Origin of the sequence: Microbacterium hydrocarbonoxydans (assembly GCF_011752045.1) — a bacterium.
In the GTDB taxonomy this organism is placed as follows: Bacteria; Actinomycetota; Actinomycetes; order Actinomycetales; family Microbacteriaceae; genus Microbacterium.
Genome location: NZ_JAAKXW010000001.1, coordinates 791,631 through 904,659, shown reverse-complemented (window position 1 = coordinate 904,659; position 113,029 = coordinate 791,631). Strand labels below are relative to the sequence as shown.

General features: G+C 70.7%; 108 protein-coding genes and 1 tRNA gene (2 of these 109 only partly in view). 70 read left to right on the top strand and 39 right to left on the bottom strand.

Annotated features, from left to right (window positions below; translation table 11 throughout):
- From G6G98_RS04310 to G6G98_RS04290, 5 genes are all read left to right on the top strand, one after another.
- A protein-coding gene (locus tag G6G98_RS04310; RefSeq protein ID WP_067350808.1) for an MFS transporter crosses the window boundary here: on the top strand, positions 1-485 show its end. Its footprint begins 736 nt before the window's first position; 485 of the gene's 1,221 nt are visible here — the last part of the coding sequence; its start codon lies beyond the left edge, outside the window; it ends in the stop codon at positions 483-485.
- Between the two features lie 9 nt (positions 486-494).
- Positions 495-1,109: an NUDIX hydrolase gene (locus tag G6G98_RS04305; RefSeq protein WP_067353571.1), complete on the top strand. Its 615-nt coding sequence runs from the start codon at positions 495-497 to the stop codon at positions 1,107-1,109.
- An 83-nt stretch (positions 1,110-1,192) separates the two neighbouring features.
- Positions 1,193-2,527, top strand: a complete 1,335-nt coding sequence (locus G6G98_RS04300) for a HupE/UreJ family protein (RefSeq protein WP_067350810.1) — start codon at positions 1,193-1,195, stop codon at positions 2,525-2,527.
- An 8-nt stretch (positions 2,528-2,535) separates the two neighbouring features.
- Positions 2,536-3,282: a GntR family transcriptional regulator gene (locus G6G98_RS04295; RefSeq protein ID WP_084788242.1), complete on the top strand. Its 747-nt coding sequence runs from the start codon at positions 2,536-2,538 to the stop codon at positions 3,280-3,282.
- A 144-nt stretch (positions 3,283-3,426) separates the two neighbouring features.
- On the top strand, positions 3,427-6,840 hold the full coding sequence (locus G6G98_RS04290; protein ID WP_164233615.1) for an InlB B-repeat-containing protein: 3,414 nt from the start codon (positions 3,427-3,429) through the stop codon (positions 6,838-6,840).
- A 77-nt stretch (positions 6,841-6,917) separates the two neighbouring features.
- Here G6G98_RS04290 and metX read toward each other — a convergent pair whose 3' ends face one another.
- On the bottom strand, positions 6,918-8,126 hold the full coding sequence (gene metX / locus G6G98_RS04285; protein WP_067350817.1) for a homoserine O-acetyltransferase MetX: 1,209 nt from the start codon (positions 8,124-8,126) through the stop codon (positions 6,918-6,920).
- Between the two features lie 153 nt (positions 8,127-8,279).
- Entirely contained in the window at positions 8,280-9,602 is a 1,323-nt protein-coding gene (locus G6G98_RS04280) for a bifunctional o-acetylhomoserine/o-acetylserine sulfhydrylase (protein ID WP_164233616.1), read from the bottom strand.
- A 146-nt stretch (positions 9,603-9,748) separates the two neighbouring features.
- Between G6G98_RS04280 and G6G98_RS04275 the strand changes: the two genes are divergently transcribed.
- The 3 genes from G6G98_RS04275 to G6G98_RS04265 are packed head-to-tail and all read left to right on the top strand — an operon-like array spanning position 9,749 to position 11,904.
- Positions 9,749-10,531 (top strand): SDR family oxidoreductase, encoded by a 783-nt coding sequence (locus tag G6G98_RS04275; RefSeq protein ID WP_067350821.1) that lies wholly within the window; start codon positions 9,749-9,751, stop codon positions 10,529-10,531.
- Positions 10,531-11,232 carry a uracil-DNA glycosylase gene (locus G6G98_RS04270; RefSeq protein ID WP_067350824.1) on the top strand — a complete coding sequence of 234 codons (702 nt, stop codon included), beginning with the start codon at positions 10,531-10,533 and terminating at the stop codon, positions 11,230-11,232. The genes G6G98_RS04275 and G6G98_RS04270 overlap by 1 nt, the downstream gene beginning before the upstream one ends.
- Positions 11,233-11,280: 48 nt before the next feature.
- Entirely contained in the window at positions 11,281-11,904 is a 624-nt protein-coding gene (locus G6G98_RS04265; protein WP_067350826.1) for a GNAT family N-acetyltransferase, read from the top strand.
- Here G6G98_RS04265 and G6G98_RS04260 read toward each other — a convergent pair.
- The 6 genes from G6G98_RS04260 to G6G98_RS04235 form a co-directional block, all read right to left on the bottom strand.
- Positions 11,893-12,687, bottom strand: a complete 795-nt coding sequence (locus tag G6G98_RS04260) for an ABC transporter ATP-binding protein (protein WP_164233618.1) — start codon at positions 12,685-12,687, stop codon at positions 11,893-11,895. The two genes, G6G98_RS04265 and G6G98_RS04260, sit on opposite strands and share 12 nt — an antisense overlap.
- Positions 12,684-13,475 (bottom strand): ATP-binding cassette domain-containing protein, encoded by a 792-nt coding sequence (locus tag G6G98_RS04255; RefSeq protein ID WP_067350831.1) that lies wholly within the window; start codon positions 13,473-13,475, stop codon positions 12,684-12,686. The genes G6G98_RS04260 and G6G98_RS04255 overlap by 4 nt, the downstream gene beginning before the upstream one ends.
- Positions 13,472-14,341, bottom strand: a complete 870-nt coding sequence (locus G6G98_RS04250; RefSeq protein WP_164233620.1) for an ABC transporter permease — start codon at positions 14,339-14,341, stop codon at positions 13,472-13,474. The genes G6G98_RS04255 and G6G98_RS04250 overlap by 4 nt, the downstream gene beginning before the upstream one ends.
- Positions 14,338-15,288 carry an ABC transporter permease gene (locus G6G98_RS04245; RefSeq protein ID WP_164233622.1) on the bottom strand — a complete coding sequence of 317 codons (951 nt, stop codon included), beginning with the start codon at positions 15,286-15,288 and terminating at the stop codon, positions 14,338-14,340. Before G6G98_RS04245 ends, G6G98_RS04250 begins: the two co-directional genes overlap by 4 nt.
- Positions 15,289-15,304: 16 nt before the next feature.
- Entirely contained in the window at positions 15,305-16,822 is a 1,518-nt protein-coding gene (locus G6G98_RS04240) for an ABC transporter substrate-binding protein (RefSeq protein WP_067350837.1), read from the bottom strand.
- An 89-nt stretch (positions 16,823-16,911) separates the two neighbouring features.
- A complete protein-coding gene (locus G6G98_RS04235) occupies positions 16,912-17,838 on the bottom strand; it encodes an alpha/beta fold hydrolase (protein WP_164233624.1) in 927 nt (308 codons plus the stop codon).
- 171 nt (positions 17,839-18,009) lie between these two features.
- Here G6G98_RS04235 and G6G98_RS04230 point away from each other — a divergent pair, with 171 nt between their 5' ends.
- Genes G6G98_RS04230 through G6G98_RS04220 form a run of 3 tightly spaced genes read left to right on the top strand, consistent with a single transcriptional unit; the run spans position 18,010 to position 19,706 of the window.
- Complete coding sequence (locus tag G6G98_RS04230) at positions 18,010-18,480, top strand: carboxymuconolactone decarboxylase family protein (RefSeq protein ID WP_067350843.1); 471 nt, start codon at positions 18,010-18,012, stop codon at positions 18,478-18,480.
- On the top strand, positions 18,477-19,202 hold the full coding sequence (locus G6G98_RS04225; RefSeq protein ID WP_067350846.1) for a tyrosine-protein phosphatase: 726 nt from the start codon (positions 18,477-18,479) through the stop codon (positions 19,200-19,202). Before G6G98_RS04230 ends, G6G98_RS04225 begins: the two co-directional genes overlap by 4 nt.
- A 33-nt stretch (positions 19,203-19,235) precedes the next feature.
- On the top strand, positions 19,236-19,706 hold the full coding sequence (locus tag G6G98_RS04220; RefSeq protein WP_067353577.1) for an SIP domain-containing protein: 471 nt from the start codon (positions 19,236-19,238) through the stop codon (positions 19,704-19,706).
- Between the two features lie 19 nt (positions 19,707-19,725).
- Here the strand turns inward: G6G98_RS04220 and G6G98_RS04215 are convergent, their stop codons facing one another.
- The 4 genes from G6G98_RS04215 to G6G98_RS04200 form a co-directional block, all read right to left on the bottom strand.
- Complete coding sequence (locus G6G98_RS04215) at positions 19,726-20,160, bottom strand: Fe-S oxidoreductase (protein ID WP_067350848.1); 435 nt, start codon at positions 20,158-20,160, stop codon at positions 19,726-19,728.
- A complete protein-coding gene (locus tag G6G98_RS04210; protein WP_067350849.1) occupies positions 20,157-20,960 on the bottom strand; it encodes an arginase family protein in 804 nt (267 codons plus the stop codon). The genes G6G98_RS04215 and G6G98_RS04210 overlap by 4 nt, the downstream gene beginning before the upstream one ends.
- Before the next feature lie 66 nt (positions 20,961-21,026).
- Positions 21,027-21,770: a PspA/IM30 family protein gene (locus G6G98_RS04205; RefSeq protein WP_067350850.1), complete on the bottom strand. Its 744-nt coding sequence runs from the start codon at positions 21,768-21,770 to the stop codon at positions 21,027-21,029.
- A 49-nt stretch (positions 21,771-21,819) separates the two neighbouring features.
- The gene (locus G6G98_RS04200; protein WP_067350851.1) at positions 21,820-23,865 is read right to left on the bottom strand and encodes a TPM domain-containing protein; all 2,046 of its coding nucleotides are present in this window, start codon (positions 23,863-23,865) and stop codon (positions 21,820-21,822) included.
- A 115-nt stretch (positions 23,866-23,980) separates the two neighbouring features.
- On the opposite strand from G6G98_RS04200, the gene G6G98_RS04195 reads away from it, so the two are divergent.
- The 5 genes from G6G98_RS04195 to G6G98_RS04175 all read left to right on the top strand — a co-directional run bounded on the left by G6G98_RS04195 (position 23,981) and on the right by G6G98_RS04175 (position 27,988).
- Positions 23,981-24,817 carry a DUF3097 domain-containing protein gene (locus G6G98_RS04195; RefSeq protein ID WP_067350854.1) on the top strand — a complete coding sequence of 279 codons (837 nt, stop codon included), beginning with the start codon at positions 23,981-23,983 and terminating at the stop codon, positions 24,815-24,817.
- A gap of 62 nt (positions 24,818-24,879) precedes the next feature.
- Positions 24,880-25,605: a tRNA (guanosine(46)-N7)-methyltransferase TrmB gene (gene trmB / locus G6G98_RS04190; protein WP_067350857.1), complete on the top strand. Its 726-nt coding sequence runs from the start codon at positions 24,880-24,882 to the stop codon at positions 25,603-25,605.
- Positions 25,602-26,435 (top strand): CPBP family intramembrane glutamic endopeptidase, encoded by an 834-nt coding sequence (locus tag G6G98_RS04185; protein ID WP_067350860.1) that lies wholly within the window; start codon positions 25,602-25,604, stop codon positions 26,433-26,435. Before trmB ends, G6G98_RS04185 begins: the two co-directional genes overlap by 4 nt.
- 29 nt (positions 26,436-26,464) lie before the next feature.
- Complete coding sequence (locus tag G6G98_RS04180) at positions 26,465-26,857, top strand: DUF1304 domain-containing protein (RefSeq protein ID WP_067350863.1); 393 nt, start codon at positions 26,465-26,467, stop codon at positions 26,855-26,857.
- Between the two features lie 54 nt (positions 26,858-26,911).
- Positions 26,912-27,988, top strand: coding sequence for a DNA polymerase IV (locus G6G98_RS04175; protein WP_208321421.1), 1,077 nt, complete (start codon positions 26,912-26,914; stop codon positions 27,986-27,988).
- Positions 27,989-27,996: 8 nt separating this feature from the next.
- On the opposite strand, the gene G6G98_RS04170 is transcribed toward G6G98_RS04175, so the two are convergent.
- The 3 genes from G6G98_RS04170 to G6G98_RS04160 form a co-directional block, all read right to left on the bottom strand.
- Positions 27,997-28,398, bottom strand: a complete 402-nt coding sequence (locus G6G98_RS04170; RefSeq protein WP_067350866.1) for a RidA family protein — start codon at positions 28,396-28,398, stop codon at positions 27,997-27,999.
- A gap of 65 nt (positions 28,399-28,463) precedes the next feature.
- Positions 28,464-29,441, bottom strand: coding sequence for a zinc-binding dehydrogenase (locus G6G98_RS04165; RefSeq protein ID WP_164233626.1), 978 nt, complete (start codon positions 29,439-29,441; stop codon positions 28,464-28,466).
- Between the two features lie 39 nt (positions 29,442-29,480).
- Positions 29,481-29,918, bottom strand: coding sequence for a MarR family winged helix-turn-helix transcriptional regulator (locus tag G6G98_RS04160; RefSeq protein WP_208321420.1), 438 nt, complete (start codon positions 29,916-29,918; stop codon positions 29,481-29,483).
- Positions 29,919-30,015: 97 nt separating this feature from the next.
- Between G6G98_RS04160 and G6G98_RS04155 the strand changes: the two genes are divergently transcribed.
- Positions 30,016-30,267: a DUF2510 domain-containing protein gene (locus tag G6G98_RS04155; RefSeq protein ID WP_243841996.1), complete on the top strand. Its 252-nt coding sequence runs from the start codon at positions 30,016-30,018 to the stop codon at positions 30,265-30,267.
- Positions 30,268-30,331: 64 nt separating this feature from the next.
- Here the strand turns inward: G6G98_RS04155 and G6G98_RS04150 are convergent.
- Positions 30,332-30,404: transfer RNA gene (locus G6G98_RS04150), tRNA-Arg, on the bottom strand.
- A 16-nt stretch (positions 30,405-30,420) separates the two neighbouring features.
- Positions 30,421-31,230 (bottom strand): SGNH/GDSL hydrolase family protein, encoded by an 810-nt coding sequence (locus G6G98_RS04145; RefSeq protein ID WP_243841995.1) that lies wholly within the window; start codon positions 31,228-31,230, stop codon positions 30,421-30,423.
- Between the two features lie 71 nt (positions 31,231-31,301).
- Between G6G98_RS04145 and argS the strand changes: the two genes are divergently transcribed.
- Positions 31,302-32,966 carry an arginine--tRNA ligase gene (argS, locus tag G6G98_RS04140; RefSeq protein ID WP_164233628.1) on the top strand — a complete coding sequence of 555 codons (1,665 nt, stop codon included), beginning with the start codon at positions 31,302-31,304 and terminating at the stop codon, positions 32,964-32,966.
- Positions 32,967-32,980: 14 nt separating this feature from the next.
- A complete protein-coding gene (locus G6G98_RS04135) occupies positions 32,981-33,829 on the top strand; it encodes an LmeA family phospholipid-binding protein (RefSeq protein ID WP_164233630.1) in 849 nt (282 codons plus the stop codon).
- A gap of 2 nt (positions 33,830-33,831) precedes the next feature.
- Here G6G98_RS04135 and G6G98_RS04130 read toward each other — a convergent pair whose 3' ends face one another.
- The gene (locus G6G98_RS04130) at positions 33,832-34,869 is read right to left on the bottom strand and encodes a YhjD/YihY/BrkB family envelope integrity protein (protein WP_164233631.1); all 1,038 of its coding nucleotides are present in this window, start codon (positions 34,867-34,869) and stop codon (positions 33,832-33,834) included.
- 148 nt (positions 34,870-35,017) lie between these two features.
- Here G6G98_RS04130 and lysA point away from each other — a divergent pair, with 148 nt between their 5' ends.
- The 5 genes from lysA to prfA all read left to right on the top strand — a co-directional run bounded on the left by lysA (position 35,018) and on the right by prfA (position 41,890).
- Entirely contained in the window at positions 35,018-36,436 is a 1,419-nt protein-coding gene (gene lysA / locus G6G98_RS04125) for a diaminopimelate decarboxylase (RefSeq protein ID WP_067353591.1), read from the top strand.
- Positions 36,437-36,505: 69 nt separating this feature from the next.
- A complete protein-coding gene (locus G6G98_RS04120; protein WP_067350884.1) occupies positions 36,506-37,810 on the top strand; it encodes a homoserine dehydrogenase in 1,305 nt (434 codons plus the stop codon).
- Between the two features lie 2 nt (positions 37,811-37,812).
- Complete coding sequence (gene thrB / locus G6G98_RS04115; protein ID WP_164233632.1) at positions 37,813-38,742, top strand: homoserine kinase; 930 nt, start codon at positions 37,813-37,815, stop codon at positions 38,740-38,742.
- Between the two features lie 164 nt (positions 38,743-38,906).
- On the top strand, positions 38,907-40,799 hold the full coding sequence (rho, locus tag G6G98_RS04110) for a transcription termination factor Rho (protein WP_243841994.1): 1,893 nt from the start codon (positions 38,907-38,909) through the stop codon (positions 40,797-40,799).
- Between the two features lie 11 nt (positions 40,800-40,810).
- Positions 40,811-41,890, top strand: coding sequence for a peptide chain release factor 1 (gene prfA, locus G6G98_RS04105; protein WP_067350893.1), 1,080 nt, complete (start codon positions 40,811-40,813; stop codon positions 41,888-41,890).
- 25 nt (positions 41,891-41,915) lie between these two features.
- On the opposite strand, the gene G6G98_RS04100 is transcribed toward prfA, so the two are convergent.
- Positions 41,916-42,569 carry a response regulator gene (locus tag G6G98_RS04100; RefSeq protein ID WP_067350896.1) on the bottom strand — a complete coding sequence of 218 codons (654 nt, stop codon included), beginning with the start codon at positions 42,567-42,569 and terminating at the stop codon, positions 41,916-41,918.
- Complete coding sequence (locus tag G6G98_RS04095; RefSeq protein ID WP_164233634.1) at positions 42,566-44,239, bottom strand: sensor histidine kinase; 1,674 nt, start codon at positions 44,237-44,239, stop codon at positions 42,566-42,568. The genes G6G98_RS04100 and G6G98_RS04095 overlap by 4 nt, the downstream gene beginning before the upstream one ends.
- 146 nt (positions 44,240-44,385) lie before the next feature.
- On the opposite strand from G6G98_RS04095, the gene G6G98_RS04090 reads away from it, so the two are divergent.
- Positions 44,386-45,930, top strand: coding sequence for a CitMHS family transporter (locus G6G98_RS04090; protein WP_067350899.1), 1,545 nt, complete (start codon positions 44,386-44,388; stop codon positions 45,928-45,930).
- Positions 45,931-45,979: 49 nt separating this feature from the next.
- On the opposite strand, the gene epsC is transcribed toward G6G98_RS04090, so the two are convergent.
- Positions 45,980-46,531: a serine O-acetyltransferase EpsC gene (gene epsC / locus G6G98_RS04085; protein WP_084788328.1), complete on the bottom strand. Its 552-nt coding sequence runs from the start codon at positions 46,529-46,531 to the stop codon at positions 45,980-45,982.
- A gap of 25 nt (positions 46,532-46,556) precedes the next feature.
- A complete protein-coding gene (gene cysK / locus G6G98_RS04080; protein WP_067350905.1) occupies positions 46,557-47,495 on the bottom strand; it encodes a cysteine synthase A in 939 nt (312 codons plus the stop codon).
- A gap of 100 nt (positions 47,496-47,595) precedes the next feature.
- Between cysK and prmC the strand changes: the two genes are divergently transcribed.
- The 17 genes from prmC to G6G98_RS03995 all read left to right on the top strand — a co-directional run bounded on the left by prmC (position 47,596) and on the right by G6G98_RS03995 (position 64,274).
- Positions 47,596-48,456, top strand: coding sequence for a peptide chain release factor N(5)-glutamine methyltransferase (gene prmC, locus G6G98_RS04075; RefSeq protein ID WP_067350909.1), 861 nt, complete (start codon positions 47,596-47,598; stop codon positions 48,454-48,456).
- 50 nt (positions 48,457-48,506) lie between these two features.
- The gene (locus G6G98_RS04070; protein WP_067350912.1) at positions 48,507-49,211 is read left to right on the top strand and encodes an L-threonylcarbamoyladenylate synthase; all 705 of its coding nucleotides are present in this window, start codon (positions 48,507-48,509) and stop codon (positions 49,209-49,211) included.
- Positions 49,208-50,377 carry a glycosyltransferase family 4 protein gene (locus tag G6G98_RS04065; protein WP_067350915.1) on the top strand — a complete coding sequence of 390 codons (1,170 nt, stop codon included), beginning with the start codon at positions 49,208-49,210 and terminating at the stop codon, positions 50,375-50,377. Before G6G98_RS04070 ends, G6G98_RS04065 begins: the two co-directional genes overlap by 4 nt.
- The gene (locus tag G6G98_RS04060; protein WP_067350918.1) at positions 50,377-50,883 is read left to right on the top strand and encodes a hypothetical protein; all 507 of its coding nucleotides are present in this window, start codon (positions 50,377-50,379) and stop codon (positions 50,881-50,883) included. The genes G6G98_RS04065 and G6G98_RS04060 overlap by 1 nt, the downstream gene beginning before the upstream one ends.
- Positions 50,884-51,030: 147 nt before the next feature.
- Positions 51,031-51,816, top strand: coding sequence for a F0F1 ATP synthase subunit A (gene atpB, locus G6G98_RS04055; protein WP_084788245.1), 786 nt, complete (start codon positions 51,031-51,033; stop codon positions 51,814-51,816).
- Between the two features lie 46 nt (positions 51,817-51,862).
- On the top strand, positions 51,863-52,099 hold the full coding sequence (gene atpE, locus G6G98_RS04050; RefSeq protein ID WP_067350921.1) for an ATP synthase F0 subunit C: 237 nt from the start codon (positions 51,863-51,865) through the stop codon (positions 52,097-52,099).
- A 26-nt stretch (positions 52,100-52,125) separates the two neighbouring features.
- Positions 52,126-52,677: a F0F1 ATP synthase subunit B gene (locus G6G98_RS04045; protein WP_067350925.1), complete on the top strand. Its 552-nt coding sequence runs from the start codon at positions 52,126-52,128 to the stop codon at positions 52,675-52,677.
- Positions 52,677-53,465 (top strand): F0F1 ATP synthase subunit delta, encoded by a 789-nt coding sequence (locus tag G6G98_RS04040; protein ID WP_067350929.1) that lies wholly within the window; start codon positions 52,677-52,679, stop codon positions 53,463-53,465. Before G6G98_RS04045 ends, G6G98_RS04040 begins: the two co-directional genes overlap by 1 nt.
- A gap of 48 nt (positions 53,466-53,513) precedes the next feature.
- The gene (gene atpA, locus G6G98_RS04035) at positions 53,514-55,154 is read left to right on the top strand and encodes a F0F1 ATP synthase subunit alpha (RefSeq protein ID WP_067350932.1); all 1,641 of its coding nucleotides are present in this window, start codon (positions 53,514-53,516) and stop codon (positions 55,152-55,154) included.
- A 17-nt stretch (positions 55,155-55,171) separates the two neighbouring features.
- A complete protein-coding gene (locus tag G6G98_RS04030) occupies positions 55,172-56,071 on the top strand; it encodes a F0F1 ATP synthase subunit gamma (RefSeq protein ID WP_067350935.1) in 900 nt (299 codons plus the stop codon).
- 21 nt (positions 56,072-56,092) lie between these two features.
- Positions 56,093-57,547 (top strand): F0F1 ATP synthase subunit beta, encoded by a 1,455-nt coding sequence (gene atpD, locus G6G98_RS04025; RefSeq protein WP_164233635.1) that lies wholly within the window; start codon positions 56,093-56,095, stop codon positions 57,545-57,547.
- Between the two features lie 2 nt (positions 57,548-57,549).
- The gene (locus tag G6G98_RS04020; protein ID WP_042541845.1) at positions 57,550-57,810 is read left to right on the top strand and encodes a F0F1 ATP synthase subunit epsilon; all 261 of its coding nucleotides are present in this window, start codon (positions 57,550-57,552) and stop codon (positions 57,808-57,810) included.
- 70 nt (positions 57,811-57,880) lie between these two features.
- On the top strand, positions 57,881-58,627 hold the full coding sequence (locus G6G98_RS04015) for a YaaA family protein (RefSeq protein WP_164233636.1): 747 nt from the start codon (positions 57,881-57,883) through the stop codon (positions 58,625-58,627).
- A gap of 119 nt (positions 58,628-58,746) precedes the next feature.
- Positions 58,747-59,526, top strand: coding sequence for a large exoprotein (locus G6G98_RS04010; protein WP_208321419.1), 780 nt, complete (start codon positions 58,747-58,749; stop codon positions 59,524-59,526).
- An 88-nt stretch (positions 59,527-59,614) separates the two neighbouring features.
- The gene (locus G6G98_RS04005) at positions 59,615-60,598 is read left to right on the top strand and encodes an aldo/keto reductase (RefSeq protein ID WP_067350947.1); all 984 of its coding nucleotides are present in this window, start codon (positions 59,615-59,617) and stop codon (positions 60,596-60,598) included.
- A 75-nt stretch (positions 60,599-60,673) separates the two neighbouring features.
- Positions 60,674-61,471 carry a PP2C family protein-serine/threonine phosphatase gene (locus G6G98_RS04000; RefSeq protein ID WP_067350950.1) on the top strand — a complete coding sequence of 266 codons (798 nt, stop codon included), beginning with the start codon at positions 60,674-60,676 and terminating at the stop codon, positions 61,469-61,471.
- A 58-nt stretch (positions 61,472-61,529) separates the two neighbouring features.
- The gene (locus G6G98_RS03995; protein ID WP_067350954.1) at positions 61,530-64,274 is read left to right on the top strand and encodes an FtsK/SpoIIIE domain-containing protein; all 2,745 of its coding nucleotides are present in this window, start codon (positions 61,530-61,532) and stop codon (positions 64,272-64,274) included.
- On the opposite strand, the gene ald is transcribed toward G6G98_RS03995, so the two are convergent.
- Together ald and G6G98_RS03985 are read right to left on the bottom strand one after the other, a co-directional pair.
- Positions 64,275-65,387 (bottom strand): alanine dehydrogenase, encoded by a 1,113-nt coding sequence (gene ald, locus G6G98_RS03990; RefSeq protein WP_067350957.1) that lies wholly within the window; start codon positions 65,385-65,387, stop codon positions 64,275-64,277.
- A 53-nt stretch (positions 65,388-65,440) separates the two neighbouring features.
- Positions 65,441-66,436 carry an asparaginase gene (locus G6G98_RS03985; RefSeq protein ID WP_067350961.1) on the bottom strand — a complete coding sequence of 332 codons (996 nt, stop codon included), beginning with the start codon at positions 66,434-66,436 and terminating at the stop codon, positions 65,441-65,443.
- An 85-nt stretch (positions 66,437-66,521) separates the two neighbouring features.
- On the opposite strand from G6G98_RS03985, the gene G6G98_RS03980 reads away from it, so the two are divergent.
- A complete protein-coding gene (locus G6G98_RS03980) occupies positions 66,522-67,013 on the top strand; it encodes an OsmC family protein (protein WP_164233637.1) in 492 nt (163 codons plus the stop codon).
- Positions 67,014-67,025: 12 nt separating this feature from the next.
- Here G6G98_RS03980 and G6G98_RS03975 read toward each other — a convergent pair whose 3' ends face one another.
- Complete coding sequence (locus G6G98_RS03975) at positions 67,026-67,805, bottom strand: lysophospholipid acyltransferase family protein (RefSeq protein ID WP_067350968.1); 780 nt, start codon at positions 67,803-67,805, stop codon at positions 67,026-67,028.
- 124 nt (positions 67,806-67,929) lie between these two features.
- Between G6G98_RS03975 and G6G98_RS03970 the strand changes: the two genes are divergently transcribed.
- Positions 67,930-68,922 (top strand): FKBP-type peptidyl-prolyl cis-trans isomerase, encoded by a 993-nt coding sequence (locus G6G98_RS03970; RefSeq protein WP_067350972.1) that lies wholly within the window; start codon positions 67,930-67,932, stop codon positions 68,920-68,922.
- Between the two features lie 40 nt (positions 68,923-68,962).
- Positions 68,963-70,051, top strand: a complete 1,089-nt coding sequence (gene dxr / locus G6G98_RS03965) for a 1-deoxy-D-xylulose-5-phosphate reductoisomerase (protein ID WP_067350975.1) — start codon at positions 68,963-68,965, stop codon at positions 70,049-70,051.
- A gap of 30 nt (positions 70,052-70,081) precedes the next feature.
- On the opposite strand, the gene G6G98_RS03960 is transcribed toward dxr, so the two are convergent.
- The 3 genes from G6G98_RS03960 to G6G98_RS03950 all read right to left on the bottom strand — a co-directional run bounded on the left by G6G98_RS03960 (position 70,082) and on the right by G6G98_RS03950 (position 73,145).
- Positions 70,082-71,704, bottom strand: coding sequence for a Mur ligase family protein (locus G6G98_RS03960; protein ID WP_208321418.1), 1,623 nt, complete (start codon positions 71,702-71,704; stop codon positions 70,082-70,084).
- Positions 71,705-71,780: 76 nt separating this feature from the next.
- A complete protein-coding gene (locus G6G98_RS03955) occupies positions 71,781-72,461 on the bottom strand; it encodes a YcnI family copper-binding membrane protein (protein ID WP_164233639.1) in 681 nt (226 codons plus the stop codon).
- Positions 72,462-72,569: 108 nt separating this feature from the next.
- Positions 72,570-73,145, bottom strand: a complete 576-nt coding sequence (locus G6G98_RS03950; protein ID WP_164233640.1) for a hypothetical protein — start codon at positions 73,143-73,145, stop codon at positions 72,570-72,572.
- An 82-nt stretch (positions 73,146-73,227) separates the two neighbouring features.
- On the opposite strand from G6G98_RS03950, the gene G6G98_RS03945 reads away from it, so the two are divergent.
- Positions 73,228-74,541: a M50 family metallopeptidase gene (locus tag G6G98_RS03945; RefSeq protein ID WP_164233641.1), complete on the top strand. Its 1,314-nt coding sequence runs from the start codon at positions 73,228-73,230 to the stop codon at positions 74,539-74,541.
- 6 nt (positions 74,542-74,547) lie between these two features.
- Here G6G98_RS03945 and G6G98_RS03940 read toward each other — a convergent pair whose 3' ends face one another.
- Complete coding sequence (locus G6G98_RS03940; protein ID WP_164233642.1) at positions 74,548-76,431, bottom strand: chorismate-binding protein; 1,884 nt, start codon at positions 76,429-76,431, stop codon at positions 74,548-74,550.
- A 251-nt stretch (positions 76,432-76,682) separates the two neighbouring features.
- Between G6G98_RS03940 and ispG the strand changes: the two genes are divergently transcribed.
- The 4 genes from ispG to G6G98_RS03920 are packed head-to-tail and all read left to right on the top strand — an operon-like array spanning position 76,683 to position 79,693.
- Positions 76,683-77,813 carry a flavodoxin-dependent (E)-4-hydroxy-3-methylbut-2-enyl-diphosphate synthase gene (gene ispG / locus G6G98_RS03935; protein ID WP_164233936.1) on the top strand — a complete coding sequence of 377 codons (1,131 nt, stop codon included), beginning with the start codon at positions 76,683-76,685 and terminating at the stop codon, positions 77,811-77,813.
- The gene (locus tag G6G98_RS03930) at positions 77,810-78,418 is read left to right on the top strand and encodes an SIMPL domain-containing protein (protein ID WP_164233643.1); all 609 of its coding nucleotides are present in this window, start codon (positions 77,810-77,812) and stop codon (positions 78,416-78,418) included. Before ispG ends, G6G98_RS03930 begins: the two co-directional genes overlap by 4 nt.
- Before the next feature lie 20 nt (positions 78,419-78,438).
- The gene (locus G6G98_RS03925; protein ID WP_164233644.1) at positions 78,439-78,771 is read left to right on the top strand and encodes a nuclear transport factor 2 family protein; all 333 of its coding nucleotides are present in this window, start codon (positions 78,439-78,441) and stop codon (positions 78,769-78,771) included.
- A gap of 55 nt (positions 78,772-78,826) precedes the next feature.
- Positions 78,827-79,693: a hypothetical protein gene (locus G6G98_RS03920; protein WP_164233645.1), complete on the top strand. Its 867-nt coding sequence runs from the start codon at positions 78,827-78,829 to the stop codon at positions 79,691-79,693.
- An 18-nt stretch (positions 79,694-79,711) separates the two neighbouring features.
- Here G6G98_RS03920 and G6G98_RS03915 read toward each other — a convergent pair whose 3' ends face one another.
- Genes G6G98_RS03915 through G6G98_RS03900 form a run of 4 tightly spaced genes read right to left on the bottom strand, consistent with a single transcriptional unit; the run spans position 79,712 to position 83,150 of the window.
- Positions 79,712-80,059: a GntR family transcriptional regulator gene (locus G6G98_RS03915; RefSeq protein WP_164233646.1), complete on the bottom strand. Its 348-nt coding sequence runs from the start codon at positions 80,057-80,059 to the stop codon at positions 79,712-79,714.
- Positions 80,056-80,973, bottom strand: a complete 918-nt coding sequence (locus G6G98_RS03910; RefSeq protein WP_164233647.1) for a hypothetical protein — start codon at positions 80,971-80,973, stop codon at positions 80,056-80,058. The genes G6G98_RS03915 and G6G98_RS03910 overlap by 4 nt, the downstream gene beginning before the upstream one ends.
- Before the next feature lie 60 nt (positions 80,974-81,033).
- On the bottom strand, positions 81,034-81,732 hold the full coding sequence (locus G6G98_RS03905) for a nucleotidyltransferase domain-containing protein (RefSeq protein WP_164233648.1): 699 nt from the start codon (positions 81,730-81,732) through the stop codon (positions 81,034-81,036).
- Positions 81,729-83,150: an RNB domain-containing ribonuclease gene (locus G6G98_RS03900; RefSeq protein WP_164233649.1), complete on the bottom strand. Its 1,422-nt coding sequence runs from the start codon at positions 83,148-83,150 to the stop codon at positions 81,729-81,731. The genes G6G98_RS03905 and G6G98_RS03900 overlap by 4 nt, the downstream gene beginning before the upstream one ends.
- Positions 83,151-83,690: 540 nt before the next feature.
- Between G6G98_RS03900 and G6G98_RS03895 the strand changes: the two genes are divergently transcribed.
- The gene (locus G6G98_RS03895) at positions 83,691-83,840 is read left to right on the top strand and encodes a hypothetical protein (protein ID WP_164233650.1); all 150 of its coding nucleotides are present in this window, start codon (positions 83,691-83,693) and stop codon (positions 83,838-83,840) included.
- Positions 83,841-83,968: 128 nt separating this feature from the next.
- On the opposite strand, the gene G6G98_RS03890 is transcribed toward G6G98_RS03895, so the two are convergent.
- Positions 83,969-84,472 carry a DUF222 domain-containing protein gene (locus G6G98_RS03890; protein ID WP_164233651.1) on the bottom strand — a complete coding sequence of 168 codons (504 nt, stop codon included), beginning with the start codon at positions 84,470-84,472 and terminating at the stop codon, positions 83,969-83,971.
- A 171-nt stretch (positions 84,473-84,643) separates the two neighbouring features.
- On the opposite strand from G6G98_RS03890, the gene G6G98_RS03885 reads away from it, so the two are divergent.
- The 4 genes from G6G98_RS03885 (at position 84,644) to G6G98_RS03870 (ending at position 90,486) form a co-directional block, all read left to right on the top strand.
- Positions 84,644-85,414, top strand: a complete 771-nt coding sequence (locus tag G6G98_RS03885; RefSeq protein ID WP_067351010.1) for an isocitrate lyase/PEP mutase family protein — start codon at positions 84,644-84,646, stop codon at positions 85,412-85,414.
- Between the two features lie 42 nt (positions 85,415-85,456).
- Positions 85,457-87,214, top strand: coding sequence for a proline--tRNA ligase (locus tag G6G98_RS03880; RefSeq protein WP_164233652.1), 1,758 nt, complete (start codon positions 85,457-85,459; stop codon positions 87,212-87,214).
- A gap of 97 nt (positions 87,215-87,311) precedes the next feature.
- Entirely contained in the window at positions 87,312-88,346 is a 1,035-nt protein-coding gene (locus G6G98_RS03875) for a TIGR00730 family Rossman fold protein (protein ID WP_067351017.1), read from the top strand.
- An 85-nt stretch (positions 88,347-88,431) separates the two neighbouring features.
- On the top strand, positions 88,432-90,486 hold the full coding sequence (locus G6G98_RS03870; RefSeq protein WP_208321417.1) for a PhoX family protein: 2,055 nt from the start codon (positions 88,432-88,434) through the stop codon (positions 90,484-90,486).
- 21 nt (positions 90,487-90,507) lie between these two features.
- Here the strand turns inward: G6G98_RS03870 and G6G98_RS03865 are convergent, their stop codons facing one another.
- The gene (locus tag G6G98_RS03865; RefSeq protein ID WP_164233653.1) at positions 90,508-91,866 is read right to left on the bottom strand and encodes a flavin monoamine oxidase family protein; all 1,359 of its coding nucleotides are present in this window, start codon (positions 91,864-91,866) and stop codon (positions 90,508-90,510) included.
- Between the two features lie 72 nt (positions 91,867-91,938).
- On the opposite strand from G6G98_RS03865, the gene nusA reads away from it, so the two are divergent.
- The 5 genes from nusA to G6G98_RS17210 all read left to right on the top strand — a co-directional run bounded on the left by nusA (position 91,939) and on the right by G6G98_RS17210 (position 98,928).
- A complete protein-coding gene (gene nusA, locus G6G98_RS03860; protein WP_067351022.1) occupies positions 91,939-92,922 on the top strand; it encodes a transcription termination factor NusA in 984 nt (327 codons plus the stop codon).
- A 58-nt stretch (positions 92,923-92,980) separates the two neighbouring features.
- Positions 92,981-93,253, top strand: a complete 273-nt coding sequence (locus tag G6G98_RS03855) for a YlxR family protein (RefSeq protein ID WP_084788249.1) — start codon at positions 92,981-92,983, stop codon at positions 93,251-93,253.
- Positions 93,254-93,347: 94 nt separating this feature from the next.
- Entirely contained in the window at positions 93,348-96,143 is a 2,796-nt protein-coding gene (infB, locus tag G6G98_RS03850) for a translation initiation factor IF-2 (RefSeq protein WP_067351025.1), read from the top strand.
- A gap of 111 nt (positions 96,144-96,254) precedes the next feature.
- Positions 96,255-96,683: a 30S ribosome-binding factor RbfA gene (gene rbfA, locus G6G98_RS03845; RefSeq protein WP_067351028.1), complete on the top strand. Its 429-nt coding sequence runs from the start codon at positions 96,255-96,257 to the stop codon at positions 96,681-96,683.
- 82 nt (positions 96,684-96,765) lie between these two features.
- On the top strand, positions 96,766-98,928 hold the full coding sequence (locus G6G98_RS17210) for a helix-turn-helix transcriptional regulator (protein ID WP_279587585.1): 2,163 nt from the start codon (positions 96,766-96,768) through the stop codon (positions 98,926-98,928).
- Between the two features lie 7 nt (positions 98,929-98,935).
- Here G6G98_RS17210 and G6G98_RS03835 read toward each other — a convergent pair whose 3' ends face one another.
- Entirely contained in the window at positions 98,936-99,802 is an 867-nt protein-coding gene (locus G6G98_RS03835) for an A/G-specific adenine glycosylase (protein ID WP_164233939.1), read from the bottom strand.
- Positions 99,803-99,884: 82 nt separating this feature from the next.
- On the opposite strand from G6G98_RS03835, the gene G6G98_RS03830 reads away from it, so the two are divergent.
- The 7 genes from G6G98_RS03830 (at position 99,885) to G6G98_RS03800 (ending at position 106,879) form a co-directional block, all read left to right on the top strand.
- Entirely contained in the window at positions 99,885-100,535 is a 651-nt protein-coding gene (locus tag G6G98_RS03830) for a hypothetical protein (protein ID WP_164233654.1), read from the top strand.
- Between the two features lie 28 nt (positions 100,536-100,563).
- Positions 100,564-101,457, top strand: coding sequence for a tRNA pseudouridine(55) synthase TruB (truB, locus tag G6G98_RS03825; RefSeq protein ID WP_164233655.1), 894 nt, complete (start codon positions 100,564-100,566; stop codon positions 101,455-101,457).
- The gene (locus tag G6G98_RS03820) at positions 101,454-101,822 is read left to right on the top strand and encodes a hypothetical protein (RefSeq protein ID WP_067351044.1); all 369 of its coding nucleotides are present in this window, start codon (positions 101,454-101,456) and stop codon (positions 101,820-101,822) included. Before truB ends, G6G98_RS03820 begins: the two co-directional genes overlap by 4 nt.
- A gap of 56 nt (positions 101,823-101,878) precedes the next feature.
- Complete coding sequence (locus G6G98_RS03815; protein WP_243841992.1) at positions 101,879-102,319, top strand: hypothetical protein; 441 nt, start codon at positions 101,879-101,881, stop codon at positions 102,317-102,319.
- Positions 102,316-103,266: a bifunctional riboflavin kinase/FAD synthetase gene (locus G6G98_RS03810; protein ID WP_067351049.1), complete on the top strand. Its 951-nt coding sequence runs from the start codon at positions 102,316-102,318 to the stop codon at positions 103,264-103,266. The genes G6G98_RS03815 and G6G98_RS03810 overlap by 4 nt, the downstream gene beginning before the upstream one ends.
- Before the next feature lie 235 nt (positions 103,267-103,501).
- Positions 103,502-105,646 carry a DEAD/DEAH box helicase gene (locus G6G98_RS03805; RefSeq protein ID WP_164233656.1) on the top strand — a complete coding sequence of 715 codons (2,145 nt, stop codon included), beginning with the start codon at positions 103,502-103,504 and terminating at the stop codon, positions 105,644-105,646.
- Between the two features lie 204 nt (positions 105,647-105,850).
- Complete coding sequence (locus G6G98_RS03800; protein WP_067351054.1) at positions 105,851-106,879, top strand: ATP-dependent 6-phosphofructokinase; 1,029 nt, start codon at positions 105,851-105,853, stop codon at positions 106,877-106,879.
- 106 nt (positions 106,880-106,985) lie between these two features.
- Here the strand turns inward: G6G98_RS03800 and G6G98_RS03795 are convergent, their stop codons facing one another.
- Together G6G98_RS03795 and G6G98_RS03790 are read right to left on the bottom strand one after the other, a co-directional pair.
- The gene (locus tag G6G98_RS03795; RefSeq protein ID WP_164233657.1) at positions 106,986-107,825 is read right to left on the bottom strand and encodes an endonuclease domain-containing protein; all 840 of its coding nucleotides are present in this window, start codon (positions 107,823-107,825) and stop codon (positions 106,986-106,988) included.
- A 230-nt stretch (positions 107,826-108,055) separates the two neighbouring features.
- The gene (locus G6G98_RS03790; RefSeq protein ID WP_164233658.1) at positions 108,056-110,152 is read right to left on the bottom strand and encodes a S9 family peptidase; all 2,097 of its coding nucleotides are present in this window, start codon (positions 110,150-110,152) and stop codon (positions 108,056-108,058) included.
- A 157-nt stretch (positions 110,153-110,309) separates the two neighbouring features.
- Between G6G98_RS03790 and G6G98_RS03785 the strand changes: the two genes are divergently transcribed.
- Positions 110,310-111,683 carry an inorganic phosphate transporter gene (locus G6G98_RS03785; RefSeq protein WP_164233659.1) on the top strand — a complete coding sequence of 458 codons (1,374 nt, stop codon included), beginning with the start codon at positions 110,310-110,312 and terminating at the stop codon, positions 111,681-111,683.
- Positions 111,680-112,015, top strand: coding sequence for a peptidase (locus G6G98_RS03780; protein WP_164233660.1), 336 nt, complete (start codon positions 111,680-111,682; stop codon positions 112,013-112,015). Before G6G98_RS03785 ends, G6G98_RS03780 begins: the two co-directional genes overlap by 4 nt.
- A 48-nt stretch (positions 112,016-112,063) precedes the next feature.
- Here G6G98_RS03780 and G6G98_RS03775 read toward each other — a convergent pair whose 3' ends face one another.
- Positions 112,064-112,630: a TetR/AcrR family transcriptional regulator gene (locus G6G98_RS03775; RefSeq protein ID WP_164233661.1), complete on the bottom strand. Its 567-nt coding sequence runs from the start codon at positions 112,628-112,630 to the stop codon at positions 112,064-112,066.
- A 71-nt stretch (positions 112,631-112,701) separates the two neighbouring features.
- Between G6G98_RS03775 and G6G98_RS03770 the strand changes: the two genes are divergently transcribed.
- Positions 112,702-113,029: the 5' portion of a phosphodiesterase gene (locus tag G6G98_RS03770; RefSeq protein ID WP_067351069.1), read on the top strand. Its footprint extends 596 nt past the window's final position; 328 of the gene's 924 nt are visible here — the first part of the coding sequence; its start codon is at positions 112,702-112,704; the stop codon falls past the right edge of the window.

Below are 113,029 nucleotides of genomic sequence, written 5' to 3'. Positions count from 1 at the left end.
CCGACATCGCCGGCTCCCCGGAATGGGCGGTGCCGATCGTGCTCGTGCTCATGGGCGTCGGCATGACCGCGGGCAACCTCGTCGGCGGTCATCTCGCCGACATCGACCTCCGGCGCACCCTGCTCGCCGGACTCGCCGCGATGGCGGTGGTCTTCTCCCTCCTGGCGCTGCTGGCGTTCTGGATCGTCACGCTGAGCCTGCTCGTCGTCCTCGTCGGCTTCGTGTCCTCGGTGCTCAGCCCGAGCATCCAGACCCGGCTGATGGATGTCGCGGAGGACAACCAGTCCATCGCCGCGGCGCTGAACCACTCCGCCCTGAACATCGGGAACAGCCTGGGCGCGTTCCTCGGCGGCGTCGTCATCGCGATCGGCTGGGGTTTCACCGCGCCGTCGTGGACGGGCGCGGTGCTCGCCGTCGCCGGCCTCGGCATCGCGCTGCTGTCGTACCGCCTGGAGGCGCGCCGTCCGGTGACCGCCCGCCCGTAGAGTGTGGGTGTGACCGAACCCGAGGACCTCCCCGTCGCGGGCACCGTCGTGCTGCTGCGACCGGCGTCCACAGGGTTCCAGGTGCTCCTGATCCGCCGGCCCGACCGGGGCTCCTTCCCCGGGGCCTGGGTGTTCCCCGGTGGCAAGGTGGAGGGCGGCGACCGACTTCCCGGCGCCTCGGAGGCGGACGACGCGCGTCGCGCCGGCATCCGCGAGACGCTCGAGGAGACCGGGCTGGCGATCGACGGACTGGTGCCCTGGTCGCAGTGGCATCCGCCCGCCGAGGTGCCGGTGCGCATCCGCACGTGGTTCTTCCTCGCACGCGACCCGGGAGGGGAACTGCATCCGGCTCCCGACGAGGTCGTGAGCGCCGAATGGGTGAGCCCCGCGGAGGGCCTGGCTCGACACGGGGCGGGGGAGTGGACCCTGTTCCCGCCGACGTGGGTCTCCCTGCATCGGCTCTCGGCCTTCGGCGACGTGGACTCCGCGCTGGCGGCTGCCGGGGCGACCCGGCTGTTCCGCACCAGGATCGTCGAGACCCCCGCGGGGCGGGAGTTCCGATGGGGAGAGGACCGGCTGGAGACCGGGACGCTTCCCTGGCGGTTCACCACCGGACGCACCTGATCGAACGGACGAATTCGCGCGACGGCAACCCTGCGTTCATACGGGACTGGCAAGGTCAGGCGTTCGCTTCCGAAGGGACCCCCGTGCTCCGCCGCATCCTCGCCGTCATCCTCCTCTCGCTCGCCCTGCTCGTGCCGGCACTGCCCGTCGCCGCCCACGACTATGCGGCGACCGTCTACGCGGAGGTGACCGAACCGGAACCCGGGATCGTGCGCACGGTGCTCGACCTGGAATACGTGCTCCTCGCCGTCGACGGGGCCCGGGCGATGGGCGCGGCGGACTTCGAGCAGGAGGCGTTCGCCGACGTCCAGGCGTCGGGCCAGGATCCGGCGAGGCTGACCACCCGCGTCATCGACGCGCACGCCGACACGGTGTCCGGTTACGTGCTGCCGCGGTGGACCGTCACGCCCGCATCCGGACACGAAGAGGGCGAACCCGTGGCGTGCACGAACTCCCTCGCCGCACCGTTCGAGATCGTGCTGATCGAGAATGTGCCGCACGCGCGGATCGTCATCGAGTCGGACTGCCGCGACGTCGAGGCCGCCGCGGCTCCGGCGTATCGCATCACGACGTCGCTGTTCCCGGGAACCGAGCCGGGCGGCAGGACGACGACCGTGGTCGCGTACGACCTCCGCTCCGGTTCCGGCGTCGCGAACCTCGACACCGACACGGCCCCGACGATGACGACGGACCAGGACTGGGGTTCGAGGATGTGGGAGTTCTTCGTCCTCGGCGGGGAGCACCTGCTCTTCGGGCTCGACCACATCCTGTTCCTGCTCGCCCTGATCGTGGGCTCGCGCCGGCTCCGGGACATCCTCCTCGCCGCCACCGCGTTCACGGTCGCGCACTCGGTGACGTTCATCCTCGCGGCGCTGGGGATCGTCAGCGTCCCCGCCGTGATCGTGGAGCCGGTGATCGCCCTCTCCATCGCGGTCGTCGCTCTCTGGTATCTCTGGGGCGTCGCGCAGTCCCGGCGAGCGGACGCCGTCGCGTCCGCGGCCTCGACGTCCGCCCCCGCGGCGCAGGCCACGGCCGTCGGACGGGGAGCCGTGGCGGTGCGGGAGCGCTCGGCGATCGTGACGGAAGTCGGCGACACGGGGCGCACGCGCGGGCTCAGCCGCGCCGACGCGATCCGCATCGCGGTGGTCTTCGTCTTCGGCCTCATCCACGGCATCGGGTTCGCCGGGGCGCTCGGCATCGACGAGCCGATGTCCTGGGGGCTTCTCGGCGCGCTGCTGGTGTTCAACCTCGGCATCGAAGCCGTCCAGGTCGCGATCATCGTGATCGTCTTCCCCGCACTGCTGCTCCTGCGCCGGCGGATCCCGGCAGCCGGCCTGTGGACGGGGATCGTCGTCTCCGCGACCGTGGCGTTCACCGGCCTGTACTGGTTCATCGAGCGACTCGTCGCGGGCGCCTGAACCGCCGGATGACCGCCATGACCGTGTCGATCGTCGCTCCGGCCGAGATGTCGCGCACCGCCGCACGGGGGATCGCCGACGACCTGCGCCGCAGGATCTTCGACGGCGAGTTCGTCACCGGCACCCGCCTGCCCAGCGAGCAGGCGCTCGCCGAGGAGTACGAGGTCTCGCGTGCCACGATCCGCACCGCGCTCGCCGCGGTGGCGCGGCGTGGCCTGATCGAGTCGCGCCGCGGCGCCGGGTGGTACGTCCGGCTCGTCGATCAGGTGCAGAGCTTCAACCGCATGCGCTCCTTCGCCCAATGGGCGCAGAGCCGTGGCGTGCGCCCCGGCGGACGGATCGTCGAACGCGACCATGGCGCCGCCACGGTACGGGAGGCCCGCCTGCTGCGCGTCCCGCCGGGCACCAGGGTGCTCCGCTTCTCACGCGTGCGCACGCTGGATGCGCGCGTCGTCATGGTCGAGCGCTCGACATGGGCGCCGTGGGTGATGCCCATCGTCGAGGCGATGCCGGATGACGTCGTCTCGACGACCGCCGACCTGGAGGCGGCAGGCATCCACCTCGCGCTCGGCACGCACCGCATCTTCGCCACCCCCGCCTCGAGCTGCGACGCCCGCCTGCTCGGGGTGCGCCGGTCCAGCCCGCTGCTCGCCATCCAGCGGTCGACCTACTCCCGCGACGGACGCGCGGTGGAGTTCGGCGAGGACCGCTACCTTCCGGGGGAGTTCGCCTTCGAGGCGACAGCCGAGGGCTAACAGCCGCCCATTGTGCACAGCGGGCGCGGAGATCCGAGGCCCGGCGCGACGGCATCCGGATCGCGTCACACGCCGTTCATCGGATGGTCATCTCGCGCTGGTGCCGTGGAGTCGACCCCTCCCACTCGATCCTTGGAGAACACAGTGTCCACACACCACCCGTCCCGGGTGCGCGCATGGTCCGGCCGGGCTCTGGCCGCCGTCGCTGCGTCGGCGATGGCCGGAGCACTGGCGATGCCGCCGGCCGTTGCCGATGACGCGCCGGCGCCGCCCGCCGATTCCGCCACCGCTCCCGCCTCCGCGACACCCGCGGCCGCACCGGCAGCCGACACCACCGCCCCGGTGCTGTCCGCCGTCGAGATCCCTGACAGCGCCGCCGTCGACGAGCAGCTCGTGCTCCCCGCGGCGAAGGTGACCGACGACTCCGGCGAGGAGATCGCGCTCGTCGTGACCGCGACCGGACCGGACGGCGTCGATGCGCGCCTGTACGAGAACTCCGAGGGCGACTTCCCGCTGACGCCGCAGGCGCCCGGCGCGTATGTCGTCACCTACGCCGCCATGGACGCGGCCGGCAACCTCGCCACGCAGACGTACGACCTCGCCGTCTCGGCTCCCGCCCCGCTCGCCGGGACCGAGACGAGCCCGGCCCGGGCCGCGGCCGAGCTGCCCTCGGGCGAGCCGGGAAGCGTCTCCTTCGCCGCGATCGGCGACATCCACAACCGGTGGTCGGACCTCGACGAGGCGTTCGGCTTCTGGAAGGAGCAGGGGATGGACGCCGCGCTGTTCGTCGGCGACCTCACCAACAACGCCACCTCGGCGGAGTACCAGGGGCTGCGCGACACCCTCGACCGCAGCCAGGGCGACCTTCCCGTCATCGCGTCCCTCGGCAATCACGACGTCGGCTCGAACCTGTCCGGCTACAAGCTCTTCGAATCCACGCTCGGCCAGGCTCCGAACGCCGACCACGTCATGAACGGCTACCACTTCATCACGGTCAGCCCGGGATCCGGTCAGCTCGACGAGAGCACCGGCCACCCGACCGCCGGCGCGAGCAACGACTACGCCTACGCGGCCGACTGGCTGCGCACCCGCCTGGCCGCGGCCGTCGCGGAGAACCCGACGCAGCCGATCTTCGTGCTCGTGCACGCCCCGCTGCGCTGCACGCACTACGTGTCGAACGAGTGGTACGGCTCCGGGCTCGCCACCGGATGCGGCGACTCCTTCGAGTCGCTGTTCGAGGACTACCCGCAGGCGGTGGTCTGGGGCGGCCACATCCACACCCCGAACCACATCTCCTCCTCGATCTGGCAGGGCGCCGAGGGGGCAGGCGGCTTCACCACGGTGAACGCCCCGCCGCTGGACTACTACGAGTTCGAGCGCGGCGTCGTCAGCACCGACCCGTACAGCAAGGTCACGAGCGACAGCACGCCCGACGACGGCGGAAACAACCGCGAGACCGCGATCGTCCAGGTCGAGGGCTCGCAGGTGACCATCAAGACCTACGATCTCCGAGCGAAGGCCTGGGAGGACCAGGTCTGGACGTGGGACATCGCCGACAGCGTCGACGAGACGCTCGCCTTCGAGCAGCGCTTCCCGCTCGGCGACGCCCGCGCTGAGCGCACGGGTGCGCCGATCTGGCCCGCGGGGGCCGCGGTGACGGCATCCGAGATCGAGCCGACCCAGGCGATGATCACGTTCGACCAGGCCGAGGTCGCACCCAACGAGGTCGGCGACATCGTCCACAAGTACCGCTACGAAGTGGTCGACACCGCCACCCAGAAGGTCGTGAACACGTTCACGCAGTGGTCCGGCTTCTACTTCATCCCGATGCCGGAGACCCTCAGGCACATCGTGTGGAACCTGGAGCCCGGACGCGAGTACGAGGCGCGCATCACGCCCATCAACACCTGGGGCAAGGAGGGCGAGCAGCTGCGCACCGCCTTCACCACGAGCGGCTACGACGTCGCGGTCACCGTCGCGGGCGCCGGCACGGCCTCGGCGGACGTGACGGAGGCGCTCCCCGGAGCGAAGGTCACCCTGTCGGCGACACCCGCCCAGGGAGAGACGTTCCTCGGGTGGGACGTCGTCGACGGCGACCTCGAGATCGCCGACGGCACGTTCACCATGCCGGCCGGTGCAGTCTCCGTCGAGGCCGTGTTCACCGGCTCCTCTGGTTCGGCCGAGCCGCACACCGTCACCACGGCCGTCCGCGGAGACGGCACGGTCGCCGCGGACCCCGCATCGGCTCCGGCCGGTCAGACGGTGCGCATGACGAGCAGTCCCGCCGCCGGCGACGAGCTGTGGGCCTGGGAGATCGCCGTCGACGGCATCGACGTGCCCGCCGGCGCGATCGAGATCGCCGAGGGCGCCTTCGAGATGCCCGAGCGCGACGTCACCGTCACGGGCGTGTTCGGCCTCCCCGGTCACTACGGCGTCGTCTACGACGGCAACGGCGCCACCGGCGGATCCACCGCGCCGAGCGAGCTCCCGGCCGACGGCACGGGCACGCTGACGGAGAACGGGTTCGAGCGCGCCCACCAGCGGTTCATCGCCTGGAACACGGAGCCCGACGGATCGGGGACCTACTATGCCGACGGCGCCGAGGTCACCGGGATCGCCGAGGCCCGTGCCACGATCACCCTCTATGCGCAGTGGCAGGACCTCACGGTCTCGCTGACCGACGAGTCCTTCGACGGTCTGAAGGATGCTCTGAAGCCCGGCATCCAGCACAACCCCGGTGTCGTCGGCTGGACCCAGCAGGGCCCTGACGGCTGGTCGGTCACCAACGCCGACGGCATGGGCACGGGCGGGATGCAGGATCTGCGCGGCTGGACGTTCGCGACGCCCGAGTTCTGGCTCGCCGAGAACCAGGAGCGCGACCGCTTCACCAAGGGCACCGGCGTGATCGCCGTGGCCGACGGCGACGAGTGGAACGACGCCCCGGGCGCAGGCCGGATCGACACGACGCTGAACGCCCCGGCGCTGACGCTCCCCGAGGGCAGCGTGCAGGTGCGGGTGCAGTGGGACAACAGCTACCGCCAGGAGGACGACCAGACGGCGGAGGCGTACGTCGAGTTCGACACGGGGGAGCGCGTCACGCTCGCAGCCTGGGGCGCCGGCTCGCCGGAGAAGGACGACATCAACAGCCACCGTGATGAGGCCGTCGACGTCCCGGAGGGCGCCACGACGGCGACCGTGAAGTTCCGCTACGTCGCCGGCAACAACTGGTGGTGGGCGATCGACGACGTGCGGATCGACGCGATCGACGCGGACATCCCTCGCGAGTTCCTCGCCACGGCGGTGGAGATCGACGGCGCCGCGAAGGTCGGGGCCACGCTCACGGCCGACACCGGCGCCTGGGTGCCCGTCGCCGAGCGCTTCACCTATCAGTGGCTGCGCGACGGCAAGCCGATCCGCGGCGCCGACGACGCGACCTACACGGTCGCCCCGTCGGACCGCAACAAGCGGATCCAGGTGATCGTCACCGGCGAGTCCGACGGCTTCACGACCGCCGTCAGCACCTCGCCGAAGACCGCGAAGGTCGCCGGCAGGAAGTGATCGGCCGCTGACGCGCGGAGGGTCCGGGACTCGCTCGAGTCCTGGACCCTTCCGCGTGGACGCGGGTCGGCTCCCGGCTAGGCGCGCAGCAGCCGGCGCAGATGCGCGCCGACGGCCTCGGTCTCGATGAGGAAGCCGTCGTGCCCGAAGTCGCTGGCGAGCACCACGGCCTCGCTGCCGTCGAGCGTGTTCGGGATGCTCCGGGCGATGCGATGCTGCCCGTCGACGGGGAAGAGCCGGTCGCTGTCGATGCCGAGCACGAGCGCGGTCGCGGTGACCGAGCGCAGAGCCTCCTCGACGCCGCCGCGTCCTCGCCCCACATCGTGCGAGTTCATCGCCTCGACGAGCGTGATGTAGCTGTTCGCGTCGAAACGGCGCGTGAACTTGTTGCCGTGGAAGTCGAGGTAGGACTCCACCGCGAACCGCCCGCCGTGCCCGAGCGGGGAGACCCCCGACTGCCAGGAGCGCTGGAAGCGCTGGTTGAGCTCGATCGGGCTGCGGTAGTTCAGCAGCGCCATCCGCCGTGCCAGGGCGAGACCGCGATGCGGGCCGTCGCCGTCGGCGAGGTCGTAGTACTCCCCGCCCTGGAAGCGCGGGTCCATCCGGATCGTCTCCAGCTGCACCGTGTTCAGCGCGATCTGATCGGCGGTCGTCACCGGGGGAGAGGACAGCACGGCGAGCCGCTGCACGCGCTCCGGATGCGTGATCGCCCACTCCAGGGCGTGCATGCCGCCCATGGAACCCCCGATGACGGCGGCCCAGGCGTCGATTCCGAACGCATCGGCCAGGCGCACCTGGGCTGAGACCTGGTCCCGGATCGTCAGGTACGGGAACCGCGAGGCCCACTCGTAGCCGTCCGGGGCGACACTCGCAGGACCCGTGGACCCCTGGCAGCCGCCGAGCATGTTCGGCGCGATCACGAACCAGCGGTCGGTGTCCAGCGGCGCGCCGGGCCCGACGATCTCCTCCCACCAGCCGGCGGTGGGGTGGCCGGCCCCGGCCTCGCCGCGCACGTGGCTGTCGCCGGTGAGCGCATGCAGGACGAGGATCGCGTTGTCGCGGGCGGCGTTCAGCTCGCCCCAGGTCTCGAAGGCGAGACGGATGCCGGGCAGCTCGGAGCCGCTCTCGGTCTGGAATCCGCCGAAGGAGGCGAAGCGCCGTCCGCCGGCGGGATCGCCGTCCCGCCAGGCGCCGGTGGCCGGCGGGCGCGCGCGCAGAAGCCGGACGTCGGCCTCGGTCACCGGTGCCGACGGCACCGTGTCCTCCGAGGTCGTCTGCCAGTCCATCCCTCCATTCTCGCCTGCACGGGGTGGCGGCCGGCGAAGGTTACGGCAGCGCGTCTCATTTCGAAACCGGCCGGCACACGACGCGGACCCCGGAACGCGCAGAGGCGCCCCGGACCACGATCCGGGGCGCCTCTGCGTCTCTGAGGAGGAGAGTCAGGCGCGAGCGGCCTCCGACACGCGGCGCGCCGCGGCGAGAGCCTGGTCGAGGTCGGCCTTGAGATCCTCGATGTTCTCGATGCCGACCGACAGGCGCACGAGGCCCGGCGTCACTCCGGCGGTCAGCTGCTGCTCGGGAGTGAGCTGCGCGTGCGTGGTCGAGGCGGGGTGGATGACCAGCGAGCGCACGTCGCCGATGTTCGCGAGGTGGCTGAACAGCGAGAGGCTGTTCACGAACTCGCGCCCGGCCTCGACGCCGCCCTTCAGCTCGAAGGAGAGCACGGCGCCGACGCCCTTGGGCGCGTACTTGTTCGCGGTGGCGTACCACGGCGAGGACGGCAGGCCGGAGTAGTTGACGGCGGCGACGTCGTCGCGGCTGTCGAGCCACTCGGCGATCTCCTGCGCGTTCTGCACGTGACGCTCGATGCGCAGCGACAGGGTCTCCACGCCCTGGATGAGGTTCCAGGCGCTCTGCGGGGCGATCGCGGAGCCGAGGTCGCGGAGCAGCTGCACCCGGGCCTTGATGATGTACGCGAGCGGGTCGCCGACGGCTGTGGTGTAGCTGGCGCCGTGGTAGGACGGGTCGGGCACGGTCAGACCGGGGAACCTCTCGACGTTCTTCGACCACTCGAAGGTGCCGCCGTCGACGATCACGCCGCCGATGGTCGTGCCGTGTCCGCCGAGGAACTTCGTGACGGAGTGGATGACGATGTCGGCGCCGTGCTCGAACGGACGGATCAGGTACGGGGTCGCGATCGTGTTGTCGACGATGAGCGGCACGCCGCTCTCGTGGGCGACGTCGGCGACGGTGCGGATGTCGAGGACGTTGATCTGCGGGTTGCCGATGGTCTCCGCGAAGAACAGCTTGGTGTTCGGGCGGACCGCGCGGCGCCACTCCTCCGGGTCGTCCTGGTTCTCGACGAAGGTGACCTCGATGCCGAGCTTGGCGAGGGTGTACTTGAAGAGGTTGTAGGTGCCGCCGTAGATCGAGCTCGAGGCGACGAAGTGGTCGCCCGCCTCGGCGATGTTCAGGATCGCGAACGTCGACGCGGCCTGGCCGCTGGAGAGGACGAGGGCGCCGGTGCCGCCCTCGAGAGCCGCGAGGCGCTGCTCCAGGACATCCTGCGTCGGGTTCTGGATGCGGGTGTAGATGTTGCCGAACTCGGCCAGGGCGAACAGGTTGGCCGCGTGGTCCGCGCTGTCGAACACGTAGGAGGTGGTCTGGTAGATCGGCGTCGCGCGTGCCTTGGTGACCGGGTCGGGAGCGGCGCCGGAATGGATCTGCTTGGTCTCGAAACGCCAGGTCTCGGGTGCGGACATGTGTTCCCCCTGGAACTCGTAGGTCTGTCGGCCGTGTGCCGTTGCAGCGACAGTACGGAACTTCGGCGCTTGTCAACAACGGACGGGACATGTGACGTAACAGTGCCTGCCTGCGTCAGGACGCGGAACATCGTACGGTGGAGGGCATGGTGAACAGGCGTGCAGTTGTGACCGGTGCGAGCTCGGGGATCGGCGAGGCGACGGTTCGCGCCCTCCGCTCCCGAGGGTGGGACGTGGTCGGGGTGGCCCGACGCGAGGGCAGGCTGGCCGCGCTCGCCGCTGAGACGGGAGCGCAGGTCGTCGCCTGCGACCTGACCGACGCGGATGCCGTGGCGTCGATGATCGCGGCGGTGGAGGCATCCGGGCCCGTCCACGCCCTGGTGCAGGTCGCCGGCGGCGCCCGCGGGACCGATCGGGTCGAGGACGCCTCGATCGACGACTGGCAGTGGATGTACGACGCGAACGTGCTGGCCACGCAGCGCCTCGTGGCAGGGTTCCTGCCGCTGCTGCGGAGGGCGGCCGATGCCGACGGGCACGCGGACACGCTCTTCGTGACGTCGACGGCCGCGCAGGTCGCGTATGCCGGCGGCGGCGGCTACAACGCCGCGAAGGCGGCGCAGGCGATGCTCGTGCACGCCCTGCGCCTGGAGCTGAACGGCGAGCCCATCCGCGTCTCCGAGATCGCTCCGGGCATGGTGCACACCGAGGAGTTCGCCCTCAACCGCCTCGGCGGCGACGCCGTGGCCGCGGAGGCCGTCTACTCGGGCGTGGAGGCGCCGCTCGTCGCCGCCGACGTCGCCGACGTCATCGCCTACGCTCTCGACGCGCCACGGCATGTCAACCTCGACCTCATCACGATGCGGCCGGTGGCGCAGTCGGCGAATCACCTTCTCGCCCGCGGTCCGCTCCGCGTGCGGGCCGACGACTGATGCCGCCGCGCAGCCTCGCAGAGCTCGCCGGCGACGGGCTCGTGGATCCCGGCTGGGCGGAGGCGCTCGCCCCGGCGCAGGAGATCATCTCCGCGCTGGGGGAGCGGCTGCGCGCCGAGCAGGCGGCCGGGCGCGGCTACCTTCCGGCCGGTGCGAACGTGCTGCGGGCCTTCCAGCGTCCGCTCGCCGACGTGCGGGTGCTGATCACCGGACAGGACCCCTATCCGACGCCGGGGCATCCGATCGGGCTCTCCTTCGCGGTCGACCGCGACGTGCGTCCGCTGCCGCGGAGCCTGGGCAACATCTACAAGGAGCGCGAGAGCGATCTCGGCATCCCGCCCGCACCCCATGGCGATCTCACGGCGTGGAGCGATCAGGGCGTCCTGCTGCTGAACAGGGTGCTCACCGTGCAGCCGGGGGCCGCGGCCTCTCACCGCGGCTGGGGCTGGGAGAAGGTCACCGAGCTCGCGATCCGCGCCCTGGTAGCCCGTGATGCGCCGCTCGTGGCGGTGCTGTGGGGGAGGGATGCCGCGAACCTGCAGCCGCTCCTCGGCGCGACGCCGGTGATCGCCTCCGCGCACCCGTCGCCGCTGTCGGCGAGCCGCGGGTTCTTCGGCTCCCGTCCGTTCTCCCGGTCGAACGCCCTGCTCGAAGGTCTCGGCGCCGCGCCCGTCGACTGGCGGGTCGACGGCGAGAAGTGATCGCGGCGCCGCCCGCCGCGCGGCGCCGATCGGACCTATGCTGATCGCATGCAGTTCGAACCCGGTGACCGTCGTCGGGTCCTGCCGCGTCATCTGCGCCCTGCGCCCGCCCCGGAGGTCTTCGCCTACGCGATCCGGCCCGCCCGCAGCGCCGATCTGCCGCACATCCGCGAGATCTACAACCACTTCGTGAGCAACTCGGTGGTGACGCTGGACGAACGGCGCAGCAGCATCCCGTACTGGCGGGAGAAGTTCGCGCTGCTGAGCAGGCTGGGCCTGCCGTTCCTCGTCGCCGTGTCGCCGGCGGGGGTCGTGCTCGGGTACGCGCTGGCTCAGCCGTGGGCGGGGCGCAACGCGTACCGCTACACCGTCGAGGACTCCATCTACCTCGGCCCCGGTGCGGGCGGGAAGGGTCTCGGCGCCGCCCTTCTGCAGGAGCTCATCGACGCGTGCGAGCAGCTCGGCATCCGCGAGATGGTGGCCGTGATCAGCGACAGCAAGGCCGAGGCATCGATCCGGCTGCACGCCAGGCTCGGCTTCGTCGAGGCAGGCCGCACGGGCCGCGTCGGGCACAAGTTCGGCCGCGACCTCGGGACGGTGTACATGAAGAAGTCCCTGAAGCACACGGGGCGGCGGAAGCTGTTCGGCCGCAGGCCGGTCTCAGGCGGCTGACCCCGGGATCACCGGGATCGCCGCGAGCAGCGCCTTGGTGTAGTCGTCCTGCGGGCGCAGCAGCACGTCCTTCGTGGCTCCCCGCTCGACGATGCGGCCGTCCTTCGTGACGATCACGCTATCGCAGAGGTTCTGCACGACGCCGATGTCGTGCGACACCAGCAGCAGCGTCAGATCGGTCGTCTCGCGCAGCTCGATCAGCAGCTCGAGGATCTGCGCCCGGACGGTGACGTCGAGCGCGGAGAGCGGCTCGTCGCCCACGAGGATGCGCGGCCGGTGCACGATCGCCCTGGCGAGCGCGATCCTCTGACGCTGGCCGCCGGAGAACTCGTGCGGGTAGCGGCCGGCCATCTCCGGTTCGAGCCCGACCTGGAGCAGCACCTCGCGGATCCGCGCGGCGTGGTCTCCCGGGAGCTGCAGCGCCCACAGCGGCTCGCCGATGATCTGCGCCGCCGTCATCCGCGGGTCCAGGGACGCATACGGGTCCTGGAACACGAGTCCGGTCGCGCGACGCAGCCAGTGCAGCGACCTGGCGGATGCCGTGGCGTCGACGTTCCGGCCGTCGACGGCGACCGTGCCGGAGGTGGGGCGATCGAGACCGAGCAGCAGACGGACGAGCGTCGACTTCCCGGAGCCGGACTCGCCGATGATGCCGAGCGAGGTGCCGGCCGGGACATCGAGGTCGGTGGGGGCCAGCGCGGTGTGCCGGCGCGTGCGCTCGAACGCGGAGCGCTTCGGCACCACGAAGTCGCGCCGCAGTCCGCGGGCCTCGATGAGGCTCATGCGCCACCTCCGTCCGGACGCCACAGCGTCGCGGTGGCGTCGCGGAGCAGCCCCTGCGTGATCGGCGAGGCCGGCGCGCTCAGCAGCGTGGAGACAGGGGCCGATTCGACCACCCGCCCGTGCTCGAGGACGACTCCGTGCGTCGCGACCTGGGCGAGCACCGCGAGGTCGTGCGTGATGAACACCAGGGACATGCCCTCCTCCTCGACCAGGCCGAGCAGCAGGGCGAGGATCTCGGCCTGGATCGTCACGTCGAGCGCCGTCGTGGGCTCGTCGGCGATGAGCAGGCGCGGCCGGCAGGCGAGCGCCATGGCGATGGCGACACGCTGGCGCTGGCCGCCGGAGATCTGGTGCGGATACCGGTCGACGAGGGACTCAGGGTCGGGGAGCCGCACGCGGGCGGCCTCTGCGATCGCACGCACCCTCGCCTCGCGCCGTCCCAGCCCCTCGTGGATCCGGACGGCCTCGGCGATCTGCCGCCCGACCGTGCGGATCGGGTTGAGGGCGGTGCGCGGCTCCTGGAAGACGATGCCGATCTCGTCGCCGCGGATCTCGGCGAGCTCGCGGTCCGGCATCCCGATCAGCTCGGTGCCGTTCCAGCGGATGCTCCCGCTCGCCGTCGCGCCGTCGGGGAGCAGCCCGAGCAGTGCGAGGGCGGTGAGCGACTTGCCCGACCCCGATTCGCCGATCAGGCCGAGGCGGGCTCCGTCCGGAACCTCGAAGGAGACCCCGTCGACGACCCGCCGCCCGCCGATCTCGATCACGAGGTCCTGCACCACGAGGCTCATGCGATCACCGCCGGGGTGTGCACCTCGGCCGCGCGGTGGCGCAGCGTCGGATCGGTGGCTTCGCGGAGGGCGTCGCCGAGGAGGTTCAGGGCGAGCACGGTGAAGGTGATCGCGAGACCCGGCCAGATCACGGAGAGCGGATGGACGCCGATGTAGCGCTGCAGGTCGGCGAGCAGCAGTCCCCAGCTGGGTTCGACGACAGAGGCTCCGAAGCCGAGGTAGGAGAGGCCGGCCTCGGCGAGCACGGCGACCGCCATCGACCAGGACAGCTGCACGATGAACACGGGGGCGACGTTCGGCAGCAGATGCCGGGCGAGGCTCTGCCCGGCGGTCAGCCCGGAGGCCCGGGCGGCGAGGACGAAGTCGCTCTGCTGCACGCGGCGCAGCTCCGGGCGCGTCACCCGGGCGATGTTCACGCCGAATCCGATGCCGACGGACCAGATCACCACCCACAGCGAACCGCCCCAGACCGAGGAGATCATCATCGCGATGAGGAGCACGGGGAAGGCGATGAGGATGTCGACGAGCACGGCGACCGTCTCGCGCATCCACCGCGCGGTGAGCGCACCGAGCGCGGCCAGGGCGATCCCGACGAGCGTGGCGATGACGCCGGCGCCGACGCTGACGAACACCGTCGTGCGCGCTCCCGCCATGATGAGGCTGAGGATGTCTCGTCCGGTGTCGTCCGTGCCGAGCAGATGCGGCCAGCCGGGTACGCCCCAGCGGTCGCGGACGTTCGACTCCTGCGGATCGAACGGCGTCCAGAACACCGCCACGAGCGCCAGCAGAGCGACGACCGACACCACGACGAGCCCGAAGCTCCCTGCCGGGGTGCGCCACAGGACGCGCAGCCATGCCGGGGTCATGCCGCCTCCCTCTGCCGCGGGTCGATCGCCCGGTGGATCAGGTCGACGAGGAAGCCGACGGCGAGGACGAAGCCGGTGAGCACGAGCAGCTCGCTCTGGACCTTGATCAGATCGCGCGTGCCCACATCGGCGACGAGCATCCGCCCGATCCCGGGCAGCGTGAAGAGCTGCTCGATCACCACCGAGCCGACGATGATCCCCGCCACCTGCAGGCCCAGCACGGTGACGATCGACAGGCCGACGGCGGGGATGCCGTGCTGGATCAGCGCCCGCGTGCGGGTGAGGCCCTTCGCCGCGGCCGTGCGGACGAAGTCCTGACTCGCGGCCTGGAGCGTCGCACTGCGCACGAAGCGCATGAGCATGGCGCCCTCGACGATGCCGATCGTGAGCGCGGGCAGCAGCAGCGATTCGAGCGCCCTGCCCGGAGTCGACCAGCCGGTGCGAGGGAAGCCCTGCGGGGGCAGCCAGCCCAGCCAGACGGAGAACACGACGATGAGCATCATGCCCGCCCAGACCACGGGGACGGCCGCGAGGGCCTGGGCGCCGAAGCTGAGCGCGGCTCCGCCGCGGGATCCGCGCCGCAGAGCGGCGAGGATCCCGAAGGGCACGGCGATGAGGATCGCGATGAGCAGGGAGAGGATGCCGAGCGGCACCGTCACCTGGGCCTTCTCGAGAAGCTCCTCGCCCACGGAGGCGCCGGACAGCAGCGAGGTGCCGAGGTCGCCGCGGAGGATCCCGCCGATCCATTCCGCGTACTGCGCCGGAAGCGGGCGGTTGAGTCCGAGGGATTCGCGCAGCGCCTCGACCTCGGCGGGCGACGCCTGGGTCCCGGCGATGAGCTGGGCGACGTCGCCGGGGAACACCCGGAGCGTGAGGAAGATGAGCGCGCTCGACACGAGGAGCCCTGCGATGAGCAGGGCTCCCCGGACGAGCGCGTAGCGGATCACGAAGCGGCGGCCGCCGTCACTTCTCGGTGGCGACGGTGACGCCGGCGAGGTCGATGCGCGAGTTGATCGAATCCTGCGGGAAGCCGGAGACCAGCGGGCTCACCGCGGTGATCGTGGCGCCGTTGTAGAGCCAGTCGGCGGCGTGGTCCTCGGAGACGATGCGTGCCGCTTCGGCGAGCAGTTCGGCGGACCTGTCGGGATCGACTTCCGCCAGCGCATCGGCGTACAGACCCTGCACCTCGGCGTTGTCGTAGCCGAAGTAGTAGTCCGGGTTCGCGAAGTTGCCGAAGTCGCGCGGCTCGACGTGCAGCACGAAGCTGAGGTCGTAGTCGTGGTTGCTGTAGACGTCCTCGAGCCAGGCCGGGAACTCGACCGAGTCGACCTCGAGAGTGACGCCGACCTTCGCGAAGTCGGAGATGAGCACCTTCGGAACCGTCGTGCCGTAGAACGACGGGATGGTGAGCGTGAGCTCGAGCTCCTCGTGGCCGGCTTCCGCGAGGAGCTTCTTCGCCTTCTCCGGGTCGTAGGAGACGACGTCGGAGAGATCCTCGTAACCCGGGTCGAGCTCCGGGATCGGGCCGTACAGCGTCGAACCGGCGCCGACCGCCTCGACGAGCGCCTCGTGGTCGATGGCCAGGCGCAGCGCCTCTCGGACGCGGATGTCGTCGAGCGGGGCCTTCGCGTTGTTGAACGCGAGGGTGGCCTTGTCGGTCGTGCGCCCCGTGGTCAGGGTGAAGTCGCCGGAGTCCTCAAGCTGCGGCGCGAGGTTCGGGTCGACGGCCGTGAGCACCTGCACGCCGCCGTCGAGTGCGGTGTTCACACCGGCCGTGAAGTCGGGGATGTACTGGAACTCGACCTCGGCGACGCCCGCCGGATCGCCCCAGTAGGCGTCGTTGCGCGTGAACGTGATGGCGCTGCCCTTGCTCCAGCGGGCCAGCGTGAACGGGCCGGTGCCGTTCTCGGCCGTCTTGAGATCGGTGGTGTCGCCGGTCTGGAAGACGAGCCCGGCGGGGCCCGTGAGGGTGAAGAGGAAGTTCTGGTTCGGCTCCGTGAGCGTGATCACGACGGTGCTCGCGTCCGGTGCGGTGATCGAGGCGACGGAGGCGAAGTCGGCGTTCCCCTGCAGCGTCGCGTCCGTGCGGACCGCCTCGAAGGACGACACGACGTCGGCCGAGGTCAGCGCCGTGCCGCTGTGGAAGACGACGCCCTCGTTGAGGGTGAACGTGTACGTCAGGCCGTCGTCGGAGACCTCGTAGTCGGATGCGAGCCGCGGGACGATCTCGTTCTCCTGCGTGCGGCTGACCAGTCCCTCGTAGATGTTGTCGATGAGGATCTGCTCGAGGGCGGCGCCGCTGGTGCGGCGGATGTCGAGGTTCGTCGGCTCGAGGACGAGGCCGACCTGGAGCGTGGCGTCCGGGTCGGGCTCTCCGGTGGGCGTCGCGGCGGGCTCGGGGGCGGTCGTGCAGGCGCTGAGGATCACGGCCGTGGCCGCGAGCGAGGCGATCAGCGCGTGGCGTCGCGTGCGTCGGAACATGTGTTGCTTCCTCTCGGTGCGGCCGGGTCAGCCGGTGGAACGAGCCTAGGGATTGATCGGAGGGGGAGGGGCGGAGGCGGAACGAAGTGTCACAAACCCGCCGCCGGGACTGCGGACGCGATCAGCGCGGCGAGCTCCTTCGGCGCGGTCTCCTGGACGTTGTGGGTCGCGTCGATCGCGACGATCCGGGCATCAGGCAGCCGTCGGGCGAGCTCATCCGCATCCGCCTCCGTGACGAAGCCCCGGGTCGCTCGCACGAGCGTGATCGGCGTGGTGGCGCCGGCGAGGTCCGCCCACCCCGCCTCATGGAGCGCCGAGGGGGAAGCCGGAGCGCCGGCGTCGTGAGATGCGAGGGCCTGGGCCGCGAGGTGTGCGAAGTGGTGCTTCCACTCGACCCGGCCGTCAGGGCGCACCCGGGTGTTCAGGAAGACGCCGCGCTCGGTCTCCGGTCGGGTGCCGCCGAAGCCGAAGGCGATCGCACGGGCGACCAGCTCGTCGCGCGTCGCGAAGTCGGTGGGGCCGGCGTAGAACTCCCGCAGCGCCGAGGGACCGGCGGAGACGTCGATGCCCGGGGTGATGTCGACGACGATCAGCTCGGCGACGAGGTCAGGGCGCGCGGCCGCGAGGGCCGCGCCGGTGAGCCCGCCGAGGGACTGCCCGACCACGAGCTGGGGCGCGTCGGTCCACGCGTCGAGAGCGGCCGCGACGTCGACGGCGAGGGTGCGCGGCGTGTAGTCGAGGTCCTCTCTCCAGGAGGAGTCGCCATGTCCTGCGAGATCGATCGCGAGCAGCGGATGCCGGAGTGCGAGAGCCGTCGTGTCCCAGGTGTGCGCATTGAGTCCCGCTCCGTGCAGGAGCGTGACCCGGGGCGTCTCGGCGCCGAACCGCAGGGCGCTGAGCGTGCGGCCGTCGGGGAGTGCGAGGCTCATCCTCTCGACCGTCGGCAGCGGAACGCCCAGGGCCTCGGCCTGTGCGGGAAGATAGCTGAACTCGCTGTTGTCGGTCGCCACGTCCATATTCTGCTCCCGTCATGAGGTGCTCACGAAACGCGCGAGCAATATGACAACTTTTCTCGCGATCTTGGGTAACAGATCTCAACTTGCGGTCATTCCATGATTCGCATTCTGATCCGCAGCGGCGCAGGAGTGGTCGGGCGCGGTCCCTCGCGACGCGCATATGCTGGAGTCATGAGCGAGAAGCGCGTGCACCTGTCCAAGACCGAGCCCACCGCGTACCAGGCCCTGGATGCCTTCGCTCACACCGTCGGCGACATCTGCGCCGCGAACGGCATCGACGATCGCCTCAAGGAGATCGTCATGATCCACTGCTCCCAGCTCAACGGATGCAGCTACTGCACGCGTGTGCACGTCGACCGCGCCGTGAAGGCGGGGATCGACACCGACACGCTCATGCAGATCGCCACCTGGCGCGAGAGCCACGTGTTCTCCGACCGCGAGCGCGCGGCGCTCGAGCTCGCCGAGGCGTTCACCTTCATCGCCGAGGAGGGAATCTCCGACGAGGTCTACGATCTCGTCGGCGGGGTGTTCACTGAGAAGGAGTACGCCGCCCTGAGCTGGGCCTGCGTCTCGATCAACGCCTTCAACCGCATCGTGATCGCCGGTCGCTATCCGGTGCCGCCCAGGACGCCGCAGGCATGACGGTCCTCGAGATCGACGGAGTGAACAACGTCCGCGACGTCGGAGGCATCCCGGCTGAGGGCGGGCGCATCCGCGCAGGCATCCTGCTGCGCTCCGGGCAGCTCTCCGGGGCGTCCGCCGCGGGGGCGGAGGCGCTCCGACAGGTGGTGCGCCACATCGTCGACCTCAGGGACGGCGAGGAGGTCGCGGCGGAGCCCACCGAGATCGAGGGCCCGGAGACGACGCACCTCCCGCTCTTCCTCGGTTCGGTGCGCTCCTTCTTCGAGGCCGACACCAGTCTCGAGGACCTCTACCTGCATCTGCTCGAGGAGAGCGGGGAGCGGCTGGTCGCCGCCATCCGGGTCATCGCGGCGGGGGAGCCGACGCTCGTCCACTGCACGGTCGGCAAGGACCGCACCGGTGTCACCGTCGCCCTCGCGCTGGCCGCCGTCGGTGCCGACCGCGAGGCGATCGTCGAGGATTACGCGCTCACCGCGTCCCAGCTGCCGCCCGAGCGGTCGCGGCGCATCGCCGCGTACCTCCGGGCGCAGCATCCGGACGCCCTGCACGCCGTCGCGCTGGCGACCGAGTCGCCGGCGCCCGTGATGCGGTCTCTGCTGCAGCAGGTGGATGAGCGGTGGGGCTCGGCGGCGGACTACCTGCGGGCCAACGGGATGACGGATGCGGAGATCGCGGCGCTCCGCGCTGTCCTCGTGGAGTCGGCCCCCTCCGAGGAAGGTTAGGCAACCCTTCACTTGGTGTACGATGAGAGGACGATGAACACCTCCCTCGACATCCGCACCACGCGCGCCGCACGGCGCGCCGAGCGTCGTCGCGCCCATCACCTCGTGACGGCCGACGAGAACTCGCTGGTCGAGCTCGAGACGTTCCTGTCGACGCTGCCGCTGTGCGCCTCCGGTCGCATCTTCATCGAGGTTCCCGAGCCGTCGGACATCGGGCACATCGTCGCTCCGGGGCGGATGACCGTCACGTGGCTCGCTCGCAGCGCCCGCACCGGCGCCCCCGGCACCGGACGCGCCTGCGCCTCCGGTCAGGCGCTGACCCGCGCGACCTGCGCCTGGGCGGACGAGATGCTCTGCGACGAGGGCCTGGAGACGACCGTCACGCTGCTGGGCGGCTACCTCGGCACCGCCGACATCGTCGAGCACCTGACGACGAAGCTCGACGTGGAGCCTGCGCGCATCCGCACCCCCGAGCGCTTCGGGCTGCTTCCCTCCGACCGCTGACCCGCGGGCCGCCCATCAGTCAGCGGCGGCGGACGTAGTTGCCGTCCTCCAGGCCGGCCTCGATCTCGAATCTGTTCCGGAGCGGGTCGCGTCCCGCCAGCAGGTACAGCACCGGCATCAGGAAGCCGTACCGGAGCCACTGCGCCTTGTGCACGGCCTCGTGCCGGAGGATGGCGTCACTCGGACGGGCGTCGCCGGTGAGGAAGCATCCGCCGACGCAGACGCCGCCTCGGTTGAACGTCCAGGCCGGCATCCCCTGGAACACCCACAGTCCGGCGCGGCGCTCCACCGGCCCCGTGCTCCACAGCGATCCCCAGATCCAGCCCACGGCCGTGCCCCACCAGTAGCCGATCCTGCTGATCGGCGAGCGCAGCAGGAAGGCGGGGATGCGGCGGTCCAGGCGGCGACCGCGATCGACGGCGCGCTCGGCCGCGGCCCGCCAGTCCTCCGTCACGCGACCGCGCCGACGAGGCGGAGCAGCGCCCCCAGATCGTCCACGGCATCGGCCGGGGATCGCGGAGCGAACCCGGCCAGGGTGGCTCCGGCGAACGGCAGCCGCTCCCGGAGCAGGCGGACGGCGGCGCTCAGCGCAGCCGGCGCCAGGCCGAACGGAGCCGGGTTCGACACCCCCGCCAGCTCGGCAGGGTCGAGCACGTCGACGTCGATGTGGACCCAGACCCGCTTCGCCCCGGTGGCGACCACCGCCTCTGCGAGGGCCTCCGCGCGGTCGAGATCGGAGACGGAGAGCCGGGAGAGGTCGTCGAGCTGCGCGACCTCGGCGTCGTCGAGATTGCGCATCCCGACCGCTACGACCCGCTCCCGCGGTATGCCGGGGGAGAGCGCGAGCTGCGGCTCGCCCTCGCCGAGGACGGCGCGGAGCGCCATGCCGGAGAAGGCGCCGGAGGGCGACGTCTCGGGGGTGTGCATGTCAGGGTGGGCGTCGAACCAGACCACCGCGAGGTCCTCGGTGCCGCCCGGAAGCGCGGCGAGGGCCGCGACGGTGACGCTGCAGTCGCCGCCGATGACGACCGTGTCGTTCGTCATGTGCTGTGCGACCTCCTCGCGGGTCCGCAGCAGAGAGCTGAGCCGGCGGACGCCGGTGCCGAGGGATTCGCCGGCCTCCACCGGGACGTCCAGCACCGTCGTGGCGGCGCGCGGAAGGTCGCCGGCGATCGCCGTGGCGCCGTCGACGAGGAGCATCGCCCGTGCGGCGGGGGAGCCCTGCCACTGCGGGACGACGAGGAATCGCACCATGGGTGCCTCCAGGGGTGAGGAGAGGGCGGGGCCCCGGACGTGCAGGTCCGGGGCCCCGCCGGGGTGTCAGGACCCTTCGATCGCCTGACGGGGAGCGGAGCCGCCGGCCTTGAGCTCGGCGAGGCGGGCCTCGACCTCGGTGAGCTCGCCGAGGTCCTCGAGGCTCTCGAACTGGGCGTCGAGGCTGGACGCCGCGAGCTCGGCCTTGCCCTGCGCGAGGGCCTCCTGGCGGCGGACCTTGTCCTCGAAACGTCCCAGCTCGCTGGTGGGGTCGAGCACGTTGATCGAGGAGACCGCGTCCTGGACCTTGGTCTGGGCCTCGGCGACCTTGGCGCGGGCGAGGAGCTCGCTGCGCTTGTTCTTCAGCTCGCCGAGCTTCTCCTTCATGCCGTTCAGGCCGGCCTTGAGCTTGTCGACGATCTCGGTCTGCGCGGCGATCTGCGGCTCTGCGCTCGAGGCCTCGCGCTCGGCGCTGATCTGTCGCTGCAGCGCGATCTTGGCGAGGCTGTCGAACTTGTCGGCGTCGGCCGTGCTGCCCGCGGCGCGCATCTCGTCGGCCTTGCGGCTGGCGGCGAGGGCCTTGTTGCCCCACTCGGTGGCGGCCTGGACGTCCTCTTCGTGGTCGCGCTCGAGGAGACGGAGGTTGCCGATGGTCTCGGCGATCGCCGACTCGGCATCCGCGATGTTGTTCGTGTAGTCGCGGACGAGCTGGTCGATCATCTTCTGCGGGTCCTCCGCAGAGTCCAGGAGGGCGTTGATGTTCGCGCGGACGAGGGTCGAGATACGTCCGAAGATGGACTGCTTGGTCATGCGTTTTCCTTTCAGAGGGTCGTAGTCGAGGTCTGTGCGTCGGTGCGGTTCAGAAGCGCCCACCTCCCGAACGGCCGCTGCGGCCGCTCGAACGGCTGCCGCCGCCTCCGCCGAAACCGGAGCTGCGGAAGCCGCCTCCGCCGCTGGAGCGCCAGCCGCCCCGCGAGGAGCCGCCACCGCCGCCTCCGCCGCCGCCGGAGAGCAGGCCGCCGATGATTCCGCCGAGGATGTCGCCGCCGAGACCCGAGTCGTTCGAGCGCGAGGAGCCCCCGAAGATGCTTCCGCTCCAGTCGTCGTTCTCGTAGCGCGCCGGGTTCATGGCCTCCACGTCGGCGCGAGCGGAGGAGGTCGCCTGCTGGGCGAGCTCGAGCGCGTACCGGGCGGAGGCGAGCGCCCCGCGCGGATCCGAGGCCTGGAGCGCCAGCGCCTGGCTGAGACTCGTCTCGGCCTGCGAGAGCCGGGTCCTCGCCGTCGAGCCGATGGTGCCTCGACGTGTCTCGATGTATTCGCGCGCGGCGCGGATCTCCGAGTTCGCCTGGCCGATCGTCTGCTCGAGCATCCGCTGCTCACGGCGCGCCGTCTCCACGACCTCCCTGCCCTGGGAGATCGCGGCGTCGATCTGCGTGTTCGCCGCGGTGAGAGCCTCGAACACCCGCTGCGGGCTGCGGGGGCTGCCGCTCAGGCCAGCCTGCGCCTGCTGAAGCTGTCCGGCGGTGGCGGATGCCGCGGCGGCGAGCGCGCCGGTCGGGTCCGGGAGCTGCTGAGCGGCGGCGACATCGCTCTGCAGCTCGGCGATCAGCGCCTGTGCCTGCGCCTCCAGCGCGGAGAGCTCGCCGCCGAGCGCGGTGATCGCCTGCACGAGCTGGGCCGCCTGCGCGACGGACTGCTCGGCGGTGCGGATCGCGAACGCGGCCTCGCCGCTGCGGCCCTCCGCGATCGCCTTCCCGGCGGCATCGATCGAGCGGTCTGCGAGGGCCGCGCGCTCCTGTGCCTGAGCGGGGTTGTCCGCGACGGTGGCCAGAGCGGCCGCGTCGTAGGTCGCGGACAGCGCGGCCAGGGCCGTGCCGGCCGACGCGAGGACCGGCTGGAGGGCGGCGCGCTCTCCCCTGACCCGCTCCAGCTCCTGCGGAGCGTTCTGCTCCAGCCGGCGCAGCGCGTCGAAGGCCTCGGTGTTGGCGTCGAGCACGTCGTCGACCTCATCGCACAGCCGGATGATGCGGATGTGCCAGGCACGGCGGTCGTGGACCGTGTCCTCGACCTCGTCGTCGAGCTTCTGCTTGAGGTCGAAGGCCTCGGACATCTTCGCCTGCGCGGTCTCCACCGCGCCGCTGAACTCGGCGGTGGCGGCCTCGCCGAACTGCGCGACCGCGAAGCCGAGCTCCTCCTTGCTGGAGGTGATCGCGTCGTCGGCCCGCACGAGCGCCACCCCCGCCTGGGACTGCACCTGCTCATCGGTGAGGGTCGAGAAGGGATCGTTCGGGTCGGGGACCTCCGGCATCGCTCCGCGTCGGCGGATCTCCGCATTGCGGCGGGCGCGGCGGATGAGGGCCACCGCGAGCCAGATCAAGAGGCCGAGGACGACGATCCCGACGATCACGAGGAGGTTGCGCATGGCGCCGGCGCCGCCGTCGCCCTGGATCTCGTCGGCGGCCAGGATGATGGCGCCGTCCCAGTCCTCCTGGGCGAGGAGCGGCTGGATCTTCTCCTCCACATCGGTGAGCTTGCCGTCGCTCAGCGGGCCGCCGGCGGCGGCGGAGATGTAGTAGTTGCGTCCCTCGACCGCGATGGCGAGCAGGTACTGCTCCGGTCCGAGTCCGTTGTTATCGGCCACGGTGTCGGCCCACTGGACGTAGTCCGAGGGGGAGGTGAACTCGTCGACGAGCACCACGAAGAGGTCGGCCGAGGAGTTCTCGGTGAGAGTCTCCAGCCTGGTTTCGACGGCGGCCTTCTCCGACCCGCTGAGCACTCCGGCGTCATCGGTCACGTAGCCAGGGTCGAGCGTCACCGGGTCGGTCGCGGATGCCGTGCTCGCGGAGAGCGCCCCTGCGACCGCGGCCAGTGCCAGCGCGGCCACCGTCAGCCACCGATTCCTCATACAGATCCCTCCGACCGACAGCGGGCGCCCCCAATGCCACGAGTCTATGCACAGAGATCGACACGCGACAGCATCCGGCCGTTCGCCCTGAGCGGAGGCGCATACGCTGGAGGGCATGGACGACAGGTACGGTTCCGACGTGCTCGCCGCGGGGTGGCGCGACCGCGGTACGATCAGGTCCGCGGATGTGCACGCGGAGCTCGATCTCGTCGTCGAGGTCGCCTCCGACGGCTTCTGCGGTGCCGTCACGGCCGTCGAGGCCGGCATGGTCGAGCTCGAGGACTGGAAGGGCCGCCGGAGGCGCTTCCCCCTCGGCGGCGGCTTCCTGATCGAGGGCCGCCCGGTGCGCCTGGGACCGCCGAAGCCGAAGGCGCAGGGTCCGCGGCGCACGGCCTCCGGCTCGTTCGCGGTCGCCGATCAGCGTGCCCGCATCGCCCTGCCCAGCCGCATCCTCGTGGAGGGGAAGCACGACGCCGAGCTCGTCGAGAAGGTGTGGGGCGCCGACCTCCGCGTGGAGGGCGTGGTCGTGGAGTTCCTGCAGGGCGTCGACCTCCTCGACGATCTCCTCGCCGAGGAGCCGCCGAGCGCCACCCGTCGCTATGGGGTGCTCGTCGACCATCTCGTGCCGGGCTCCAAGGAGTCCCGGATCGCGGATGCCGTGGCGCGGGGCCCGCACGGACGGCACGTGCGCATCGTCGGGCATCCGTTCGTCGACGTGTGGCAGTGCGTGACGCCGCGCGCGCTGGGGATCGCCAAGTGGCCGGAGATCCCGCGCGGCACCGACTGGAAGACCGGGATCTGCCGGGCCTTCGGGTGGCCGCACGAGACCCAGGCCGACACGGCGCGCGCCTGGCAGCACATCCTCTCCAAGGTGCGCACGTACCGCGACCTCGAGCCGGCGCTGCTGGGACGGGTCGAGGAGCTCATCGACTTCGTGACCGCACCGGCCTGACCTCCGCACCGCCGACGCCTGCGGCGCTGAGGGAGCCGGTCGCCGCCGACTACCCTGGGATCATGCCCGAACCCCGCACCTTCCGTGACGAGCCGGTGTCCTTCGTGCGCCGCAGCGGCCGGATGTCCGACGCGCAGGAGCGCGCCTTCGCCGAGCTCGCGCCGCATTACCTGCTGGACGTGCCCCGCGACGTGGCCTGGACCTCCGTGCACCCGGAGGCGCGGCTCGACCCGGTGGCCGAGTACGGCCGGGCGGCGGACCTGATCGTCGAGATCGGCTCCGGGCAGGGGCACGCGATCGTCGCGGCGGCCTCCACGCGGCCCGACGTCGACTTCCTCGCCGTGGAGGTGTTCCGGGCAGGCCTCGCGCGGACGATGCTCGACGCCGACCGTGCGGGGGCGCGGAATCTCCGGGTGGTGGAGGCGAACGCACCCGAGGTTCTTTCCTCGTACCTGCCGGAGCGCGCAGCGGCCGAGGTCTGGATCTTCTTCCCCGACCCCTGGCACAAGAAGAAGCACACCAAGCGCCGGCTCGTGCGTCCCGGCTTCGGCGACACGGCCGCACGGGCGCTCCGTGACGGCGGTCTGCTGCGGCTCGCCACCGACTGGGAGGACTATGCGCTGCAGATGCGCGAGGTCCTCGACGCCGAGCCGCTCTTCGAGCGCGCCTTCGACGGCGAGTGGGCCGAGCGCTTCGAGGGCCGGGTGATGACCGCCTTCGAGCGGAAGGGCATCGCCAAGGGCCGCGACATCCGGGACCTGGTGTACCGGCGGAAGCCGCGAGCGTGACCGAAGCCGGACACCGCCTCACGACAGGCGCGGCGATCGCGCCGGCGCTGATCGTGTGCGCGGCGGCACCGGCGTTCTTCGTCCTGCAGGTGCCCTGGATCGGCTGGGCGCTGATCGCCCTGGGCGTGGGCGCCGCGTGGTGGCTCGAGCGCGGCCGGGTGACGGCATCCGCTCCGTCGCTGACCCGCGACCTGTCGCTGATCGCGCTCGGCATGCTGATCGTCAGCGCGATCCCGCTGGCCGCCGAGCTCGACGATCTGGCCATGCTCCGGTTCACGCTCGCCCTCGGCGGCGCCGTGGCGGTGCCGTACCTGGTGTCGCGCTTCCTCTACAAGGACCGCGGGATCTCGTTCCCATGGCGGGCGCACCGCCGCTGGGGGCGGCTGCAGTGGGGCTGGCTGGTCGCCGTGCTCGTGCTGGGCTGGCTGATCCTGCCGTTCTATTTCATCACCAGCGGCGTGTACCAGAACTGGCCCGTCGTCGACACGCCCGAGCTGATCGCGCGCCTGTTCGTCGGTGTGGGGGCGGTGGGCATCTGGGACGAGCTGTTCTTCATCTGCACGGTGTTCGCACTGCTGCGACGTCACCTCCCCGACGGCGTCGCGAACGCGCTGCAGGCGATCGTGTTCGTCTCCTTCCTGTGGGAGCTGGGCTATCGGGCCTGGGGGCCGGTGCTGACGATCCCGTTCGCGCTGCTGCAGGGCTTCATCTTCCTCCGCACGCATTCGCTCGCGTACGTGGTCACGGTGCACCTGCTGTTCGACGCCGTCGTGTTCGGGGTGCTCGTGCACGCGCACAACCCGGGCCTGCTGCCGATCTTCCTGGTCTGAGGGCCGCCCGCGGATGCGAGAATCGAGTCATGCTCATCGCCGGACTCGTCCTCGCCGCCGCCGCTGCGGCCTTCCATGTCTTCATCTTCGCGCTGGAGTCGCTCAAGTGGACGGAGCCGGAGACGAGGAGGATCTTCGGCGTCGCCAGCGAGGCGGATGCCGTCACCATGAAGCAGCTTGCCTTCAACCAGGGCTTCTACAACCTGTTCCTCGCGCTCACGGCGCTGATCGGCGTCGGCCTGGTGATCGTGGGTGCGACCACGGTGGGCGTGACGCTCGTCCTCGCCGGCACCGGAATGATGCTGGCCGCGGCGCTCGTGCTTGTGCTGTCCGATCGCACCAAGGTGCGGGCGGCGGCGATGCAGGGCACGTTGCCGCTGCTGGCGGTCGTCGCGACGGCGGTCGGCATCTCCCTCGGCTGATCGCCCCGGTGGCGACGGGGTGACATCCGGCGCCGCAGCGGTCAGACTCGGTCCATGGCCGACTGGGTGCTGCACGTGGACATGGATCAGTTCATCGCGGCCGTCGAGGTGCTGCGGCGGCCGGAGCTCGCCGGGCGGCCGGTGATCGTGGGCGGCCGCGGGGATCCGACCGAGCGCGCCGTCGTGTCGACCGCGTCGTACGAGGCGCGGGCGTTCGGGATCGGGTCGGGGATGCCGTTGAAGATCGCCGCGCGCAAGGCACCGGAGGACGCGGTGTTCCTGCCGGTGGATCATGATGCCTACGAGGCGGCATCGCATGAGGTGATGTCGACGCTGCGTGCCCTCCCCGGCGTCGTGCTCGAGGTCATCGGCTGGGACGAGTGCTTCCTCGGCGTCAGCGTCGACGATCCCGAGGCGGTGGCGCGGAGCGCCCAGGCAGCCGTGCTCGAAGCGACCGGCCTGCACTGCTCCGTCGGCATCGGGGACAACAAGGTGCGCGCCAAGATCGCGACCGAGTTCGGCAAGCCTCGCGGCGTGTTCCGCCTCACCGCGGAGAACTGGTTCGAGGTGATGGGGGACAAGCCGACCCGTGACCTGTGGGGCGTCGGCCCGAAGATCAGCAGGCGATTGGCGGAGCATGGCATCGACACCGTGCGCCGGCTCGCCGAGGCCGATCGGGAGATGCTCGTCGGGGAGTTCGGCCCGAGGATGGGCGTCTGGTACGGCGAGCTGGGTGAGGGGCGGGGTCCCGCTGTCGTGGACGACACGCCCTGGGTGGCGCGCAGCCACAGCAGGGAGACCACCTTCCAGCAGAACCTCACGACGGAAGCTGAGGTCGAAGAGGCGCTGCGCGAGCTCGCCGGGCATGCCTTCGACGACTGTGCAGCGGAGAGCCGCCCCGTGATGCGGGTGCATCTCAAGGTGCGCTACGCGCCGTTCGAGACGAAGACCTTCGGCCGGAAGTTGCCCGCGCCGACGACCGATCGCGACGAGGTCATCGCGGCCGCGGTCGAGCTGGGGAAGACGCTCGACCGCGACCGCGAGGTGCGCCTGCTCGGCGTGCGTGCGGAGATGACGATGCCCGACGACGGCGATCCGGTCGAGCGGACGCCGGTGCGCGGCAGGATCTGAGCGTTGGCTCAGTCGCGGATGACGGCGGCGACCGCGCTGATCTCGATGAGCGCGCCGGGGACGCCGAGGCCCGCGACGACGGCGGCGGTGACCAGGGGAGGTGCGCCGTCGCGCGCCAGCTTCGACGCGACAGCGCCGTAGGCCGCGCGCAGATCGGCCTGCTGGTGGATGAGCACCGTCCAGCTGATCACGTCGTCCAGGCCTGCGCCGGCCGACTCCAGTGCGATGCGGGCGTTCTCGAGGGCGCGGAGCGACTGCTCGCCGGCATCCGCCGAGACCACGGCGCCGCTCTCGTCGACGCCGTTCTGACCGCCGACGTAGATGGTGGTGGCGCCCGGCGGGACGACCGCGACGTGGCTGAACGCGGGGCTGACGACGAGCCCTGCAGGCTGCGTGAGTGTGATGTCCATGGCCCCAGCATGCGGAGGGCCACCGACATCGCGATGCCGGTGGCCCTCGTGCGCGACGTGCGTGCTCAGAACTTCAGCAGCACCTTGCCCACGCGGCCGGGCTCGGCGCTGGCGCGCACGGCGTCGGTTGCATCCGCCGCATCGAACACGCCGGCCACGGGCAGGGTGAGGGTGCCGTCGAGCACGCGCTGCACGAGTTCCGCGAACAGGGTCCCGCGGGTGGCGGCATCCATCGTCTGGATGACCTTGCTGCCCCAGAACCCCTTGACGGTGGCCTGCTTGAAGATGACGTCGCCCGAGGCGATCTCCATGATCGGGGACTGCATGGCCCCGAACGCGACGAGCGTGCCGTTCTCGGCGAGGAGGGAGAGCACATCGCCGGCCGCCGATCCGCCGACGGAGTCGACGCCGGCGACGATCGGCGCGCCGCCGGTGAGGGCGGCCACCTGCTCGCGCCAGTCGTCCTGATCGGTGGCCACGACGTTCGCGACCCCCTGCGTGCGGAGCTCGTCGACGCCGGCGGAGCGGCGTACCAGGCCGAGCACGTCGATGCCGCGTGCGGCGCCCAGCTGCGCGAGCATCCGTCCCACCGCGCCGTTGGCGGCGTTCTGCACGATCCAGTCGCCCTCGTGCACCTCGAGGGAGTGCAGCAGGCTGATCGTGCTGAACGGCATGGAGACGAGCTGGGCGGCGCTCTCGTCGGACAGCGCGTCGGGGACGGGGATGAGCCCTGACGCCCCGGCCACCACGTACTCGGCCCACGCGCCGAACGTGCCGCCGGTGGCGACGCGCTGGCCGACGACGAGGTTCTCGACGCCATCGCCGAGCGCGTCGACGATGCCGACGGCCTCGGTGCCGGAGGCCGCGGGGAGCTCGGGCTTGAATCCGTAGGTGCCGCGGATCGTCCACAGGTCGTGGTTGTGGATCGGGGAGAGCAGGGTGCGCAGACGCACCTGACCGGGGCCGGGCTCCGGGAGCGGACGCTCCTCGAGGCTCAGGACGTCCTCGGGCTCGCCGAACACGGGGTGGATGAGTGCGCGCATGGTTTTTCCGTTCCTTGTGGGAGTGAGGGGATGGGCGCCTCAGGCGCCGGGGGTGGTCTGCTGAAGCCGGGCGGTGATGTCCTGCAGCTCCGTGATCAGCTCGCGGACCCGCCCTTCGTCTCGGATGCCGGCGATCTCGGTGATCCGGTGGTGGATGGGGGCGACCTCGGCGCGGAGGGACTGCCCCTTCGCCGTGAGCCTCACCGTCACGACCCGCTCGTCCTCGGCACTGCGCTCCTTCGTCACGAGTCCCGCCTGCTCGAGGCGGCGCACGAGCGGGGAGAGGGTGCCGGAGTCGAGCTGCATGGCCTCTCCGAGGGAGCCGATCGTCTGCTCTCCGTCGATCCAGAGCACCGCGAGCACGAGGTACTGCGGGTAGGTCAGGCCCCACGGCGCGAGCAGCGTCCGGTAGGCCTGGGTGGTCGCACGGGCTGCGGCGTAGAGGGAGAAGCACACCATCTCATCGGTCACGGGCATGTGATGAGTATTGCACAATTCAATTGTGCACAACCTGAATGCGTCGCATCCGGGGAACGGACATGGTCGAATCGGTCCAGGACGGGAGGGGGACCGGATGCTCGCAGGAATGGTCGGATGGCACGTGCTCATCGTCCTGGCGGTCGCGCTGATCTTCGCGGCGATCGTCGCTGGAGGCGGGATCGTCATCGTGGCGCTGTCACGGCGGCGGCGCGAAACGGGTGCGCTCGCCGTGGCCGGCTGGTATCCGGATCCATCGGGTCGAGACGCGCAGCGGTACTGGGACGGCACGCGATGGACCGGGCACGCGGATGCCGCGCCGCCTCAGCCGGACGTCCGGGGCGGCTGACGGGAGAGCGCCAGGAGAACGTGAAAAGGTCCGCCCAGCTGGGCGGACCTTTCGCACATGTGTGTGCCCCCGGAGGGATTCGAACCCCCGACCTACGGTACCGGAAACCGGCGCTCTATCCCCTGAGCTACGGAGGCGTACCGAAAGACGATATCACTGCTCGGGGGGTGTCTCCGACCCGGCGACGGTCACGGGCGCGTCGCCCAGTCCGGACAGCGCGGCGGCCACCTTCTCGGCGAGGTAGCGATGCCCATCGGTGGACGGATGCCTGCGTCCGATCTCGACGTCGATGACGTCGAGATAGTTCTGCTCGGTGATCCAGTCCTCGGCGATGGGGGAGATGTACCACCAGCCGCGGGCGGCGGCGAGCTCGGAGAGATCCCGGTCGATGCGCGCGGTGCCGGCGCCGACCGGAAGCTCGTGCGGGGCCGGTCCGAGCACCACGATGCCTGCCTCCGGATACTTGGCCGCGAGCGCATCCCACGCCGCGGTCACCGCCTCTCGGTACCCGGCTTCGCCCTGGGCGCGGTCGTTGATGGAGCCCTGGATGAGGATCAGGTCGGGGGCCAGTGCGGGGTCGAGAGCGGCGATGCGCTCGCCGAAGGCCGGGCCGTCCGCACCCGGCTTGAGATAGCCGCTGCCCCGGACGCCGTTCACGATGGTCTCGCCGTCCAGGAGATCCGCGAGCAGATAGGCGTAGCCGAGGGTCGGCTCGGTGGCCGCCGAACCGTAGGTCCAGGAGTCGCCGAACACGAGCACCGTCGGGTGCTCCGGCAGTACGAGCGGCTGCGGGGCGACGGTGACGGACTCCTCGTCGGCGGCGATCGGAGCGCTCGCCGGCGCCGCGGTGACGGGCGGGATCCAGGGCCGCCACACGCCGAGCACGACGGCGGCGAGGGCGAGGGCGACGGCGATCCCGGCGCCCGTGATGCGCAGGCGGCGGGATCCCACGGCGGCGTTCATGGCATGACTGTAGATCACGTCCGCCCGCACGCAAATTCGGGGCTCGCGACGCGCCGTAGACTGGGAAGTCTATGAACCCTGAAACGCTCGCCGAAGCCCTCCTCGCCGTCCTCGCACCGATCGCCGAGGAACGACGTCCCGGCGAGCAGCTCGCGCTCGCCGCATCCGACATCGTCTTCGAGCGCCCCCGCAACCGGGACCATGGCGACTGGGCGTCGAACATCGCGATGCGACTGGCCAAGCAGATGGGGACGAACCCGCGCGAGCTCGCCCAGCAGATCGCCGACGGCCTCGCCGCGGTGGACGGCGTCGCGAGCGCTGAGGTGGCCGGACCCGGGTTCATCAACATCCGTCTCGACGCGGCGGCCGCCGGCGCGCTCGCGAAGACGATCGTCGACGCGGGTGACGCGTACGGGCACAACGACACCCAGGCCGGTCGCTCGATCAACATCGAGTTCGTCAGCGCCAACCCCACCGGTCCGCTGCACATCGGCCACACCCGCTGGGCGGCGCTCGGCGACGCCATCGCGCGCGTGCTCGCCGCCTCGGGCGCGAACGTGGCGCGCGAGTTCTACATCAACGACGCCGGTGCGCAGATGGAGCGCTTCGCCGCGTCGATCGTCGCCGCCGCGAACGGGCAGCCGACTCCCGAAGGCGGCTATGCGGGCAGCTACATCGGCGATCTCGCGGCGCGCGTGATCGCGGCGCATCCCGACTTCCTGGAGCTCCCCGCGGACGAGCAGCAGCTCGTCGCGCGCGAGCTCGGCTACGAGTACCAGCTCGCCGAGCAGCAGCAGTCGCTGTCGAAGTTCAACGTCGACTTCGACGTGTGGTTCTCCGAGCGGATCCTGCACGCCAAGAACGACGACGGGGCCAGCCTCGTCGACCAGGCCGTCGACCGGCTGCGCGAGCAGGGGCACGTGTTCGACCAGGACGACGCGGTGTGGGTGCGCACCACGGACTTCGGCGACGACAAGGACCGCGTCATCCGCCGCTCCAACGGCGAGTACACCTATTTCGCCGCGGACGCCGCCTACTACCTGAACAAGGGCGACCGGGGCTTCGAGCACAAGATCTACCTGCTCGGAGCCGACCACCACGGCTATGTGCACCGCCTCAAGGCCCTCGCGGGCGCGGCCGGCGACGACCCGGAGAAGGACGTCGAGGTGCTCATCGGCCAGCTGGTCTCGGTCGGCGGAGCCCGCCTCAGCAAGCGCGCAGGCAACATCATCGAGATGGACGACCTCCGCGAGTGGCTCGGCACCGACGCACTGCGCTACTCGCTGGAGCGCTCGCCAGCCGACTCGCCGCTGGCCCTGGACCCCGAGCTGCTGCAGAAGCGCACCAACGACAACCCCGTCTTCTACGTGCAGTACGCGCACGCGCGCACGCACAACGTGGCGCGCAACGCGGCCGACTCCGGGGTGGAGCGCTCCGAGTTCGCGCCCGAGACGCTCACGCACGAGACCGAGGCCGCGCTCCTGGGCGCTCTGCAGGAGTTCCCGCGCATCGTGGCCTTCTCCGCCGAGATGCGCGAGCCGCACCGCATCGCCCGCTATCTCGAGGAACTCGCCGGCCTCTACCACCGCTGGTACGACAACTGCCGGGTCATCCCTCAGGGCGACGACCCGATCGAGAGCGTGCACCGCACCCGCCTGTGGCTGAACGACGCCGCCGGTCAGGTGTTCCGCAACGGCCTCGAGCTCCTCGGCGTGTCCGCCCCGGAGCGGATGTAGGTTCACGGGGCCGCATGAGCGACGACAACAGCACCCTCCCGTACCCGGACGCGTCCGTCGAGCATCCGACGCTCGTCATCCCGGGCCGGGGGACGGATGCCGTCGCCCCCGCGCGGCGTCGCCGGCGGCGCTGGCCCTGGGTGCTGCTCGTCCTCCTGCTGGTGCTCGGCGCCCTCGTCGTCGCTGCGGAGTTCGTCGCCCGCGCCGTGCTGCCCGGAATCGTCCGGGGGATCGTGATCGACCAGCTCGGCCTGCCGGCAGATCAGCAGCTCGACGTGCAGGCGGACGGCATCCTGCTGCCGCAGCTCATCGCCGGCGAACTGGACAGCCTGCACCTGTCCACCGACGCCGTCACCCTCGAGGGGGTCACCGGCGCGGCCGACGTGACCGCGACCGGCATCCCGCTGCAGGGCGGCGAGCTCGCCGGTGCGTCGGGGACGATCCGGATCGACCAGGCGGAGTTCACGAGCCTCCTCGCCGGCACCGACCTGCCCGTCGACGAGGTCGCGTTCGAGGCGCCGAACGCGACGGTGAGCGGATCCGTCCCGCTGCTCGGCGCGACGATACCGCTGGCGCTCACCCTGACACCCGGAGCGGTGGACGGCGAGCTCGAGCTCACCCCGGTGTCGCTGACGATCGCCGGCGCCGAGGTGCAGGCCGATCGGGTGGCCGACCTGCTCGGCCCGCTGGGGGAGCGGCTCACGCAGCCGCAGCGGATCTGCATCGCCGATCAGCTCCCCGCTGGCCTCACCCTCACGGGGCTCGCGATCGACGGCGGTCGGGCCGTCATCGACATCGACGTGCACGGGGCCATCGCCACCGACCCGAGCCTCCTCGAGAAGGGCGTCTGCCCGCGGGCCTGATGTCAGGACTCGTCGCGCAGGGCCTTCCGGGCCGCGCGCAGCTCGGCCGTCGCGACCGCGACCTCCTCTTCGGCCCTGCGCGCCCGACGCTCGGCGAACGTGGTCGCGCCGAACCGCGCGCGCACACGGTCGCGGCGCTCGTCCTCGCCGGTGACGATGTACGCGCAGGCGATCAGGATGACCTGCGTGGACAGGTTGAGCCAGATCAGCAGTGCGAGCAGCGAGGCGAACGATGCCAGCAGCGGGTTGCTGGTCGCGCCGCCGACGAAGAGGCCCGACAGCTCCTGCAGCACGAGGAGACCGGCCGCACCGAGCAGCGCACCGCTCCAGAGCGAGCGCGGTGACGGCCGCACGCCCGACAGCACCAGGAAGACGCCGGCGATCAGCGCGGCATCCAGGGCGAACACGACGACGAGCGACAGCCCTCGGATGGTCACCGTCGACGCCACCGAGTCCTCGGGCAGCCCCATGGCGTCGCTCAGCCAGTCGACGCCGAGGCGTGCGGCGAAGGTGACCGCCGCGGCGAGCACGAAGGAGGCACCGATCCCGAGGGCGAGGAGGAGGTTCCGCAGGATCACCCAGATCCAGAGCACGTCCGCCTGCGCCGTCGCGGCCAGCACGCGCACCGCGGTGCGCAGCGATCCGATCGCCCCGAGCGCCGACGCCGTGAGGGCCACGACCGAGACCGCGCCCGCGATCGAGAGCGACACGGGCTCCCGCAGATCCGAAGGCCTCACGACGCCGCCCTCGCCGATCAGACCCGGGATCACCGACTGGACGGCGCCGATGATCGCCTTCCACGCCACCGGGTTCCCCGCGAGCCAGAGCGCCGCGATCGAGAACCCGAGCAGCACCCCGGCGAACACGCTGAACAGGGCGCGGTAGGTCACGCTGTCCGCGAGCATCGGACCCCGCCGCTCGACGTACAGGAGCACGGCGCGCACCGGCTTGCGGACCAGCGCCCACCGGGTCGCCGCCGCGATGGCGCGGGGGACCGGGGCCTGGCGGGCGGGAGCGTCGGCATCGGATTCGGCGTTCATCGCGCCCAGCCTATGCGGGCATCGCGGACGCCGCACAAGGCCTTGAATCGGCCCTGTCACCGTGGCAGGCGTCGCGGTGCAGGTGCCATAGAATCGGGGGAATCCTCGAGTGCGCGATCCCGCGCCGCTGCCCCACGATTGGTTCTCCTTGCTTTCCCCTGACGACTCGATCGCCCCGGAATGGCTCGTCGTGCCCGACGACGCGAACGACCTCGCGGCGGCCGTGTGGCCGGCATCCGCCTCGCGCGATGCCGACGGAGGACTCGTGCTCGGCGGCATCCGCGCCACCGCTCTCGCCCAGAGCTACGGCACGCCGCTCCTCGTGATCGATGAGGACGAGGTGCGCTCGCGCGCCCGCGCCTTCCGCCTCGCCTTCGACGCCGCAGCAGGAGACAACGGCACCACCGCCCAGGTCTACTACGCCGGCAAGGCGTTCCTGTGCACGACGGTCGCCCGCTGGGTGGTCGACGAGGGCCTCCGTGTGGATGTGTGCACGGGCGGAGAGCTCGAGGTCGCCCTCGCCGCGGGCGTGGCGCCGGCATCCATCGGCTTCCACGGCAACAACAAGTCGGTCGCCGAGCTCGAGCGCGCCGTCGAGGTCGGCGTCGGCACGATCATCGTCGACAGCGCCATCGAGATCGAGCGGCTCGCCGCGATCACCGCTCGCACCGGCGCGACGCAGCGCGTGCTGGTCCGCGTCATCAGCGGCGTGCACGCGGAGACCCACGACTTTCTCGCGACGGCGCACGAGGACCAGAAGTTCGGCTTCCCGCTGCCGGATGCCGAGGCCGCCGTCGCGCGCATCAGGGAGCTCCCCGGTCTCGAGTTCGCCGGTCTGCACTGCCACATCGGCTCGCAGATCTTCGGCGTCGCCGGCTTCCGGGAGTCCGCGGAACGCGTGCTCGAACTCCACGCCGCGCTCCTCGAGGACGGACCGGTCCCGCAGCTCAACCTCGGCGGCGGGTTCGGCATCGCCTACACGCGCGTCGACGACCCGACCCCGATCGAGACGCTCGCCGCCGAGATCGTCGCCGCCGTCGCAGAGGGCTGCGCCGCCCGCGGCATCCCGGTCCCCGCGCTCTCCTTCGAGCCAGGGCGCGCGATCGTCGGCACCGCAGGGGTCACCCTCTACGAGGTCGGCACCACGAAGGATGTGCTCCTCGACGCCGGCGTCGTCCGCCGCTACATCAGCGTCGACGGCGGCATGAGCGACAACGCCCGCCCCGCCCTCTACGGAGCGCAGTTCTCGGCGCGGCTCGCATCCCGCACGGGCATCGGCGCGCCGCAGCTCAGCCGGGTCGTCGGCAAGCACTGCGAGTCCGGCGACATCGTCGTCGACCACGAGTACCTGCCGGACGACCTCGTGCCCGGCGACCTGCTCGCCGTCCCGGCGACCGGCGCCTACTGCGCCTCGCTGTCGAGCAACTACAACCACGTGCCCCGTCCTCCCATCGTCGCGGTCCGCGACGGCAGGGCCGGGGTCATCGTCCGCGGCGAGACCATCGCGGACGTGCTGTCGAGGGATGCCGGCATCGAGCCTGCGCCCGCCGACGACGGTGACCGCTGATCCGGCGCCGGCATCCATGAACCACCTCCGAAGGAGAACCGATGACCCCCAGCGACGTAGGAGCGGCGAATGACTGAGTACCGACGACTTCGGGTGGCGCTGCTCGGCGCCGGGGCGGTCGGCTCCCAGGTCGCAGCCCTTCTGCTGCGCCATGGCGACGAGCTCGCCGACCGTGCAGGCGCGTCCCTCGAACTCGCAGGCATCGCCGTGCGCGACGTCGACGCCCCGCGCGATGTCGAGCTGCCGAAGGAGCTCTTCACCACCGACGCCGAGTCGCTGATCCTCGGGGCGGACATCGTGATCGAGCTCATCGGCGGCATCGAGCCGGCCCGCACCAGCATCCTCCAGGCCATCGGCTCCGGCGCCGACGTCGTCACCGCCAACAAGGCGCTGCTCGCTACGCACGGTCCCGAGCTGTTCGAGGCCGCGGACCGCGTGGGCGCCTCGGTCTACTACGAGGCCGCCGCCGCGGGCGCGATCCCGATCATCCGCCCCCTGCGCGACTCGCTCGCCGGAGATCGGGTCGTGCGGATCATGGGCATCGTCAACGGCACCACGAACTACATCCTCGACCGGATGGACACCGAGGGCGCCGACTTCGCCGAGGTGCTCGCCGACGCGCAGCGTCTCGGCTACGCGGAGGCCGACCCCACGGCCGATGTCGAGGGCTACGACGCCGCACAGAAGGCCGCGATCCTCGCGAGCCTCGCGTTCCACACCGCCGTGCCGCTCGAGGCCGTGCACCGCGAGGGCATCTCGTCCATCACCGCGTCGATGATCTCCGAGGCGCGTTCGGCGGGCTTCGTCATCAAGCTCCTCGCCGTCTGCGAGCGCATCGAGGCCGACGGCGCCGAGTCGATCTCCGTGCGCGTGTACCCGGCCCTGGTGCCGCAGTCGCACCCGCTCGCCTCCGTGCACGGCGCGAACAACGCCGTGTTCGTCGAGGCCGAGGCGGCCGGCTCTCTGATGTTCTACGGTGCAGGCGCCGGCGGCGTGCAGACGGCCTCCGCCGTGCTCGGCGACGTCGTCTCCGCCGCCCGCCGCCACATCGCCGGCGGCGTCGGCGTCGGCGAGTCCACGCGCGCGAACCTTCCGATCGTCCCGATCAGCCACGTCACCACCCGGTACCAGATCACGCTCGAGGTGTCGGATGCCGCCGGCGTGCTCGCCACGGTCGCGGGCATCCTCAGCGACGGCGGCGTCTCGGTCGCCACCGTCGTGCAGACCGTGGAGGGCGAGGACGAGCCGACGGCGCGCCTCGTGATCGGCACGCACCGTGCGTCAGAGGGCGCCCTGAGCGCCACGGTGGACGCGCTGGCCGCCAGCGCCGTCGTCGAGCGCGTGGTCTCCGTTCTGCGCGTGGAAGGCGAGTGACGATGCCGGTCGGCCGCAGCGTCGAGGTCACCGTCCCTGCGACGAGCGCGAACCTCGGCCCCGGATTCGACACGCTCGGCCTCGCGCTCAGCGTCTACGACCACCTCGTCGTCACCGAGCTCCCCCCGGGCGAGCTGGAGATCGAGGTCTCCGGGTCGGGCGCGGACGAGATCCCCCGCGACGCGTCCAACCTCATCGTCCGCACCGTCGCGCACGTGTACGCCGACGTGGGCCGTCCGATGCCGGGCGTGCGGATCGTCGCCGAGAACGGCGTTCCTCACGGGCGCGGCCTCGGCTCGTCGGGTGCCGCGGTGACCGCGGGCATCCTCGCCGCCAAGGGCCTGCTGGCCGGTGACGTCGAGCTGTCGGACGACGACCTGCTCCGTCTCGCCACCGAGATCGAAGGCCACCCCGACAACGTCGCGCCCGCGCTGTTCGGCGGCCTGACGATCGCATGGATGGGCGAGCGCGGACCGCAGCACAAGAAGCTGCTCGTGCATCGCGGCGTCTCCCCGCTCGTGCTCGTGCCCTCCTACACGATGTCGACGTCCAAGGCCCGGTCCCTGCAGCCGCCGCAGGTCTCCACCGAGGACGCCGTGTTCAACGTCTCCCGCTCCGCGCTGCTGATCGCGGCGCTCATGCAGAGCCCGGAGCTGCTGCTCGACGCGACGGCCGACCGGCTGCACCAGGACTACCGCGCGGAGGCCATGCCCGAGACGCAGCGTCTCGTGCAGGCGCTGCGCAAGGCGGGCTTCGCAGCGGTCGTCTCCGGCGCCGGTCCCAGCGTGCTCGTGCTCGCGGACGGCCCCGGAAGCCGCCAGGATGCCGTCGAGGTCGCGAACGCGACGACCGACACCCCGTGGGAGGCGCTCCTGCTCGCCGTCGACGTCCGTGGTGGTACAGTGGAGGATCGAGCGGAGGGCTCCACGTAACTGCGTGAATCTGGCCCCATTGCAACTCTGCAAGACCCGCACGCAAACCCCTCTGACACCTGTGTCATGGCTGGCCGGCGCCGAGCGTCGGCCCGTGCGATCGCGCGCAGCACCCGTTGTGCGCGTACAACGCTCATGTCTCCGAGACCAAAGAGGGAGTACTCGTGGAGAATTTCTCCGAGACCCAGAACGATCAGGCGGCTGCGGTCGCCGAAGCTCCGGCGGCTGCCGTGAGCGCTGACACGACCACCGAGGCCGCGCCGGCCCGCAAGCGCGCCCCGCGCCGTGCGACCACCGCCACTGCGACGGCGAAGGCCGAGAAGGCCGCCGCGGCCGCGGACGCCGCCCCGGCGGACGCCCCGGCGGCGGAGACCGCCGAGCCCGCACCTAAGGCGAAGCGCCCCAGCCGCAGCCGCGCGAAGAAGACCGAGGCGGAGACGCCCGCCGAGCAGCCGGCCCCGGCCGACGCCAAGCCTGCAGAGGCCCCGGCCGAGAAGGCCGTCGAGGCGCCCTCCTCGGACGCCGAGGCTCCGGCCCCGAAGACCACCGGCCGCGGACGTCGCGCGCCGAAGGCCGCAGCGGCTGCCGCCGAGTCCGAGGCGCCTGCTGCCGAGAAGCCGGCTGAGGCCCCCGCTGAGAAGCCGGCTGAGGCGTCCTCCGCCGACTCCGCCGACGGCGGCGAAGGCGGCGACGAGCAGGGCGGCCGCGGACGCAGCCGCAACCGGAGCCGCAACCGCGGCCGCGGTCAGAACGGCAACGGCGGCAACGGCGAGCAGCAGCAGAACGCTCCGGCCGAGGAGGACGGCGGCAACGGCCGCAGCCGCCAGCGCAACAAGCGCCGCAGCGGCACCCCGGTCGACGAGTTCGAGACCGAGATCGGCGAGGACGACGTCCTCATCCCGATCGCCGGCATCCTCGACGTGCTGGACAACTACGCCTTCGTCCGCACCACCGGCTACCTGTCCGGTCCCAGCGACGTCTACGTCTCGCTCGGCCAGGTGAAGAAGTACAACCTGCGCAAGGGCGACGCGATCGTCGGCGCCATCAAGCAGCCCCGTGAGGGCGAGCAGCAGGGCCGCCAGAAGTACAACGCACTGGTCAAGGTCGACTCGATCAACGGACTCTCCGTCGACGACGCCGCCACCCGCGTCGAGTTCGGCAAGCTCACCCCGCTGTACCCGCAGGAGCGCCTCCGCCTGGAGACGGCTCCCGAGAAGCTGACCCAGCGCATCATCGACCTCGTGGCGCCGATCGGCAAGGGCCAGCGCGGCCTCATCGTCGCACCGCCGAAGGCCGGCAAGACGATCGTGCTGCAGCAGATCGCCAACGCCATCGCGATCAACAACCCCGAGGTCCACCTCATGGTCGTGCTCGTCGACGAGCGCCCCGAAGAGGTCACCGACATGGAGCGCTCGGTCAAGGGCGAGGTCATCGCCTCGACCTTCGATCGCCCCGCCGAGGACCACACCACGGTCGCCGAGCTCGCGATCGAGCGCGCCAAGCGCCTGGTCGAGCTGGGGCGCGACGTCGTCGTGCTGCTCGACTCGATCACCCGTCTCGGCCGCGCGTACAACCTCGCCGCCCCGGCCTCCGGCCGCGTGCTCACCGGCGGCGTCGACGCCTCGGCCCTCTACCCGCCCAAGCGCTTCTTCGGCGCCGCGCGCAACATCGAGAACGGCGGATCGCTCACGATCCTCGCCACCGCGCTCGTCGAGACCGGCTCGAAGATGGACGAGGTCATCTTCGAGGAGTTCAAGGGCACCGGCAACAGCGAGCTGCGCCTCTCGCGCGCCCTCGCCGACAAGCGGATCTTCCCGGCGGTCGACGTCAACGCGTCGAGCACCCGCCGCGAGGAGATGCTGCTCTCCGCCGACGAGGTGAAGATCACCTGGAAGCTGCGTCGAGCCCTCGCGGGCCTCGACCAGCAGCAGGCCCTCGAGGTCGTGCTCGGCAAGCTCAAGGAGACGCACTCCAACGTCGAGTTCCTCGTGCAGATGCAGAAGTCGATCCCGACGCTGCCGGCCGGCGGCCACGGGCACGACAACAACATCCGCTGAGCGGAGCAGCCGTGTTCGAGTCCGTCCAGACTCTGATCGACGAGCACCGCCGGGTGCAGGAGGAGCTCTCCGACCCGGCGGTGCACGCCGACGCAGCCAGGGCGAAGCGCGTCAACCGCCGCTACGCCGAGCTGTCGAGGATCGTCGCCGCCCACGAGGCGTGGGTCGCGGCATCCGACGATCTGGACGCCGCGCGCGAGCTCGCGCGTGAGGACGACGCGTTCGCGGCGGAGATCCCCGCCCTCGAGGAGGGGCTGCAGGCCGCGCAGGAGAGGCTGCGCCGCCTGCTCATCCCGCGCGACCCCGACGACGCGCGCGACGTGATCATGGAGATCAAGGCGGGGGAGGGCGGCGCCGAGTCCGCGCTGTTCGCCGCCGACCTGCTGCGCATGTACGTCCAGTACGCCGCGTCCAAGGGCTGGAAGACCGAGCTCCTGGAGCGCAACGAGTCCGACCTGGGCGGCTACAAGGACGTGCAGGTCGCGATCAAGGGGTCGTCGAGCGACCCCGCGCAGGGCGTGTGGGCGCATCTCAAGTACGAGGGCGGCGTGCACCGCGTCCAGCGGGTGCCGGCCACGGAGTCCCAGGGGCGGATCCACACCTCCACCACCGGCGTCCTGGTGTTCCCCGAGGTCGACGAGCCCGAGGAGATCCAGATCGACCAGAACGACCTCAAGATCGACGTGTTCCGCTCCTCCGGTCCCGGCGGTCAGTCGGTCAACACCACGGACTCCGCCGTGCGCATCACGCACGTGCCGACCGGCATCGTCGTGTCGATGCAGAACGAGAAGTCCCAGCTGCAGAACCGCGAGGCGGCCATGCGCGTGCTCCGCGCGCGCCTGCTCGCCAAGCAGCAGGAGGAGCTGGATGCCGTGGCGTCCGACGCCCGCAAGTCGCAGATCCGCACGATGGACCGTTCGGAGCGCATCCGCACCTACAACTTCCCGGAGAACCGGATCGCCGACCACCGCACCGGTTTCAAGGCGTACAACCTCGACCAGGTGATGGACGGCGCCCTCGACCCGATCATCGAGAGCGCCATCGCCGCCGACGAGGAGGCGCGACTCGCCGCCGTCGGCACCGAGTCCTGACGGCGCGGTCTCCCTGCATGCCGGATCAGCGGCGCGCGGCGTACCGGTGCTCCGGACGGCCGGTGGCGCCGTAGCGCAGTCGCACCTCCACGATTGAGCGTGCCGCGAGAGCGGCGAGATGACGCTGCGCGGTGGCCCGTGAGATGCCGGCCCGCTCGCCGACCTCCGCGGCCGAGGCCTCGTCGTCGCCGAGCGCGGCGAGCACGAGCTGCTCCGTGGCCGAGCGTGACAGCGACACCGGCTCCCCGGCGCCGTGCAGGATCGCCAGGGCGCGGTTCACCTCCTCCTGGCGCACCGGGCGGTCGCCGGAGAGCAGATTGCGGTAGCGCGCGTACCGGTCGAGGAGCGACGTGAGCGCACGCCGCTCGAACGGCTTCACCAGGTACCCGAGAGCCCCGGAACGGAGGGCTCGCCGCACCGTGGGCGCGTCGTCCGCGGCGGAGATCAGGATGGCATCGACCCCGGCGTCGCGCACGAGGCCGATGCCGTCGCCATCCGGGAGGTACACATCGGCGACGAGCAGGTCGGGCCGGTGGAGGCGGATGCTGTCCCGCGCCGCCGCTATCGACCGTACGGGCTCCGTCGTCGCGAACCCGGGGTGATCGTCGACGATGCCCTGATGCAGCTGGGCGACGCGGAAGTCGTCGTCCAGGATGAGGACGCGCAGGGGAGCGGTCATCGGTTCTCCTTCTGATCGGCGGGGGAGTGCTCGTGCGCCGCTGCCGGGTCGACGGCGCCGCCGATCCGCGCGGCGAACACCGCGCCGTGCTCGTCGCCGCCGGGATCGATGACCCAGAGGTCGCCTCCGCTGCGCCGGGCGACCTCCCTGGAGAGCGGCAGCCCGAGGCCGTGTCCGTGCACGCGGTCGTCGGCGTCGTCCCCGTCCGCCGCGGGCGCGATCGGGTCGGGGCGTCCGAGACCGGGACCGGAATCGGCCACGGTGACGACGAGGGCGTCGGCGTCGCAGAGAACCGCGACCTCGACCCAGCGGGGGATCCTCTCCCCGGCGACGGCGGCGGTCACCGCGTTGTCGATGAGGTTGCCGAGCACGGCCGCCACGTCCTCCACGGCGGCGACGGCGCCGAGGAGCTGGGACTCCTCCGCGATCCGCAGCGTCACTCCGCGCTCCGCGGCCTCGATGCCCTTCGCGCCGAGGAAGGAGTGCAGGAACGGATCGGCGAGCAGGTCGAGGCCCGTGACGGGGAAGGCGACGGCGCCGCGCTCGACCAGCTCGCCGAGGAAGGCGCGCGCGTCGACGATCCGGTCGGCATCGATGAGCCCGGCTGCGACATGCATCCGGTTCGCGAACTCGTGCCGCTGCACGCGCAGCGCCGCAGTCATCGCGCGCACCGTCTCCAGCCGTTCCGTCAGCGCGATGAGGTCGGTGCGATCGCGGACGACGAGCACCTCGCCGAGGGAGCGCCCGTCGCGGATGACCGGGCGGTGGTCGAGGTACAGCATCCGCTCGCCGACGAGCGCGCTCGACCGGGGACGGGCGCCGGTCGCCGTCGCCAGCACCGCGTCGGGGAGGTCGAGAGCGGCGAGCGGCCGGCCGACCGGGGCCTCGAGGCCGAGCATCCGGTCGGCCGCGTCGTTGCTCACGCGCACGACGCCGGCCGCATCGATCGCGAGCACGCCGTCCCCGACGCCGTTGAGCACGGCGGTCTGGTTGTGCACGAGGGCGACGAGCTCCTCCGGCTGCACGCCGAGGGTCAGTCGCTCCCAGCGCCGGCGGAGCAGGAGGAAAGCGAGCAGCGCGAGCGCGAGCGCCCCGGCCGCGGTCAGCCCGATCACGGCGAGCAGCGGCGGCAGGTCGTCGAAGACCCCCGCACGCTCGAACCCCACGCTCACCTCGCCGACCGGTGCGCCGGCGTCGTCGAGCACCGGGACCTTCGCGCGGGCCGATTCCCCGAGCGTCCCGGTCTGCCAGTCGACGACCTCGTTCCCGGCCAGCACCTCCTCGAACGGGGTGCTGACCTCCTCCCCGATGCGGGCGGGGAGCGGATGCGCGAGACGGATGCCGTTGTCATCGGTCACCACGACGAACAGAGCTCCGGTGCGCGCGGCGATGTCGAGGGCGAGCCGCTGCAGTTCGCCGTCACGGAGCTCGCCGGCCGCGGGGGACTCTGCCGCGGCCGAGATGCGCGCGACCTCGGCGCGGACCTGCGGGTCCTCCGCCACGGTGCGTGCGATGCCGAGGGCGGTCGACTCGGCCTCCGCCCGAAGCTGCTGCACGGCGAGGGCGAGGTACACGCCGGTGCACAGGGCGACCACGAGTGCGACGGTCGCGAGGTGCAGCAGCAGGGCGCGGGTCGCGAAGCGCAGCCGGACGGCGGACTTCCCTGTCACGGATCCTCCCTTCGCGCAATATGCGCAGAACTCACGCTACGCGCATAACCGCCTGGAATGCGGGATAGTCCCCGAGCGGCTCGGCGATTCCCTAGCCTCGTCAGGATCCGTCGTCGACGACGGAGCGAAGACGAAGGAGTCCCCTCATGCATCACGCGCCCACCGTCCTGTCCGCGGCCGCCGAAGAGGCATCCGCGTACGACGTCGCGTTCGTCCCGCCCGAGTGGGTGCTCGTCCTCCTGGGCTTCACGATGGTCCTCGCGTTCATGACGCTCATCATGACGAAGAGGCTCACGCCGATGGTCGCGCTCATCATCGTGCCCACCGTGTTCGGGCTCTTCGCCGGAGCCGGGCTCGGACTCGGCGACATGATCCTCGACTCGATCGCCAAGATGGCGCCGACCGCCGCCCTCCTGATGTTCGCGATCATGTTCTTCGGCATCATGATCGACGTCGGCCTGTTCGATCCGCTGATCCGCGTGATCACGCGAGTGCTCGGCGACGATCCCGCGAAGGTCGTCCTCGGCACGGCGATCCTGGCCGGCGCGGTCTCCCTCGACGGAGACGGCTCGACGACGTTCATCATCACGACGTCGGCGATGCTGCCGATCTACCTGCGCCTGGGCATGAGCCCCGTCGTGCTCACCTGCGTGGCGGGCCTGATGAACGGGACGCTGAACATCGTGCCCTGGGGCGGCCCGACCGTCCGCGCCGCGACGGCTCTCGGTCTCCAGCCCACCGACATCTTCGTGCCCATGCTGCCCGCCCTCGGAGTCGGGCTGCTGGTGTCCCTCGGCTTCGCCTGGGTGCTGGGCGTGCAGGAGCGCCGTCGTCTCGGACGCCTCGACACCGACGGACTGCTCACCGGCGCCGACGGCGGCGTCCTCTCCACGGTGCCGAGGATCTTCCGCGGAGCGGACCAGAAGCCGGGAGCCCGCGCCTCGCTGCGCACAGGGAACATCCTGGTCGTCGCGGGCGGTCGCAGCCCGGTCGCCGTCGCGAGCGTCGACCCGGCGGACACCGCCATGGCAGACACCATGCTCGATCCGACCCGCCCGACCCTGCGTCCGACGCTGATCTGGTTCAACTTCGCCCTCACACTCGCCGTGATGGTGCTGCTGGTGCTCGACTTCCTGCCGCTGCCGTACGTCTTCATGGTCGGCTCCGCCGTGGCCCTGCTGGTGAACTTCCGCACGATCAAGGATCAGGCCTCGGAGATCGTCGCCCACGCCCCGAGCATCGTGGGCGTCGTGTCCATGGTGATCGCGGCCGGCGTCCTGGTCGGAGTGCTCACCGGCACCGGCATGGTCGACGCGATGGCGACGTGGATCACGGAGGTGCTGCCTCCCGCGCTCGGTCCGTTCCTCGCTCCCATCACCGGGGTGCTGTCGATCCCGTTCACGTTCTTCATGTCGAACGACGCGTTCTACTTCGGCATCCTCCCGGTGCTCGCGCAGAGCGCGGCGAACTTCGGCATCGACCCTGTGGAGATGGCCCGCGCCTCGATCACCGGGCAGCCGGTGCACCTGCAGAGCCCGCTCGTGCCGGCGATCCTCCTGCTGGTGTCCCTCGCGAGCGTGAACCTCGGCGACCACCACCGCAAGGTTCTGTGGCGGGCGACCGTCGTCTCGCTCGTCATGCTGGGCGTCGGCATCCTCTCGGGTGCCATCCCGTTCTTCGTCGCCCGGTGAAGACGCGGAACGGCGCCGGCCCCGAGGGGCCGGCGCCGTTCCGCGTGTGTCAGATCGAGTAGTCGGGCGCGGTGAGCAGCGCCCTGGTGTCCTCGCCGGGGACCCGGGTGCGGGCCTTCGCGGGGATGCCGATCAGCACGCTGTCGGCAGGGGCGTCCCGCGTGACGACCGCGTTCGCGCCGACGACGGAGCCCGCGCCGATCGTGATCGGGCCGAGGATCTTCGCGCCGGCGCCCACGGCGACCCCGTCGCCCAGGGTCGGGTGGCGCTTGCCCGCGTCGCGGGTGCGGCCGCCGAGGGTGACGCCGTGATACAGCATCACGTCGTCACCCACCTCGGCCGTCTCGCCGATGACCACGCCCATGCCGTGGTCGATGAAGAACCGGCGGCCGATCGTGGCACCCGGGTGGATCTCGATCCCGGTCAGCCAGCGTGCGATCTGCGAGGTCGCGCGGGCGACGAGACGCAGGCGCCGCTGCCACAGGGCGTGCGAGATCCGGTGCACCCAGATGGCATGCAGACCGGGGTACAGCAGCGCGACCTCCGCGGCGGAGCGCGCCGCCGGATCCCGGAGGCGCGCCGCCGCGATGTCCTCGCGCATTCGGCCGATGATGCTCACGTGCGGCTCAGTCCTCGCGCAGGTCCTCGAAGAGGGCGGTGGAGAGGTAGCGCTCACCCGTGTCGGGGATGATGACCACGATCTTCTTGCCCGCGTTCTCCGGACGTGCGGCGACCTGCAGCGCGGCCCAGGCGGCGGCGCCGCTGGAGATGCCGACGAGCAGGCCCTCGTTGGCGGCCAGCGCGCGGGAGGTGGAGAGGGCGTCCTCGAACTCGACCGTGACGACCTCGTCGAAGACGTCGGTGTCGAGGATCGGGGGCACGAAGTTCGGGCCGATGCCCTGGATCTTCGCGGGGCCGGGGGTGCCCTGGGAGAGCAGCGGCGACGCGGTCGGCTCGACGGCGATGACCTTCACGTCGGGCTTGCGCTGCTTCAGGACCTGACCGACGCCGGTGATGGTGCCGCCCGTGCCGATGCCGGCGACGAAGATGTCGACGTCGCCGTCGGTGTCACGCCAGATCTCCTCGGCCGTGGTGACCCGGTGGATCTCGGCGTTGGCCTCGTTCTCGAACTGGTGGGCGAGGATCGCGCCAGGGGTCTCCGCCGCGATGCGCTCGGCCTCGGCCACGGCGCCCTTCATGCCGAGCGTCGGGTCGGTCAGCACGAGCTCGGCGCCGAACGCCTTGAGGAGCACGCGCCGCTCCTTCGACATCGACGCGGGCATCGTGAGGATCACCTTGTAACCGCGGGCCGCGCCGACGAGCGACAGTGCGATGCCGGTGTTGCCGCTGGTCGCCTCGACGATCGTGCCGCCGGCGGAGAGGGTGCCGTCCTTCTCGGCCGCGTTGATGATCGCGATGCCGAGACGGTCCTTCACGCTGGAGCCGGGGTTGAAGTACTCGAGCTTGGCGAGCACGGTCGCGCCGAGTCCCTCGGTCACCTTGTTCAGGCGGACCAGGGGAGTGTTGCCGAACGCAGTGGTGATGTCGGAGTGGATGCCGGGCATGGAGAGCCTTCCTGGGTACGGGGTGACTGCGGCCCCAGCATAGGCGAGCGGCCCCCGCCGGGCGCCTTTATGTCCGTCGGTTGCACTCTACGCTGGAACCATGTCCGACAACTCCCTCTCGGCTCTCGTGCGCGCGGCCGCCCAGCGTCTCGCCGAGGCAGGCGTCGCAGACCCCGTGGTCGACGCGGAGCTGCTCGCCGGCCACGTCCTCGGCGCGCGTCGCGGCGAGGTGCAGGCGGCGATCGTGCGCGGCGATGCGATCGCCCCGGAGACTGCGGACGCCCTCGCCGCTCTCGTGGTCCGCCGGTCCGCGCGCGAGCCGCTTCAGCACATCACCGGCACCGCGCCGTTCCGGCACCTGGAGCTCGCGGTAGGGCCCGGCGTCTTCGTCCCGCGCCCGGAGACGGAGACCGTCGTGCAGTTCGCGATCGACGCGCTGCTGAACTCGCCGGAGCCCGAGCCGATCGGCATCGATCTGGGCACAGGGAGCGGAGCGATCGCCCTGGCGATGGCCACGGAGGTGCCGCACGCGCGGGTGTACGCGACGGAGCTCTCCGCGGACGCCTTCCCGTGGGCGCAGCGCAACACGGCAGGGGTGGCGAACCTCACCCTCGTCAACGAGGATCTCGCGCATGCCTTCGAAGAGCTCGAGGGCACGGCATCCGTCGTAATCTCCAACCCGCCGTACGTCCCGGATGCGGCGATCCCGCGGGACCCGGAGGTCCGTCTGTTCGACCCGGCGATGGCGCTGTACGGGGGAGAGGACGGCCTCGACATCGTCCGCGTGCTGAGCGTGCGCGCCCTCGAGCTGCTCCGCCCGGGCGGCCTCCTCGTGATCGAGCACGGCGAGCTGCAGGGCGAGGAGATCCGCAGCATCCTCGCCGAGGACGGCTGGCGTGCGACCGCCACCCACCGCGATCTGACCCTGCGCGACCGGGCGACCACCGCCGTGCGTCCGTGAACCGGCGGCCATCCCGCATCCAGGCAGACCCCAACTAGAATCGAATCGTCATGTCCTCCATCTTCGATTGCGGCGACGAGGCTCAGCTCCTCGCCGGAATGCGCCACGCGCGCCAGGCCATCAGTCGCGGTGAGCTCATCGTGATGCCCACCGACACCGTCTACGGCGTCGCCGCCGACGCGTTCTCGCCGGCCGCAGTCCAGCGGCTGCTCGACGCCAAGGGCCGCGGACGCGACCAGCCGCCGCCCGTGCTCATCGGCACGAAGGAGACCCTCGCCGCCCTCGCGGAATCGGTCCCGGAGCCGGTCGAGCGTCTCGTCGAGGCGTTCTGGCCCGGCGGACTGACCATCGTCCTGCCTGCGCAGCCGTCGCTGGTGTGGGACCTCGGCGAGACCGAGGGCACGGTCGCCGTGCGGATGCCGGAGGGGCGCGTCGCCCTGGAGCTCCTCGCCGAGACCGGTCCGCTGGCCGTGTCCAGTGCGAACCTCACCGGCAAGGACGCCGCGATCTCCGCGCTCGACGCGGAGCGGATGCTGGGTGACAGCGTCGCCGTCTACCTCGACGGGGGGCTCAGCCGCGACGGCATCGCCTCGACCATCGTCGACGCCACCTCGCTGGTGACGCGCGGCCCCGGGTCGCCCGCGGGCGTGGTCCGGATACTCCGCCAGGGGGCGGTGTCCCGCGAGCAGCTGCAGGAGGTCCTCGGCGAACTGCTCGAGTCCGAGGAGCAGGGGGAAGCGGACGGAAATTCGTGAAGCAGTACCTCTTCACGATCGCCATCACCGCCGTCCTCACCTTCGGGCTCACCTGGGCGGTGCTGAGGCTGAGCCTGCGCTTCAAGCTGTACCCGACCATCCGCGAGCGCGACGTCCACACCAGGCCGACGCCGCGGCTCGGAGGGGTCGCGATCTTCCTCGGCATCGCCGCCGCGATCGGGTACTCGGCGCTGAACCCCTTCTTCGCCACCATGTGGATGCCGCCGCAGACGATGTGGTCGATCCTCGCCGCCTCGCTGCTGATCGCGATCGTCGGAGTGGTCGACGACCTGTGGGATCTCGACTGGATGATCAAGCTCGGTGCGCAGTTCCTCGCCGCCGGCATCATCACCGTCGGCGGGGGACTGCAGATCCTGTCGCTGCCGATCGGCGACATGCTCGTGTTCTCGAGCTGGCTCAGCATCACGATGACGATGTTCGCGATCGTCATCGTGATGAATGCGGTGAACTTCATCGACGGACTGGACGGGCTGGTCGCGGGCGTCTGCCTGATCTCGAACGGCGTCTTCTTCGCCTACTCGTACATCATCACCCGTGACTCCGGCGCATCCACCTACTTCAACCTCTCCACGTTCCTCGCCGCGGTCCTCATCGGCGCCTGCCTCGGCTTCCTCCCGCTGAACTGGAGCCCGGCCAAGCTGTTCATGGGGGACTCCGGGGCTCTCGTGATGGGCCTGCTGATGGCGACCTCCGCGATCGCCCTCACCGGTCAGCTCGATCCCTCCGTGATCGACCCCGAGCGCATCGGCCGCTCAGGTCTCCTCGGTGCATTCATCCCGATCCTGCTGCCTCTGCTCGTGGTGCTGCTGCCGCTGCTCGACTTCGGTCTCGCGGTGCTCCGGCGCATGAGCGCGGGCAAGTCCCCGTTCTCACCGGACCGCAAGCATCTGCACCACCGGATGCTGGACCTCGGCCACCGCGACCGCGACGCCGTCCTCATCTTCTACGCGTGGACCGCCGTGATCTCCCTCGCCGTCCTCCTGATGTACGTCGGCGCACGCGAGGACTGGCCGGGCCAGTATCTCCCCGGCGTCGGCTTCGGCGTCGTCGGCATCGTCGCCTGCCTGCTCGTCACGCTGAACCCCTCCCACCCCCGCAAGACCGCGGCGGACGCCGCACCCGACCCGACATCCGTGGAGTCCTGATGAGCCCGAGCCCCGTTTCCAGCACGCCGATCCTCCGGCGCACCCTGATCTGGTCGGCGGTGGCGACGGCGGCGCTCGCGGTCATGGCCGCGATCATCGGCTTCGCCGTGGCGCAGGGGGAGGGGCTGGTCAGCGGCCTGCTGGGCGTGCTGCTGGCCGCGCTCTTCCTCGCGATCACCGGGATCAGCATCCTGGTGGCGAACCGCTGGTACGGCGAGCCGCTGTACGTGCAGCTGTTCTTCGCGATCGTGCTCGGCGGCTGGCTGGTGAAGCTCGGCGTGTTCTTCCTGGTCCTGGTGCTGGTGAGCGGTCAGCCCTGGCTGCACCCGACGGTCTTCTTCGTGTCGCTCGTGGCGGGAGTGCTGATGTCGCTCGTCATCGACGCGGTCGTGCTGATGAAGATGCGCCTGCCCGTCGTGAGCGACGCGTCTCTGCCGACCGAGGTGCCGGAGGACCGTGCGCCCGGAGCCGCGAATGGTACTCCTGACAACGGTCCGGCGTCTTAGGAGACCCTCAGATTCTGATAGTGTTGGGGTGTGCCCGCCGCTCGTCCGCGAGCGCTTGCGCTGTGAAGCACACCGACCATCGTCGCCCCGGTTCTGACCGGTGCCCCGAAGCTGGAGCCCGCGCTGTTCAATCTTGCTGCGACCCTGATGCCCCGACTTGCCTCCGACGGCGGCGAGTTCCACGGACCGTCGATCGATGAGTTCTTCCCGGATGCTGTCTTCCAGATCGGCGACCTGGTCATCCACCGCATCCACCTGATCCAGTTCCTCGCGACGGCCATCGTGGTCCTCGTCCTGGTCCTGGGCACCCGGAAGATGACGGTCGTCCCGGGTCGTTTCCAGAGCGTCGTCGAGATGGGCCTGGACTTCGTCCGGGTGAACATCGCCGAGGACCTGCTCGGCCGCAAGGACGGCCGCCGGTTCCTGCCGATCCTCACGACGCTCTTCTTCATGATCCTGTTCATGAACCTCACGGGCATCATCCCGTTCCTGAACATCGCCGGCACCAGCATCATCGCCGTGCCGCTGCTGCTCGCGGTCGTCAGCTACGTGACCTTCATCTACGCCGGCATCAGGAAGAGCCCGAAGAACTTCTTCAAGAACTCGCTGTTCCCCTCCGGCGTGCCGCCGTTCCTCTACATCATCGTCACGCCGCTCGAGATCATCTCGACCTTCATCATCCGTCCCGTGACGCTCACGCTCCGGCTTCTGATGAACATGATCGTCGGGCACCTCATGCTGGTGCTGTTCTTCTCGGCGACGCAGTTCTTCGTGTTCACGCTGGGCAGCGGCTGGATCGCCGTCGGCGCCGGAACCCTCGCCTTCGGCTTCGCCTTCACCCTGTTCGAGGTCCTCGTGGCCTTCCTGCAGGCCTACGTCTTCACCATCCTCACCGCGGTCTACATCCAGCTCGCGGTCGCAGAAGAGCACTGAGCGGGTCGGCAACAACTGCCTTCCCACCCAACGAAAGGAAAAACCCGTGGACGCAACTACGGTTCTCGCTGACATCTCCGGCAACATCGCGACGGTCGGCTACGGCCTCGCAGCCATCGGCCCGGCCATCGGCGTGGGCATCGTCGTCGGCAAGACGATCGAGGGTGTCGCCCGTCAGCCCGAGCTGGCCGGTCGCCTGCAGGTCCTGATGTGGATCGGTATCGCCTTCACCGAGGCGCTCGCCTTCATCGGCATCGCGACGTACTTCATCTTCACCAACTGATCGCCGAACTCGACTAAGGAGACAGGATGCTGAACGCTCTTGTCACGTCCGCAGCGGAAGAGGCGGCTCACAACCCGCTGATCCCCGCGTGGTACGACATCATCTGGTCGGGCATCTGCTTCGTCATCATCCTGGGCGTCGTGTGGAAGGTCGCACTGCCCAAGATGTACGCGCTGCTCGACGCGCGCTCCGCCGCGATCGAGGGCAACATCGCGAAGGCCGACGAGGCTCAGAAGCAGGCAGAGGCCGCGCTCGAGGAGTACACCCGTCAGCTGGCCGAGGCACGCACCGAGGCCGGTGAGATCCGCGAGGCCGCCCGTGAGGACGGCAAGAAGATCGTCGCCGAGGCCAAGGAGGCCGCGTCCAGCGAGGCCGCTCGCATCACGGCGACCGCGCACACGCAGATCGAGGCCGAGCGCCAGGCCGCTCTCGTCTCGCTGCGCAGCGAGGTCGGCACGCTCGCGATCGACCTCGCCGGCGGCGTGGTCGGCGAGACGCTCTCCGACGATGCACGTGCGACGGCTGTCGTCGACCGCTTCCTCGCCGACCTCGAAGCATCCGAGAAGGCGGCTCAGTAATGGGCAGCGCGACCACTCAGGCACTCGCGGCATCGACTCAGGCGCTTGCCGCGGCGTCCGGCGTCAGCCTCGACACCGCGCGGGAGCTCTTCGCCGCCGCGCGCGCCGTGAGCGAGTCGTCCCAGCTGAGCGGCGCGCTCGCCGACCCGGCGGCTCCGGCCGCAGCACGGCAGAACGTCGTGGCAGCGGTGTTCGGCGGGTTCTCCCAGGGCGCCCAGGGCGTTCTGAAGACCGTCGTCGCCGAGCGCTGGTCCTCCGCCGGCGAGCTCGTCGACGGCATCGAGGAGCTCGCGATCCGCGCCGCTGCCATCGCCGACCCGCAGGCGGACATCGAGGGCGAGCTGTTCAGCTTCTCCCGCGTGATCGCCGCGAACGCCGAGCTGGAGCTCGCTCTGGGCAGCCGCCTCGGGGGAGAGGACGCCAAGGGCGCCCTCGTCGAGCGCCTGCTCGCCGGCGGTGCCAGCGCGCCCGTGACGCTCATCGTCTCCAGCCTGGTCCGCCAGCCGCGGGACCGCCGGGTGCGCCAGCTGCTGAACCGGGCGATGCGCATCGTGTCCGGCCAGCGCGGCCGCGTCGTGGCCACCGTGCACAGCGCGAAGCCGCTCAGCGACGCGCAGCGCACCCGCCTCAGCGACGCCCTGTCCCGTCGCTACGACGGTCAGGTCGCGCTCAACGTGGTCCTCGACCCGAGCGTGGTCGGCGGCCTGCGCGTGCAGATCGCCGATGACGTCATCGACGGCAGCATCTCCGCCCGACTCGCAGACCTTCGCCAGAAGCTCGCGGGCTAACTCGAACTTCGCGCGGGGAACCGCGCACCCAGATACAAAGGGAAGACAATGGCAGAACTATCGATCAGCCCCGACGTCATCCGTGACGCGCTGAAGGACTTCGCCGCCGCCTACGAGCCCACCGGGGCCGCGGCGACCGAGGTCGGCACCGTCATCGACGCCGCTGATGGCATCGCGCACGTCGAGGGACTGCCCGGCGTCATGGCGAACGAGCTCGTGACCTTCGCCGACGGCACCAAGGGCCTCGCCCTGAACCTCGACGAGCATGAGATCGGCGTCGTCGTCCTCGGCGACTTCACCGGCATCGAGGCCGGCCAGGAGGTCACCCGCACCGGTGAGGTCCTCTCGGTCCCCGTCGGCGACGGCTACCTCGGCCGCGTCGTCGACCCGCTCGGCAACCCGATCGACGGCCTCGGCGCCATCGCGACGGAGAGCTCCCGCGAGCTCGAGCTGCAGGCGCCTGGCGTCATGCAGCGCAAGTCGGTGCACGAGCCGATGCAGACCGGCATCAAGGCCATCGACGCGATGATCCCCGTCGGCCGCGGCCAGCGTCAGCTGATCATCGGCGACCGCCAGACCGGCAAGACGGCGATCGCGATCGACACGATCATCAACCAGAAGGCCAACTGGGAGTCCGGCGACGTCAACAAGCAGGTGCGCTGCATCTACGTCGCGATCGGCCAGAAGGGCTCGACCATCGCCTCCGTCAAGGGCGCGCTGGAAGAGGCCGGCGCCCTGGAGTACACCACGATCGTGGCCGCACCGGCATCCGACCCCGCGGGCTTCAAGTACCTCGCCCCCTACACCGGCTCGGCCATCGGCCAGCACTGGATGTACGGCGGCAAGCACGTCCTCATCATCTTCGACGACCTGTCGAAGCAGGCCGAGGCCTACCGTGCCGTGTCCCTCCTGCTGCGCCGCCCGCCGGGCCGCGAGGCGTACCCGGGTGACGTCTTCTACCTGCACTCGCGTCTGCTCGAGCGCTGCGCGAAGCTGTCCGACGAGCTCGGCGCCGGTTCCATGACGGGTCTCCCGATCATCGAGACCAAGGCGAACGACGTCTCGGCGTACATCCCGACCAACGTGATCTCGATCACCGACGGCCAGATCTTCCTCCAGTCCGACCTCTTCAACGCCAACCAGCGTCCGGCGGTCGACGTGGGTATCTCCGTCTCCCGAGTCGGTGGTGACGCGCAGGTCAAGTCGATCAAGAAGGTCTCCGGAACGCTGAAGCTCGAGCTCGCGCAGTACCGCTCGCTCGAGGCCTTCGCGATGTTCGCCTCCGACCTCGACGCCGCCTCGCGTCGTCAGCTCTCCCGTGGTGCGCGCCTGACCGAGCTGCTCAAGCAGCCGCAGTACTCGCCGTACCCCGTCGAGGAGCAGGTCGTCTCGATCTGGGCCGGCACCAACGGCAAGCTCGACACGATCGAGGTCGAGGACGTGCTGCGCTTCGAGCGCGAGCTGCTCGACTACCTGCGCCGCAACACCAAGGTCCTGGACACGCTGCGCGAGACCAACGTCCTCGACGACGACACGGTCGCCGAGCTGGACAAGCAGACGGACGCCTTCATCCTGGAGTTCCAGGGCGGCAAGGGCCACGCCATCGGCGCCCCTGGTCACGAGGAGCACGCCGCAGCCGAGGCTGAGGACGTCAACCAGGAGAAGATCGTCAAGGGTCGTCGCGCGTAAGCGTGAGGTACTGATTCATGGGCGCTCAACTCAGGGTCTACAAGCAGAAGATCTCTTCTGCTCAGACGACCAAGAAGATCACGAAGGCGATGGAACTCATCGCGGCTTCGCGCATCCAGAAGGCGATGGCACGCGTCAAGGCGTCCAGCCCCTTCGCGCGGGCCGTGACGAGGGCCGTGTCGGCCGTCGCGACGCACTCCAATGTCGACCACCCGCTCACTCGCGAGCCCGAGAACATCCGCCGCTCCGCGGTCGTGATCTTCTCCTCGGACCGCGGTCTCGCAGGCGCCTTCAACTCGCAGATCCTCCGTGAGGGTCTCGAGGTGGCTGAGCTGCTGCGCGAGCAGGGCAAGGAGCCGGTGTTCTACCTGATCGGCCGCAAGGCCGTCGGATACTTCCAGTTCCGGCGCCTCGAGGCCGCCGCGGAGTGGACCGGCGACACCGACACCCCGTCGTTCCACACCGCGGAGGAGATCTCGGCCACGCTGCTCGAGGCCTTCTCCCGAGGCGGCGACGCCGGCGGCGTCGACGAGATCACCCTCGTGTACAACCGTTTCGTCAGCATGATGACGCAGGAGCCGGAGTCCGTGCGCCTGCTTCCGCTGGAGATCGCGGAGGCCGACGACTCGGAGGCGGGCAGCACCGTCTACCCGCTCTACGAGTTCGAGCCGGATGCCGAGACCGTTCTCGACGCGATCCTGCCGGTGTACATCCAGAGCCGCGTCTTCAACGCCCTCCTGCAGTCGTCCGCCGCCAAGCAGGCCGCGACGCAGAAGGCGATGAAGTCGGCCAGCGACAACGCCGACAAGCTCATCACCGACTACACCCGCCTGCGCAACAACGCGCGTCAGGCGGAGATCACGCAGCAGATCGCAGAGATCGTCGGCGGCGCCGACGCCCTCTCGTCGAGCAAATAGACCATCAGGAGAGAGACGAAAATGACCCCCACCGCTACGGCTGACAAGCCCGCGACCGCGGTCGTCGGGCGCGTCGCACGCGTCAACGGTCCGGTTGTGGACATCGAGTTCCCGCATGACTCGATCCCGGAGATCTACAACGCGCTGAAGACCACGATCACGATCGGCGAGGAGTCCACCGAGATCACCCTCGAGGTCGCTCAGCACCTCGGCGACGACCTCGTCCGCGCCATCGCCCTCAAGCCGACCGACGGCATCGTCCGCGGCCAGGATGTGCGCGACACCGGAGAGGCGATCTCCGTCCCCGTCGGTGACATCACCAAGGGCAAGGTCTTCAACGTGATCGGCGAGGTCCTCAACGGCGAGCCCGGCGAGACCATCGAGGTCACCGAGCGCTGGCCGATCCACCGCAAGGCGCCGAACTTCGACCAGCTCGAGTCGAAGACCACCATGTTCGAGACCGGCATCAAGTCGATCGACCTCCTCACCCCGTACGTGCAGGGTGGAAAGATCGGTCTGTTCGGTGGTGCAGGCGTCGGCAAGACCGTCCTCATCCAGGAGATGATCCAGCGCGTCGCGCAGGACCACGGCGGTGTGTCGGTGTTCGCCGGTGTCGGCGAGCGCACCCGTGAGGGCAACGACCTCATCCACGAGATGGAAGAGGCGGGCGTCTTCGACAAGACCGCCCTCGTCTTCGGCCAGATGGACGAGCCGCCGGGGACGCGTCTGCGCGTGGCCCTCTCGGCTCTGACGATGGCGGAGTACTTCCGTGACGTGCAGAAGCAGGACGTGCTGCTCTTCATCGACAACATCTTCCGCTTCACGCAGGCCGGCTCCGAGGTCTCCACGCTGCTGGGCCGCATGCCCTCCGCCGTGGGCTACCAGCCGAACCTCGCCGACGAGATGGGTCTCCTCCAGGAGCGCATCACCTCGACGCGCGGCCACTCGATCACCTCCCTGCAGGCGATCTACGTGCCGGCCGACGACTACACCGACCCGGCTCCGGCGACCACCTTCGCCCACCTCGACGCCACCACCGAGCTCTCGCGTGAGATCGCGTCGAAGGGTCTGTACCCGGCCATCGACCCGCTGACCTCGACGTCGCGCATCATGGACCCCCGCTACCTGGGCGAGGACCACTACCGCGTCGCCACCACGGTCAAGCAGATCCTCCAGAAGAACAAGGAGCTGCAGGAGATCATCGCCATCCTCGGCGTCGACGAGCTCTCCGAGGAAGACAAGATCGTCGTGGCCCGCGCCCGTCGCATCCAGCAGTTCCTCTCGCAGAACACCTACATGGCGAAGAAGTTCACCGGTGTCGAGGGTTCGACAGTGCCGCTCAAGGAGACCATCGAGTCGTTCGACGCGATCTGCCGCGGTGACTTCGACCACGTCGCCGAGCAGGCCTTCTTCAACGTCGGCGGCATCTCCGACGTCGAAGAGCGCTGGGCGCAGATCCAGAAGGAGAACGCCTGACCATGGCGCTGCACGTCAGCCTCGTCTCCGCCGACGCGGAGGTCTGGACGGGAGAGGCGAGCCTCGTGGTCGCCAAGACCGTCGAGGGTGAGATCGGCTTCATGACCGGCCACGAGCCGGTGCTGGCGATCCTCGCCGAGGGTCAGGTCCGGATCACCCAGACGGATGGCACCAAGGTGCTCGCGAACGCTCAGGACGGCTTCCTCTCCATGGAGGGCGACGTCCTGACCATCGTGGCGGGCAACGCGGCACTCATCGCCTGATTCAACTCATCCCGAAGCGCAAGGCCCCGTGAATCGGGCGCCTTGCGCTTCGGCGTTCCACCGAGGTCACATGAAGATCCTGCTGCCGCCGTCCGAGACCAAGCGCGAGGGGGGAGCGGGGCGTCCCCTCGACCTGGAGAGCCTGGCTCTCCCGGGTCTGCACGCCCAGCGCCGTGAGGTGCTCGACGCGCTCGTCGACCTCGCCGCCGATGAGGAGGCGTCGCGGCGCGTCCTCAAGCTCAGCGCGAAGCAGGCCGGGGACGTGGCGCACAACCGGATGCTGCACACGGCGGTCACGATGCCTGCGGTGGACCGCTACACGGGCGTGCTCTTCGACGCCCTCGATGCGTCGAGCCTGTCCGCGGCCTCACGGCGGTGGCTCGGCGCACACGCGTGGATACACTCCGCGCCGTTCGGGCCCGTCGGCGCGCTCGACGAGATCCCGGTGTACCGTCTCGCGGCCGGGACCTCGCTCCCCGGCGTCGCCGCGCTGCGGCGTCATTGGGCGCAGCCGACGACCGCGGCGATCGCGGAGGCGGCTCCGCCGTTCGTCCTCGACCTTCGCAGCGAGGCGTACGTCGCCCTCGGCCCGGTGCCGGCATCCGTCCCTTCGGCCTACGTGCGTGTCGTCACCGCGCAGGGCAGGGCACTCAACCACTTCAACAAGAAGTCCAAGGGTCAACTCGTGCGTGCGCTGGCCGAGGACCGCCCGCGGATCGGCTCCGCCCGCACTCTGCGGACGTGGGCGGAGCGCCGCGGCATCGTCCTGCGCGACGGGGGAGAGCCCGGGATGCTGGAGCTCGTCGTCGCCGAATGAGCGCCGTGACGCATGGGTGGTCCTGCCCGCGTGTGTCGTTGCCGGTGCCGTTGACACCCCGCTAGGGTGGGTGACGCGACGCGGACCGCGCGTCAGCTCCAATGGATCCGGAGGGGATCATGCCCAACTACTACGACGACGGGTCAGGCGCATACGCCTTCCTCGGCATCATGCTCGTGTTCAGTTTCATCTTCGCGATCGCCGCATACGTTCTCGGTTCGCTCTTCCTCATGAAGATCTTCGAGAAGGCCGGCGTTCAAGGAAAGTGGCGTGCCTGGGTGCCCGTCTACAACTTCATGATCTTCTTCAAGCTCGGCGATCTGAGCCCCTGGCTGGTGCTGTACGCACTCGGTGGAGCACTGCTGCTGAGCTGGATCGGGATCGGCGCCATCTTCTCGCTTGCTCTCGGCGTCCTGTCCGCCATCGCAGCGTGGCGGGTCGGCCTCAAGCTCCAGAAGGATGCGGTCTGGGTCGTCCTCTACGTCCTGCTGAGCATCGTGTGGTTCGGCGTCAACGCCTTCGACAAGTCGCGCTGGAACCCGAACATCGCTCCGGCGCCGTGGGCCGCCAACGGCTTCCTCGCCGACAAGACGGTCTGGGACGGCGTTCCCGTCCAGCCGCAGGCCCCGGTCGCACCGGGCTATGGCGCGGCGCCGCAGGGCTACGCCCCGCCCGCCCCCCAGGGCTACGCGCCGCCGGCACCGCAGGGCTACGCGCCCCCGGCGGCCCCGGCCGCCGCACCGTCGTACCCGCCGGCGACGCCTCCGGCACCGCCGGCTGCACCGCCTGCGGCGCCCTCGGTCCCGCCGGCACCGCCTGCGGCTCCGCCCGCAGCGCCCTCCGCTCCGCCCGCTGCCCCGCCGGTCCCGCCGACGGACCCCACGCAGCCTCCGGCGTGACGTCCTGACACAGAGCCCCCGACTCCGGTCGGGGGCTCAGTGCTGTGCCGCGCGGAACCGTGCGCTGCGCTACCGCTAACGTGGAGACATGCTCACGTCGCAGCGCCGGGTCGGCGCCTCGGGTCTTCTCGTCTCACCCACCGGACTCGGATGCAACAACTTCGGCCGCGCGGGCACGGTGACCGAGACCCTGGCCGGGACGCGCGAGGTGATCGACGCCGCCATCGCCAACGGCATCACCCTGTTCGACACGGCCGACATCTACGGCGCGGTCGCCGGCGCGAGCGAGACCCTCATGGGGGAGGCGCTCGAAGGGCGACGCGACAGGGTCGTGCTGGCCACCAAGTTCGGCCACGCCCGCGACATGGGGTACGACTTCCCGGCGGGCCTCGGATCGCGGAGATATGTGCGGCGAGCGGTGGAGGAGTCGCTGCGGCGCCTGCGCACCGACTGGATCGACCTGTACCAGCTGCACCTCCCCGACCCGGAGACCCCGATCGCCGAGACGACGGATGCTCTCGACGAACTGGTCCGTGAGGGCAAGATCCGGTACTACGGCCACTCCAACTTCACGGGATGGCAGATCGCCGAGGCGGAGTTCACGTCGCGCGCCCGCTCGACCGGGCGGTTCGTCTCGGCGCAGAACCACTATTCGCTCCTCGCCCGCGCTGCGGAGAGGGAGGTCCTGCCGGCCGTCGCGCGATACGGACTCGGCTTCTTCCCGTGGTTCCCCCTGCACAACGGCCTCCTGACGGGCAAGTTCACCAGGGACGGCGGGCCGGCGACCAGCCGCATCATGTCCACCAGGCAGCACCTGTGGGAGGGGGCGCCCTGGGACGCCCTCGACGCGTTCCGCGCCTTCTGCGACGAGCGCGGCATCACGATGCTCCAGGCGACCTTCGGCTGGCTCCTCGCGAACCCCGTCGTGTCGAGCGTGATCGCGGGCGCCACGTCGGCGGCGCAGGTCGAGGCGAACGCCGAGGCGGGTGAGGCCTGGCGGCCGGATGCCGCCGAGCTGGCGATCATCGACGAGCTGTTCCCGCTCCCGGAAGACCCCGGGGCGAGGACGTGAACATGGGGGAGTCCACTACGATGTGTGTGTATCCTGAGGCCCCCCGAATCGCCGCAGGCATTCCGGAGGCAGCACGTGGCTGAGACGACGACGAAGACGCACAGCGTCACCGCCGATGGGCGGCGATTGACGCTCTCCTGGGCGGGCGTGACCGACGTCGGCCGCCGCCGGGAGACGAACCAGGACGCGTTCTTCGCCGAGTACCCGCTCTTCGTCGTCGCCGACGGGATGGGCGGCCATGCCGGGGGCGAGATCGCCAGCCAGAGCACCGTTCGCCGGCTGGAGTCCCTCGTCTCCGAGGGGCAGGTGGAGCGCCGTGCCATCGAGGCCGCGCTCCAGGCCGCCGTCGATGACATCTCCGAGCATCCGGAGACCACCGACGAGGGCACCGGCACGACTCTCACCGGAGTCTTCCTCGAGTTCGAGGACGACGAGCCGCACTGGGTCTCGCTCAACATCGGCGACTCGCGGGTCTACCTGCTTCGCGACGACCGCCTCGTGCAGGTCACCACCGACCACTCCGTGGTGCAGGAGCTCATCACCGCGGGCAAGATCAGTCCCGAGGAGGCGGAGGGCCACCCGTACAGCAACGTGATCACGCGGGCCGTCGGGGCCAGCGAGCTCACCGCGCCCGACTACGTGCGCTTCGAGGTGCACGCCGGCGACCGCTTCGTGATCTGCTCGGACGGTCTCACCAAGGAGCTCACGGACTACGGCATCCAGCACTTCCTGCGCGAGCACGACGATCCGGCGGCCGCCGTCGACGCGATGCTCGCCGCGGCGCTGGAGAACGGCGGGCGGGACAACGTGACGATCGTCGTCGTGCAGGTGGCGGAAGACCCCTCCTCCACAGAGGCCGAACCGACCGCATAACGACCTCGGGCCTGTGGAATGCGCCCATCGCAGCGCTCCACGGTGTCGACTGAACGGCATGGACTCCCCGTCGATCGCCCTTCCCGCCGACCCTGCGCCGCCGCGGCGTCCTCCCGTGCCGTTCGTGGCCGCGCTCGTCCCGGTCGCCGCCGGGATCGTGCTGTGGCTCGTCACCGGGTCGCTGTACGCGCTGTGCTTCGCGGCCCTCGGCCCGCTCATGATCGCGGCCTCGCTCGTCGACGCCGCACGGTCGCGACGCAGGGCGCGCAGAGACGATCAGGCGGAGAGCGAGGCGGCGTGGGCGAGAGCAGAGGGACAGCTCGCCCGGTATCAGGCGGAGGAGAGGGAGCGACGCTGGCACCGCCATCCGGATGCGGCGGCGGCCCTGGCGGAGCCCCCGCTGCGCGGATCGCAGAGCCCGGATGCACACACCGAACTGGTCGTGGGGCGCGGCGAGGTGCCGAGCGGCATCCGCGCGAACGGCGAGGGCGACCGCGCCGGTGCCTTCAAGGAGCGCTGCGCGCGCCTCGATGACGCCCCCGTGATCGTCCCGCTCGGCGGCGGCGTGTGTCTGCGGGGCCCCGCTCCGACGGCCAGGGCCGCAGCCCGCGCGCTCGTCCTCCAGCTCTGCCTGCGCTTCGGCGCGGGGCAGCTGGCCCTCGTCGGCGATCGCGCCGCGGACTGGAGTCTCGGCGAGCTTCCGCACGCGCGCGCCGCACGTCGAGGTGCCTTCCGGCTCGGACTGGCGATGAGAGGTGACTCGCGTCCTTCCGCCGACGCCGTCGTCTGGATCGTCGATGCGGCGGACGAGGTGCCGGAGGGCGTCACGACGGTGCTCGAACTGGCAGAGCCCGGTCGAGCCGGGCTGCGCACGCCCCACGGGATGCTGACTCTGGCGGCGGAGTGCGTCTCCGCCGCGCAGGCGACGGCCGTCGCCGGCTCCTGGGCGGCGAGCGGGGAGGAACTCGACGTGCTCCCTGATCTGGTCGCGCTGAGCGACCTCTCGCAGCCACCGTCGCGTCACGGGCTCCCCGCCGCGATCGGTCGCAGCCTGCTCGGGGACGTCGTCGTCGACATCGTGGACGACGGGCCGCACGCGATCGTCACGGGCACCACCGGAACGGGGAAGAGCGAGTTGCTCGTCTCGTGGGTCACCGCGATCGCGTCGGCGCACGGTCCCGACAGGGTCACGTTCGTGCTCGCGGACTTCAAGGGCGGCACGGCGTTCGACCCGCTGCGCGGGCTGCCGCAGGTGGCCGCGGTGATCACCGATCTCGACGACGCGGGCGCCCGCCGCGGCGTGACCAGCCTGACCGCGGAGCTCCGCAGGAGGGAAGCGGTGCTGGCGGCGGCCGGCGTGCGCGACGTCCAGGACGCGCGGCTGCCCCGGCTCGTGATCGTGGTCGACGAGTTCGCGGCGCTGCTCCAGGAGCACCCCGACCTCGGTGCGGTGTTCACGGACATCGCGGCGAGGGGACGTGCGCTCGGCATGCACCTGATCATCGGGACGCAGCGTGCATCCGGCGTGATCCGGGAGGCCCTCGCCGCGAACTGCCCGCTCAGGGTGAGCCTGCGCGTCGGCGACCCGGCGGACAGCCGGCTCGTCATCGGGACGGATGCCGCGTCCGAGATCCCGGGCGGATCCGCCTCGCGAGGACTCGCCCTCGTCCGCCGGCCGCAGGACGCCGAGCCGATCGCGACCCGGGTGGCGTTGACAGGTGCAGGCGATCTGCGTGCGATCGGTCTCCGCCAGGCCCCTGCGGAGCCTCCACCGAGCCCCTGGCTCCCCGCGCTTCCGACGATGCTGCCGCTCGCTGAGATCGATGCCGACGTCCCAGCGGGGAGGATCGTGATCGGACGGACGGACGAGCCCGAGCGGCAGCGGCAGCCGCTCGCCCTCCTGGACGTCGGCGTCGACCGCGGGATCGCCGTGCTGGGCGCACCAGGGTCCGGACGGACCTCCGTGCTCCGGCTGCTGCGAGCGCAGTGCCCGGATTCGCTCTGGGTGCCGCACGACGCCGAGGCGGCATGGGACGCTGTCGTCTCCCTCTCGGGCCGCCGAGGTTCAGAGCCTCGCCTGGTGCTGTGCGACGACCTGGACGCGCAGCTCGCCGACCTCCCCGCCGAGCACGCCCAGCAGCTCGCGCAGCGCTGGGAGCAGATTCTCCGCGGCCACCAGGGGACGACATTCGTCTTCACCGCGGCTCGCGCGACCGGACCCGTCGGTCGTCTTCTCGATGCGCTGCCCCGCCGCGTGCTGATGCGGATGCCGAGCCGGGTCGAGCACCTGGCGGCGGGCGGCGACTCCGCCACCTTCGATCGCGCGCGCCCTCCCGGACGGGCGATCATCGGCGAGCACGAGGCGCAGCTCGCCTGGGTCGCCGCGGAGACGACGGCCGCGGTCGATGAGCCGGACCGGCGCCGCGACCACTGGTCGCCGCGCGCGCCCCTCGCCGGCGTCGTGAGCGCGGCCGCGTCCGCCGTCATCCCGCTCCTCGCAGCCGCGCGTCCGGAATGCGACGTGCGTCACGTCTCCGCGGATGCCGTCCCCGCCGTCGGCGACGGCGTGCCGACGATCCTCGTCGGCGAGGCGGAGTCGTGGCAGCGCCAATGGAGCCTCTGGCAGAGGGTGCGCGCGGAGGGAGAGATCCTCGTGCGCGCGGAGAACCCCGCAGACCTGCGACAGCTCGCCGGCGTCCGCGAACTGCCTCCGTATGCGCATCCGCACGCAGGGCGCGCCTGGTCGCTGTTCGGCGCCGAAGGCCCGCGGAGGGTGGTGCTGCCGGAGCTCGACCCCCGGTGATCAGAGGATGTCGGAGAGCGTCGCTCTGCTCATCCCGTGCGCCGCGGCGACGCCCTCGTTCACGACAGCGCCCGCCGAGGTGTTGAGCCCTGCCGCCAGCGCCGGGTCGGCGCCGAGCGCCTCCCGCCAGCCGTGAGCGGCGATCTGGCGCACGTACGGCAGCGTCGCATTGGTCAGCGCGGAGGTGGAGGTGTTCGGCACCGCGCCCGGCATGTTCGCCACGCAGTAGAACACGGTGCCGTGCACGTCGAACGTCGGGTCGTCGTGGGTGGTCGGATGCGTGTCCTCGAAGCATCCGCCCTGATCGACGGCGATGTCGACCAGCACGCTGCCCGGTCGCATCTGCGCCACCATCTCGCTGGTGACGAGCTTCGGAGCGCGTGCCCCCGGGATCAGCACGGAGCCGATGACCAGGTCCGAGGCGATCACTGCGCTCCGCAGGTCCATCGGGTTCGACGAGGCGGTCTTCACCCGGCCCGCGAAGTGATCGTCGAGCAGCCGGAGCCGGGCGATGTTCGTGTCGAAAATGGTGACGTCGGCGCCCATGCCGCTCGCCATCACCGCGGCGTTCGCGCCCGCGACCCCTCCGCCGATCACGGTGACCGTCGCCGGCCGGGTGCCCGGAACGCCGGACATCAGCAGGCCGAGACCGCCCTCAGAGCGCATCAGCGTGTGCGCGCCCACCATCGGGGCGAGACGCCCCGCGACCTCGCTCATCGGAGCAAGGAGCGGCAGTCCGCCCGAGGCAAGCTGGACCGTCTCGTACGCGATCGCGGTCACGCCGTCGGCGAGGAGCCGCTCGGTGAGCGGACGATCGGCGGCGAGATGCAGATATGTGAACAGCACGAGGTCGTCGCGGAAGTGCCGGTACTCGCTCTCGATCGGCTCCTTCACCTTGAGCAGCAGCTCGGCGCGGTCCCAGACCTCCGCCGCCTCCTGCACGAGAACGGCGCCGGCGGCGCGGTACTCGTCGTCGGGCATCGACGATCCGGCTCCGGCGCCGGACTGCACCAGCACCTCGTGCCCGGCGAGGACCAGATCGTGCACACCGGCCGGTGTGAGCGCCACCCGGTACTCGTTGTTCTTCACCTCGGTGGGGACGGAGATCCTCATGATGCGTCCTTTCCCTCTCGCCGTCGAGAGGCGTCCGGCCCGGGTTCAGGCCATCAGATTCCGCTGCCGGGGCGGATCACCCCGACAGGATTCCCTCCGCCCAGCACGGCGAGCGGAAGAGCTTCAGCGAGCGCGGCGACATCGGCCTCGGCCAGGGCGCCGGCACGGGCGAGGAGAGTCGCCGCGACCACGCTCGACGCGCGCGAGGAGCCGTCGAGCATCTTCAGCGCGGCCGTGGCGCCGTTCGGGGCGACCATCACCATCACGCCCTCGGCGCCGTGCTTGGTGAAGACCCCGAGCCTCTCGATCGCGATGGTGTCGGGGCGGCCGGGGCCCTCGATGGCCCAGGGGTTCTCGCGGACGGCACGCACGAGCGATCCCGCCACCCGGTGCAGCGCGAACGGCGAGCGGTCGGAGGCGCTTCCGATGCGGTGGATCGAGCGGGCGAGGCCTGTCAGGGTCAGCGCGTGCACAGGCGCGCCGCAGCCGTCGATCGCCGTGTGGGCGACCTTCTCGCCCGTGAGGCGCTCGATCACCTCGCGGATGTGGGCCTGAAGCGGGTGCGCGGGATCGAGGTATCCGTCGGTCGGCCAGCCGGTCGCCACGCAGGCGCGGAGCATGGCGGCGTGCTTGCCGGAGCAGTTCATGCGGATCCTGGCCTTCGCGCCGTGCTCGCGCACCATCTCGTCGCGCGTGCGCGCGTCCCCGGGCCAGGCCGGAGGGCAGCCGAGGTGGTCCTCGGTGAGACCGCCCTCGGTGAGCATGTCACGGACGACCGCCGCATGGCGATCGGTGCCGGTGTGACTCGCCGTCGACATCGCCAGCTGCTCGCCCTCCAGGGCCGCACCGGCGGTGACGCAGGCGATCGCCTGCAGCGGCTTGAGGCTGGAGCGGGGGAGGACCAGGGCGTCTGCGTTGCCGTGCCTCGCGACGACGTCCCCGTCCGGGGAGAGCACGACGGCAGCGCCCGCATGACGGGACTCCACGAATCCGTTCCGTTCGACGACGGCGAGTTCAACAGCATCCTGAACGGTGAGAGTCTCCAGCACCTGCCAAGAATACCGCCGGCGTCCCCGGTCCCGACGTCGCCGCCCCGCGGTGCGCGACGTCGGACACCGCTGGCAGACTGTCGGCATGGCAGATCACAGAGCCCCTCTCGGCGAGCACCGTTACGCGCTCACGTCGACGTGGACCGGGAACACCGGCGCCGGCACCAGCGGCTACCGCGACTACCGTCGCGACGTCACCCTCGAGGTGCAGGGGAAGCCCGAGATCCTCGCCTCCTCGGACAAGCCGTTCCGCGGCGATCCCGCGCGCTGGAACCCCGAGGACCTGCTGCTCGCCTCGCTGTCCGAGTGCCACCTGCTGTCCTACCTGCATGCCTGCGTGACCGCGGGAGTCGTCGTCGTGTCCTACCGGGACGACGCCTCGGGCGTCATGCGGGAGAACGGGGCCGGCGGGGGCGCCTTCGTCGAGGTGGTGCTCCGCCCCCAGGTGGTCGTCGCCGATGCGTCGATGATCGAGGCGGCCGAACGAGCGCACGCGCAGGCGAACGAGTGGTGCTTCATCGCGAACTCGGTGAACTTCCCGGTCCGGCATCAGGCGACGGTCACCGCACAGGCGTGACCGCGCCGGCCCTCAGCGGCGCTCGTGCGGGAGGGCCTGCTTGATCTTCTCGATCGCCCCCTGGGCGGGCGCCTCGTTGTAGGCGCCCGCGAGCTCCTGCTCGGAGAGCGCGTGGATCGCGGCCATGATCTCGTCTGTCGCCAGGCGGCGAGCACGCCCGCTGGACGCGGGACCGTGCGGCGAGAGGTCGAGGGGCGCGCCGAAGCGGACCGTGACCTTCTCCTTGAGGGTCGGCATCTTCGCTCCGACCGGCATCACCTTGTCGGTGCCGATCAGCCCGACGGGAACCACCGGCGCTCCGGTCTGCAGGGCGAGGAAGGCGACGCCGGTGCGGCCCTTGTACAGCCGGCCGTCCGTGGACCTGGTGCCTTCGGGGTACAGCGCGACCGCGAGGCCATCGTCGAGCAGCTGGCGCTGCAGATCGAGAGCGTCGAGCGCCGCCTGACCGGCGCCGCGCCGCACCGGGATCGCGCCGATCGACTCGAAGAACGTCTTGCTGAGCCATCCGCTCATGCCCGTGCCCTCGAAGTAGCTCGACTTCGCCAGGAAATGGACCGGTCGCGGCGCCGCGACCGGGATCGCGATCGAGTCGATGAAGGACAGGTGGTTGCTCGCGAAGATCACCGCGCCGTCCTGCGGCACGTTCTCGCGGCCCTCGATTCGGGGACGGTAGACGAGACGCGCCAGCGGGCTGATCAGGCTTCGGCCCAGGGCGTAGGTGAAGCCCGCACGACGAGGCTTCGCAGTCTCAGCGGGCGACGATTCGGGCTCCACGGACTGCTCAGAGGTCATCAGAGAAGACTACTCCCGGACCCATGCCGCCGAGGGAATGCAGGGCGCGCCCTCCGCCTCCCAGCGCGGACCTAGCCGGATGAGAGAGGATGGGGTGTCCCGCCCGCGATCCTGAGGTCTCACTGTGCGCAAGCGTCCGCTCCTCGTCCTGTCCACCGTCGCTGCGGCGACCCTGCTCCTCGCCGGCTGCTCCGGCAGTGCGAGCCCCGAGCCCACCGACACCTCGTCCCCGGCGCCGGAGAGCTCCTGCCTCGCCGACCTGAAGTCCGGCGCCGGTTCCGATGCGGTCGTCGTCGACGGCACCGGAGCGGACGCGAAGGTGACGGTGCCCGCCGGTACCGAGCTGACCGAACCCGAGCGCTCGGTGATCGTCGAGGGCGACGGCGAGGACGTCATGCCCGGCGACCTCGTCTCGCTGCGCTACCAGCTCATCGACGCGGTGACCAACGAGGTCCTCAGCACCTCCGAGCGAGGCCCCGACGGCGTGCTCTCCGCCCTGCTGTCGACCCAGAACTCGCAGCAGATGGTCGACCCGACCCAGGCGCCCGTGTTCACCGTCGCCGCCGAGTGCATCCCGATCGGATCGAGCGTCGTGGTCACTCTCCCCTCGACGCAGGAGGGATCGAACCCCAGCATCCTCTACGTCGAGACCATCGAGGAGCTGCCGACCGTCGCCTCCGGCGAGGACGTGGATCCGACCGAGGGCATGCCCGCCGTCGAGCTCGACGATGCCGGCGCTCCGACCATCACGATTCCCGAGGGCGACGCGCCGGCTGAGACGAAGGTCGCGGCCCTGAAGGAGGGCGACGGTGCCGTGGTCGCCTCGGGCGACCTGGTGACCGTGCAGTACCGCGGCGTCAAGTGGTCCGACGGCAGCGAGTTCGACTCCAGCTGGAGCCGTGACGCCGCTCCGGCGCAGTTCCAGACCACCGGTGTCGTCACCGGCTTCAAGATGGCGCTCGAAGGCCAGAAGGTCGGCTCGCAGGTCGTCGTGGTGATGCCGCCGAAGGACGGGTACGGCGAGGGCGAGATCAACGAGACGGATCTGGTCGGCGAGACGCTGGTCTTCGTCGTCGACATCCTCGCGACGACCCCCCTCGAGCAGCCCCAGCAGTAAGCGCATCCGGTGAGCCGGGGACGTGCCATAGGCTGACGGCATGCGTCGCGTCATCGTCCTCGGCTCCACCGGCTCCATCGGCACCCAGGCGCTCGACGTCATCCGCGCCAACCCGCGGCGCTTCGAGCTGGTCGGTCTCGCCGCCGGCTCGAACGCGGAGATGCTGGCGGAGCAGGCCGCGCAGTTCGGCGTCGAGGACACCGCTCTGGGCGCGGACGCCGCCGAGCAGCTCGTCCACGACGTCGAGGCCGACGTCGTGCTCAACGCGATCACCGGATCGATCGGCCTCGGCTCGACGCTCGCCGCGCTGAAGGCCGGACGCACACTCGCCCTGGCCAACAAGGAGTCGCTGATCGTGGGCGGCGAACTCGTGCTCGCCGCTGCCGCGCCCGGCCAGATCGTCCCGGTCGACTCGGAGCACTCCGCTCTCGCGCAGGCGCTCCGCAGCGGAAGCCGCGACGAGGTGCGCCGGCTCATCGTGACGGCTTCCGGAGGGCCTTTCCGCGGGCGTTCGCGCGCAGAGATGGCGGACGTCACTCCCCAGGAGGCTCTCGCGCACCCGACCTGGGACATGGGTCGCATGGTGACCACGAACTCGGCCACCCTCGTCAACAAGGGCCTCGAGGTCATCGAGGCGCACCTGCTGTTCGGCGTCGACTACGACGACATCGATGTGGTCGTGCATCCGCAGTCCATCGTGCATTCGATGGTCGAGTTCATCGACGGATCGACCATCGCACAGGCCTCGCCGCCCGACATGCGCCTGCCGATCTCGCTCGGCCTGGACTGGCCGAGCCGCGTCGGCGGCGTGGGGAGGCCGATGGACTGGACGGCCGCGACGTCCTGGACGTTCGAGCCGCTCGACGACGAGGCGTTCCCCTCCGTCGACCTCGCGAAGGCGGTCGGCCGTGCCGGCGCGACCTTCCCCGCCGTGTACAACGCCGCCAACGAGCAGGCCGTCGACGCGTTCCACGAGGGACGGCTCTCGTTCCTCGGCATCGTGGACACCATCGCGCGCGTGGTCGACGCCCACGAGCCGCCGGAGAAGCTCACGGTGGAGTCGCTGGCGGATGCCGAGGCGTGGGCGCGCCGGAAGGCGGACCAGCTCATCGCCGCTCCCGCTCGCTGAGCGTGCGCGGCGAGACGCCGCCGGTCCTGATCAGTCCTCGTCGGCGTAGGGCACCGGCCAGCGGGAGTCGGGGACGTCCCAGCCGGCGGCCTTGAGTGCGCGCCGGGCGAGCTCGCGTGCCGAGTAGGGGGTGCGCACACCGCGGATGTCGCGGTAGTCCTGGTGGCCCGGTCCCGCCCAGAGGATCGCGTCTCCCTCGCCGACCAGGCCGATCGCTTCCACGATCGCCTTCTCCGGCGGGGAGGACTCGTGGATCTCGGCATCCGGTCGCGCCTGCCGGGCGCCGGCGACGAGGGTCGCCCTGATCGAGTCAGGGTCCTCGAAGCGCGGGTGGTGGTCGGTGATCACGAGGATGTCGCTGCCCTCGACGGCGGTCCGCGCCATGTCGTAGCGCTTGCTGGCGTCGCGGTCGCCGTCGGCGCCGAACAGCATCAGCACCTTCCCGGGTGTGACCCGGCGGACTGCGGCGAGGGTCTTCTCGAACGCGTCGGGGGAGTGGCCGAAGTCGACGAAGACGGCGGGGCCGTGCTCGCCGGAGATGAGCTGCGTGCGACCGGGGAGGAAGGCGCGGATGCCGCCGTCGCGCTCGAGCGCGGTGACGATGCGCTCCCAGCCGTAGCCGCCCTCGAGGAGCATGACGATCGCGAGGGCCGCGTTCGCGGCCATGTGCGGCCCGATCACGGGCACCGTCGTCGTGAGGGAACCCGCAGGGCCCGTCATCGTGAAGGTGGTGCCGGCCGCGCGCTCCTCGTCGATGCGGACGACCCAGTCGGCGAGGGCCGCCGCGTCGGGGTCGGCCGCGATGGACGGCGTGCCGACCGTGACGACGGGGATCTCGGCGCGCTCGACCACGATCGCGCCGGACGGGGAGTCGAGGCAGACGACGCCGCGGCGCGCCCGGTCGGGGCGGAACAGCGGAAGCTTCGCCTCGAAGTACTCCTCCATGTCGGCGTAGTCGTCGAGGTGATCGTGGCTGAGGTTCGTGAACCCGGCGACGTCGAACAGGATGCCGTCGACGCGGTGCCGGGAGAGGGCCTGCGCGCTGACCTCGACGGCCACGGCCTCGACGTCGCGCTCGCGCATCAGGGCCAGCAGAGCGTGCATCTCGGAGGCTTCGGGCGTCGTGAGGCGGGAGACGATGACCTCCCCGGCGATGTGCCGCTCGGCGGTGGAGGAGAGCCCGGTGACGACGCCGATCTGGTCGAGGATCCCCTCGAGGAGGTGGGAGACGCTGGTCTTGCCGTTCGTGCCGGTGGTGGCGAAGAGGAGCGGGAGCGGGTCGTCTCCGCCGGTCCCGTAGACCCAGGCGCTGAGGGCGCCGAGGACGCCTCGGGGGTCGTCGACGATGAGCACCGGAAGGCCGGCGGGCTCGGCGATGGCGGCGCCTGCGTCGTCGGTGATGATCGCGACGGCGCCCTTCTCCGCGGCGGTCACCGCGAACTCGGCGCCGTGGCGGTTGACGCCCTGGATCGCGACGAAGGCCTCGCCGGCGCGGAGGTCGGCGGTGGCGAGGGTGATCCCCGACACGGCGACTCCGTTCACGTCGCCGCGGATCTCGCGGGCGAAGCGGGAGGCGAGTTCGGACAGCTCACGCCGGGGCGGGTTCGCGGGGCGGAGCACAGGAGGCAGGCTCGGTTGCTGTTCAATCGACATGTCGCCTCAATGATCTCACGCCGCAGGGACGAACCCCGGTGCGGCACGGACGGCGCCGCACCGGGGTCCGTCCGATTCAGGCGCGGCGCCGGTAGGCGAGGACGGACACGACCAGCGCGGCGAGACCGGCGACGAGGCCGCCGGCCCCGAGGAGCAGCGGCGCGGGGTCGGATGCGGCATCCGCGATCGCGTCGCCGGCTTCCGCGGCCTCCCCGGCGCCGTGTCCGCCGTGCTCCCCGGCTGCCGTGACGGTCACGACCGGGGCCGGTGCGTCCAGGCTGTGCGGATCCTCGCCCTCCTCGGCGAGCTGGGTCCACTCGGTGCTGCCCTCGACGCAGGTCTGCACGACGGGGAAGACGAGCGTCTCGGGGCTGCTCTCGTCGAGACCGACCGCCATGCCCACCGCTCCGCGGAGGTCGGTCGGGACCGGCGCGACGGCGGTGTAGGTCACGGCGCTGACGAGCCCGTCATCGCCTCGCTCGACGTCGATGCTCCAGTCGCCGTCCGCCGTCGGAGCGACCGAGGTGAGGCCTTCCGGCATGGTGACCCGGAGGGAGGTCGTCGGAGAGCTCTCGCAGCCGTGGGCGAAGGAGAAGGTGAGGACGCCGTGGTCGCCGGCGACGAGCTCGTCGGGGGACACGGAGACGTGGGCGCCCGCCACCGCCGGGACGGCGAGGGCGAGGACGACGCCGCCGACCACGCCGGCGGTGATCCGGGCGGTGCGGCGAGGACGACGGGTGCGGATGATGGAACGCATGGGAGAACTCCTGATTGCTCTGTGCTGATTGCTCTGTGCGGGCGCGCAGATGTGCGCGGGAACCCGCGGGTGAAGGTGGTGCGCCTCCGGAACGAGGCGGTGCGGCGATCAGGCGGTGAGCGGAGGGCCGCGGCGGGTGACGCTCGCGGTGAGGACGGGGTCGGTCAGCGGGACCACCGCGGTGCGCGGAGGCGCCGGCCGCTCGTGAGCGACGGGGACCGGGGCGACCGCGTACCGCAGCAGCGCGAGCATCCAGCCGGCGATCGTGCGGACGACGGACTCGCCCCGCCAGAGGACCAGCGTCGTCAGCGTTGCCGCGACGACGTGGCCGCACAGCATGACGGCATCCGGGGCCGCGACGGCGGTGGCGGGGCCGAGAGCCGTGAGATCGAGCGTGTGCACGTGCCCGCCGAGCACGGCCTCGCCCGCGACAGGGGCGCCCAGCAGCTGGAACACGAGATGGAAGGCCGCCTGGCTGACGAGAACGGTCAGCGCCATCCGCGATCGGGAAGGGCGGGAGCCGATGAGGAGCGCGGCCGGCGGCACCAGCAGCGCCGCCACGGCGAGGATCAGCAGCGGGTGCGGCGCGGGTCCGCCGGCGAGGGTGTGCGACACAGCGGCCAGGAGGGTGGCGATCGAGGATGCCGAAGCCGCGCGCAGGAGTCGCAGCTGGCGGGAGGTCACGAGAACCAGCCTATGCGGTCCGCCGCATCCGTCCCGCGCCGTGTGCGGCGGATCCCTAGGCTGCGACCAGTAGCGTGTGCATGTGGAAGCACTGCTGTATCTGGCCGGAATCGTGTTCATGCTGATCGGCCTCGGACTGTCGATCGGTCTGCACGAGGTCGGGCACCTCCTGCCGGCGAAGCTCTTCGGCGTGCGGGTCGGGCAGTACATGATCGGCTTCGGCCCTCGGCTGTGGTCGAAGCGGATCGGCGAGACGGAGTACGGCTTCAAGCTCCTTCCGCTGGGCGGCTTCATCTCGATGTCCGGCATGTACCCGGCTTCGAAGACCTCCGGCCCCGCCAAGGGCCTCTTCCGGTCGCTGATCCAGGACGCCCGCTCCGCCAACGATGAGACGATCGCCGAGGGTGCCGAAGACCGCGTGTTCTATCGGCTCCCGGTGTGGAAGCGCGTGATCGTGATGCTCGGCGGGCCGCTGATGAACCTCATCCTCGCCGTGGTGATCTTCACGGTGCTCGTGTCGGGCATCGGCGTGCAGCAGGGGACCACGACGATCGCGTCCGTGACGCAGTGCGTGCTTCCCGCCGGGTCGACGGCGACCGAGTGCGCCGCGGACGATCCGGAATCCCCCGCGGCTGCGGCCGGCATCAAGCCGGGCGACGTGCTGATCTCCATCGACGGGCGCGAGGTGTCGACGTTCGCCGAGGCCACGGCGATCGTTCAGGCGGCGCCGGGCGAGACCCTCGATCTGGTCGTGCGCCGCGACGGTGAGGACGAGACGCTCGAGATCACGCCGATCGCGGCCGAGCGGACCCTGACGGACGCCTCAGGGCAGCCGCTCCTGGACGAGGACGGCGACCAGATCGTGAAGACGGTGGGCTACGTCGGGATGGGCGCGCAGATGGGATTCGTCCAGCAGCCTCTCACCGTCGGCCCGCAGGTGGCCGCCGACAACGTGGGCCGGGTGGCCTCCCTCATCGTCACGCTGCCGGTGCGGCTCTGGGACGTGGGGGTGTCGCTGGTCACCGGAGGAGAGCGCGACCCGAACGGGCCGCTCAGCGTCGTCGGCGTCGGGCGCATCGCCGGCGAGGTCGCGGCGACGGACGCGCCCGTGCTCAACCGTTTCTCGGTGCTGCTCGGCCTGCTCGGATCGCTGAACGTCGCGCTGTTCGTGTTCAACCTCATCCCGCTGCTCCCGCTCGACGGCGGTCACATCGTCGTCGCGCTCTGGGACGGGCTGAAGCGAGCCTGGGCGCGGATCTTCCGGCGTCCGCCGCCCGCACCGGTCGACGCCACGAAGCTCGTGCCGCTGACGATCGTCGTGGCGGTGCTGCTGATCGCGATGGGCGGACTGCTGCTCGTCGCCGACCTGTTCAATCCGGTCGACATCCTGCAGTAGCGCAGCTCAGGTCAGGGCGTGCGTGACGAGCCTTTCGAGCGTGCGGATGCCGTCGCGGGACAGGATCGACTCCAGGTGCCCCTGCACGGAGGCGAAGCGCTCGCCGCGGAGGGCGTAGACGTCTCCGGTCGCGGGATCAGCGGACACCTCTGCCGCACCCACGCGCGCGGTGCCTGCGGGCACCCGCGCGGTGAACGTGTTGTAGAACCCGATCGACGCGTCCTCCCCGAACACGGGAACCGCCTTCTGCAGGCCCTGGTGCGGGGCGTCGAGGGGCGTCAGGGCGATGCCGAGGCCGTCTGCGAGGATCTGGTGGCTGAGGCAGACGGCGAGGAGCGGGCGGCCCGTTTCGAGGCGGCGTGCGACGACCTGTCGCATCCGGGCGATCCGCGGGCTCTCCTCGTCACGGGGGTCGCCGGGGCCGGGGCCCGCTACGACGAGATCGGCGGCATCCAGCAGCTCCTCCGGAGCGTCGCTCCAGGGGGCGATGGTGACGTCCAGGCCGAGGTGGCGGAGCTGGTGCGCGAGCATCGTCGTGAAGCGATCCTCGGCATCGACGACGACGGCGGTGCGTCCCTCGAACGGACCGGTGAAGTCGTCTCCCTGCGGGTTCAGCCAGAAGTCGGCGAGACGGCCGTTGCGCGAGGCGAGAAGGGCGGCGACGGTCGGGTCGTCGGCGAGCGGCAGCCGCTCGCCGGGAGCATCCGCATCGGTCCGCGCCTCGGCGGCGCGATCCCGGTCGATGGCCCCGATCGCTCCCAGGACCCCGGCCGCCTTGCCGTGCGTCTCCGACACCTCGCCCAGGGGGTCGGAGTGCCGGACCAGCGTCGCGCCGACCGGGACGCTCAGCGCGCCGTCCTGCACGTACACGGTGCGGATGAGGATCGGGGCGTCGAGATCATGCCCGCCCTCCGCGTTCGGGGTGAACAGTGCGGCGACGCCCGAGTAGTAGCCGCGCGGCTTCTGCTCGTGGCGGCGGATCACGGCGCACGCGTTCTGCATGGGAGAGCCGGTGACGGTGGGCGCGAACATCGTCTCGCGGAGGATGTCCCGCGGGTCCAGTCGGCTACGCCCGCGGAGCATGTACTCGGTGTGGGTGAGCCGCGACATCTCCTTGAGGTGCGGACCGGTGATGCGGCCGCCGTCGGAGCAGACGGCGCTCATCATCTTGAGCTCCTCGTCGACGACCATGAAGAGCTCCTCGGTCTCCTTGGTCGAGGAGAGGAAGTCGACGAGCGTCTCCTTCGTGGCGCCGCCGGCCGGGTGACGGAACGTGCCGGAGATCGGGTTCATCGTCACCACGCCTTCGCGGGCGACGACGTGAGCCTCGGGGCTCGCGCCGACCGCGATGTGGCCGGGCGTGAACACGGCGAAGGTCCAGTACGCCCCGCGTTCGTGCGTCAGCAGAGCCCGGAACCAGGTGAGCGCGGCCGTGCGGTCGTCGACGTCGAAGCGGGCGGTGAAGTCGCGGCGGATGACGAAGTTCGCGCCCTCTCCACGGCCGATCTCGTCGGCGATCACGGTCTCGACGATGGCGGCGTACTCCTCGTCGGCGATGTCGAAGCCCTCGTCTCGCAGCGGAACCGAGACGTGGGGGAGCTCGTCGAGGAGCTCGGCCGTCGGCAGGTGCAGGTGCTCGTCCACGATGATGCAGCGCAGGGGCGCGCCGTCGTCCTGGGCGACGAAGCCGCGCTCGCGCACCTGCCGGTAGGGCACCATCGCGAACACCTCGCGCGGAGCGCCGTCGCTCGACAGGGGGATGTCGGCGAGGAGCTCGACGTCGACGACGTCGCCGCTGAGCAGTTCGACCGTGTCCGCGCCGTCGCGGGCGATCAGCACGAACGACGAGTCGCTGTCGGCGGTGAGCTCGGCGAGGCGTGAGAGTGTCATCGATGTCTCCTGTGCGGGGCTCCGGCTCGGCTCAACGAAAAGACCGCCCCGGAGGCGGTCTGGATTCGTGGGAACGCGAACACACCGCCTAGGAGGCGGGCCACCAGGTGAAGTTCGCGAGCATGGGGTGAAAACTATCACACCGTCGCATGCCGGAACCGGCTCGTGACGCGATGCTTCTTCCTGCCGGCATCCAGCCCGCGTCCATGAGGGACGCGTAGTCTTGTCTGGTGCCAGCAGTGAACCTTGGGATGCCGAAGATCCCCGAAGTCCTCGCCCCTCGCCGCAAGTCCCGTCAGATCAAGGTGGGCAAGGTGCTCGTGGGCGGCGACGCCCCCGTCAGCGTGCAGTCCATGACGACCACGAAGACCACCGACATCAACGGCACGCTCCAGCAGATCGCCGAGCTGACGGCATCCGGCTGCGAGATCGTGCGCGTCGCCGTGCCCTCGCAGGATGACGCGGACGTGCTGCACATCATCGCGAAGAAGAGCCAGATCCCGGTCATCGCGGACATCCATTTCCAGCCGAAGTACGTCTTCCAGGCGATCGACGCCGGCTGTGCCGCCGTGCGCGTGAACCCCGGGAACATCCGCAAGTTCGACGACCAGGTCGGCGCGATCGCGAAGGCCGCGAAGGATGCCGGAGTCTCGCTGCGAATCGGCGTGAACGCCGGCTCGCTCGACGCCCGCCTGCTGCAGAAGTACGGCAAGGCCACGCCGGAGGCGCTCGTCGAGAGCGCCGTCTGGGAGGCATCGCTGTTCGAGGAACACGACTTCCACGACTTCAAGATCTCCGTGAAGCACAACGATCCCGTCGTGATGGTGAAGGCGTACCGGCAGCTCGCCGAGCGCGGTGACTGGCCGCTGCACCTCGGCGTGACCGAGGCGGGCCCTGCATTCCAGGGCACCATCAAGAGCGCGACCGCGTTCGGCATCCTGCTCGGGGAGGGCATCGGCGACACCATCCGCGTCTCGCTGTCGGCCCCGCCTGCGGAGGAGGTCAAGGTCGGCCACCAGATCCTGCAGTCGCTGAACCTGCGTGAGCGCAAGCTCGAGATCGTGTCCTGCCCGTCCTGCGGACGCGCCCAGGTGGATGTGTACACGCTCGCCGAGGACGTCACGGAGGGTCTCAAGGACATGACTGTGCCGCTGCGCGTCGCCGTCATGGGCTGCGTCGTGAACGGCCCGGGCGAGGCCCGCGAGGCCGACCTCGGCGTCGCCTCCGGCAACGGCAAGGGGCAGATCTTCGTGAAGGGCGAGGTCATCAAGACCGTGCCCGAGGCGGACATCGTCGCCACGCTGATCGAGGAGGCGAACCGGATCGCCGCCGAGATGGGCCCGGACGCCCCGCTGGGCACCGCCCAGGTCGTCACGGCATGACGAGGATCTCGGTCGACGGTCTCGGCGAGCGCCATATCCTCGCCGAACGTGCGACCCTGACGGCCCGCGTCGCCATGGCGCATGCCGATCGTGATCGATCCATCGCGGCGGGGACCGCGCTGCACGCGAAGCTCGCCGATCGTGCGACGCGCCTGCGCGCTGGGGGAGAAGCCACGTGGCACTCCGTCGACGTGCTGACCACGAACGTGCGCGTATGGACGGACAAGGACGGCGGAAAGCACCAGGACCACGTCACGAGCGGCGCCGTCCGCATCAAGCTGGGCCGCCTGGACCTCGTCTCCGACGTCGTGGCGCAGCTGAGCGCACTGGGTGCAGCCGTGTCGACGGAGTGGGCGCTCACGGAGACGACGAAGACCCGAGCCACGCGCGAGCTGCGGGCGGTCGCGGTGCAGGACGCCCGTGCCAAGGCGGACGATTTCGCCGCTGCACTCGGCACGTCCGTCGACAGCGTCGCCGCCCTGCGTGAGACCAGCGGGCACGCGGCGGGCGGCCTCCGCGGCGCGGCCGGCGGGCCGAAGGACGATCTGACCATCCCCGAGATCACGGTGCGGGTTTCCGTGGTCGGGGAGTACGAGACCCTCTGAGAACGACCGAGGAGACGACGATGACCGCACCGGACGTTCCCGCGCCTGTCCAGGCGATGGTCGACGCGATCAACGACGGCGACACCGAGGCGTTCGTGGCGGCGTTCACGCCCGAGGGTTTCGTGAGCGACTGGGGCACCGTCAAGGCGGGGCCTGAGGGCGTGCGCGCCTGGGCTGACAGCGATGCGATCGGCGCTGGCGCGAAGATGATCGTGCTCTCCGCCTCGACGGAGGGTGACACCACCCGCATCCGCTTCGCCTGGTCCAGCCGCGTCTTCAACGGCGAATCCGACGGCATCCTCGTGGTGTCCGGCGACCGTCTCGCCAGCTTCACCATCCCGCCGTCGCACTGAGCGACGCTTCGCAACCCGAGCCGCGCGACGCGCGCTCTTCGATCCAGGGAGACCCATGTTCACCTCCACGACCGTGTCCTTCGCCCACGGAGCCCTCGAGGGCGACGGCATCGTGCTGCGCATCGAGGCTTCCGTCGAGGGTGCAGTGGTCGTCGTCGACGCGACGCCGTTCCATCCGGTCGACCACACCTGGCCGGATCAGCCCGGTGACTCCGGGACGATCTCGGTCGACGGCTCGTCGGCGGTCGTGACCGAGGCCGTGATGGCGGCATCCTCGGAAGGCGGTGAGTTCGCCGTCGGTTCGGACATCCCGGTGAAGCGGGGTGCCGAAGGCTGGACCTGGCTGGTCGGCCACCGGCTCGACGGCCAGGCGCCGGAGTGGCTCGCTCAGGGGGCTGCCGTGTCCCTGGCCGTCGATGCGGAGAAGCGCGCCGGCCTGAGTCGCGGTCACACCGCCTGCCACCTCGCCTCGCTCGCACTCGATCTCGCTGTGGCGGACCTCTGGCGCAAGGACCCGGGGGTCGACGCGCTGGGCAACCCGGACTTCGAGGGGAGGGCCAACCAGTCCAGCCGGATCCACGAGAACGGCGCCGTCGACGAGTACCGGCTCGGCAAGAGCCTGCGCAAGGCGGGCTTCGACACTGAGACGTTCGCCGCGACTCTCTCCGACCGCGAGAGGGCGATCAACGAGCAGCTGGCCGCATGGGTCGCCGACGGCTCCGCGAGCACGATCGTCACGCAGGGCCCGACGATCGTGGATCGTCGCAGCTGGCGGTGCGAGCTCCCGGAGGGCACGGCCGAGATCCTCTGCGGTGGCACCCACGTGCGCTCGCTGTCTGAGTTCGCCTCGATCACGGTGAACCTGGATCTCAGCGACCCTCAGCTGCTCGTCATGACGACCAGCGCGGTGCCCGCCGGCTGAGGGGTCGTCAGCCCACGATCACCACATCGCACGCAGCACCCGTTCGGCGTCCGCCCGCGTCAGCCCGGACCGCTGCGCAGCGGATGCGAATCCGCGGGCGGCATCCGCGACGTCCTGGGCGACGGTGCTCGCCGTCCTGCTCACTCGTGTGCCCGCGCCCACCCGTGAGGTGACGAGTCCCTCCTCTTCGAGCTGCCGGTAGGCCTTGGCGACGGTGCCGGGTGCGATGCCGAGATCCGTCGCGAGCTGCCGCACCGATGGCAGCCGTTCGTCTGCCGCGAGCTTTCCGGCGGTGATGAGGCCGCGAAGCTGGCTGTGGACCTGTTCCGCGGCGGTCCCGCCGAGAGGGGAGATCGTGATGATCATGTCGTCCGCGCTCCGGAGGGGCGGAGGGCGAACGCAGGGACGGGGCAGATGGCGACGACCAGCCAGAGCGCGAGCCCCAGAGTGAACGCGATCGCGCTCGCCCAATGCAATGCCGGGCCGATCGCGGCGAACGACGTGCCGGCGGTCACCAGCCCGAGCTCCTCCGTCTGGGTGGAACCGACCAGTGTGGCCGTGCCGCGCAGCGACTGCAGGACGACGGCGAGGTGCGCGAGGACGGCGGCGCAGGAGACGCGGCCGATGTTCGCTGCTCGGAGGCGCCGTTCCGCGGCATCCTGCTCGATGTCGTCCCGCCAGGCGGGACGGGGGATCAGCAGCCAGGCGCAGAACGTGACGGCGAGGAGAACCACCAGGGTCACCAGCGACGGAAGCGAGTAGTGCCAGCCGTAGATCCCGGCTCCTGCCTCCATCCCCTCGGTCCCGATCCTGATCCAGTACAAGGTGTAGTGACCCAGATCGTCGGGGCGGGAGGCCAGCCCCGCGGAGACGGAGACGGCGGCGACCGTTGCCGTGAGGCTGAGGAGCGCGATCGGCCATACCGGGCGGAGGAAGCCGCGGATCGTGCGGCGGGTCAGCTGCGCGGTCCGCGGTCTGCGCCGCGTGGGGAGCGGGACGATGAGGAAGAGGACGGAGATCACCCCGAGTGCGAGGGGGAGGACCGCGCGAGTCGTGAGGTCCATGATGGGCCCCTGGAAGGCGGTGTATCTCGGTGCGACGATGGCGAGGGCAGGCAGCGCGCCTGCGGCCACGGTCAGGGTCGCGTGTGCCGCGCTCAATCGGGGGGCTCGTCTCAGAACCGTGAGCCGGATGAGGACGGCGAGAACGGCGGCCATGACGACCGGACCCCAGACGATGAAGAAGTGGAACATCGCACCCCCGTGAATGTATCGAGCCACTGATACGAATTGTACTACTCGAGTGGCACATTCTCGAGATCGGCTTGTGAGCGGATGTGGTCAGCGCACGAACCCGGCCTGCACCCGGCCACCCGCGCGCTCCAGCTCTTCCTCGACGCGGTCAGCGAAGGCGCTGTAGTCGCCCGCGAGCAGCGGCGCGCTGAGCTGCTCGGTGCGGTCGGCGCTCAGCGCGCGCAGCCGGCGCGGCAGCCACTTGCCCGTCGCGATCCAGCGATGCTCCGTGAGGAGAATGAGCTCGGCGATCCGCTCGAACAGGACGGATGCCACGGCGCGCTGCTCCAGCGGATCGGTCGCGTCCCTGAGATCGTCGAGCACGTCGGTGATGACGTACCGGCGGAACGTCGATTCCGTGGCGCCGAGCGACGGGCCGGCGTCGAGGACAGCACCCCAGTCGCGGCGGAATCCGTCGAGTCGCCCATCGTCCCGCACGGCGATGCCCTCGACCAGCATGTGCACGATCACGGGCCGATGCTGTGCGATGCCGCGCTCGGCCCACTCCCGGAATCCCTCAGGGGTGTAGGCGAAGACCTCGAAGATCTCGCCCTCGAAGGAATGCGTCGACGCTTCGCTGGTCTTTCCGGTTTCGTCGAACAGATGGTCCCCCAGGAGCAGGAGATCGATGTCGCTCGTCCCGGTGCGTTCACCGCGCGCCGTGCTGCCGGCGACGACGGCCATCGTAGAACGCGGGTATCCGGTGGTGATGAACCTTTCGACGATCGCAGCTTCTTGTGGGTTCATGCGACGGGTCCGAACTCGACTTCGCCGCGTGCGATGTCCGCGCGGAGCACCTTCAGACGGACGACCGAACCGGGAGCCGCTCCCGCGGGAACCGGGGCGGAGGCCGTCACCGCCGGCTCGGCGATCTGGATCGTGGCGCGCTCGCCGCGGAGGTCGATGATCGTGGCCTCGACCTCCGATCCGACGAGCGGCGTGAGCAGCGCAGCTTCGACGCAGTTGATCGTCGCCGAGTCGAGTCTCGACGCCCGCTGTCCGGAGGCCTCCATGAGCGACGGGAGCTCCGGAAGGGAATCCCGTGCCCAGCTGGGCACCTCCTCGCCCCGGGACACGGCGAGGCAGATCGCCAGAGACCAGCGGTCGACGAGGCGGCGCAGGGGAGCGGTCGCATGCGCGTAGGGTGCTCCGATCGCCGCCTGTTCCGCGTCCCGGGGTGCGGAGCCGTCGAAGGCGAGGTATCCGGCCCCGCGGAACAGGGTCGCGGCTGCCTCGAGCACCGGGAGCGTGAGCGGATCCGACCGGTCCAGCGCGCGCAGGTAGTCGCCGTACCGGCCGGTCGTCCATGGCCGGGCGAGCGCCTCGGTCTGATGTCGGAACGTCTCGAACGCCTCCTCGTCGGGCTGGGGCATCGTACGCAGGATTCCCACGCCCGCGTCGAGCATCAGCGTGGCTGCGGCCATGCCGGTCATCAGGGAGAGCTGCGCGTTCCAGTCCTCGACGGCCAGCGGATGCCGGCGCACGATCGCGTACGTCCCGTCCGGCGCTCGCACAACCTCCTCATCCGGCACGTTGAGGCTTGCGCCGCCCCGCAGCCGCTCCTGCTCGAGGCGCAGCGCGCCGATCTCCGGGAGGAGCGCGGCGGGTCCGTCCTCGCCGTGATCGAGTTCCGCCTGCACCGTGCTGTAGTCGAGCCGCGCGCGGGAACGGATCAGAGCGCGCTCCAGACGGAAGTCACCCACGGCGCCGGCCGAGTCCAGTGCGAACGTCCAGACCAGAGCCGGCCGGTCGACATCGGGGAGCAGCGAGGCGCGGTCCTCGCTCAGGACGGGCGGATGCAGGGGAATCCTGCCGTCGGCCGCGTACAGCGTCTGCCCCCGTCGGCGCGCCTCGGCGTCGACCGCGCCGCCGGGAGCCACGAAGGCGGGGACATCCGCGATCGCATATCTCACCGTGTACCCCTCGCCGTCCCGCTCCAGCTGGAATGCCTGGTCAAGGTCTCGGGAGCCCAGCGGATCAAGGGTCGCGAAGGGAATGTGGCGCAGGTCCAGCTCGGGCTCGGCGGGAGACGACGCGGATGCTTCTTCGGTCACCGCCTGTGGGAACTCGACCGGCGTCCCGAGATCCTCCCGCAGTGTCGCCAGCGCGGCGGCGAGTTCTGTCTGAGCGGCGGAGGGGGCGACATGCGAGCGGCGCTGAGGCATGGATCCACACTATGCGGGCCGACTCGTCCTCGGCGGGATGCGAACAAGCGATCCGCGCGACCACGGCCCTTCAGAAGGGCGGGGGCTGGTCGTGGGTGAAGGTGACGGTGTTCAGGGGTGGGGGCCGGTCGATGTGGGTCTTGCCGGTGGGGCTGGTCCAGGCGAACACGCCGCTGTCGAGGTGCTCGACCTGCCACGGACTGTGGTGTTTCAGGACATGGTGGCGTCGGCAGAGGACGCCGAGGTTGGATGCCGTGGTGGGGCCGCCGTGGGCGGCATCCGTGGTGTGGTCGAGGTCGCTGTCCCGGGCGGCCTGGCCGCAGCCGGGGAACCGGCAGCGCTGGTCCCGCGCCTGCAGGTGGCGTTTCAGGTCGGCGGACGGCCGGTACCGGTCGACGGCCAGGATCGCCCCCGGTGATCGGGTGGGTGAGGATGCGATTCCACCCGGATGCCGCCCCGGCGAGCTGTTTCGCAGTGGCGGTGTCGATCGGGGTGCGGCCGTCCAGCTCCGCCGAGGCCGTACCCGCCCCCATCAGAGTGGTGACCGGGACAGTGATCGACACCTGCCCGGTGATCTGGGAGAGGAGCCCGTCGGGGTTGCGTGCCCGGCCGGGCGCCGGAGAGCAGCAGGTCGAGGGCGAGGTCGCAGCGCAGCTGATCGATCGTGCGCAGGTCGGGACCGGCGACTGAATCCCGGCCATCGGCATCCGGAGCACCCTGGAGGCTCTTGGCCATGCCGGTGATCCGGTCGTGGGCGCCGTGCACGAGCGCGGCTGGACCGAACACGGAGAATTCAGCCATCCCGTCGGGGTGGTCTCTCACCCAGGCGCGCCGGTCCTCCCGGGCGCCCTCGTGTCGGTCATCCACCGGTTTCGACTGGAAGCGCTCCGCGACCCTGCGTGCCATCCGCGCCGTCCGGTTCGGGGACTCCGCCGCAGCGAACCCCACCATCTGCGCCGCGTACGCGTCACGGTCCGCGGGATCGTCGAGGTGCTCACCGGCGTCGAGGATGACCGGGCGAGATCGGCGCTGATCCGCCCGGCGCCCTGCGCCTGCCACACGCGCGGGAACCGCTCCACCAGGAACGACGCCTCGCTCATCCGGCGCTGCACCGTCCGGTCACTGACCCGCAACGCGGCTGCGAACTCGGCCGCGACCGCCCGGGTCGTCAGGTCCCCGAAGTCCTCATGCCCGGCCTCCTCCGCGACCTGCAGGGCGAGACGGGCGCCGACGGCGAGCATCCCGTCCCGGGCGGCCTGCAGCATGCTGATCGTCCGGTCCATCTCCACGATCGAATCCGTGAGCGCACCCAACGCGTCCACCTGCTCGATGGTCGCGTCCGCCGTGCCGTCATACCCCTATGAAACCAGGGGCCACCGACATTCCCACCCCAGATCAGCGAAGAAAACAGACCATGCTTGCCACCCGGCGCGGAACAGGCCGTGTTACACCCGCGCGACCCCGCTCCCGGCGTGGCGGGTTAGCGTGGATCCATGACGATTGCAGCCAAGGCCCAGCGCCTCATCGACCTCTACGAAGCCCCCGAGATCCTCCGCGTCGTGAACGTCTGGGACGTCGTGTCCGCCAAGGCCGTGGCCGCGCTCCCGGAGACCAAGGCCATCGCGACCGCTGGCCACGGCATCGCCGCCTCCTTCGGCTACTCCGACGGCAGCACGCCGCGCGATGTCATGATCGACATGGTCGGGCGCATCGCGGCATCCGTCGATGTGCCGGTGACCGCCGACCTCGACGACGGCTATGGGGACGCGGGGGAGACCACCCGCCTCGCCATCGGAGCCGGCGTCGTCGGCGCGAACGTCGAGGACCGCCTGAAGCCGCTGGACGAGTCCGTGGCCGCGGTCGAGGCCATCGTCAAGGCCGCGGCGGCCGAGGGCGTGCCGTTCGCACTCAACGCGCGCACCGACGCGTTCGTCCGTGGCGGGGGACGCCCCGTGAAGGAGAGCGTCGCCGATGCGATCCAGCGTGGGCGCGCCTTCATCGACGCCGGCGCGACGGCGGTCTTCGTCCCCGGCATCCTGGACGCGAACATCACCCGTCAGCTGGTCGACGGCATCGGCGTCGGCAAGGTCAGCGTGATCGGCCTGCCGGGCGCTCTCACCGCCACCGAGTACGAATCGCTCGGCGTCGCCCGCATCTCGTACGGGCCGCTCCCGCAGCGCGTCGCGCTGACCGCGACGCAGGAGCTCGCCGCGAGCCTGTACGCCGGTGGCGTGATCCCGTCGGGGCTGCCCGCGCTCAACTGAGCCCGCGGGGGACGGGTGACCGCGGTTCACTAGACTTGGCCCGTGGTCACTCGTCTCTCCAACTTCTTCCTCCGCACCCTCCGCGAAGACCCTGCTGACGCAGAGGTCACCAGCCATCGGCTGCTGGTCCGCGCCGGCTACATCCGCCGTGCCGCCCCAGGAGTGTTCACCTGGCTGCCGCTGGGTCTGAAGGTGAAGGCGCGCATCGAGGCGATCATCCGCGACGAGATGTCGAACGCCGGCGCGCAGGAGGTGCACTTCCCTGCGCTGCTGCCGCGCGAGCCGTACGAGCTCTCCGGTCGCTGGGAGTCCTATGGCGACGGCATCTTCCGCCTCCAGGACCGCAAGGGCGCCGACTACCTTCTCGCGCCGACGCACGAGGAGATGTTCACCCTGCTCGTGAAGGACCTGTACTCCTCGTACAAGGACCTGCCGCTCACGATCTACCAGATCCAGGACAAGTACCGCGATGAGGCGCGTCCCCGCGCCGGGCTCCTCCGCGGCCGCGAGTTCACGATGAAGGACGCCTATTCCTTCGACTCGTCGGATGCCGGCCTCGAGGCCAGCTACCAGGCGCAGCGCGACGCCTACGAGCGCATCTTCCAGCGCCTGGGCCTCGAGTACGTCATCGTCAACGCCGACAACGGTCTGATGGGCGGCGCCCGCAGCGAGGAGTTCCTGCACCCGACCCCGGTCGGGGAGGACACCTTCGTCCGCAGCGCCGGTGGGTACGCCGCGAACGTCGAGGCCTTCTCGACCGCGGTTCCGGCGCCGGTGCCGTTCGACGCCGACGCGGCACCCGTCGTCTTCGATTCTCCGGACACTCCGACCATCGAGACGCTGGTCGCGCACTGCAACGCGAACCTCGAGGGGGAGTTCACCGCCGCCGACACGCTGAAGAACGTCGTGCTCGCGCTGACGCATCTCGACGGCACCCGCGAGCTCGTCGTCGTCGGCATCCCGGGTGACCGCGAGGTCGACGAGAAGCGCGCCGAGGTCGCGTTCGCGCCGGCCGAGGTCGAGACGGCGACCGCGGAGGACTTCGAGAACAATCCCCTCCTGGTGAAGGGGTACATCGGGCCCTGGTCCCCGACGGGCGCCGTCCTCGGGGAGGAGTCGGCCACCGGCATCCGCTACCTGGTCGACCCCCGCGTCAGCGAGGGCACCAGCTGGATCACCGGCGCGAACATCGACGAGAAGCACGCGCACTCCGTCGTCGCCGGACGCGACTTCTTCGCCGACGGCATCGCCGAGATCGCGGACGTCCGCCCCGGCGATCCGGCCCCGGACGGCTCCGGCCCCGTGGAGCTCGCCCGCGGGATGGAGATCGGCCACGTCTTCCAGCTGGGCCGCTTCTTCGCAGAGACGCTCGGGCTGAAGGTCCTCGACGAGAACGGCAAGCTCGTCACCGTCACAATGGGTTCGTACGGCATCGGCGTCACCCGCATCCTCGCGATCATCGCCGAGCTCAACAACGACGACAAGGGCCTCATCTGGCCGGCGTCCGTCGCCCCGTTCGACGTCCATGTCGTCGCCGCAGGCCGCGACCAGGTCGCCTTCGATGTCGCCGCCGACCTCTCGGCGCAGCTCGAGGCCGCCGGGCTCGACGTCCTCTACGACGACCGTCCCAAGGTGTCGCCCGGTGTGAAGTTCGGCGACGCCGAGCTCGTCGGCGTCCCGAAGATCGTCATCGTCGGGCGCGGCGCGGCCGACGGGCAGGTCGAGCTGTGGGACCGCAGCACGGGCGAGCGCGACGCCGTCTCTCTCGCCGACGCGATCGAGCGCCTCGCGCGACGCTGACCGCATCGCCCCCCGCCGGGGGCCCCCGCCGCCGCCCGCCGGCGGCCGGCGGCGTTGCGGGGCGGCTCCCGCGCTCGCCGCATGCGACGCTGGGGACATGATCGACGAATCCCTGCCAGAGGCCCTGAGCGCCGAGATCAACGCCGTGCTGGACGAAGCCGGCGTGGTCGAGGATCGGCGACTGGTGATGCGGATGCTGCGCACCGCCATCCTCCTCGGCGAGGACCGCACCGACCGGCTCGACCTGAAGATCGCGTCGGCGGCGCTGGCGGAGATGAGGGACGCCTTCCGCCTGTTCGCGCCGTACCGCGATGTGCCCAAGGTCACCGTGTTCGGGTCGGCGCGCACGCTGCAGGACGATCCGCTCTACCGTCAGGCCCGCGATGTCGCCGCGGCGCTCGCGACGGACGGGTGGATGGTGGTCACCGGTGCCGGCCCAGGCATCATGCAGGCGGCCGCGGAGGGCGCAGGGCCGGCGCTGTCGCTCGGCGTCTCCATCCGCCTCCCGTTCGAGGAGAAGGCGAACGGCGTGGCTGCAGTGCAGGACAACGTCGTGGCGATGAAGTACTTCTTCACCCGCAAGCTCATGCTGATGAAGGAGTCCCGCGGCTTCATCTGCCTCCCGGGAGGGTTCGGCACGCTCGACGAGATGTTCGAGCTGCTGACCCTGCAGCAGACCGGCAAGGCGGAGCCGATGCCGATCGTGCTGCTCGACCAGGAGGGCGGAACGTTCTGGACGGGGCTGAAGAGATTCATCGACGAGGATCTCACCCCGACCGGCGTGATCTCCCCGGGCGACTTCGACCGCGTGCTGATCACCGACTCGGTCGAGAAGGCGACCGCGGAGATCACCGGCTTCTGGCACAACTACGATTCGCTGCGCTGGGTGGGGGACACGCTGGTGCTGCGGCTGCGAGTGCCGCCGACGGACGCCGAGCTCGACGAGCTGAACGAGCGATTCGGCGGCATGCTCGCCTCAGGCCGCATCGAGCGCAGCGAGCCGCGGCAGCCCGAGGTCGCCGACGGGGACGCGCTTCACCTGCCGCGTCTCGTGCTGCACCTCGAGCAGCGCAAGGTCGGCAGCCTCTTCCGGCTCATCGGCGCGATCAACGCCCTGCCGTCCGCCGGGTGATCGCGAAGGGTTCAGACCGCGTTCACGCGCGCGTCACCTGACGGGACGAAGCTGACCTGCGCAGCATCCCGACGAGGAGGACCCGATGACGCTGACCGATCCCATCCGCCGCCCGCTCCCCATGGCAGACCATGTGCGCGGCAAGCGCTCCGCCGTGACGTGCCAGCTCAAGTGCGCGAACGCGTGTCTCGGCCCGGAGTGCAACACCTCCGCGAACGAGGACTTCCGTTCGATCGCCTCTGCCGTGTTCTCGCGCCGGGCGCTCTTCGGCCTCGGTGCGGCTGCCGCCGTCGCCATCGCGGTCGGCGCCGGCCGCCAGGCGCCCGTCTCCGCGCCGGCCGCCGCGGGTGCGGGCGATCTCGGCGTCTCCCTGGGGAAGCCGGGCAACGCCGGTCTCTCGTTCGGCCCGATCGCCTCGGTGCCGGCCGACGTCGACGCCGTCACCGTCCCTGACGGATTCACCTGGAAGCCCATCATCCGCTGGGGCGACCCGCTCTTCTCCCGCACGCCCGCCTTCGACCTCGCCGGCCAGACCCCTGAGGCGCAGGCCGAGCAGTTCGGCTACAACAGCGACTACCTCGACATCGTCGCCGACCCGAGCGGCAAGACGGGCGTCCTCGTGAACAACCACGAGTACGTCAACCCGAACCTCATGTTCCCCGCGACGACGGATGCCGCCGAGCTCCGCCGCCGCGGAGACATCTACAAGGCCGCGCAGGGCATGTCGGTCGTCGACATCAGCCGCCGCAGGGTCGGCGAGCCGTGGTCGTACGTCGTGGACGGTCGCCGCAACCGCCGGATCACCGTCGAGACGGTGTTCGAGCTCACCGGACCGGCCGCGGGTTCCGACCTCGTCAAGACGGCCGCCGACCCCGAGGGGCGCTGGGTCCACGGCACCCTCGGCAACTGCGCCGGTGGCACCACGCCGTGGGGCACCATCCTCTCCGGCGAGGAGAACTTCAACGGGTATTTCGCCTGGGCGGCGGACACCGCCGAGCAGAAGCGCTACTCCGGCTCGAGCACCACGTCGACCTCGACGGGCTGGGAGACCTACGACCCCCGCTTCGACGCGCACAACCCCGACTACGTCAACGAGCCGAACCGCTTCGGGTACATCGTCGAGATCGACCCGCAGGACCCGACGTCCACCCCCCGCAAGCACACCGCCATGGGACGCTTCAAGCACGAGGGTGCCAACGTGCACGTCGCCGAGGACGGCCGCGTCGTCGCGTACATGGGCGATGACGAGCGCAACGACTACCTGTACAAGTTCGTCTCGAAGAACCGCATCTCCGGTTCGCGCAAGAAGAACCTGAACCTGCTCAGCGAGGGAGACCTCTACGTCGCGAAGTTCACCGGCAACTCGCCGGCAGCGGAGATCACCGGCACCGGCGCGCTGCCGTCCGACGGCGCCTTCGACGGCACCGGCACGTGGGTCCCGCTGACCCAGGGCGGGAAGAGCGTCGTGCCCGGTTTCACCACCGAGCAGGTACTGGTCTACACCCGCCTCGCCGCGGACGCCGTCGGTGCGACGAAGATGGACCGCCCCGAGGACGTGCAGCCCAACCCGCTGACCGGCAAGGTCTACGTGGCGCTCACCAACAACTCCCGGCGCAGCGCCGTCGACGAGGTCAACCCCGTCACCGGCAACCGCTACGGCCACGTCGTGGAGCTCACCGAGACCGCCGGACAGGCAGGAACGACCTTCGGCTGGAGCATCCTGCTGCTCTGCGGCGACCCCGCCACCTTCGAGAACGCGTACTTCGCCGGATTCCCGAAGGAGCTCGTCTCGCCGATCTCCTGCCCGGACAACGTCGCCTTCGACTCCGAGGGCAACCTGTGGATCTCGACGGACGGCGCCCCGAGCACCATCGGCCGCAACGACGGGCTCTTCAAGGTCCCGCTCACGGGCTCCGAGCGCGGGCACGTGCAGCAGTTCCTCGCCGTCCCGCGCGACGCCGAGACCTGCGGCCCGGTCATCCACGACAAGGAAGGCCTCGTCTTCGTCGCCGTGCAGCACCCGGGTGAGGACGGCACCTTCGAGGCGCCGAACTCGCTGTTCCCCGACTACGGCTCGACGGCTCCCGGCGACGTTCCCGGTGCGCCGCGGCCGGCGGTCGTGCAGGTGTATCGCGCCTGACCCGCGTTCCGAGACGGGCGCTCAGGACTCCTGGGCGCCCGTCTCGCGTGCGAGGAGGCCGGCGGCGAACGCCCCGAGATCCACGGGCCTGCCGAGGATCCGCTCGGCGGCGCGGTGCCCGGAGTAATACGCGGCGCCGACGGTGGCGGGCTCCTCGCCCCAGGTCGCCTCACCGGCGAAGTGCAGCACTCCGTCGACGGGACCGGCGAGCGCGTCGTGGTCGTGATGCGACGACCCGACGGCGAGGTGGGAGTACGAGCCGACGGAGTGCGGGTCATCGCCCCAGCGGGTGATCCAGTGCGCCACCGGATCGCCGACCGCGTCGCCGTACAGGCGGCGGAGCGCCGCGACGGCGCTCTCGACGATCTCCGCGTCCGGGAGCGTCTGCATCCGGCGGCCGAGGGGGCCGGCCGCGAAGGTCAGCAGCGTGGGGCGTCCGCTGACGGCCGAGACGTCGTACCAGGAGTGCCAGTGCTCGCCGGCCTCGCCGAGCGCACGGAGGACATAGTCCTCCTCTCGCCAGAAGCGCTCGGGGAACTGCAGGAAGACCTTGTTGAACACGCCCATGCCGAGTCTCGCGATGGGGCCGGCCACCTCTTCGGGCAGGGGAGGGTCGAACACGATCGTCTCCGCCTTCAGCACGCCGAGCGGAACCGTCACGACCACCTGGCCGGCGAGGAGATCCCCGTGATCGGTGGTGACGACGAGGCCCTCGGCGGATCTCATCACGCGGGACACCACGTGCCCGAGCCGGATGTCCAGTCCGGCCGCCATGCGGCGCGGGAGCTCGTCGTAGCCGCGAGGGAAGATCACCTCGTCGCCGTCGATCGCGTCCTCGTCGAGCCCGTGCGCGTCGAGGTCCCCGATCCAGGCGCCGCACTGCTCCTCGACCCGGTGCCGGAAGAACTCCCGGATCTCGTCGATGCGCTCCGGCTCCAGCCCGGAGCGGTCGAGTGCGCGCTCGGTCGCATCGAGGTAGGTGTCACCGGGCGAGGAGACGGCGACCTCCTCCAGGAGCAGGCGGTCCACCGCGTCGACGTCGTCCGCCCACCGGGCGGCGGCCGCGTCATCCATCGGCCTGCCGTCGCCGTCGAAATGCGCCATCGGGCGCCCGCCGACCTGGAAGCTGCCGACGGTGTACTCCAGGGTCGGGATGCTGAGCGCCTGCACGAGATCCCACAGCGGAGAGCCGTCGATACCGTGGATCCAGGACGCGCCGAGGTCCACGGGGAACCCGGCAGACCGATCCGTGTGCATGCGCCCGCCGACCCGGTCGCGCGCCTCCAGCACGACCACCCTCTGCCCGGCATCCGCCAGCATCCGCGCCGCCGTCGCACCGGAGATGCCGGCGCCGATCACGATCGTGTCGAACCTCGTCACGCTGCACAGGGTATCGTTGTACGGATGTCGCGCGTGCGAACAGGCGCGACGAGAGCTGAATAGGGAGCCGTCATGGACATCGAACTGAGTCTTCTGCGTGGGATCGAGAAGGAGAAGGCGATCCCCTTCGACGAACTCGTCGCGATCATCGAGCAGGCCATTCTGACCGCCTACAACAAGCACGTCGCAGGTGACGGCCCCGCACCCGAAGGTGTCCGCGTCGCGCTCGACCGCAAGACGGGTCACGTCGACGTCCTCCAGGTCGTCCGGGACGAAGAGGGCGCGATCATCGGCGAAGAGGACGCGACGCCCGACGACTTCGGCCGCATCGCCGCCTTCGCCGCGAAGCAGGTCATCAGCCAGCGCCTGCGCGACATCGCCGACGACGCCGTGCTCGGCGAGTTCAAGGGCAAGGAGGGCGACATCGTCGCCGGCGTCATCCAGCAGGGACCGAACCCGCGGATGATCCACGTCGACCTCGGATCGGTCGAGGCGATCCTTCCTCCCGAGGAGCAGGTGCCCGGTGAGGAGTACACCCACGGCGCACGCCTGCGCGTGTACGTCACCAGTGTCGCGAAGGGCCTCAAGGGTCCGCAGATCACCGTCTCGCGCACGCACCCGGGCCTGGTCCGCAAGCTCTTCGCGCTGGAGGTCCCGGAGATCGCGGCGGGGCTCGTCGAGATCGTCTCGCTCGCGCGCGAGGCCGGCCACCGCACGAAGATCGCGGTGAAGGCGAACGACCCGTCGATCAACGCCAAGGGCGCCTGCATCGGGGAGCTCGGACGCCGAGTCCGCGCCGTCACGGAGGAGCTCGCGGGGGAGAAGATCGACATCGTCGATCACGACCCCGAGCTCGCCGCCTTCGTCGCCAACGCCCTGTCGCCTGCCAAGGTCACCAGCGCGTTCATCCTCGACGCGGGCACGAAGGCCGTCCGCGCCCTGGTGCCGGACTACCAGCTGTCGCTCGCGATCGGCAAGGAGGGCCAGAACGCGCGCCTGGCCGCCAAGCTCACCGGTGCCAAGATCGACATCCAGCCCGACAGCGTCCTGGACTGACCCCTCGACCCCGACTCGCTACCTTCGCGCGTGAGCCGGGGCGGAACGCAGGTGTAAGATGGATCCCGTACGAACGTGCGTCGGCTGTCGCACGCGTGCTTCCCGCTCCACCCTGCTCAGGGTGGTGAGCCAAGACAACACCCTCGTCATCGATGAGCGTGCTGTCCTGCCGGGACGCGGCGCGTGGGTGCATCCGACGCAGGAGTGCATGGATGCCGCACTGCGGCGCCGTGCCTTCGGACGCGCACTCCGTGTGTCCCCGGCTCTGGAATTCCCCGAGGCCGAGGACGCGCAGACCATCCAACGGTACTTCCACCGGAACAAAGGCTGAACGGCTATGGAAACAAAGTGAACGGCTCGAGATGAGACCCGTCCGCGACTAATGGTCTGCCCTGCCTGGGCCGACCGACCCAGACAGGAGAATTGTGGCTGCCAAACCACGCGTACATGAGATCGCCGCTGAACTCGGCGTCGACAGCAAGGTCGCACTTGCGAAGCTCAAGGAACTGGGCGAGTTCGTCAAGAGCCCGTCCTCGACCATCGAGCCCCCGGTCGCGCGCAAGCTGCGCGCCGCCATCGAAGCCGACGGCTCGCTGAAGGCGTCCGACGCCGCGGCCCCCGCTTCCAAGCCGGCGGCGCCTGCTGCGAAGCCCGGCGCGCCCAAGCCGGCCGCCAAGTCCGGCGCGCCCGTCCCCGGCCCGAAGCCGGGCCCCAAGCCCGCCGCCGAGGCGCCCGCCCCCGCTGCTCCGGCAGCTCCGGCGGAGACCCCGGCGCCTGCCGCGCAGGCTCCGGCCGCCCCTGCGGCGCCGAAGCCCTCTGCCGGTGCAGGGGCGAAGCCCGGTGACAACGCCGCGCCGAAGCCCGGTGCCAATGCCGCGGCGAAGCCCGGTGCCCCGCGCCCCGGAAACAACCCGTTCTCCTCCTCGCAGGGGATGGGCCAGCGCCCGGCGGGACCCCGCCCGGGCAACAACCCCTTCGCCTCGGCGCAGGGCATGGGTCAGCGTCCCACCCCCGGCAACATCCCGCGTCCGCAGGCGCCGCGCCCCGGCGCACCGCGTCCTGGCGCTCCCCGTCCCGGTTCCCCCCGTCCCGGCGCTCCGCGCGGCGGTCAGGGCGGTCGTCCCGGCGCACCGTTCCAGCAGCGTCCCGGCGGTCCCGGTCGTCCCGGCGGCGCCGGCGCGCCCGGTGCAGGTCCCGGCGCTCGTCCCGGCGGCGGCGGCTTCGCCGGCCGTCCGGGCGGTGGCGGCGGCCGTGGCCGCGGCCCCGGCGGTGGCACCGCTGGCGCCTTCGGCAAGGGTGGCGGCAAGAGCAAGCAGCGCAAGTCGCGTCGGGCGAAGCGGCAGGAGTTCGAGATGCGGTCGGCGCCGGTCGTCGGCGGCGTCAACGTCTCCAAGGGCAACGGCGAGATCATCCGCCTGCGCCGTGGTGCTTCCATCTCCGACTTCGCCGACAAGCTCGAGGCGCTGAACGGCTACACCGTCCAGCCCGGAACGCTCGTCACCATCCTGTTCAACCTGGGTGAGATGGCCACCGCGACCGAGTCCCTCGACGAGGCCACCTTCGAGATCCTCGGCGAGGAGCTCGGCTACAAGATCCAGATGGTGTCGCCCGAGGACGAGGACAAGGAGCTCCTGGAGGGCTTCGGTCTCGACCTCGAGGCCGAGCTGGAGAACGAGAGCGACGAGGACCTGGAGATCCGCCCGCCGGTGGTCACCGTCATGGGTCACGTCGACCACGGTAAGACCCGCCTCCTCGACGCCATCCGTCAGACCAACGTCATCGAGGGTGAGGCCGGCGGCATCACCCAGCACATCGGCGCCTACCAGGTCTGGACCGAGCACGAGGGCATCGAGCGGGCCATCACCTTCATCGACACCCCTGGTCACGAGGCGTTCACCGCCATGCGTGCCCGTGGTGCGCAGGTCACCGACCTCGCGATCCTCGTGGTCGCCGCCGACGACGGCATCATGCCGCAGACGGTGGAGGCGCTGAACCACGCGCAGGCGGCGAACGTGCCGATCGTGGTCGCGGTGAACAAGGTGGACAAGCCCGAGGCGAACCCGGCCAAGGTGCGCCAGCAGCTCACCGAGTACGGCCTGGTCGCCGAGGAGTACGGCGGCGACGTCATGTTCGTCGACGTGTCGGCCCGTGCCGGCACCGGCATCGCCGAGCTTCTGGACGCCGTCCTGCTCACCGCGGACGCCGGCCTCGACCTCACCGCGAACCCGAACAAGGCCGCTCGAGGAGTCGCCATCGAGGCGAAGCTCGACAAGGGCCGCGGCTCGGTCGCGACGGTGCTCATCCAGTCCGGAACGCTCCGTGTCGGCGACGCGATCGTCGCAGGCACCGCCTACGGCCGCGTGCGCGCCATGGCAGACGAGAACGGCGAGGCGGTCGAAGAGGCCTACCCGTCGCGTCCGGTCCAGGTGCAGGGTCTGAACTCCGTGCCCCGCGCCGGTGACGTGTTCATCGTCACCGACGAGGACCGCATGGCCCGTCAGATCGCCGAGAAGCGCGAGGCCGTCGAGCGCAACGCCCAGCTGGCCAAGGCCCGCAAGCGCATCTCGCTCGAGGACTTCACCCGTGCTCTGGAAGAGGGCAAGGTCGAGTCGCTCAACCTCATCATCAAGGGTGACGTCTCCGGTGCCGTCGAGGCGCTCGAGGAGTCGCTGCTCAAGATCGAGGTCGACGACTCGGTGCAGCTGCGCATCATCCACCGCGGTGTGGGTGCGATCACCGAGTCCGACGTGAACCTGGCGACGATCGACAACGCGATCATCGTGGGCTTCAACGTCCGCCCCGACACGAAGGCGCGCGAGCGCGCCTCCCGCGAGGGCGTGGACATCCGGTTCTACTCGGTCATCTACAACGCGATCGACGAGATCGAGAACTCCCTCAAGGGCATGCTCAAGCCGGAGTTCGAAGAGGTCCAGTCGGGTGTCGCCGAGATCCGCGAGGTGTTCCGCTCCTCGAAGTTCGGCAACATCGCGGGTGTCATCGTGCGGTCGGGAACGATCACGCGCAACGCCAAGGCCCGTGTCATCCGCGACGGCGTGGTCATCGCCGACGGACTGGCGATCGAGTCGCTGCGCCGCTTCAAGGACGACGTCACCGAGGTCCGCACGGACTACGAGGCGGGTATCGGCCTGGGCAAGTACAACGACATCCAGATCGGCGACGAGATCGAGACCACCGAGCTCGTCGAGAAGCCGCGCGGCTGATCAGTACCCGGTCGTTGAGCGAGGAGCGAAGCGACGAGACGAAACGCTCCGTGAGGGGCGTTTCGTCTCGCTTCGCTCGCTCAACGAACGGACTCAGAGGAAAGAAGAATCATGGCTGGTGAACGACAGGCTCGTCTGGCGGACCGCATCCGCGTCATCCTCGCCGAGCGGCTCGAGAAGGGCCTGCGCGACCCGCGCCTGGGCTTCGTCACGATTACCGACGTCCGCGTGAGCGGCGACCTTCAGCACGCCTCGGTGTTCTACACCGTGCTCGGCAGCGAAGAGGAGCGGCTCTCGAGCGGTGCCGCTCTGACGTCGGCCACCGGGATGCTGCGCAGCGAGGTCGGCCGTCAGCTGAGCACGCGTCTCGTGCCGACGCTCGAGTTCATCCCGGACGCGCTGCCGGAGAACGCCGACCACATCTCCGCCCTGCTCCGTCAGGCTCAGGAGCGAGACGCGGAGGTCGCGAAGCTGGCCTCCTCTGCGTCGCACGCAGGCGACGCGGATCCCTATCGTCACGACGACGACATCGAGGACTGAACCCTCCGAGGTCGCCGTTTGCTAATCTCTGCACAGCGAGAAGCGTCTCGCGGCTGGGGGGATCAGCATCGACGTCTGGAGTGTGCACGGAGCGCAGGCAGCGGCACCGGAGGTGCTCGCCTCGACGGTGGAAGCACTGCTCGCGCAGGACGTGAGCTGTGCGCCGCACGTGGTCGCCCGACTGCACGCGGAGCTGAACGGCGACCCGATCACCATCCGCGACGTCGCCGCACGGCTCGATTTCGCGCAGCGTCAGGGGCTGCGTCCGCTGCCCTCACCGCTGCCGATGGTCGCCTCGATCGAGGTTCGCTACGACAGCCTCGAGCTGTCCGTCCGCGACCGTGACCTGCTGCTCGCCGTGGCGGTGCGCCTCGACGACGACCTCGACCCGCTGATCGCGTTCGACGGGCGGGTGGCCGCAGAGATCGTCGCGAGCGGCGCCGGTGAGCATCTCGTGGTCAGGGCCGGCCGCGTGCGGTTCCGCGACCCGCTCCTCGCCGTGTGGCTCCGTGCCGAGGCGCCTGCGGCCGACGAGTCCGCCGTCCACAGGCGGCTGGCCGCCGTCTTCGCCGACCGCGATGACCGCGTCAGCGCCGACTGGCATCGAGCCAGGGCGTCGCTGCACGGCCTGCCGGCCGCGGCGCCGGAGCTCACCAGGATCGCCCGGGAGCTGTCGGAGGCGGGGCATCAGGACCGGGCGCTCCTCCTCTCGGCCGAGGCGGCCGCGCATGCGGCAGGAGTCGACCGCGACGAGGCGAGGCTGGTGGCAGGCGTGACGTCGATCGCCGCCGGGTACGCCGCGGAGGCCGTGGCCTGGCTCGGCAGCCTGTTCCCTGAGGGCGCCGAGCGCTACCGCCTCCAGGGGCTGGGCGGCCTGATCGTCGCTCAAGCGCATCTGCAGGGCGCGGTTCCCGACATCGAACCGGGATCGCTTCGCCCCCGCAGCGACGACCCTGAGGACTGGTACTCGTGGGCGCGCGCTGCGGCGTTCGGCGCGGTCCTCTGCGCCGAACGCGGCGAGCGGCGCGGCATGCGCACGTGGCTCGAGGCTCTCCGCGAGGGGTGTGCCAGGGTCGGCGCCGAGCGCGAGCTGCGCGATCCCGTCGTCGCGCTGGCCTGGCTGATCGCCGGGGAGAGCGAGCAGGAGGATGCCACTGGCACGGGGCCGCTGACCGGCGGGATGCTCCAGGCGCTGCGCGCCGCGATGGGCGGGGACGTCGATCGGGGACTCCGTCACCTGGCCCTGGCGGACTCGGGGATCGAGTCCGAGAGCGACCCGTTCGTGGCCGGCTTCGAGTTCAGCCCGCTCGTGAAGGCGTACCGCGCGATCGCCGAGGCCCTCCTGCTGGTCTGGCGCGGCGACCTGGGGGAGGCGCGGAGGTGCCTGCTGCGCGCCGCGGTCTCCCTGCCCATCGCTCTCCCGTTCGACGGACTCGGCGTCGTCCTCGTCCGCAGGCTGGACCTGGCCGTGCTGGGTCGCCTCGGCCCCTTCGCGCTCGCCCTCACCGCCGCGCTCCCCGCGCCCGCGAGGATCGACCAGCTCGTCGATCGGGGCATCGAGGCGTATCTCGGCGGATCTTTCGACGAGGCGTCCTCGTTCCTGCAGCTCTGGACCGATCGCGGTGCGCCGCAGCCGGCCTTCGCCGTGCCCGACCTCGACGAGGTCGCCGTGATGTCCGGCGACCCGGAGCCGGTGCGGCGGATCGGACCGCCCGAGATCGCCCTCGCCCAGCGGCTCTGTGCGCGCGTCGCCACGACGCCGGATGCGCGGTGGCGCGTGGAGGGCCCCGGCATCGGCGAGGCCGCACGCGCGCTCGCGTCACCCTTCGCGCGGGGGCGCGTCGAGGCGATGCTCGGCATCCGATCCGTGATCCGGGAGGAGCACGCGCTGGGCGCGGAGCACCTGCGGACCGCGCGTCGTCTGTTCGAGGTCGCGGGCGCCGACGCCTGGGCGTCCGCGATCTCCGCACGGCTGGAGAAGCTCGAGGACGCGGCGGGAGGGACGGAGCGGAGCGCGAGCCCCTTGACGTCGTGTCGTCGCGCCTGGGAGGCGGTGCTGACCGCGCGCGAGCTGGAGGTGGCGATGCTCGCCGCCAGAGGGGCGCCGAACCGGGAGATCGGCGAGGCGCTGAACGTCTCGGTACGGACGGTCGAGGTGCACCTCGGTCGTGCGTTCGCCAAGCTCGACGTGCGCAGCCGCGTCGAGCTCACGGTGCTGGCGCACCGCACGGCTCAGTATCTGTGACGGCCGGTCAGCGGGGGAGCGCCAGCATCTCGCCGTCAGCCTCTGCCAGTCCGTCGGCGATCAGCGAGTCGATGGCGCGGTCGCGCTGGAGCGGATCCGGCCAGTCCGCGAGGACGGCGGCGAGCGGGACGCCGGAGGGTGCGGCGTGGCGAAGCATCCGCAGTGCGGCGCCGCGCGCCTGACGATCCGAGCCCTCGTATGCCGCCTGACGGCGGCGGGTGTCTCCGGTGTCAGGGCGTCCCTCGGCGACCCAGGCGCAGCTCGCGACCAGCGGGCATTCCTCGCAACGGGGCGCGCGTGCCGTGCACACCGTCGCGCCGAGCTCCATCGCCGCGGCGTTGAAGACCGCGGACTCGTCGTCGGATGCTGGCAGCAGCGACTCCATCAGCGCGAGGTCGCGCCTCGACGGCGGGGCGGGCTGGGCCAGACCCTGCACTGCGCGCGCCAGCACCCGGCGAGTGTTCGTGTCGACGACCGGATGCCGGTCTCCGTACGCGAACACCGCGACGGCCCTGGCCGTATAGTCGCCGATGCCGGACAGCGCGAGCAGGGCGTCGACGTCCCGGGGAACGATGCCGTCGTGGAGCTCGGTGATCTCCACGGCAGCCCTGTGCAGCCAGAGCGCCCGGCGGGGGTAGCCGAGGTTCGCCCACTGCTGGAGCACCTCGGCCGGGGTCGCCGCCGCGAGCGCGCGGGGCGTCGGCCAGCGCGTCAGCCACGCCTCCAGATGGGGGATGACGCGGTTCACCGGCGTCTGCTGCAGCATGAATTCGCTGACCAGCGTGCCCCAGGCCCCGAAATCGTTACGGAATGTCGCCCTTCTCCACGGCAGATCCCGGGCGTTACCTCGGTACCATTCCGCGAGAGGCGGCATTCCCGCGGGGGCGGGGGGCGACGAGGGAGACACCTCGTCAGCCTAAGCGAATGCCGCCCGACCGGAGAGCAAGGGGCATCGCATGAACATCAGGACAGGCAGCGCCATCATCGCGACGGGTTTCCTCGTCGCAGCACTCGCCGGCTGCGCGCCGGCCTCGACGGGCGGCGCACCGTCGTCGAGCCCGACGCCGGCCCCGTCGCCGAGCGCGACACCCACCGAGAAGCCGACCACGGCGCCCGAGCCCGATCCGGACGACACGTCCACCTGGATCATCAGCCCGGAGGGAGTGGGGCCGATCGAGATCGGCGGAGATCTCGCGGCGACGCTCGACGGGCTGCCCGACACCTGGGAGCACGACACGGCCAACTGCTCGTGGACGGCGTGGTGGAACGCGGATGACGCCAGCCACGGGATCTTCTTCGTTCGGGGCACGGAGAGCGACACCGCGCCGATCAGCGAGATCACCGTGTACACGACCGCCGAGATCCCGATGGTCGCGGACGCGCCGGTCACGGCGGAGGGGCTCGGACTCGGCGCGACGAAGGAAGAGGTTCTCGCCGCCTACCCGGGCGCCCAGGAGGGCACTGCTCAGATCGGCGGCGGCACCTGGATCATGCTCCCCGGCGACGATGAGGCCCATGTGTTCTTCGAGTTCCGCGAAGGGGTCGTCACCGCGTCCGATGTCACCGTGACGACCCGCAGCGAGCCCTCGTACGAGGTGTGCGGCTGAGCATCCGCCCGCATCGTAGGCTTGAGGGATGGTCTCGCCCGGCATCCTCCTCGTCGACAAGCCCGCTGGACTGACCAGCCATGACGTCGTCGCGCGCACGCGTCGCGCGTTCGGCACGCGCAAGGTCGGCCACGCCGGCACGCTCGACCCGATGGCGACGGGACTTCTCGTGATCGGCATCGAGGGAGCGACGCGCCTGCTCACCTACATCGTGGGCGCCGACAAGACGTATGAGGCGACGATCCGGCTCGGGCAGACGACCGGCACCGACGACGCGGACGGGGCGATCCTCACCCGCGCCTCGACGCAGGACTGGGCCGGTGTCACTGCGGAGGGCGTCGCGGACGGCGTCCGCGCCCTCACCGGATCTATCTCACAGGTGCCGAGCTCCGTGTCCGCGATCAAGGTCGACGGAAAGCGCGCCTACGATCTCGTCCGTGCCGGCGAGGAGGTCGTTCTCGCCGCCAGAGAGGTGACGGTCTCGCGCTTCGACGTCCTCGCGCAGCGACAGGGCGACGGCTTCCTCGACCTCGACGTCGTCGTCGACTGCTCCTCCGGCACGTACATCCGGTCGCTGGCGCGGGATCTCGGCGCCGGTCTCGGGGTCGGCGGTCACCTGACCTCCCTTCGGCGCACCAGGGTGGGCGACTTCGACGTGGCGGATGCCGTCGGCATCGACGCACTCGACGACGCGACCGTGCTCACTCCGGCGGAGGCCGCCGTGCGGGTCCTCGACCGGCTCGACGTCTCCGCCGAGGAGGCGCGAGACCTCCGCCACGGCAAGCGGCTCGTCGGTCAGGCCGCCCGGCTCGCCGGCGCCCTCGCCGCCGCGATCGACGAGGACGGCGTCCTCGTCGGGATCGTCGAGAAGCGCGGATCCGATCTGAAGAGCGCGATGAACATGCCGGAGGCGGTCCGATGATCCTCTGGCTCACCGTCGCGCAGATCGCGGTCGCGGTGGCGGCGGGTCTGTTCTGCCTCGCCGCAGGGCTCCTCGGCCGCCGACCGAGCGATTTCACGGTCGGCGCGCTCGCACTCGTCGAAGCGCTGCTCCTCGTGCAGGTGATCGTCTCGATCCTCGCGCCTCTCACCGGGAACCCGCCCACCGGGGACCTTCTGGAGTTCTGGGTGTACCTGGTCTCCGCGGTGCTGCTGCCCGTCGGCGCGGTGCTGTGGGCGCTCATGGAGCGCAGCCGCTGGAGCACCGTCGTCCTGGGCGTGGCAGCCCTGGCGATCGCGATCATGCTGTGGCGGATGCAGGTGATCTGGACCGTCCAGATCGCGTGAGCGGGCCCGCACCGCGGGCCGGTGACCGGCGAGCCGCAACTAGGATGGAGGACGCTATGAGCACTCCCGTCCCCTCCTCCCGGATGACCGGCATCGGTCGCGTCCTCGTCGTCGTGTACGCGGTGATGGCGCTGGCGGCGACCGGGCGCAGCTTCGTGCAGATCGTCCGTCGCTTCGACGAGGCCCCGCTCGCCTACTCGCTGTCTGCCGTGGCTGCGGTCGTGTACATCCTCGCGACGCTGGCCCTCGTGCTGGCGCGTCGACGGGGCTGGTACACGGTCGCCTGGGTCGCGATCGTGTTCGAGCTCACCGGCGTGATCGTCATCGGTGCGCTCAGTCTCGTGCTGCCCGAGCTGTTCTCCCATGACACCGTGTGGTCGGTGTTCGGGCGGGGCTATCTGTTCATCCCGCTGGTGCTGCCGGTGTTCGGCATCTGGTGGCTTCGCACTCATCGCCCGTCCGACGTTCCGGCCGAACCCGTCGAGGTGACCGCATGATCGTCTTCCGCGGCCCAGGGGAGGTCCCGGCCGGCTTCGGCCCCTCGGCCGTCGCCATCGGCAAGTTCGACGGCGTGCACGCCGGCCACCGCGCCGTCATCCGCCGGCTCAAGGAGCGCGCGGCGGCATCCGGCTCCCGGGCCGTCGCCGTCACGTTCGACCGCAATCCGCTGGCCGTCCTGCGCCCGGATCGGTGCCCGGAGAACGTCGTGACCACCGACCGCAAGCTCGAGCTCCTCGGAGAGCTCGAGCTGGACGCGACGCTCCTGCTCACCTTCGACGCCGAGCTGGCCTCGCGCAGCGCACAGGAGTTCGTCGTGGACATCCTCGTGGAAGCGCTCGAGGTCTCGAGCGTGCTGGTCGGCGAGGACTTCCGCTTCGGGCGCGGGGGGTCGGGCACCCCCGAGCTCCTGCGCGAGATGGGATCGCAGCACGGCTTCACAGTGGAGGTCGTCGAGGACGTCTTCCTCCCCGGCTCGGATCGCAGGGTCTCCTCGACCTGGATCCGCGAACTCCTCATGGAGGGTGACGTCGCGACGGCGGCGGAGGTGCTCGGCAGGCCTGTCGACGTGCGCGGCGAGGTCGTGCACGGCCTCAAGCGCGGACGGGAGCTGGGTTTCCCGACCGCGAACCTGTCGGCCGTCGTCGACTCCTTCGTCCCCGCCGACGGCATCTACGCGGGGTGGCTCGTCGATCACGACACCGGCATCCGGCATCCGGCAGCCATCTCGGTCGGGACCAATCCGACGTTCGACGATGTGCTGGAGCGCCAGGTCGAGGCGCACGTGCTCGGTGAGAGCGGACTGGAGCTGTACGGTCACGATGTGACCGTCGAGTTCGCAGAGCGCCTGCGGGGCATGGTGGCCTTCGAGGGCATCGAGAAGCTCAAGGACCAGATCGCAGCCGATGTCCTCGACGCGCGCCGCGTCCTCGACGCGCGGGGCTGAAGGCCGGAGGAACTCTCCGTGTCACTCTCGACGTCCTGCCGGGGGGATGGCGTAGACTTGCCAGCGGTTGCAGAGGATTCCCGTGCGTGCATCGCGCATCGTCCGCAACCGGAACTACTGTTCGTACAGTCCTGGTGACGCCACCGACACTTCGGAGCGATCTCACGCCACCTGCGGACACCGAGACGGCCACCGCATCCGGCCGGATGCGTCGGCCCTCACGCTCAGGAGGAGCATGCCGACCACGGCAACCGCCGCCACGCGGCGCAAGAAGACGACTCGTCGCGACGACGAGGCCCCCCTCATCCCGATCCTCGCGCGCAAGGTGCGCGAGATCGAGGCGAAGTCCCAGCGGGGGAAGCTCGGCCCGACCAACCGGGTCAAGTTCCAGGTGATCGCCTTCCTGGTGCGCGAGGAGCGCGCCAGGGTGAAGGCGGATGCCGGGCTCGGCGACGCCGCACGCGCAGAGCTGCTCAAGCGGCTCGACGGCGTGGCGACGATCCTCGCCAAGACGGCGGCGCGCGACACCTCCCTGATCCAGCTGCTCGAGGCGGATCAGGCGACGTCTCCCGTCGCCAAGCGGATGCGGCGCGACTGGCTCCTGGAGTCCGGTGCGGAGCTCGCCCCCGAGGAGCTCATCATCGCCGACGTGGCGCCGGTGCAGGCGCCCGTCGTCCCGGCGGCCATCGCCGAGCGCCAGGTGACCCCGCCCTCCGTCGAGGCGCGCCAGCTCGCGAACCCGTTCCTCGCACCCGACCTGACCCCGCGGGCGACCAGCACGCCGCGTCGCCGCCTGGACGGCTGGGAGCTGATGGGGCCGCTGTACAAGTCCTTCGAGATCGGCGCCGGCGGCGGTGCCGCGACGATGGACCTGCCGCCCGCGCCCGAGTTCGACCACGTGTCGCCCAAGGGCCTCGAGGTCATGGTGCACCAGTCGCGCTTCCTGGAGGCGGTCCGCGGCGGTCACCGCAGCTTCCTCCTCGCCGACGAGCCCGGCCTCGGCAAGACGGCCCAGTCCGTGCTCGCCGCCTCCGTAGCGGGCGCCTACCCGCTGCTCGCGGTCGTCCCCAACGTCGTGAAGATGAACTGGGCGCGCGAGGTCGAGCGGTGGACCCCGCAGCGACGGGCCACCGTCATCCAGGGCGACGGCGACGACATCGATGCCTTCGCCGACGTCTTCATCGTCAACTACGAGATCCTCGATCGCCACCTGTCCTGGCTCGCGTCGATCGGCCTGCGCGGCATGGTCGTCGACGAGGCGCACTTCATCAAGAACCTGAACTCGCAGCGGTCGCAGAACGTGCTGTCCCTCGCCACCCGGATGCGCGAGCGCACCCCCGGAGGCAAGCCGCTGATGCTGGCGCTCACGGGCACCCCGCTGATCAACGACGTCGAGGACTTCGACGCGATCTGGCGCTTCCTGGGCTGGACGACGGGGGAGAAGCCCGGACCCGAGCTCATGGAGAAGCTCGACGCCACCGGGTTCACTCCGGCGGACAAGGCCTTCTATCCGGAGGCGCGCGACGCCGTGATCTCGATGGGCATCGTGCGCCGCAAGAAGAAGGATGTCGCCGCCGATCTGCCGGACAAGCTCATCGCCGATCTGCCGGTGCAGCTGGACGACGAGTTCGGGCGCAGCATCCGCCAGGCCGAGCGGGAGCTCGGCGAGCGCCTCGCAACCCGCTACCGCCGCATCATCGACGCCCGCGGTGATCGCGGACTCGCCCCCGGCGAGATCGACGAGGACATCGTCCGTCTCGTCGCGCAGAACGAGCTCGAGGAGTCGAAGGCCGCGGGTACCGGGGGAGACAACGTCTTCACCATGGTGCGGCGCATCGGCCAGGCCAAGGCCCAGCTCGCGGCGGACTACGCGGCTCAGCTCCAGCGCTCCGTCGGCAAGGTCGTGTTCTTCGCGAAGCACATCGACGTGATGGACCAGGCGGAGGCGCATTTCGCCTCGGCCGGCATCCGCGCCGTCTCGATCCGCGGCGACCAGACCTCCACCGCCCGCCAGCAGGCGATCGACGCCTTCAACGGCGACCCCTCGGTCGGCATCGCGGTGTGCTCGCTCACCGCGGCGGGCGTGGGCCTGAACATGCAGGCGGCGTCGAACGTCGTGCTCGCCGAGCTCTCGTGGACCGCTGCGGAGCAGACGCAGGCGATCGACCGCGTCCACCGCATCGGTCAGGACGAACCGGTCACCGCGTGGCGGATCATCGCCGCGCACACGATCGACACCAAGATCGCCGAGCTCATCGACCAGAAGCAGGGGCTCGCGGCCCGTGCGCTCGACGGCGAGGCGATCGACGACACGGCGGGGGAGCCGGTGCAGCTCGCCGCGCTCATGCATCTGCTGCGCGAGGCGCTCAGCGGCTCCTGACAGTCGTTAAGAACCGTGGTTCTTGCCGCTGTTTTCGCGGCGATCGGCCCAGCTTCTCGAAGTTCTGCCGATTCGTCGCGAAACGGCCGCAAGATTCCGGGTTTTCGGCGTCACGAATGGCGCTGTGCGGCGTCGGGGCGCTAGTGTCGATCGCAGGCAGCGTCGCCTCATCCCCCCATCACCCGAACAACCGAAGGCGGCAGCATGAAGATCGGCATCCTGACGAGCGGTGGCGACTGTCCCGGACTCAATGCGGTCATCCGTGCGATCGTGCTGAAAGGCACCCAGGTCTACGACCTCGAGTTCGTCGGCATCCGAGACGGCTGGCGCGGCGTCGTCGACGGCGACTTCTTCCCGCTCACCCGGCACGAGGTCAAGGGGCTCTCGAAGGTCGGCGGCACGATCCTCGGCACCAGCCGGACCAACCCCTACGAGGGTGAGCGCGGCGGTGCGGAGAACATCGCCAAGACGCTGTACGGCCACAAGATCGACGGCATCATCGCGATCGGCGGCGAGGGCACTCTGGCCGCCGCCGACCGCCTCGCGAAGGACGGCATCAACGTCGTCGGCGTCCCGAAGACGATCGACAACGACCTGCGTGCGACCGACTACTCGTTCGGCTTCGACACCGCGGTGAACATCGCCACCGAGGCCATGGACCGCCTGCGCACCACCGGCGACTCGCACAAGCGCTGCATGGTGGCCGAGGTCATGGGACGTCACGTCGGCTGGATCGCCCTGCATGCCGGAATGGCTGCCGGAGCGCACGCCATCTGCATCCCTGAAGTGCCGATGTCCCTCGAGGAGATCGCCGAACTCGTCACCAGCGCGCACGACCGCGGTCGCGCGCCGCTCGTCGTCGTCTCGGAGGGCTTCAAGCTGCTCGGCATGGATGAGGCGTACAGCGACAAGGGCCTGGACGCCTTCAACCGCCCTCGGCTGGGAGGCATCGGCGACCAGCTCGCCCCCGAGATCGAGCGGATCACGGGGATCGAGACGCGGGCGACCATTCTCGGCCACATCCAGCGCGGCGGTGCGCCGTCGGCGTTCGACCGGGTGCTCGCCACGCGCCTCGGCATGCATGCGGCGGATGCCGTCGTCGACGGGGCCTGGGGCCAGATGGTCGCGATGCAGGGCACCGAGATCGTGCGGGTCCCGTTCGCGGAGGCGCTCGGCGAGCTGAACACGGTGCCGCGCTACCGCTACGACGCCGCGGCCACGCTCTTCGGCTGAGTTCGGAGCCACCTGCGCCGCCTCGCATCAGGCGACCACGCGAGAACAGGCGGAATGCGCAGGCATTCGCCTGTTCTTGCTCGAAGGCCTGCGTCGGCGGCACGGCTCACCGGATGCGGTGCAGGCCCTGGGCGATCGCGGTGAGCACGGTGTGCGTCACGAACTCCGGCTGGAACAGGAGCTGGTGGTAGTCGAACCGCAGCACGGTGAAGCCGAGCAGGACGAGCCGGGCATCCGCGGCGATGTCTCGGCGGCGGTCCCTGCCCTGGTGATGCGCGAAGCCGTCGAGCTGGACGATCAACCGGTCGCCGATGAGCGCGTCGACGGGCCGACCGTCGATCCAGACCTGCTGTCGTACGGCGACCCCGACCTGCCGCATCAGCTCGACGAAGTGGGTCTCCAGGCCCGAGTCCGACAAGTGCTCCGAGCGCTCCGCGAGCCGACGCGCAGGGCGGCTGCACCACTCGGTGCGTCGCAGGTGCTCCGCGTCGGTCAGCCCGGTCCTGATCGCCGACTCCCAGACGGCGAGAGCCTGCACCGGGGCGAGGCAGCGGGCGACGTGGAAGAGAGTGTTCAACAGCGGCTCGCGGCTCGCCCGCCGCGCTGTCGGCACAGGGCCCGTGGCGCGATGGACGAGCACGCCGATCGGCGGGATGCGCGACGCCGAGTGCGGGAGCGCCACATGAACGGGCTTTGCATCCGACGCCGGCGTCCACAGCCCGAGCTCGCGAGCCGCGGTCACGCATGTGACGCGCCCGCCGACCGATGCGGCGGCGAACGCGGCGGGGGAGCAGGCAGGCGTCACGAGCCACGAACGGCGCACCCGGAGCAGCGTCCCCTTCTGCACGGCATCCCGGATCTGATGGTCGGTGTAGCCGGCGCTGCGGAGGACCGAGGAATGAGCCACGTCGCCGTGCTCGTGCATCCACTGTCGCAAAGACTTCATCCCGCGATGATGGCCCGTATCTTCGGTTGCGCTGACGCGGTGCACGTCAGATCGACGAACTCGCTCCGATCGGGCATCGGTGCAGAAGGAGTCCGCTCGCGCCGGGACAGGCGATCATGCGCGAGCAGGCGGATGTGGTCGCGGAAGGCCTGCCGCGGCGTGATCGCCTGTTCCCGCGAGCCGCAGAGGCGCAGGGCTGCAGAGGCGCAGACCCGCCGCGGCCTCCGCCCTCAGCCCGCGAGTCCGAGGACGTCGAGGATCCAGGCCAGCTCGAAGGCGCGCTCCTTCCAGGAGTTGTAGCGCCCGCTCACGCCGCCGTGCCCGGCGACCATCTCGCACTTCAGCAGGACGTCGGATGCTCCCGCGTCGCGCAGCCGCGCGACCCATTTCGCGGGCTCGACGTACATCACGCGCGAGTCGTTGAGGGAGGTGACCGCGAGGATGCGCGGGTAGCGGATGCCGTCGCGGACGTTCTCGTACGGCGTGTACGACTTCATGTACTCGTAGACGTCCGCGCCGTGCAGCGGGTCGCCCCATTCGTCCCACTCGATGACCGTGAGCGGCAGCGAGGGGTCGAGGATCGTCGTGAGCGCGTCCACGAACGGCACGCCGGCGAGCACTCCCGCGAACAGCGACGGCGCGAGATTCGTCACCGCGCCCATCAGCAGTCCGCCCGCGCTGGCGCCTTCGGCGACGAGGCGGTCCGGAGAGGTCACCCCGGCGGCGACCAGATGCTCGGCGCAGGCCACGAAGTCGGTGAAGGTGTTCCTCTTCTTCAGCAGCTTGCCGTCCTCGTACCACTGCCGGCCCATCTCGCCGCCACCGCGGACGTGCGCGACGGCGAAGATGACGCCGCGGTCGAGCTCGGAGAGCCGGGCCACGGAGAAGCCGGGGTCGATCGAGTGCTCGTACGACCCGTACCCGTACAGGTGGAGAGGGCGCACCTCGGAGCCCGGCTCCCCGAACGACCGCTTCCAGACCAGCGAGATCGGCACCAGGGTTCCGTCGGTCGCCGTCGCCCAGTCGCGTCGCTGCCCGTAGTCGGCCGGATCGTAGCCGCCGAGCACGGGCACCTGCTTTCGCAGCACGAGCCGGCGCGTGGCGAGCTCGAGCTCGTAGACCGTGCCGGGGGTGACGAAGGAGGCGTAGCCGAGGCGGAGGAAGGGGGAGTGCCACTCCGGGTTCCCGCTGACCCCGGCGGAGTAGAGCGGCTCGTCGAACGCGACATCCTCCAGGGAGTCCGTGGCGTAGTCGAGCAATGCGACGCGCTCGAGGCCCTCTCTGCGGTACTCGACGGTGCCGAAGTCCCGGAAGGCATCCATGCCGAGCAGTCGCCGTCCCGGCTCGTGGGCCAGCACCACGCGCTGCTCGCCCTGCGGGTCGGCGGCGGCCACCGACACGAGCTCGAAGTCGAGCGCATCGCGGTTGTGCAGGATGTACAGCCGGTCCTCGCCGTCGACCACCGCATGCTCGAACGAGTACTCCACTCCCTCCTGCCGGGGCCAGACCAGCCGGGGCTCCGCGGTGAGGTCACCGTCGAGATCGACGATGTACTCCTCGCTCGTGATGCTCGAGCCGACGCCGATCACGAGGTACTTCCGGCTCCGGGTGATGCCTGCGCCGAGCCAGAAGCGCTCGTCGGGTTCGTGGAAGAGCTTCACGTCCTCGGCGACGGGGGTGCCGATGCGGTGCAGCCACAGCGTGTCCGGCCTCCACGCCTCGTCGCGGGTGGTGTAGACGACGCCGGTGCCGTCCGGTGTGAAGAACGCGCCGCTCGTGTCCGGGATCTCGTCGGCCAGCGTCTCGCCCGTCACGAGGTCGCGCACGTGCACCGTGTAGAGCTCGTCGCCTTCGAAGTCGGTCGACCACAGCAGCCGCGTCGCGTCGTCGGACGTGTCGAAGGCGCCCAGGGAGAAGAACTCGTGCCCCTCCGCCTCCGCATTGCCGTCCAGCAGCACGATCTCGCCGGGCACCGGGACACCGGGCTGGAGCACCGGCGGCGTCCAGTCGCCCGCGGCGGCCGCAGTGCGGCAGTGGATGCCGTACTGCGACCCCTCTTCGGTGCGGCTGTAATACCACCAGTCGCCGCGCCGGGTCGGCACGGACAGGTCCGTCTCCTGCACGCGGCCCTTGATCTCCTGGAAGAGCTGCTCGCGCAGGCCCTCGAGATGGGCTGTCGCGGCATCCGTGTGGGCGTTCTCCGCCTCGAGATGCGCGACGACCTCGGGGGACTCCTTCTCACGCAGCCACTCGTAGGGATCGTCGAACGTGTCGCCATGGTGCGTGCGGAGGGTCGAGCGGCGGGCGGCGCGAGGAGCATCAGTCACGCGCTCCACGCTAGCCCAGGTCGAGTTGACCGGTTCCCGGGAGGATGGGAGGATTTACCGGGGCCGGTTAACGGAAGTCAAACCCACGGTGAACTCTTCGTTCATCACGTCGATCACGTCGACACTCACCCTCTTCCTCAACGACCGAAAGCGAACGGTGGAAACCGCAGCCCTCATCGTCGTGCTGGTGATCGCGCTGGCACTCTTCTTCGACTTCACCAACGGATTTCACGACACCGCGAACGCGATGGCGACGCCCATCGCCACCGGCGCGCTGAAGCCCAAGACCGCGGTGCTCCTCGCCGCCGTCCTGAACCTCGTCGGCGCCTTCCTGTCGACCGAGGTCGCGAAGACCGTCTCCGGCGGCATCGTCCGCGAGGACGCCATCAGGGAGATGGGCGCCGAGGTGTTCCTGCCGCTGATCTTCGCCGGACTCATCGGCGCGATCACCTGGAACATGCTCACCTGGCTGCTCGGCCTGCCCTCGAGCTCCTCGCACGCGCTGTTCGGCGGTCTCATCGGCGCCACGCTCGTGGGCGTCGGCTTCATGGGGATCGACTTCGGCGTCGTGCTGTCGAAGATCATCCTTCCCGCGCTCATCGCGCCGCTCACCGCCGGGATCATCGCATTCGTCGCGACGAAGATCGCGTACTCGATCACCCGCCGCTATGACGGCAAGCCGGACGGCCGCGACGGCTTCCGGTGGGGCCAGATCTTCACCTCATCCCTGGTCGCCCTGGCGCACGGGACGAACGACGCCCAGAAGACGATGGGCATCATCACCCTCGCCCTCATCACGATCGGCTGGCAGTCCGACGCGCACCACGAGCCCGAGTTCTGGGTGATCGTCGCCTGCGCGTTCACCATCGCGCTGGGCACGTACCTCGGCGGCTGGCGGATCATCCGCACCCTCGGCAAGGGCCTGACCGACGTCAAGCCCGCTCAGGGCTTCGCCGCCGAGAGCTCCACGGCCGCGACCATCCTCGCCTCCAGCGCCCTCGGTTTCGCGCTGTCGACCACCCAGGTCGCCTCCGGCTCCGTCATCGGCTCCGGTCTCGGCCGCCGCGGCTCGATGGTGCGCTGGGCGACCGCCGGGCGCATCGCGATCGGCTGGCTGCTGACTCTTCCGGCCGCCGGGGCGGTCGGCGCCGTCGCCGCCCTGCTCGTCCAGTGGCTGGGCAACTGGGGCGTCGCGATCGACGCCGTCCTCGCTCTCGCCGTGATCATCGGCCTGTTCCTGCGCTCGCGACGCGACGAGGTCACCCACGCCAATGCGATGAGCGACGTGGCAGAGTCGGGCCTCGCCGTGGAGCTTCCGGACACCCCGCCGCCCACACGTCGTCAGCAGCGCATCGAACAGGCAAAGGCCGAGGCGAAGGCCCGGGCGGAGGCGCGCGAGAAGGCCAAGGCGAAGGCGAAGGCCGAAGCGAAGAAGAAGGCCGAGGCGAAGAAGAAGAAGGCCGAAGGCAAGGCGTCGAAGCCGGCGAAGGCTCAGGAGGCCGCCGTGCAGAGCAGCGAGGAGTCGAAGTGAACGTCGTCATCGACTGGGTCGCCTTCGGCCAGGTGTTCCTCGCCGCGCTGATCGGCGCGAGCGCCATCGTCACCTTCTACGCGCTCGGGCTCCGGCTGCTCGTGCGCAGCGGGCGGGCCCCCGTCGTGAGCCCGGCCGAGTTCACCGACGCGATCACGGTGATCTCCGAGAAGGAGCTCAAGCGAGCGGCGAAGCAGGCGGCGAAAGCGGCCAAGAAGAGCCCCCTCACCCAGGGGGAGAAGAACCTGGCGCTGGTCGGGGCTTACGGATGCTTCGTGCTCTGCGCCGCCGCTGTGATCGCCGGCATCCTCATCATCGTCGTCGGCCACTGACGGTCATCCGCCGTTTCGGCGGTGACCGCCGCCGGGCGGCCGAGGGATTCAGCGCAGGAGCCCGGCGACGAGGTCGTCGATCACCGCGTCGGTGGAGGTGGCGGGGTCGATCGGCGTCGTCAGCCGATCGAGCAGCAGTCCGTCGATCGCGTAGTGGAACAGCGCGATCTCGCGGCGTCCTCCGGGCAGCCCCGCCTCGGCGTTGAAGGCGACATCCGCATCCAGGCCGGCGCGCTGCCATGCGCCGAGCACCGCGGCGACCTCGGGACGCCGGCTGCTCTCCAGCCGGAGCTCGAAGAGCGCGATGGTCACCTCGCGGTCATCGGTGAGGCGCCGGACGATGTCGCGCACGTAGTCGGCGAAGAGCCCGGGGCCGGGATCGCCCTGCGCCCGCCGCTCGAGATCGTCGGGGGTGGGGGCGAGGCGTTCGCCGATGCGGTCGACCAGGCCCGCCACCAGGGCGTCGCGGCTGCGGAAGTAGTTCGAGGTCGTCCCGGTCGGCACGCCGGCGGCCTCGTCGACCGCGCGGTGGGTGAGGCCGCGGGAGCCCTCCCGTGCGAGCACGGCGAGCCCCGCGTCCGCGATCGCCCGTCTCCTCGTCTCGTTCTTCGCCATGTGCGCACTCTATCGGCATCACTACAGGTGACGTGCTGGCCGGTGTCCGGGGTGACCCCTAGGCTGGGGGCATGTCCGTGCCCTCCGCCGCCGGAGAACACGTCTTCGGCCGGCACCAGCCCGCCTCGCACGTGCTCGTCCACGTCAGCGACCCGCACTTCCTCGCCGCCGGCGCGAAGCTCGGAGGCCGGTACGACGTGCAGGCCAGCTTCGCGCGCACGCTCGAGGCGATCCGCGCCGTCCATCCGCACCCGGCCGCGATCGTGGTGACGGGCGACCTCGCGGACCTCGGGGAGCCGGACGCCTATCGTCGGCTCCGCGAGGCGCTGGAGCCCGTGGCGGAGGAGCTGCGCACCAGGGTGGTCTGGGTCGCGGGGAACCACGATGAACGGCCGGCGC

Coding starts and splice junctions, on each gene's coding strand:
- G6G98_RS04295 (WP_084788242.1), top strand. CDS start 2,536: ATGACCGCCATGACCGTGTCGATCGTCGCTCCGGCCGAGATGTCGCGC.
- metX (WP_067350817.1), bottom strand. CDS start 8,126: ATGGACTGGCAGACGACCTCGGAGGACACGGTGCCGTCGGCACCGGTG.
- G6G98_RS04280 (WP_164233616.1), bottom strand. CDS start 9,602: ATGTCCGCACCCGAGACCTGGCGTTTCGAGACCAAGCAGATCCATTCC.
- G6G98_RS04275 (WP_067350821.1), top strand. CDS start 9,749: ATGGTGAACAGGCGTGCAGTTGTGACCGGTGCGAGCTCGGGGATCGGC.
- G6G98_RS04270 (WP_067350824.1), top strand. CDS start 10,531: ATGCCGCCGCGCAGCCTCGCAGAGCTCGCCGGCGACGGGCTCGTGGAT.
- G6G98_RS04265 (WP_067350826.1), top strand. CDS start 11,281: ATGCAGTTCGAACCCGGTGACCGTCGTCGGGTCCTGCCGCGTCATCTG.
- G6G98_RS04260 (WP_164233618.1), bottom strand. CDS start 12,687: ATGAGCCTCATCGAGGCCCGCGGACTGCGGCGCGACTTCGTGGTGCCG.
- G6G98_RS04255 (WP_067350831.1), bottom strand. CDS start 13,475: ATGAGCCTCGTGGTGCAGGACCTCGTGATCGAGATCGGCGGGCGGCGG.
- G6G98_RS04250 (WP_164233620.1), bottom strand. CDS start 14,341: ATGACCCCGGCATGGCTGCGCGTCCTGTGGCGCACCCCGGCAGGGAGC.
- G6G98_RS04240 (WP_067350837.1), bottom strand. CDS start 16,822: ATGTTCCGACGCACGCGACGCCACGCGCTGATCGCCTCGCTCGCGGCC.
- G6G98_RS04235 (WP_164233624.1), bottom strand. CDS start 17,838: ATGGACGTGGCGACCGACAACAGCGAGTTCAGCTATCTTCCCGCACAG.
- G6G98_RS04230 (WP_067350843.1), top strand. CDS start 18,010: ATGAGCGAGAAGCGCGTGCACCTGTCCAAGACCGAGCCCACCGCGTAC.
- G6G98_RS04225 (WP_067350846.1), top strand. CDS start 18,477: ATGACGGTCCTCGAGATCGACGGAGTGAACAACGTCCGCGACGTCGGA.
- G6G98_RS04220 (WP_067353577.1), top strand. CDS start 19,236: ATGAACACCTCCCTCGACATCCGCACCACGCGCGCCGCACGGCGCGCC.
- G6G98_RS04210 (WP_067350849.1), bottom strand. CDS start 20,960: ATGGTGCGATTCCTCGTCGTCCCGCAGTGGCAGGGCTCCCCCGCCGCA.
- G6G98_RS04205 (WP_067350850.1), bottom strand. CDS start 21,770: ATGACCAAGCAGTCCATCTTCGGACGTATCTCGACCCTCGTCCGCGCG.
- G6G98_RS04200 (WP_067350851.1), bottom strand. CDS start 23,865: ATGAGGAATCGGTGGCTGACGGTGGCCGCGCTGGCACTGGCCGCGGTC.
- G6G98_RS04195 (WP_067350854.1), top strand. CDS start 23,981: ATGGACGACAGGTACGGTTCCGACGTGCTCGCCGCGGGGTGGCGCGAC.
- trmB (WP_067350857.1), top strand. CDS start 24,880: ATGCCCGAACCCCGCACCTTCCGTGACGAGCCGGTGTCCTTCGTGCGC.
- G6G98_RS04180 (WP_067350863.1), top strand. CDS start 26,465: ATGCTCATCGCCGGACTCGTCCTCGCCGCCGCCGCTGCGGCCTTCCAT.
- G6G98_RS04175 (WP_208321421.1), top strand. CDS start 26,912: ATGGCCGACTGGGTGCTGCACGTGGACATGGATCAGTTCATCGCGGCC.
- G6G98_RS04170 (WP_067350866.1), bottom strand. CDS start 28,398: ATGGACATCACACTCACGCAGCCTGCAGGGCTCGTCGTCAGCCCCGCG.
- G6G98_RS04165 (WP_164233626.1), bottom strand. CDS start 29,441: ATGCGCGCACTCATCCACCCCGTGTTCGGCGAGCCCGAGGACGTCCTG.
- G6G98_RS04160 (WP_208321420.1), bottom strand. CDS start 29,918: ATGCCCGTGACCGATGAGATGGTGTGCTTCTCCCTCTACGCCGCAGCC.
- G6G98_RS04155 (WP_243841996.1), top strand. CDS start 30,016: ATGCTCGCAGGAATGGTCGGATGGCACGTGCTCATCGTCCTGGCGGTC.
- G6G98_RS04145 (WP_243841995.1), bottom strand. CDS start 31,230: ATGAACGCCGCCGTGGGATCCCGCCGCCTGCGCATCACGGGCGCCGGG.
- argS (WP_164233628.1), top strand. CDS start 31,302: ATGAACCCTGAAACGCTCGCCGAAGCCCTCCTCGCCGTCCTCGCACCG.
- G6G98_RS04135 (WP_164233630.1), top strand. CDS start 32,981: ATGAGCGACGACAACAGCACCCTCCCGTACCCGGACGCGTCCGTCGAG.
- G6G98_RS04130 (WP_164233631.1), bottom strand. CDS start 34,869: ATGAACGCCGAATCCGATGCCGACGCTCCCGCCCGCCAGGCCCCGGTC.
- G6G98_RS04120 (WP_067350884.1), top strand. CDS start 36,506: ATGACTGAGTACCGACGACTTCGGGTGGCGCTGCTCGGCGCCGGGGCG.
- thrB (WP_164233632.1), top strand. CDS start 37,813: ATGCCGGTCGGCCGCAGCGTCGAGGTCACCGTCCCTGCGACGAGCGCG.
- G6G98_RS04100 (WP_067350896.1), bottom strand. CDS start 42,569: ATGACCGCTCCCCTGCGCGTCCTCATCCTGGACGACGACTTCCGCGTC.
- G6G98_RS04090 (WP_067350899.1), top strand. CDS start 44,386: ATGCATCACGCGCCCACCGTCCTGTCCGCGGCCGCCGAAGAGGCATCC.
- epsC (WP_084788328.1), bottom strand. CDS start 46,531: ATGCGCGAGGACATCGCGGCGGCGCGCCTCCGGGATCCGGCGGCGCGC.
- cysK (WP_067350905.1), bottom strand. CDS start 47,495: ATGCCCGGCATCCACTCCGACATCACCACTGCGTTCGGCAACACTCCC.
- prmC (WP_067350909.1), top strand. CDS start 47,596: ATGTCCGACAACTCCCTCTCGGCTCTCGTGCGCGCGGCCGCCCAGCGT.
- G6G98_RS04070 (WP_067350912.1), top strand. CDS start 48,507: ATGTCCTCCATCTTCGATTGCGGCGACGAGGCTCAGCTCCTCGCCGGA.
- G6G98_RS04060 (WP_067350918.1), top strand. CDS start 50,377: ATGAGCCCGAGCCCCGTTTCCAGCACGCCGATCCTCCGGCGCACCCTG.
- atpB (WP_084788245.1), top strand. CDS start 51,031: ATGCCCCGACTTGCCTCCGACGGCGGCGAGTTCCACGGACCGTCGATC.
- G6G98_RS04045 (WP_067350925.1), top strand. CDS start 52,126: ATGCTGAACGCTCTTGTCACGTCCGCAGCGGAAGAGGCGGCTCACAAC.
- G6G98_RS04040 (WP_067350929.1), top strand. CDS start 52,677: ATGGGCAGCGCGACCACTCAGGCACTCGCGGCATCGACTCAGGCGCTT.
- atpA (WP_067350932.1), top strand. CDS start 53,514: ATGGCAGAACTATCGATCAGCCCCGACGTCATCCGTGACGCGCTGAAG.
- G6G98_RS04030 (WP_067350935.1), top strand. CDS start 55,172: ATGGGCGCTCAACTCAGGGTCTACAAGCAGAAGATCTCTTCTGCTCAG.
- atpD (WP_164233635.1), top strand. CDS start 56,093: ATGACCCCCACCGCTACGGCTGACAAGCCCGCGACCGCGGTCGTCGGG.
- G6G98_RS04020 (WP_042541845.1), top strand. CDS start 57,550: ATGGCGCTGCACGTCAGCCTCGTCTCCGCCGACGCGGAGGTCTGGACG.
- G6G98_RS04015 (WP_164233636.1), top strand. CDS start 57,881: ATGAAGATCCTGCTGCCGCCGTCCGAGACCAAGCGCGAGGGGGGAGCG.
- G6G98_RS04010 (WP_208321419.1), top strand. CDS start 58,747: ATGCCCAACTACTACGACGACGGGTCAGGCGCATACGCCTTCCTCGGC.
- G6G98_RS04005 (WP_067350947.1), top strand. CDS start 59,615: ATGCTCACGTCGCAGCGCCGGGTCGGCGCCTCGGGTCTTCTCGTCTCA.
- G6G98_RS03995 (WP_067350954.1), top strand. CDS start 61,530: ATGGACTCCCCGTCGATCGCCCTTCCCGCCGACCCTGCGCCGCCGCGG.
- ald (WP_067350957.1), bottom strand. CDS start 65,387: ATGAGGATCTCCGTCCCCACCGAGGTGAAGAACAACGAGTACCGGGTG.
- G6G98_RS03980 (WP_164233637.1), top strand. CDS start 66,522: ATGGCAGATCACAGAGCCCCTCTCGGCGAGCACCGTTACGCGCTCACG.
- G6G98_RS03975 (WP_067350968.1), bottom strand. CDS start 67,805: ATGACCTCTGAGCAGTCCGTGGAGCCCGAATCGTCGCCCGCTGAGACT.
- dxr (WP_067350975.1), top strand. CDS start 68,963: ATGCGTCGCGTCATCGTCCTCGGCTCCACCGGCTCCATCGGCACCCAG.
- G6G98_RS03960 (WP_208321418.1), bottom strand. CDS start 71,704: ATGTCGATTGAACAGCAACCGAGCCTGCCTCCTGTGCTCCGCCCCGCG.
- G6G98_RS03955 (WP_164233639.1), bottom strand. CDS start 72,461: ATGCGTTCCATCATCCGCACCCGTCGTCCTCGCCGCACCGCCCGGATC.
- G6G98_RS03940 (WP_164233642.1), bottom strand. CDS start 76,431: ATGACACTCTCACGCCTCGCCGAGCTCACCGCCGACAGCGACTCGTCG.
- ispG (WP_164233936.1), top strand. CDS start 76,683: ATGCCGAAGATCCCCGAAGTCCTCGCCCCTCGCCGCAAGTCCCGTCAG.
- G6G98_RS03930 (WP_164233643.1), top strand. CDS start 77,810: ATGACGAGGATCTCGGTCGACGGTCTCGGCGAGCGCCATATCCTCGCC.
- G6G98_RS03925 (WP_164233644.1), top strand. CDS start 78,439: ATGACCGCACCGGACGTTCCCGCGCCTGTCCAGGCGATGGTCGACGCG.
- G6G98_RS03920 (WP_164233645.1), top strand. CDS start 78,827: ATGTTCACCTCCACGACCGTGTCCTTCGCCCACGGAGCCCTCGAGGGC.
- G6G98_RS03915 (WP_164233646.1), bottom strand. CDS start 80,059: ATGATCATCACGATCTCCCCTCTCGGCGGGACCGCCGCGGAACAGGTC.
- G6G98_RS03905 (WP_164233648.1), bottom strand. CDS start 81,732: ATGAACCCACAAGAAGCTGCGATCGTCGAAAGGTTCATCACCACCGGA.
- G6G98_RS03900 (WP_164233649.1), bottom strand. CDS start 83,150: ATGCCTCAGCGCCGCTCGCATGTCGCCCCCTCCGCCGCTCAGACAGAA.
- G6G98_RS03885 (WP_067351010.1), top strand. CDS start 84,644: ATGACGATTGCAGCCAAGGCCCAGCGCCTCATCGACCTCTACGAAGCC.
- G6G98_RS03875 (WP_067351017.1), top strand. CDS start 87,312: ATGATCGACGAATCCCTGCCAGAGGCCCTGAGCGCCGAGATCAACGCC.
- G6G98_RS03870 (WP_208321417.1), top strand. CDS start 88,432: ATGACGCTGACCGATCCCATCCGCCGCCCGCTCCCCATGGCAGACCAT.
- nusA (WP_067351022.1), top strand. CDS start 91,939: ATGGACATCGAACTGAGTCTTCTGCGTGGGATCGAGAAGGAGAAGGCG.
- G6G98_RS03855 (WP_084788249.1), top strand. CDS start 92,981: ATGGATCCCGTACGAACGTGCGTCGGCTGTCGCACGCGTGCTTCCCGC.
- rbfA (WP_067351028.1), top strand. CDS start 96,255: ATGGCTGGTGAACGACAGGCTCGTCTGGCGGACCGCATCCGCGTCATC.
- G6G98_RS03835 (WP_164233939.1), bottom strand. CDS start 99,802: ATGCCGCCTCTCGCGGAATGGTACCGAGGTAACGCCCGGGATCTGCCG.
- G6G98_RS03830 (WP_164233654.1), top strand. CDS start 99,885: ATGAACATCAGGACAGGCAGCGCCATCATCGCGACGGGTTTCCTCGTC.
- truB (WP_164233655.1), top strand. CDS start 100,564: ATGGTCTCGCCCGGCATCCTCCTCGTCGACAAGCCCGCTGGACTGACC.
- G6G98_RS03820 (WP_067351044.1), top strand. CDS start 101,454: ATGATCCTCTGGCTCACCGTCGCGCAGATCGCGGTCGCGGTGGCGGCG.
- G6G98_RS03815 (WP_243841992.1), top strand. CDS start 101,879: ATGAGCACTCCCGTCCCCTCCTCCCGGATGACCGGCATCGGTCGCGTC.
- G6G98_RS03810 (WP_067351049.1), top strand. CDS start 102,316: ATGATCGTCTTCCGCGGCCCAGGGGAGGTCCCGGCCGGCTTCGGCCCC.
- G6G98_RS03805 (WP_164233656.1), top strand. CDS start 103,502: ATGCCGACCACGGCAACCGCCGCCACGCGGCGCAAGAAGACGACTCGT.
- G6G98_RS03800 (WP_067351054.1), top strand. CDS start 105,851: ATGAAGATCGGCATCCTGACGAGCGGTGGCGACTGTCCCGGACTCAAT.
- G6G98_RS03795 (WP_164233657.1), bottom strand. CDS start 107,825: ATGAAGTCTTTGCGACAGTGGATGCACGAGCACGGCGACGTGGCTCAT.
- G6G98_RS03775 (WP_164233661.1), bottom strand. CDS start 112,630: ATGGCGAAGAACGAGACGAGGAGACGGGCGATCGCGGACGCGGGGCTC.